Origin of the sequence: Actinokineospora fastidiosa (assembly GCF_014648415.1) — a bacterium.
GTDB classification, from domain to species: domain Bacteria; phylum Actinomycetota; class Actinomycetes; order Mycobacteriales; family Pseudonocardiaceae; genus Actinokineospora; species Actinokineospora fastidiosa.
Map to the genome: position 1 here is coordinate 1,980,232 of NZ_BMRB01000001.1, position 114,196 is coordinate 2,094,427.

104 protein-coding genes (2 of these 104 running past the window's edge) are annotated in these 114,196 nt (G+C 73.1%); 52 read left to right on the forward strand and 52 right to left on the reverse strand.

The genetic code is table 11. The features are described 5' to 3' along the window. From IEY98_RS09550 to IEY98_RS09570, 5 genes are all read left to right on the forward strand, one after another. On the forward strand, window positions 1-224 hold the end of the coding sequence (locus tag IEY98_RS09550) for an ABC transporter ATP-binding protein (RefSeq protein WP_189209844.1). The gene continues 916 nt to the left of window position 1, outside the view; 224 of the gene's 1,140 nt are visible here — the last part of the coding sequence; its start codon lies off the left edge, out of view; it ends in the stop codon at window positions 222-224. Next, the gene (locus IEY98_RS09555; protein ID WP_189209845.1) at window positions 221-859 is read left to right on the forward strand and encodes an ABC transporter permease; all 639 of its coding nucleotides are present in this window, start codon (window positions 221-223) and stop codon (window positions 857-859) included. Before IEY98_RS09550 ends, IEY98_RS09555 begins: the two co-directional genes overlap by 4 nt. After that, complete coding sequence (locus IEY98_RS09560) at window positions 856-1,542, forward strand: ABC transporter permease (RefSeq protein WP_189209846.1); 687 nt, start codon at window positions 856-858, stop codon at window positions 1,540-1,542. The genes IEY98_RS09555 and IEY98_RS09560 overlap by 4 nt, the downstream gene beginning before the upstream one ends. A 12-nt stretch (window positions 1,543-1,554) precedes the next feature. Next, window positions 1,555-2,469: an ABC transporter substrate-binding protein gene (locus IEY98_RS09565; RefSeq protein WP_189209847.1), complete on the forward strand. Its 915-nt coding sequence runs from the start codon at window positions 1,555-1,557 to the stop codon at window positions 2,467-2,469. A gap of 134 nt (window positions 2,470-2,603) precedes the next feature. After that, a complete protein-coding gene (locus IEY98_RS09570) occupies window positions 2,604-5,738 on the forward strand; it encodes an NACHT domain-containing protein (protein WP_189209848.1) in 3,135 nt (1,044 codons plus the stop codon). Window positions 5,739-5,788: 50 nt separating this feature from the next. On the opposite strand, the gene IEY98_RS09575 is transcribed toward IEY98_RS09570, so the two are convergent. Further along, entirely contained in the window at window positions 5,789-7,693 is a 1,905-nt protein-coding gene (locus IEY98_RS09575; RefSeq protein WP_189209849.1) for a M28 family peptidase, read from the reverse strand. A gap of 81 nt (window positions 7,694-7,774) precedes the next feature. Further along, on the reverse strand, window positions 7,775-8,560 hold the full coding sequence (locus IEY98_RS09580; protein ID WP_189209850.1) for an IclR family transcriptional regulator: 786 nt from the start codon (window positions 8,558-8,560) through the stop codon (window positions 7,775-7,777). A gap of 67 nt (window positions 8,561-8,627) precedes the next feature. Between IEY98_RS09580 and IEY98_RS09585 the strand changes: the two genes are divergently transcribed. From IEY98_RS09585 to IEY98_RS09645, 13 genes are all read left to right on the forward strand, one after another. Then, window positions 8,628-9,119 (forward strand): SigE family RNA polymerase sigma factor, encoded by a 492-nt coding sequence (locus IEY98_RS09585; RefSeq protein ID WP_189209851.1) that lies wholly within the window; start codon window positions 8,628-8,630, stop codon window positions 9,117-9,119. Continuing rightward, the gene (locus IEY98_RS09590; RefSeq protein WP_189209852.1) at window positions 9,116-10,114 is read left to right on the forward strand and encodes a hypothetical protein; all 999 of its coding nucleotides are present in this window, start codon (window positions 9,116-9,118) and stop codon (window positions 10,112-10,114) included. Before IEY98_RS09585 ends, IEY98_RS09590 begins: the two co-directional genes overlap by 4 nt. A gap of 70 nt (window positions 10,115-10,184) precedes the next feature. Next, entirely contained in the window at window positions 10,185-11,699 is a 1,515-nt protein-coding gene (hutH, locus tag IEY98_RS09595) for a histidine ammonia-lyase (protein ID WP_189209853.1), read from the forward strand. Then, entirely contained in the window at window positions 11,700-13,337 is a 1,638-nt protein-coding gene (gene hutU / locus IEY98_RS09600; protein WP_189209854.1) for a urocanate hydratase, read from the forward strand. It abuts the gene before it with no gap. Further along, complete coding sequence (locus IEY98_RS09605; RefSeq protein ID WP_189209855.1) at window positions 13,334-14,533, forward strand: allantoate amidohydrolase; 1,200 nt, start codon at window positions 13,334-13,336, stop codon at window positions 14,531-14,533. The genes hutU and IEY98_RS09605 overlap by 4 nt, the downstream gene beginning before the upstream one ends. After that, entirely contained in the window at window positions 14,530-15,807 is a 1,278-nt protein-coding gene (locus tag IEY98_RS09610) for a formimidoylglutamate deiminase (protein WP_189209856.1), read from the forward strand. Before IEY98_RS09605 ends, IEY98_RS09610 begins: the two co-directional genes overlap by 4 nt. After that, complete coding sequence (gene hutI, locus IEY98_RS09615) at window positions 15,804-16,964, forward strand: imidazolonepropionase (RefSeq protein ID WP_189209857.1); 1,161 nt, start codon at window positions 15,804-15,806, stop codon at window positions 16,962-16,964. The genes IEY98_RS09610 and hutI overlap by 4 nt, the downstream gene beginning before the upstream one ends. A gap of 72 nt (window positions 16,965-17,036) precedes the next feature. Next, on the forward strand, window positions 17,037-17,348 hold the full coding sequence (locus tag IEY98_RS09620; RefSeq protein WP_189209858.1) for a hypothetical protein: 312 nt from the start codon (window positions 17,037-17,039) through the stop codon (window positions 17,346-17,348). Next, a complete protein-coding gene (locus IEY98_RS09625) occupies window positions 17,348-18,574 on the forward strand; it encodes a hypothetical protein (protein ID WP_189209859.1) in 1,227 nt (408 codons plus the stop codon). Before IEY98_RS09620 ends, IEY98_RS09625 begins: the two co-directional genes overlap by 1 nt. Further along, the gene (locus tag IEY98_RS09630; protein ID WP_229786703.1) at window positions 18,571-19,005 is read left to right on the forward strand and encodes a hypothetical protein; all 435 of its coding nucleotides are present in this window, start codon (window positions 18,571-18,573) and stop codon (window positions 19,003-19,005) included. The genes IEY98_RS09625 and IEY98_RS09630 overlap by 4 nt, the downstream gene beginning before the upstream one ends. 35 nt (window positions 19,006-19,040) lie before the next feature. Then, on the forward strand, window positions 19,041-20,033 hold the full coding sequence (locus IEY98_RS09635) for an aldo/keto reductase (RefSeq protein ID WP_189209860.1): 993 nt from the start codon (window positions 19,041-19,043) through the stop codon (window positions 20,031-20,033). Then, a complete protein-coding gene (locus tag IEY98_RS09640) occupies window positions 20,027-20,755 on the forward strand; it encodes an MBL fold metallo-hydrolase (RefSeq protein ID WP_189210168.1) in 729 nt (242 codons plus the stop codon). Before IEY98_RS09635 ends, IEY98_RS09640 begins: the two co-directional genes overlap by 7 nt. Before the next feature lie 51 nt (window positions 20,756-20,806). Then, window positions 20,807-21,397, forward strand: coding sequence for a class I SAM-dependent methyltransferase (locus tag IEY98_RS09645; protein ID WP_189209861.1), 591 nt, complete (start codon window positions 20,807-20,809; stop codon window positions 21,395-21,397). On the opposite strand, the gene IEY98_RS09650 is transcribed toward IEY98_RS09645, so the two are convergent. From IEY98_RS09650 to IEY98_RS09730, 17 genes are all read right to left on the reverse strand, one after another. Then, the gene (locus tag IEY98_RS09650; protein ID WP_189209862.1) at window positions 21,387-21,659 is read right to left on the reverse strand and encodes a hypothetical protein; all 273 of its coding nucleotides are present in this window, start codon (window positions 21,657-21,659) and stop codon (window positions 21,387-21,389) included. The genes IEY98_RS09645 and IEY98_RS09650 overlap by 11 nt on opposite strands. A 1-nt stretch (window position 21,660) precedes the next feature. After that, window positions 21,661-21,840 carry a DUF6104 family protein gene (locus tag IEY98_RS09655; protein WP_189209863.1) on the reverse strand — a complete coding sequence of 60 codons (180 nt, stop codon included), beginning with the start codon at window positions 21,838-21,840 and terminating at the stop codon, window positions 21,661-21,663. Window positions 21,841-21,873: 33 nt separating this feature from the next. After that, window positions 21,874-25,551 (reverse strand): multifunctional oxoglutarate decarboxylase/oxoglutarate dehydrogenase thiamine pyrophosphate-binding subunit/dihydrolipoyllysine-residue succinyltransferase subunit, encoded by a 3,678-nt coding sequence (locus IEY98_RS09660; RefSeq protein WP_189209864.1) that lies wholly within the window; start codon window positions 25,549-25,551, stop codon window positions 21,874-21,876. A 166-nt stretch (window positions 25,552-25,717) separates the two neighbouring features. Further along, the gene (locus IEY98_RS09665) at window positions 25,718-27,565 is read right to left on the reverse strand and encodes a DUF8189 domain-containing protein (protein ID WP_505606712.1); all 1,848 of its coding nucleotides are present in this window, start codon (window positions 27,563-27,565) and stop codon (window positions 25,718-25,720) included. Window positions 27,566-27,588: 23 nt separating this feature from the next. Then, complete coding sequence (locus tag IEY98_RS09670) at window positions 27,589-31,827, reverse strand: ABC transporter ATP-binding protein (protein ID WP_189209866.1); 4,239 nt, start codon at window positions 31,825-31,827, stop codon at window positions 27,589-27,591. A gap of 63 nt (window positions 31,828-31,890) precedes the next feature. Next, entirely contained in the window at window positions 31,891-32,793 is a 903-nt protein-coding gene (locus tag IEY98_RS09675; RefSeq protein ID WP_189209867.1) for an ABC transporter permease subunit, read from the reverse strand. Further along, on the reverse strand, window positions 32,793-34,064 hold the full coding sequence (locus IEY98_RS09680; protein ID WP_189209868.1) for an ATP-binding cassette domain-containing protein: 1,272 nt from the start codon (window positions 34,062-34,064) through the stop codon (window positions 32,793-32,795). The genes IEY98_RS09675 and IEY98_RS09680 overlap by 1 nt, the downstream gene beginning before the upstream one ends. A 78-nt stretch (window positions 34,065-34,142) precedes the next feature. Further along, window positions 34,143-34,433, reverse strand: a complete 291-nt coding sequence (locus IEY98_RS09685; RefSeq protein ID WP_189209869.1) for a hypothetical protein — start codon at window positions 34,431-34,433, stop codon at window positions 34,143-34,145. Further along, on the reverse strand, window positions 34,433-34,630 hold the full coding sequence (locus IEY98_RS09690) for a hypothetical protein (RefSeq protein ID WP_189209870.1): 198 nt from the start codon (window positions 34,628-34,630) through the stop codon (window positions 34,433-34,435). The genes IEY98_RS09685 and IEY98_RS09690 overlap by 1 nt, the downstream gene beginning before the upstream one ends. Before the next feature lie 402 nt (window positions 34,631-35,032). After that, window positions 35,033-36,148, reverse strand: a complete 1,116-nt coding sequence (gene ald / locus IEY98_RS09695; protein ID WP_189209871.1) for an alanine dehydrogenase — start codon at window positions 36,146-36,148, stop codon at window positions 35,033-35,035. Between the two features lie 117 nt (window positions 36,149-36,265). Further along, entirely contained in the window at window positions 36,266-37,729 is a 1,464-nt protein-coding gene (locus tag IEY98_RS09700; protein ID WP_189209872.1) for a PucR family transcriptional regulator, read from the reverse strand. Between the two features lie 11 nt (window positions 37,730-37,740). Beyond that, window positions 37,741-38,583, reverse strand: a complete 843-nt coding sequence (locus tag IEY98_RS09705) for an SGNH/GDSL hydrolase family protein (protein ID WP_229786704.1) — start codon at window positions 38,581-38,583, stop codon at window positions 37,741-37,743. A gap of 255 nt (window positions 38,584-38,838) precedes the next feature. Beyond that, window positions 38,839-39,684, reverse strand: a complete 846-nt coding sequence (locus IEY98_RS09710) for an SGNH/GDSL hydrolase family protein (RefSeq protein WP_229786705.1) — start codon at window positions 39,682-39,684, stop codon at window positions 38,839-38,841. A gap of 25 nt (window positions 39,685-39,709) precedes the next feature. Beyond that, entirely contained in the window at window positions 39,710-40,207 is a 498-nt protein-coding gene (locus tag IEY98_RS09715; RefSeq protein ID WP_189209874.1) for a hypothetical protein, read from the reverse strand. 57 nt (window positions 40,208-40,264) lie between these two features. Next, the gene (locus IEY98_RS09720; protein ID WP_189209875.1) at window positions 40,265-42,367 is read right to left on the reverse strand and encodes a diguanylate cyclase domain-containing protein; all 2,103 of its coding nucleotides are present in this window, start codon (window positions 42,365-42,367) and stop codon (window positions 40,265-40,267) included. Beyond that, complete coding sequence (locus IEY98_RS09725) at window positions 42,348-43,118, reverse strand: SAM-dependent methyltransferase (RefSeq protein ID WP_229786776.1); 771 nt, start codon at window positions 43,116-43,118, stop codon at window positions 42,348-42,350. The genes IEY98_RS09720 and IEY98_RS09725 overlap by 20 nt, the downstream gene beginning before the upstream one ends. 90 nt (window positions 43,119-43,208) lie before the next feature. Next, a complete protein-coding gene (locus IEY98_RS09730; RefSeq protein ID WP_444541825.1) occupies window positions 43,209-43,835 on the reverse strand; it encodes an SACE_7040 family transcriptional regulator in 627 nt (208 codons plus the stop codon). Window positions 43,836-43,983: 148 nt separating this feature from the next. On the opposite strand from IEY98_RS09730, the gene IEY98_RS09735 reads away from it, so the two are divergent. From IEY98_RS09735 to IEY98_RS09750, 4 genes are all read left to right on the forward strand, one after another. Continuing rightward, on the forward strand, window positions 43,984-44,769 hold the full coding sequence (locus IEY98_RS09735; protein ID WP_189209876.1) for an SGNH/GDSL hydrolase family protein: 786 nt from the start codon (window positions 43,984-43,986) through the stop codon (window positions 44,767-44,769). Window positions 44,770-44,890: 121 nt separating this feature from the next. Further along, window positions 44,891-46,495: a carboxyl transferase domain-containing protein gene (locus IEY98_RS09740; protein ID WP_189209877.1), complete on the forward strand. Its 1,605-nt coding sequence runs from the start codon at window positions 44,891-44,893 to the stop codon at window positions 46,493-46,495. A gap of 2 nt (window positions 46,496-46,497) precedes the next feature. Continuing rightward, on the forward strand, window positions 46,498-48,477 hold the full coding sequence (locus IEY98_RS09745) for an acetyl/propionyl/methylcrotonyl-CoA carboxylase subunit alpha (RefSeq protein WP_189209878.1): 1,980 nt from the start codon (window positions 46,498-46,500) through the stop codon (window positions 48,475-48,477). After that, window positions 48,474-49,631, forward strand: a complete 1,158-nt coding sequence (locus IEY98_RS09750; protein ID WP_189209879.1) for an acyl-CoA dehydrogenase family protein — start codon at window positions 48,474-48,476, stop codon at window positions 49,629-49,631. Before IEY98_RS09745 ends, IEY98_RS09750 begins: the two co-directional genes overlap by 4 nt. A gap of 212 nt (window positions 49,632-49,843) precedes the next feature. Here IEY98_RS09750 and IEY98_RS09755 read toward each other — a convergent pair whose 3' ends face one another. Continuing rightward, the gene (locus tag IEY98_RS09755) at window positions 49,844-50,593 is read right to left on the reverse strand and encodes an SAM-dependent methyltransferase (RefSeq protein ID WP_189209880.1); all 750 of its coding nucleotides are present in this window, start codon (window positions 50,591-50,593) and stop codon (window positions 49,844-49,846) included. A gap of 73 nt (window positions 50,594-50,666) precedes the next feature. Here IEY98_RS09755 and IEY98_RS09760 point away from each other — a divergent pair, with 73 nt between their 5' ends. Beyond that, window positions 50,667-51,029, forward strand: a complete 363-nt coding sequence (locus IEY98_RS09760) for a PLD nuclease N-terminal domain-containing protein (protein WP_189209881.1) — start codon at window positions 50,667-50,669, stop codon at window positions 51,027-51,029. Window positions 51,030-51,124: 95 nt separating this feature from the next. On the opposite strand, the gene IEY98_RS09765 is transcribed toward IEY98_RS09760, so the two are convergent. Further along, entirely contained in the window at window positions 51,125-52,600 is a 1,476-nt protein-coding gene (locus tag IEY98_RS09765) for an MFS transporter (RefSeq protein ID WP_189209882.1), read from the reverse strand. Between the two features lie 89 nt (window positions 52,601-52,689). On the opposite strand from IEY98_RS09765, the gene IEY98_RS09770 reads away from it, so the two are divergent. Continuing rightward, window positions 52,690-53,322 (forward strand): TetR/AcrR family transcriptional regulator, encoded by a 633-nt coding sequence (locus tag IEY98_RS09770; RefSeq protein WP_189209883.1) that lies wholly within the window; start codon window positions 52,690-52,692, stop codon window positions 53,320-53,322. A gap of 52 nt (window positions 53,323-53,374) precedes the next feature. Here the strand turns inward: IEY98_RS09770 and IEY98_RS09775 are convergent, their stop codons facing one another. The 3 genes from IEY98_RS09775 to IEY98_RS09785 all read right to left on the reverse strand — a co-directional run bounded on the left by IEY98_RS09775 (window position 53,375) and on the right by IEY98_RS09785 (window position 56,964). After that, window positions 53,375-54,583: an acyl-CoA dehydrogenase family protein gene (locus IEY98_RS09775; protein WP_189209884.1), complete on the reverse strand. Its 1,209-nt coding sequence runs from the start codon at window positions 54,581-54,583 to the stop codon at window positions 53,375-53,377. 20 nt (window positions 54,584-54,603) lie between these two features. After that, window positions 54,604-55,899: an acyl-CoA dehydrogenase family protein gene (locus IEY98_RS09780; RefSeq protein WP_189210172.1), complete on the reverse strand. Its 1,296-nt coding sequence runs from the start codon at window positions 55,897-55,899 to the stop codon at window positions 54,604-54,606. 102 nt (window positions 55,900-56,001) lie between these two features. Continuing rightward, on the reverse strand, window positions 56,002-56,964 hold the full coding sequence (locus tag IEY98_RS09785; RefSeq protein ID WP_189209885.1) for a D-2-hydroxyacid dehydrogenase: 963 nt from the start codon (window positions 56,962-56,964) through the stop codon (window positions 56,002-56,004). A gap of 658 nt (window positions 56,965-57,622) precedes the next feature. Between IEY98_RS09785 and shbA the strand changes: the two genes are divergently transcribed. Both shbA and IEY98_RS09795 read left to right on the forward strand, forming a co-directional pair. Further along, a complete protein-coding gene (shbA, locus tag IEY98_RS09790; RefSeq protein ID WP_258907997.1) occupies window positions 57,623-58,189 on the forward strand; it encodes an RNA polymerase sigma factor ShbA in 567 nt (188 codons plus the stop codon). A gap of 125 nt (window positions 58,190-58,314) precedes the next feature. Beyond that, a complete protein-coding gene (locus IEY98_RS09795; RefSeq protein WP_189209886.1) occupies window positions 58,315-58,524 on the forward strand; it encodes a hypothetical protein in 210 nt (69 codons plus the stop codon). A gap of 1 nt (window position 58,525) precedes the next feature. Here the strand turns inward: IEY98_RS09795 and IEY98_RS09800 are convergent, their stop codons facing one another. The 3 genes from IEY98_RS09800 to IEY98_RS09810 all read right to left on the reverse strand — a co-directional run bounded on the left by IEY98_RS09800 (window position 58,526) and on the right by IEY98_RS09810 (window position 64,113). Then, window positions 58,526-59,137 carry a class I SAM-dependent DNA methyltransferase gene (locus tag IEY98_RS09800; protein WP_189209887.1) on the reverse strand — a complete coding sequence of 204 codons (612 nt, stop codon included), beginning with the start codon at window positions 59,135-59,137 and terminating at the stop codon, window positions 58,526-58,528. A gap of 82 nt (window positions 59,138-59,219) precedes the next feature. Continuing rightward, window positions 59,220-63,302: a LamG-like jellyroll fold domain-containing protein gene (locus IEY98_RS09805; protein ID WP_189209888.1), complete on the reverse strand. Its 4,083-nt coding sequence runs from the start codon at window positions 63,300-63,302 to the stop codon at window positions 59,220-59,222. Between the two features lie 91 nt (window positions 63,303-63,393). Continuing rightward, window positions 63,394-64,113 carry an FAD-binding oxidoreductase gene (locus tag IEY98_RS09810; protein WP_189209889.1) on the reverse strand — a complete coding sequence of 240 codons (720 nt, stop codon included), beginning with the start codon at window positions 64,111-64,113 and terminating at the stop codon, window positions 63,394-63,396. Window positions 64,114-64,337: 224 nt separating this feature from the next. Here IEY98_RS09810 and IEY98_RS09815 point away from each other — a divergent pair, with 224 nt between their 5' ends. Together IEY98_RS09815 and IEY98_RS09820 are read left to right on the forward strand one after the other, a co-directional pair. Continuing rightward, complete coding sequence (locus IEY98_RS09815; protein WP_229786708.1) at window positions 64,338-65,750, forward strand: serine/threonine-protein kinase; 1,413 nt, start codon at window positions 64,338-64,340, stop codon at window positions 65,748-65,750. Window positions 65,751-66,547: 797 nt separating this feature from the next. Beyond that, on the forward strand, window positions 66,548-67,915 hold the full coding sequence (locus IEY98_RS09820; RefSeq protein WP_189209891.1) for a WS/DGAT/MGAT family O-acyltransferase: 1,368 nt from the start codon (window positions 66,548-66,550) through the stop codon (window positions 67,913-67,915). A 51-nt stretch (window positions 67,916-67,966) separates the two neighbouring features. On the opposite strand, the gene IEY98_RS09825 is transcribed toward IEY98_RS09820, so the two are convergent. Together IEY98_RS09825 and IEY98_RS09830 are read right to left on the reverse strand one after the other, a co-directional pair. Then, the gene (locus IEY98_RS09825; protein ID WP_189209892.1) at window positions 67,967-68,167 is read right to left on the reverse strand and encodes a DUF5302 domain-containing protein; all 201 of its coding nucleotides are present in this window, start codon (window positions 68,165-68,167) and stop codon (window positions 67,967-67,969) included. A 67-nt stretch (window positions 68,168-68,234) separates the two neighbouring features. Then, on the reverse strand, window positions 68,235-68,654 hold the full coding sequence (locus tag IEY98_RS09830) for an SRPBCC family protein (RefSeq protein WP_189209893.1): 420 nt from the start codon (window positions 68,652-68,654) through the stop codon (window positions 68,235-68,237). A 73-nt stretch (window positions 68,655-68,727) separates the two neighbouring features. Here IEY98_RS09830 and IEY98_RS09835 point away from each other — a divergent pair, with 73 nt between their 5' ends. The 5 genes from IEY98_RS09835 (at window position 68,728) to IEY98_RS09855 (ending at window position 72,851) form a co-directional block, all read left to right on the forward strand. Next, window positions 68,728-69,228 carry a hypothetical protein gene (locus tag IEY98_RS09835; RefSeq protein ID WP_189209894.1) on the forward strand — a complete coding sequence of 167 codons (501 nt, stop codon included), beginning with the start codon at window positions 68,728-68,730 and terminating at the stop codon, window positions 69,226-69,228. A 46-nt stretch (window positions 69,229-69,274) separates the two neighbouring features. After that, window positions 69,275-69,568 carry a hypothetical protein gene (locus IEY98_RS09840; protein WP_189209895.1) on the forward strand — a complete coding sequence of 98 codons (294 nt, stop codon included), beginning with the start codon at window positions 69,275-69,277 and terminating at the stop codon, window positions 69,566-69,568. A 64-nt stretch (window positions 69,569-69,632) separates the two neighbouring features. Then, window positions 69,633-70,592 carry a LysR family transcriptional regulator gene (locus IEY98_RS09845; protein WP_189209896.1) on the forward strand — a complete coding sequence of 320 codons (960 nt, stop codon included), beginning with the start codon at window positions 69,633-69,635 and terminating at the stop codon, window positions 70,590-70,592. A 56-nt stretch (window positions 70,593-70,648) separates the two neighbouring features. Continuing rightward, the gene (locus IEY98_RS09850; protein ID WP_189209897.1) at window positions 70,649-71,317 is read left to right on the forward strand and encodes an XRE family transcriptional regulator; all 669 of its coding nucleotides are present in this window, start codon (window positions 70,649-70,651) and stop codon (window positions 71,315-71,317) included. Window positions 71,318-71,690: 373 nt separating this feature from the next. Beyond that, window positions 71,691-72,851 carry a beta-1,3-glucanase family protein gene (locus IEY98_RS09855; protein ID WP_229786709.1) on the forward strand — a complete coding sequence of 387 codons (1,161 nt, stop codon included), beginning with the start codon at window positions 71,691-71,693 and terminating at the stop codon, window positions 72,849-72,851. On the opposite strand, the gene IEY98_RS09860 is transcribed toward IEY98_RS09855, so the two are convergent. The 3 genes from IEY98_RS09860 to IEY98_RS09870 all read right to left on the reverse strand — a co-directional run bounded on the left by IEY98_RS09860 (window position 72,848) and on the right by IEY98_RS09870 (window position 75,063). Next, window positions 72,848-73,666, reverse strand: coding sequence for a hypothetical protein (locus IEY98_RS09860; protein ID WP_189209898.1), 819 nt, complete (start codon window positions 73,664-73,666; stop codon window positions 72,848-72,850). The two genes, IEY98_RS09855 and IEY98_RS09860, sit on opposite strands and share 4 nt — an antisense overlap. A 190-nt stretch (window positions 73,667-73,856) precedes the next feature. Continuing rightward, window positions 73,857-74,570, reverse strand: coding sequence for an SMP-30/gluconolactonase/LRE family protein (locus tag IEY98_RS09865; RefSeq protein ID WP_189209899.1), 714 nt, complete (start codon window positions 74,568-74,570; stop codon window positions 73,857-73,859). Between the two features lie 58 nt (window positions 74,571-74,628). After that, the gene (locus tag IEY98_RS09870; RefSeq protein WP_229786710.1) at window positions 74,629-75,063 is read right to left on the reverse strand and encodes an HIT family protein; all 435 of its coding nucleotides are present in this window, start codon (window positions 75,061-75,063) and stop codon (window positions 74,629-74,631) included. Between the two features lie 41 nt (window positions 75,064-75,104). Here IEY98_RS09870 and IEY98_RS09875 point away from each other — a divergent pair, with 41 nt between their 5' ends. From IEY98_RS09875 to IEY98_RS09885, 3 genes are all read left to right on the forward strand, one after another. Further along, window positions 75,105-75,728, forward strand: a complete 624-nt coding sequence (locus IEY98_RS09875; protein WP_189209900.1) for a TetR/AcrR family transcriptional regulator — start codon at window positions 75,105-75,107, stop codon at window positions 75,726-75,728. Window positions 75,729-76,008: 280 nt separating this feature from the next. Continuing rightward, window positions 76,009-77,160, forward strand: coding sequence for a trans-sulfuration enzyme family protein (locus tag IEY98_RS09880; protein ID WP_189209901.1), 1,152 nt, complete (start codon window positions 76,009-76,011; stop codon window positions 77,158-77,160). A gap of 43 nt (window positions 77,161-77,203) precedes the next feature. Then, window positions 77,204-77,677 carry an Lrp/AsnC family transcriptional regulator gene (locus IEY98_RS09885; RefSeq protein WP_189209902.1) on the forward strand — a complete coding sequence of 158 codons (474 nt, stop codon included), beginning with the start codon at window positions 77,204-77,206 and terminating at the stop codon, window positions 77,675-77,677. A 48-nt stretch (window positions 77,678-77,725) separates the two neighbouring features. Here IEY98_RS09885 and IEY98_RS09890 read toward each other — a convergent pair whose 3' ends face one another. Beyond that, window positions 77,726-78,340 (reverse strand): LPXTG cell wall anchor domain-containing protein, encoded by a 615-nt coding sequence (locus tag IEY98_RS09890; RefSeq protein ID WP_189209903.1) that lies wholly within the window; start codon window positions 78,338-78,340, stop codon window positions 77,726-77,728. Window positions 78,341-78,595: 255 nt separating this feature from the next. On the opposite strand from IEY98_RS09890, the gene IEY98_RS09895 reads away from it, so the two are divergent. From IEY98_RS09895 to IEY98_RS09920, 6 genes are all read left to right on the forward strand, one after another. Beyond that, on the forward strand, window positions 78,596-79,054 hold the full coding sequence (locus IEY98_RS09895) for a hypothetical protein (RefSeq protein ID WP_189209904.1): 459 nt from the start codon (window positions 78,596-78,598) through the stop codon (window positions 79,052-79,054). A gap of 35 nt (window positions 79,055-79,089) precedes the next feature. Beyond that, complete coding sequence (locus tag IEY98_RS09900; RefSeq protein ID WP_189209905.1) at window positions 79,090-80,163, forward strand: MBL fold metallo-hydrolase; 1,074 nt, start codon at window positions 79,090-79,092, stop codon at window positions 80,161-80,163. 10 nt (window positions 80,164-80,173) lie between these two features. Next, complete coding sequence (locus IEY98_RS09905; protein WP_229786711.1) at window positions 80,174-80,707, forward strand: GNAT family N-acetyltransferase; 534 nt, start codon at window positions 80,174-80,176, stop codon at window positions 80,705-80,707. 53 nt (window positions 80,708-80,760) lie between these two features. Continuing rightward, window positions 80,761-81,381 carry a histidine phosphatase family protein gene (locus IEY98_RS09910; RefSeq protein WP_189210177.1) on the forward strand — a complete coding sequence of 207 codons (621 nt, stop codon included), beginning with the start codon at window positions 80,761-80,763 and terminating at the stop codon, window positions 81,379-81,381. A 566-nt stretch (window positions 81,382-81,947) separates the two neighbouring features. Then, on the forward strand, window positions 81,948-82,391 hold the full coding sequence (locus IEY98_RS09915; RefSeq protein WP_189209906.1) for an SRPBCC family protein: 444 nt from the start codon (window positions 81,948-81,950) through the stop codon (window positions 82,389-82,391). Between the two features lie 42 nt (window positions 82,392-82,433). Continuing rightward, window positions 82,434-82,856 carry a hypothetical protein gene (locus IEY98_RS09920; RefSeq protein WP_189209907.1) on the forward strand — a complete coding sequence of 141 codons (423 nt, stop codon included), beginning with the start codon at window positions 82,434-82,436 and terminating at the stop codon, window positions 82,854-82,856. Here the strand turns inward: IEY98_RS09920 and treZ are convergent. The 4 genes from treZ to IEY98_RS09940 all read right to left on the reverse strand — a co-directional run bounded on the left by treZ (window position 82,831) and on the right by IEY98_RS09940 (window position 89,783). Then, complete coding sequence (gene treZ / locus IEY98_RS09925) at window positions 82,831-84,540, reverse strand: malto-oligosyltrehalose trehalohydrolase (protein ID WP_189209908.1); 1,710 nt, start codon at window positions 84,538-84,540, stop codon at window positions 82,831-82,833. The genes IEY98_RS09920 and treZ overlap by 26 nt on opposite strands. After that, a complete protein-coding gene (gene treY / locus IEY98_RS09930) occupies window positions 84,540-86,732 on the reverse strand; it encodes a malto-oligosyltrehalose synthase (RefSeq protein WP_189209909.1) in 2,193 nt (730 codons plus the stop codon). The genes treZ and treY overlap by 1 nt, the downstream gene beginning before the upstream one ends. Further along, on the reverse strand, window positions 86,729-88,843 hold the full coding sequence (glgX, locus tag IEY98_RS09935; protein ID WP_189209910.1) for a glycogen debranching protein GlgX: 2,115 nt from the start codon (window positions 88,841-88,843) through the stop codon (window positions 86,729-86,731). The genes treY and glgX overlap by 4 nt, the downstream gene beginning before the upstream one ends. A gap of 82 nt (window positions 88,844-88,925) precedes the next feature. Continuing rightward, window positions 88,926-89,783: a protein kinase domain-containing protein gene (locus IEY98_RS09940; RefSeq protein ID WP_189209911.1), complete on the reverse strand. Its 858-nt coding sequence runs from the start codon at window positions 89,781-89,783 to the stop codon at window positions 88,926-88,928. 153 nt (window positions 89,784-89,936) lie between these two features. Here IEY98_RS09940 and IEY98_RS33065 point away from each other — a divergent pair, with 153 nt between their 5' ends. The 3 genes from IEY98_RS33065 to IEY98_RS09955 are packed head-to-tail and all read left to right on the forward strand — an operon-like array spanning window position 89,937 to window position 92,409. Then, window positions 89,937-90,329, forward strand: a complete 393-nt coding sequence (locus tag IEY98_RS33065; RefSeq protein WP_189209912.1) for a BatC protein — start codon at window positions 89,937-89,939, stop codon at window positions 90,327-90,329. Beyond that, window positions 90,329-91,546, forward strand: a complete 1,218-nt coding sequence (locus tag IEY98_RS09950) for a cupin domain-containing protein (protein WP_189209913.1) — start codon at window positions 90,329-90,331, stop codon at window positions 91,544-91,546. Before IEY98_RS33065 ends, IEY98_RS09950 begins: the two co-directional genes overlap by 1 nt. Next, a complete protein-coding gene (locus tag IEY98_RS09955) occupies window positions 91,543-92,409 on the forward strand; it encodes a sucrase ferredoxin (protein ID WP_189209914.1) in 867 nt (288 codons plus the stop codon). The genes IEY98_RS09950 and IEY98_RS09955 overlap by 4 nt, the downstream gene beginning before the upstream one ends. On the opposite strand, the gene IEY98_RS09960 is transcribed toward IEY98_RS09955, so the two are convergent. Further along, window positions 92,375-92,818 (reverse strand): DUF2867 domain-containing protein, encoded by a 444-nt coding sequence (locus tag IEY98_RS09960; RefSeq protein WP_189209915.1) that lies wholly within the window; start codon window positions 92,816-92,818, stop codon window positions 92,375-92,377. The two genes, IEY98_RS09955 and IEY98_RS09960, sit on opposite strands and share 35 nt — an antisense overlap. 35 nt (window positions 92,819-92,853) lie before the next feature. Here IEY98_RS09960 and cutA point away from each other — a divergent pair, with 35 nt between their 5' ends. Continuing rightward, window positions 92,854-93,168, forward strand: a complete 315-nt coding sequence (cutA, locus tag IEY98_RS09965) for a divalent-cation tolerance protein CutA (RefSeq protein ID WP_189209916.1) — start codon at window positions 92,854-92,856, stop codon at window positions 93,166-93,168. Here cutA and IEY98_RS09970 read toward each other — a convergent pair. From IEY98_RS09970 to IEY98_RS09985, 4 genes are all read right to left on the reverse strand, one after another. After that, on the reverse strand, window positions 93,149-93,808 hold the full coding sequence (locus IEY98_RS09970) for a class I SAM-dependent DNA methyltransferase (RefSeq protein WP_229786712.1): 660 nt from the start codon (window positions 93,806-93,808) through the stop codon (window positions 93,149-93,151). The two genes, cutA and IEY98_RS09970, sit on opposite strands and share 20 nt — an antisense overlap. Before the next feature lie 712 nt (window positions 93,809-94,520). Then, window positions 94,521-95,654, reverse strand: coding sequence for a hypothetical protein (locus tag IEY98_RS09975; RefSeq protein WP_229786713.1), 1,134 nt, complete (start codon window positions 95,652-95,654; stop codon window positions 94,521-94,523). Then, complete coding sequence (locus tag IEY98_RS09980; protein WP_189209918.1) at window positions 95,651-97,390, reverse strand: dynamin family protein; 1,740 nt, start codon at window positions 97,388-97,390, stop codon at window positions 95,651-95,653. Before IEY98_RS09980 ends, IEY98_RS09975 begins: the two co-directional genes overlap by 4 nt. A gap of 105 nt (window positions 97,391-97,495) precedes the next feature. Continuing rightward, the gene (locus IEY98_RS09985; RefSeq protein ID WP_189209919.1) at window positions 97,496-99,223 is read right to left on the reverse strand and encodes an IniB N-terminal domain-containing protein; all 1,728 of its coding nucleotides are present in this window, start codon (window positions 99,221-99,223) and stop codon (window positions 97,496-97,498) included. 269 nt (window positions 99,224-99,492) lie between these two features. Between IEY98_RS09985 and IEY98_RS09990 the strand changes: the two genes are divergently transcribed. After that, window positions 99,493-101,019, forward strand: coding sequence for an Hsp70 family protein (locus IEY98_RS09990; protein ID WP_189209920.1), 1,527 nt, complete (start codon window positions 99,493-99,495; stop codon window positions 101,017-101,019). After that, window positions 101,016-103,604, forward strand: a complete 2,589-nt coding sequence (locus IEY98_RS09995) for a helix-turn-helix transcriptional regulator (protein WP_229786714.1) — start codon at window positions 101,016-101,018, stop codon at window positions 103,602-103,604. Before IEY98_RS09990 ends, IEY98_RS09995 begins: the two co-directional genes overlap by 4 nt. 1 nt (window position 103,605) lies before the next feature. Here IEY98_RS09995 and IEY98_RS10000 read toward each other — a convergent pair whose 3' ends face one another. Both IEY98_RS10000 and IEY98_RS10005 read right to left on the reverse strand, forming a co-directional pair. Then, on the reverse strand, window positions 103,606-103,998 hold the full coding sequence (locus IEY98_RS10000) for a DUF1707 SHOCT-like domain-containing protein (RefSeq protein WP_189209921.1): 393 nt from the start codon (window positions 103,996-103,998) through the stop codon (window positions 103,606-103,608). Between the two features lie 65 nt (window positions 103,999-104,063). Next, the gene (locus IEY98_RS10005) at window positions 104,064-105,149 is read right to left on the reverse strand and encodes a S1 family peptidase (RefSeq protein WP_189209922.1); all 1,086 of its coding nucleotides are present in this window, start codon (window positions 105,147-105,149) and stop codon (window positions 104,064-104,066) included. Window positions 105,150-105,393: 244 nt separating this feature from the next. Between IEY98_RS10005 and IEY98_RS10010 the strand changes: the two genes are divergently transcribed. Next, the gene (locus tag IEY98_RS10010; protein WP_189209923.1) at window positions 105,394-105,618 is read left to right on the forward strand and encodes a hypothetical protein; all 225 of its coding nucleotides are present in this window, start codon (window positions 105,394-105,396) and stop codon (window positions 105,616-105,618) included. 339 nt (window positions 105,619-105,957) lie between these two features. On the opposite strand, the gene IEY98_RS10015 is transcribed toward IEY98_RS10010, so the two are convergent. Further along, window positions 105,958-106,164, reverse strand: a complete 207-nt coding sequence (locus IEY98_RS10015) for an antitoxin (RefSeq protein WP_189209924.1) — start codon at window positions 106,162-106,164, stop codon at window positions 105,958-105,960. A gap of 141 nt (window positions 106,165-106,305) precedes the next feature. On the opposite strand from IEY98_RS10015, the gene IEY98_RS10020 reads away from it, so the two are divergent. Then, entirely contained in the window at window positions 106,306-106,824 is a 519-nt protein-coding gene (locus tag IEY98_RS10020; protein WP_229786715.1) for a methylated-DNA--[protein]-cysteine S-methyltransferase, read from the forward strand. Here the strand turns inward: IEY98_RS10020 and IEY98_RS10025 are convergent. Beyond that, window positions 106,773-107,891, reverse strand: a complete 1,119-nt coding sequence (locus IEY98_RS10025) for an erythromycin esterase family protein (RefSeq protein ID WP_189209926.1) — start codon at window positions 107,889-107,891, stop codon at window positions 106,773-106,775. The genes IEY98_RS10020 and IEY98_RS10025 overlap by 52 nt on opposite strands. Window positions 107,892-107,982: 91 nt before the next feature. On the opposite strand from IEY98_RS10025, the gene IEY98_RS10030 reads away from it, so the two are divergent. Next, window positions 107,983-108,684 (forward strand): MerR family transcriptional regulator, encoded by a 702-nt coding sequence (locus tag IEY98_RS10030; RefSeq protein WP_189209927.1) that lies wholly within the window; start codon window positions 107,983-107,985, stop codon window positions 108,682-108,684. Here the strand turns inward: IEY98_RS10030 and IEY98_RS10035 are convergent. After that, window positions 108,681-109,913, reverse strand: coding sequence for a nucleotide sugar dehydrogenase (locus IEY98_RS10035; RefSeq protein ID WP_189209928.1), 1,233 nt, complete (start codon window positions 109,911-109,913; stop codon window positions 108,681-108,683). The genes IEY98_RS10030 and IEY98_RS10035 overlap by 4 nt on opposite strands. Window positions 109,914-109,916: 3 nt before the next feature. After that, window positions 109,917-110,042, reverse strand: coding sequence for a hypothetical protein (locus tag IEY98_RS33070; RefSeq protein WP_268244563.1), 126 nt, complete (start codon window positions 110,040-110,042; stop codon window positions 109,917-109,919). 346 nt (window positions 110,043-110,388) lie between these two features. On the opposite strand from IEY98_RS33070, the gene IEY98_RS10040 reads away from it, so the two are divergent. After that, on the forward strand, window positions 110,389-110,931 hold the full coding sequence (locus tag IEY98_RS10040) for an EF-hand domain-containing protein (protein ID WP_229786716.1): 543 nt from the start codon (window positions 110,389-110,391) through the stop codon (window positions 110,929-110,931). A gap of 57 nt (window positions 110,932-110,988) precedes the next feature. Here the strand turns inward: IEY98_RS10040 and IEY98_RS10045 are convergent, their stop codons facing one another. The 4 genes in view from IEY98_RS10045 to IEY98_RS10060 are tightly spaced (each overlapping or abutting the next) and all read right to left on the reverse strand, a layout consistent with a single transcriptional unit that may run on beyond the window. Continuing rightward, the gene (locus IEY98_RS10045) at window positions 110,989-112,278 is read right to left on the reverse strand and encodes a hypothetical protein (protein WP_189209930.1); all 1,290 of its coding nucleotides are present in this window, start codon (window positions 112,276-112,278) and stop codon (window positions 110,989-110,991) included. Next, window positions 112,275-112,661, reverse strand: coding sequence for a DUF6917 domain-containing protein (locus IEY98_RS10050; protein ID WP_189209931.1), 387 nt, complete (start codon window positions 112,659-112,661; stop codon window positions 112,275-112,277). The genes IEY98_RS10045 and IEY98_RS10050 overlap by 4 nt, the downstream gene beginning before the upstream one ends. Beyond that, window positions 112,591-113,559, reverse strand: a complete 969-nt coding sequence (locus tag IEY98_RS10055) for a Gfo/Idh/MocA family protein (RefSeq protein ID WP_189209932.1) — start codon at window positions 113,557-113,559, stop codon at window positions 112,591-112,593. The genes IEY98_RS10050 and IEY98_RS10055 overlap by 71 nt, the downstream gene beginning before the upstream one ends. Beyond that, on the reverse strand, window positions 113,559-114,196 hold the 3' portion of the coding sequence (locus IEY98_RS10060) for an Ldh family oxidoreductase (protein WP_229786717.1). It continues 472 nt past the right edge of the window; only the last 638 of its 1,110 coding nucleotides appear in the window; the start codon falls outside the window, past its right edge; it ends in the stop codon at window positions 113,559-113,561. Before IEY98_RS10060 ends, IEY98_RS10055 begins: the two co-directional genes overlap by 1 nt.

Sequence of the window (114,196 nt, forward strand, 5' to 3'; positions counted from 1 at the left end):
TCGGGCCGGACGGCCTGGTCTCCGGCGGCTCGCTGTACGAAGTGGACTCTGACTCAGCTGGCACGGCGGGCTCGCTGCGCAACGCGCTCGACGCCGCGCTCAGCTCGCCGTCGGCGTGGGGCATCGCGGTCGACAAGAGCGGCGCCGTGGTGGGCGGGGTGGACGCGGCGAGCGTCATCGACGCGCTGGCCAAGGCGCGCCGCTCGGGCGAGGTCCCGACGTGACCTGGGTGGTCGACCACCTCGGCGACCTGGGGCGGGTCAGCCTCCGGCACCTGTGGCTGGCGTTGGTCCCGGTCGCCGTCGGGCTGCTGATCTCGCTGCCGCTGGGGTGGGCCGCCGCCCGGTGGCGGGCCGCGCGGGCGGTCCTGGTGCCCGCGGCGGGGCTGCTTTACACGATCCCGTCGCTGGCGCTGTTCGTGATGATGCCGCTGATCATCGGCACGCAGATCCTCGATCCGCTCAACGTGCAGGTCGCGCTCACCATCTACACCGTGGCCCTGCTGGTGCGCGCGGTCTCCGACGCGCTGACGGCGGTGCCGGAGTCGGTGACAGCGGCGGCGACGGCGATGGGCTACCGCGGGGTCGGGCGGTTCTTCGCCGTCGAACTGCCCCTGGCGGTGCCGGTGCTGGTGGCGGGGGTGCGGGTCGCGGCGGTGTCGAACATCAGCCTGGTCAGCGTGGGCGCGCTGATCGGCGTCGGCGGGCTGGGCGCGTTCCTCACCGAGGGCTACCAGCGCGACAACTACGCCGAGATCATCGCCGGGATCGTGCTGATCGTGCTGCTGGCGCTGATCGTCGACGCTCTGCTCGCCGTGCTCGGCCGAGTGCTCGCCCCGTGGGCAAGGGAGCGCGCGTGAACATCTTCCAGCAGGTCTGGGCCTGGCTGACCGATCCGGCGAACTGGACCACCACGTTCGGCACGCCCGGCATTCCGCAGCGGCTCGCCGAGCACCTGCAGTACACCGTCGTGGCGGTTGCCATCGCCGCGCTGATCGCCGTCCCGCTGGGCGCGTACATCGGGCACACCAACCGCGGCGTGACCGTGGTCGTCGGCCTGGTCAACTCCTTCCGCGCGCTGCCCGAACTGGGCCTGCTCATCCTGCTGGTGCTGTCGATGGGCGTGCTGCTCGCGGTGGAGGCGCTGACGATCGCCCTGGTGCTCGTCGCCGTGCCGCCGCTGCTGGCGGGGACGTACGCGGGCGTCCGCAATGTCGACCGGTCCGTTGTGGACGCCGCGCGCGGGATGGGCATGCGCGAGTGGGACGTGCTGCGGAAGGTGGAGCTGCCCAACGCGCTGCCGCTGGTGTTCGGCGCGCTGCGCACCGCGACGCTGCAGGTGATCGCCACCGCCAGCATCGCGGCGTTCGTGTCCCTCGGCGGTCTCGGCCGCTACGTCATCGACGGCCTGGCCTTCCGCGAGTTCGAGCAGATGGCCGGTGGCGCCGTCCTCATCGCGCTGCTGGCCGTGGCCGTCGAACTTGCCTTGACCGGCGTGCAGTGGCTGGTGGTCTCACCGGGGCTGCGCACCAGAACCAAGTGAGGAGATCCCCCAATGAAGCGCGCACTCGCGGGCCTGGCGGCGGTGACCGCCATGACCCTGACCGCCTGCGGAGGCTCGGCGGACCCGCTGTCGAACGCGTCCACCACCACCGGCACGCCCGCCCCGGCGGGCACGATCACCGTCGGGTCGGCGAACTTCCCGGAGAGCACGCTGCTCGCCGAGATCTACGCGCTGGCGCTGGAGGACAAGGGCGTCACGGTCAACCGCAAGCTCAACATCGGCAGCCGCGAGACCTACTACCCGGGCCTGCAGGACGGGTCGATCGACCTGATCCCGGAGTACACCGGCGTCCTGCTCAACCACGTCAGCGCCGCCGCGGGCGCGACGGAGTCCGAGGCGGTCTACACCGCGCTGCAGTCCGCGCTGCCGCCGGAGCTGACGGTGCTGGAGAAGTCGGCGGCGGAGAACAAGGACGCCGTGGTCGTCACCCGCGCCACCGCCGACGAGCGCGGCCTCAAGACGATCGCCGACCTGGCCAAGTCCGACGACGTCGTCTTCGGCGGCCCGCCGGAGTTCCAGCAGCGCCCGGACGGCATCCCCGGGCTGCAGGAGAAGTACGGCCTGAAGATCAAGGAGTACAAGTCCCTCGACGTCGGCGGCCCACTGACCGTCGACGCCCTCAAGACCGGCGCGGTGACCGCGGCCGACCTGTTCACCACGGACCCGGCCATCGAGGCCAACGACTTCGTGGTGCTGGAGGACCCGGAGGCCAACTTCGCCGCCCAGAACGTCGTCCCGCTGATCAACAAGTCCAAGGCGACGCCGGAGGTGACCGAGGTGCTGAACGCCATCTCGGCCAAGCTCACCACCGAGACGCTGATCGAGCTGAACAGCAAGCTCAACGCCCCCGACAAGCCCGACGCCGCCAAGGTGGCCCGGGAGTGGCTGACCTCGGTCGGTCTCTGAGGTTTCCAGGCAAACGCGAGGTCGTCGAGGTGGCCCGGGAGTGGCTGACCTCGGTCGGTCTTCGAGGTTCCGCGAAACCGGCCCCGCGTCCCGTCTGGGGCGCGGGGCCGCGCGCATGGTGGATCATCTGACGGGTGATCGCCGAAGGTGCGTTGAAGATCGGCCAGTCGGTGGCCAAGCAGCTCGCCCTGCACTGGTTCGCGGAGCGGAAGGCCGACAGCAGGCGCGGTCGGGACCTGACGCGGCTGATCCGCGCCCGCTTCCCGGTCCGCAGGCAGGAACGCGACGTGCTCGACTCGCTCCTGCGCATCGAGGATGACGTCGCCGAGCGGCTCGCGCCCGAACTCGCCCGCCTCGGCCATGGCCTGCCGGAGAACGAGAGGGAGGCCGCGCTGCTGGCGGTCTCCGACGCGCTGGAGGACGCCGACCTCTCCGACGCCGCGCTGTTCGCGGTCGACCTCGACGCGGGCGCGCTGGCGCGGGCGGTGCGGGAGCAGCAGCCGGTCGACCGGGCGGGCCTGTCGGCGAGGGCGCAGCGGTTCTCCGACGCCGCCCTCGACCGGGCGTGCATCGTCCTGGTGCACCTGACCCGCGAGCTGCCCGAGTTCGACGCCGCGGTGGCGGTGGAGACGCTGGGCAGGCTCCGGACCGTGTTGGAGGGCGTGGAAGAGCTGCTGGAGCGGGTGCCCGCGCCGTCGGCACCACGCGGGCAGGCGCTCGACGACGAGTTCCGGTCCCGCTACCTGGATCGGGTCGTCCGCTCGTACAACAAGCTCGACGTCATCGGGCTGACCACGCACTCGTTCCAGCCTCGGACAACGTTGAGCGTGGCCTATCTCAGCCTGTCGGCCACGACCGACAACAAGCGTCCTCGGCGGGCGCAGTACGAGGAGCGGTGGTTCCACCGGGACACCGTCCAGCACCACCCGGGCGAGAATCTTCGCGTCGAGGCCGCGCTGGATGACAGCAGGTTGACCGTTGTCCGCGGAGAAGCCGGGGCGGGCAAGTCGACGCTGCTCCGGTGGCTCGCGGTCAACGCCGCGCGGTCGGGGTTCACCGGGCAGTTGCAGGAGTGGAACGAGTGCGTGCCGTTCCTCGTGAAGCTGCGCGACTTCTCGACCGACCGGCTCCCGCGCGGTGACGAACTGCTCGACCAGCCGAGTTCGCCCCAGTGCGGTCCCGTGCCGGAGGGGTGGGTGCACCGCCAGTTCGAGTCGGGCAAGGCGCTGCTGCTGGTCGACGGCGTCGACGAGCTGGTGGCCAAGCGCCGCCCGGCCGTCCGCGCCTGGCTGGGCGAGCTGCTGGCCAGCTACCCGGACGTGCGGGTCGTGGTGACGTCGCGGCCGACGGCGGTAACGCCGAAGTGGCTGGTCCACGAGGGATTCCGGTCCATCGTCCTGGAACCGATGACGCCCGGGGACGTGCGGATCTTCCTGCGCCGGTGGCATTCGGCGCTGCTGGACTCGGCGCCCGACGCCGAGCTGCTGCCGTGCCGCCGCGAGGAGGTGCCGCAGTACGAGCGCGCGCTGCTGTCGCAGTTGCAGACCCACGCGCACCTGCGGGCGCTGGCGCGGAGCCCGCTGCTGTGCGCGATGTTGTGCGCGCTCAACCTGGACCGGCGGTCGAGGCTGCCGCGCGATCGGGTCGCCCTGTACTCGGCGGCGCTGGAGATGCTGCTGGAGCGCAGAGACGCCGACCGCAGCGTGGTCGGGGAGATCCAGGCGTCGGTGAACGAGAAGCTGGAACTGCTGCAGGTGCTGGCCTGGTGGCTCAACGAGAACGGCCGCGCCGAGATGAGCCGGGAGCAAGCGCTTGCGCGGCTGGCCGAGCGGCTGCCCGGGATGCCGAACCTGCAGGACGACGCCGAGACGCTGCTCGTCCACCTCGTCGAGCGCAGCGGGGTGATCCGGCAGCCCGCGGAGGGCCGGATCGACTTCATCCACCGGACGTTCCAGGAGTACCTGGCCGCGCGCGAGGCCGTCCACCGCGACAGCATCGACCTGCTCGTCCGCCACGCGTCCTCGGACCTCTGGCGCGAGACCGTGATCATGGCGTGCGCGCAGGGCAGCGCCGAGCAGCGGGGCCGCCTGCTCGCCGGCATCATCGACGCCGCGGACAAGCGGAAGGCCCGCCAGCTCGTCCTGGTGGCGGCAGCGTGCAAGGAGACCGCGATCCTGGCGCCGCCGGAGGTGCTGGCCCGCGTGACCGACCGCGTCCAGCGGGTCATCCCGCCGCGCAACGTCCGCGAGAGCCGTTCCCTGGCCGCCGTCGGCGAGTCGGTCCTTGCCTACCTCCCGGACACCGTGTCCGAACTGACCGCGGCCCAAGCGGCGGCCTGCGCGCGGACGGCGGCGCTCGTCAACGGCCCGCGGGCCATCGAGGTGTTGCGCGGGTACGCGGACGATCCGCGCCCGGAGGTCCTGGCTGAACTGGTCCGCGCCTGGCAGTACTTCGACCCGGAGTCCTACGCGCGTCAGGTCTTGGCCGACGCGCCCCTCGCCGAACACCGCGCGGAGGTGCCTATCGGCGCGGTTCCTCAGTTGCACCTGCTGCGGAACCTTCGCAAGTGCATCGTGAATCTCTGGATGGACGATGACGCCGCCGGTAGTGTGTGTTCGCTCAGTGGCCTGACTAGGCTCACTGACCTTTGGCTGGTGGGCAAGTCGGCGCCGAAGTCGCTCGCGGAACTGGTCTCGTTGCAGAACTTGAAGACCTTGTGGATAAGTATGTTTCGCGACTGGCCCTCGGAGTTGCCCTTTCTCGCAGAGCTTCCTCGATTGCGGTATTTTGGGTTGGCGGAGTCTCACGGGGTCGAGGACTTCTCGTTCCTCCGGGCGCTCTCGAACCTCAGGGCTCTTTGGATCACACACAGCGGTTGGTCCCGGTGGGTGGACCAAGTCGCTGAACCGGAGAAAATTGACGCGACAGCTTTGGCGTTGCTCAGCGGCAGTCGCGAGTTGGCCAGGGCAACCGAGCGGTTCGGCAATCTCAGCGATCTGGCGCTCCAGGACGCCGAGGCGCTAAGTGATCTTCGCCCGTTGCGGGCACTGCCCTTGGAGGAGTTGAGTCTCGACCACTGCGGTTATGTCGATCTACGCGGCCTCGCCGCACATCCGACGTTGAGGGCCATCAGTATCGATGGACGATCCAAGATCGACCTGACGCCGCTCGCCGACATGAACGTCACAGTCACCCTTCACGGACCTGACAGCGCCGTGGGCGTGGAGAATCTGGGGCCAGGTGTCCGGGTTCGTCGGGTGCGCCGCTGAACGACGGTGGGCCCGGACTTGTTGTCCGAGCCCACCGTCTCAGCCCACGCCTACCAGGCCCTCGGCGTCGTGCTTGCCGAGAAGTACCCGAACCGGGTCACGGTCAGGGTGTAGGTGGTGGTGCCGGTGGCGCCATCGGCGGCGGTGGCCGTGATGGTGATGCGGTGGGTGCCGGTCGGCGTCTGGAAGTTGGTGAACAGCCAGACGTCGCTGGCGCCGCCCTGGGCGATGGTGCGGGGGTTCCAGTAGACCTGGGTGCCCGCGGGGACACCGCTCGCGGACAGGGTCAGGGCGCCGGTGCCGCCCGTCGCGGTGACGCGGGTCTGGGCGAGTTGGCCCTGCGAGACCGTGCCGGTGGACGGGGACGCGCTCACCTGCACGTCGTCGGTGGGCGGGTCGTCGCCTTCGACCGTCAGCGACACCTGGGCGTTGACCTGCTTGCCGGTGTGGTCGGTGCCGGTCACCGTGACGGTGTGGGTGCCCGGCGCCGCCGAGGTGGAGGCGACGAAGGTGAGCTTGGCCTCCGAGCCGACCGCGACCGACGTCGGCTGGAAGGTCGCCTGGACGCCCGAGGGCAGGCCGGACGCCGACACGCCGATCATCCCGCCGTTGCCGGTCACCAGCACCTGGGTCGAGGTGTTGGCGCCCGCGGCCACGGTGAGGCCGCTCGGGTTGACCGCGATGCGGAAGTCCGCGGGCGGCGGGTCGTCGGGGCGGATGGTGAGGGTGAGGTCGGCGGACACCGCCTTGCCCGCCGCGTTGGTACCCGTGACGCGCACCGGGTAGCTGCCGGTGGCGGTGTCCGGGCTCGCCGAGACCGTCAGCGTCGCGTCCGCTCCGGTGTCCACCGGGGACGGTGAGAACGCCGCGGTCGCGCCGGACGGCAGGCCCGTCGCCGACAGGGTGATCCGCTCACTGCCGCCGGAGCCCGCCGTGGTGCGGACCGTCGCGCTGCGCGAGGTGCCCACGGCGACGTCGAGCGACGCGGGTTCGACGCTCACGCCGAAGTCGGTCTGCTGGGCGGTGCCCGCCAGCGTGTAGATCGCGTACGCGGCGACGTCGGTGTGCCGGTCGAGCGAGGTGTCGTTGATGTTGCTCGTGGTGTCGCAGGAGCTGTGGTAGCAGCGGTCGTACGGCTGACCGGCCGTGCCGCCCCACTTCTGGGCCTGGGCGCTGGTCTTGGTGCCCTCCGCGCCGGAGAACGTGCCGCCGACGGGGATGCCCGCGCGGGCGAAGGCGGCGTGGTCGGAGCGGCCGCCGATGCTGGTCAGGTCCGCGTCGACGCCCTCGTCGGTGAAGCCCTGCTCCAGCAGTCGCTGCAGTTCCAGGGACCCGCTGGGCTGCCCGGACGCCGAGTACACGAAGTACGCCGGGTTGGGCGAGCCGGTCATGTCGAAGTTGAGGTAGGCGTCGATCTTCGCCTTCTCCGTCGACGACAGGCCGTTGACGTAGTTGGTCGAGCCGACCAGGCCCAGCTCCTCCGCGCCCCACCAGCCGAACCGCAGGTGCTTCTGGGGCTTCAGGTCCTGCTCGGCGATCGTCAGCGCGATCTCCAGCAGGCCAGCCGACCCGGAGCCGTTGTCGTTGATGCCGGGGCCGGAGGACACGCTGTCGAGGTGCCCGCCCGCCATGATGACGGCGTTCGGGTCGCCGCCGGGCCAGTCGGCGATGAGGTTGTAGCCGGTCGCGCCGTTCGAGGTGAACTGCAGGACCTGCGTCTGGTAGCCCGCCGCGTCGAGCTTGCCCTTGACGTAGTCCACCGACGCCCGATATCCGGGGCGGCCGTGGGCGCGGTTGCCGCCGTTGTTCTGGGCGATCGCCTGGAACTGGGCCAGGTGCGCCTTGACGTCGGAGACGGGGATGTCCGGGGCGGTGGCCGCGTGGGACGGCGCGGCCACCAGCGCCAGGGGGACCGCCGTGGCCGCGAGCGCGGCCAGCGTGGTGCGCATTCTCATGTCGGGTGTCTCCTGAGCAGGGTGTGAGGCCACAGTCGTGCTCGTATGCGCGTGCAGCAATCCGTAGGGCGGTGCGTAGCGCTACTTAATCATTGGGCGCCCGCCCACGCGCCCTGACAGCTCGGCGGCCGCGCGGATCGTCTCGGCCGCCAGCTCGGGCCACAGCTCGCCGCACTGCTCGGCGCACTCGTGGCGGAACGTGGTGCTGATCGCGGCGATCGGGTGGTCGGCGTGGTCGAGCACGGGCGCGGCGACGGAGGCGAAGCCGGGGGTGACGAAGCCGTCCTCGACCGCCCAGCCACGGCGGCGCTCCTCGGCGAGCAGCGTGCGCAGCGCGGGCAGGTGCCGGGGGCCGCGCCCCGTGCGGTCGACGAACGCCGCCCGGTTCGGGAACAGCGCCCGGACCTGCGGCACCGGCAGTCGGGCGAGGATCGCGCGCCCGGACGCGGGCAGGTGCGCGGGCAGCCGCACCCCGACGTCCGTCACCACCGTCCCGGCGTGCGGGGGCTGCTCGCGCAGCAGGTACAGGGCCTCCCGGCCGTGCAGGACGCCCAGGTGGGCGGTGTGGCCGGTGCGCGCGATCAGCCGGGCAAGCACCGGGCGGGCGAGCCGTTCCAGCGGGTCATGGCGCAGGTAGGCCGAGCCCAGCTCGAACGCGCCCAGGCCCAGCGCGTACCGGCGCTCCTCGGGCAGGTGCGTCACGAAACCGGCGTCCACCAGCTCGGACAGCAGGTGGTAGGTCGTCGAGCGGGGCAGACCGAGGTCCCTGGCCACGGTCGCCGCCGCCACCGGTCCGGCCTTGCCCGCGAGCAGGCGCAGCACCGCCAGACCCCGGCGCAGGGCGGGCACGTCGCTGCTGGCTCCCACGAAAGGGCAGAGTACGACTCAACAGAACGACCGCGCGCGGCGTTGGAGGTCCGACGAGGGGAGCGCCGTGACCTTCGAGGACTTCCTCAACCAGCGGCTGGCATCGCTGCTGCGCTACGCGACCGTCCTGACCTGCGACCCGGTGCAGGCCCAGGACATCGTGCAGGACGTGCTGGTCCGCGCCCAGCAACGCTGGTCGCGCATCGGCCGCATGGAACTGCCTGCCGCCTACGTGAAGCGGATGGTGACCAACGAGTTCCTCTCCTGGCGCCGCCGCCGCACCGACGTCGCGGTCCCGTTCGCCACGATCGACGCGCTGAGCCCCCCGGTCAGCGACCCGACCATCGTCATCGACCAGCGCGCCGCCCTGCTGGCGGGCATCGCCCGCCTCCCGCGCAAACAACGCGCCGCGGTCGTCCTGCGCTACTACGACGGCTGCACGGACGAGGAGATCGCCACCGAACTGGGCTGCTCGACAGGCACCGTCCGCAGCCACATCTCCCGAGCCGTCGCCACCCTGCGCGCCGCCATCCAGACCGAGCAGGAGCTACACCGATGAGCACCGACTTCGACCACCTGCTGCGCGACACCCTGCACGGCCTCGCCGAGCGCGCCCCCGACGAGTCCGCCGTCCGCGCCGCCCTCGGCCGCCGTCGCCGCCCCGCCTTCGCGCTGATCGCCGTGGCCGCGTCCGTGCTGCTGGTGGCGGTGACGATCCCGCTGCTGCGGGTCGGCGGCCCGGCCGACCTGCCACCGGCGGGGTTCACCCAGGTCGCCGCCCAGGAGGTCACCTTCCCCATGGAGGTGACGTGGCTGCCGCCCGGGCTCACCGAGCAGGGGCGCGGGGTGTCGGCGGGGGGGACGGCGCTGAGCCGCCACTGGCACACCGGCCCCCTCGACGCGGACGGCATGCCGGACCTCACCCTCCACGCCATGCGGCCGCCGCTCTCGCCGTCCACCGTGTGGGAATCGGTCGACCTCGGCGCGAACGGGACTGGTTTCTACGCCGAGGAGGAAGACAGGCGCATCCTCATCTGGAACACCCCGGAATGGGCCTACCAGCTCGACTCGCGCTCCGGGTTCGCCGGCCGGGAGACCATCGTGCGGGTCGCCGCAGGGGTGCGTCCTGGCCGGACCACGCCGCTGCGGACGTCGCTGGAGTTCGGGGACTCGGCGCTCGTCGCCCCGTCGGTCGCCACCTACGGGGTGCGCGGGTCGGCGACCGGCGCGCCGATCCCGTACGCCATCGGACAACCCTCCAGCGACGGTTACAGCCGGACGATCTCCGCGGAGCTGACGGAGGTGGAGCCCGACATCGGCGAGGTGGAGCTGGAGGTGACCGTGCGCGGGCAACCGGCTCGCTTCGCCACCCACCGGCCGACCGACCCCATGACGCCGACCGAGACCCTGGCGGTCGACATGGGCGGACGCTGGCTGGTCGTCCGCAACTACGCCGAGGCGCCCGACCTGGGCAGGCTGTCCACGCTGGTCCACGTCGCCGAGACCATGCGCATCGCCCCGACCGCGCCCAACGAGTGGATCGGCACCCGCTGAGTCTGGGATTCGAGACAGCTTCACCCGTTCCCGACTCGTGCCGCGCCTCCATCCCGACTGGGATGGGGGCATGCAGGAACGAGTTCTCCTCGACGGCGGTCCGCTGAGTCGGGACCAGGTCGTCGCCGTCGCTCGGCATGGGGCGGGGGTCGGGGTCACCGCCGACGCGCTGGCCGCGGTCGCGGCGACGCGGGCGCACGTCGAGCGCCTCGCCGACGCGACCACCCCCACCTACGGCGTCTCCACCGGGTTCGGGGCGCTCGCCGTGCGGCACATCCCCGCCGACCGGCGTACCGCGCTGCAGCGGTCGCTGATCCGCTCGCACGCCGCGGGCGCCGGGCCGAGGGTCGAGACCGAGGTCGTGCGGGCGCTCATGCTGCTGCGCCTGCGCACCCTGGCCACCGCGCGGACGGGGGTGCGGGCCTCGACCGTCGAGGCGATGGCCGCGATGCTCGACGCCGGGATCACCCCGGTGGTCCCCGAGTACGGCTCCCTCGGCTGCTCAGGGGATCTCGCGCCGCTCTCCGCCGCCGCGCTGGCGCTGATGGGGGAGGGCGAGGTCGAGACCAAGGAGGGCATCGTCCCGGCAGCGCAGGCGCTGCGGGAGGCGGGCATCGAGCCGGTCATCCTCGCCGAGAAGGAGGGCCTCGCCCTCATCAACGGCACCGACGGCATGCTCGGCATGCTCGCCCTAGCCCTGCACGACCTGAACATCCTGCTCGACACCGCCGACCTCACCGCGGCGATGAGCGTCGAGGCGCTGCTGGGCACCGACCGGGTCTTCGCCCCCGAACTGCACGCCCTGCGCCCGCACCCCGGGCAGGCCGTGTCGGCCGGGCGCATCCTGGAGTACCTGCGGGACTCGCCGATCGTGGCCAGCCACCGCGGCCCGGACTGCACCCGCGTGCAGGACGCCTACTCGCTGCGCTGCACCCCGCAGGTGCACGGCGCGGCCCGCGACACCGTCACCCACGCCGAGACGGTCGCAGACCGCGAGCTGGCCGCCGCCATCGACAACCCGGTGGTGCTGCCCGACGGCCGCGTGGAGTCCAACGGCAACTTCCACGGCGCGCCCGTGGCCTACGTGCTGGACTTCCTCGCCATCCCGGTCGCCGACGTGGCGAGCATGGCCGAGCGGCGCACCGACCGGATGCTCGACGTGGCCCGCTCGCACGGTTTGCCGCCGTTCCTGGCCCACGACCCCGGCGTCGACTCCGGTCACATGATCGCCCAGTACACCCAGGCCGGGATCGTCTCCGAGCTCAAGCGGCTGGCCGTGCCCGCCTCCGTCGACTCCATCCCGAGCAGCGCCATGCAGGAGGACCACGTCTCCATGGGCTGGTCCGCCGCCCGCAAGCTGCGCAAGGCCGTCGACGGGCTGGCCACCGTCCTGGCCGTCGAACTGCTCACCGCGGCCCGCGCGCTGGACCTGCGCGCCCCGCTGACCCCGGCGCCCGCGACCGCCGCCGCCGTCGCCGCCCTGCGCGGCCGCGTCCCCGGACCCGGGCCCGACCGGCACCTGGCCCCCGAGATCGCCGCGGCCGAGGACCTCGTCCGCTCCGGCGCCCTGCTGAGGAGGAACTGAATGATCCGCGCCGCCCGTGGGACAGCGCTGACCGCGCGCAGCTGGCAGACCGAGGCCGCGCTGCGCATGTTCCACAACAACCTCGACCCCGACGTCGCCGAACGCCCGGACGACCTCGTCGTCTACGGCGGCACCGGCAAGGCCGCCCGCGACTGGCCCAGCTTCCACGCCATCACCCGCGAGCTGACCGACCTGGCGCTCGACGAGACGCTGCTCGTGCAGTCGGGCAAGCCGGTCGGCGTCATGCGCACCCACGAGTGGGCGCCGCGCGTGCTCATCGCCAACTCCAACCTCGTCGGCGACTGGGCCACCTGGCCGGAGTTCCGCAGGCTGGAGGCGCAGGGCCTGACGATGTACGGGCAGATGACCGCCGGGTCGTGGATCTACATCGGCACCCAGGGCATCCTGCAGGGCACCTACGAGACCTTCGCCGCCGTCGCCGCCAAGCGCTTCGGCGGGACCCTGCGCGGCACGCTCACCCTCACCGCCGGGCTCGGCGGCATGGGCGGCGCGCAACCGCTTGCGGTCACCATGAACGGCGGTGTCGCGCTGGTCGTCGAGGTCGACCCCGACCGGGCCCGCCGCCGCGTGGAGACCCGCTACCTCGATGAGCTCGCCCTGGACCTCGACGACGCCGTCGCGCGGGTCGAGCGGGCCAAGCGCGAGGGCGAGGCGCTGTCGGTCGGCGTCATCGGCAACGCCGCCGAGGTGCTGCCCGAGCTGCTGCGCCGCGGCGTCGAGGTCGACATCGTCACCGACCAGACCTCCGCCCACGACCCGCTGGCCTACCTGCCGCGCGGGGTCGACCTCGCCGACTGGCACGACTACGCCGCCAAGAAGCCCGACGAGTTCACCGACCGGTCGCGGGAGTCCATGGCCGAGCACGTCGACGCCATGCTCGGCTTCCTCGACCGCGGCGCCGAGGTGTTCGACTACGGCAACTCGCTGCGCGGGGAGGCCAAGCTCGGCGGCTGCGAGCGCGCCTTCGACTTCCCCGGCTTCGTGCCCGCCTACATCCGCCCGCTGTTCTGCGAGGGCAAGGGCCCGTTCCGCTGGGCGGCGCTGTCCGGCGACCCGGCCGACATCGCCGCCACCGACCGGGCGATCCTGGAGCTGTTCCCGGAGAACGAGTCCCTGGCCCGCTGGATCAGGCTGGCGGGCGAGCGGGTGGAGTTCCAGGGCCTGCCCGCGCGCATCTGCTGGCTCGGCTACGGCGAGCGCCACCTCGCGGGCATGCGGTTCAACGAGATGGTGGCCTCCGGCGAGCTGTCCGCGCCGGTCGTCATCGGCCGCGACCACCTCGACTGCGGCTCGGTCGCCTCGCCGTACCGGGAGACCGAGGCGATGGCCGACGGCTCCGACGCCATCGCCGACTGGCCGCTGCTCAACGCCCTGGTCAACACCGCATCCGGCGCGTCGTGGGTGTCGATCCACCACGGCGGCGGCGTCGGCATCGGCCGCTCGATCCACGCTGGCCAGGTGACCGTCGCCGACGGCACGCCGCTGGCCGGGCAGAAGATCGAGCGGGTGCTGACCAACGACCCGGCGATGGGCGTCATCCGGCACGTGGACGCCGGGTACCCGGAGGCGGCAGCGGTCGCCGAGGAGCGGGGCGTCGTCGTCCCGATGGCGCGGTGAGCGTCGCGGCGCTGCTGGGCGCGATCTCCGCCGTCGGCGCGGACGGCAGGCGCGGCGGCTTCTCCCGGCACGGCTTCGACAGCGCCGACATGCAGCTGCGCGCCTGGTTCACCGAGGAGGCGGCGCGGCGCGGGCTGGCGGTGGAGACCGACCGCAACGGCGCGCTGTGGGCCTGGTGGGGGGAGCCGGGCGACGACGCCGTCGTCACCGGCAGCCACCTGGACTCCGTGCCCGGCGGCGGCGCGTACGACGGGCCGCTGGGGGTGGCCGCGGCGCTGGTCGCCGTGGACCTGCTGCGCGAGCGCGGCTTCACGCCGAACCGGCCGCTGGCGGTGACCGTATTCCCGGAGGAGGAGGGCGGCCGGTTCGGGCTGGCCTGCCTCGGCTCGCGGCTGATGACCGGCGCGGTGGACACCGCCGCGGCGCTGCGGCTGTCCGACCCGGACGGGGTCACGCTGGCCGACGCGCTGGCGTCGGCCGGTCTCGACCCGGCACACGTGGGCCGTGACGAGCGGGCGCTGAGCCGCATCGGGGTGTTCGTCGAACTGCACGTCGAGCAGGGCAGGGGACTGGTCGACCTGGACGCGCCGGTCGGCGTCGCGCACTCCATCCTCGCGCACGGACGCTGGCGGCTGCGGTTCACCGGCGAGGGCAACCACGCGGGCGCGACGCTGATGGCCGACCGCCGCGACCCGATGGTGCCCGCGGCCGGGCTCGTCCTCGCCGCGCGCCGGGCGGCCACCGCGATCGCGGGCTCGCGCGCCACCGTCGGGCGGATCGTGCCCGTGCCCGGCGGCACCAACGTCATCCCGTCCACAGTGGACCTGTGGCTGGACGCGCGGGCGGGCGACGACCTGCGGACCCGCGCCGTGGTGGCCGAGATCGAGGCCGCGGCGCGGGAGCTGGCCGCCGACGAGGGCTGCGCGGTGACCGTCACCGAGGAGTCCTACGGCGACGCCGTCGTCTTCGACGCCGCCCTGCGCGAGGAACTGTCCGGCGTGCTCGGCGGCGTGCCGGACCTGCCGACCGGGGCGGGCCACGACGCGGGCATCCTCGCCGCGCACGTGCCCACGGCGATGCTGTTCGTGCGCAACCCGACCGGGGTGAGCCACGCGCCGGAGGAGTTCGCCTCCGACGCCGACTGCGAGGCCGGTGCGCGCGCGTTGGCCGACGTCCTCGCCCACCTGGCGCGATGACCGCCTACTGGGCCCCGCACGCCTGGCTGCCCGACGGCATCGCCGACGACGTGCTGGTCACCGTGGCCGACGGCGTGTTCGCCTCGGTCGAGGCAGGCGCCGCGCCCGGCACGGCCACCCGGCTGCCGGGCGTGGTGTTCCCCGGGTTCGCCAACGCCCACTCCCACGCCTTCCACCGCGCGCTGCGCGGCCGCACGCACGACGGCGGCGGCACGTTCTGGACGTGGCGGGAGGCGATGTACGCGGTGGCGTCGCGGCTGGACCCGGACTCCTACTTCCACCTGGCGCGGGCCGCGTACGCGGAGATGGCGCTGGCCGGGGTGACCTCGGTCGGCGAGTTCCACTACCTGCACCACGCGCCCGGCGGCGTCCGCTACGCCGACCCGAACGCGATGGCGTCCGCACTGCGCGAGGCGGCCGCGGAGGCAGGGGTGCGGCTGACCCTGCTGGACACCTGCTACCTGCGCGGCGGCATCGGGCAGGACCTGTCGGAGCCGCAGCTGCGCTTCTCCGACGGCACCGCGGACGCGTGGGCCGAGCGGGTCGCGGCGCTGCGGCCCGGCCCGGGCTTCCTGGTGGGCGCCGCGATCCACTCCGTGCGCGCCGTGGAACCGGCGGACCTGCCGGTGGTGGGCGCGTTCGACGGGCCGGTGCACGCACACGTGTCCGAGCAGCCGCTGGAGAACAGCGCGTGCCTGGCGGCGTACGGGCGCACCCCCGTGGAGCTGCTGGCCGACGCGGGCGTGCTCGGCCCCCGGTTCACCGCCGTCCACGCCACCCACCTCACCGGACGGGACATCGGCCTGCTGAACGGCAGCGGCGTGTGCCTGTGCCCGACGACCGAGGCCGACCTCGCCGACGGCATCGGACCCGCCCGCGCCCTGGCCGACGCGGGCGTGGCGCTCTCGCTGGGCAGCGACCAGCACGCCGTCGTCGACCCGCTGCTGGAGGCGCGCGCCCTCGAACACGGGGAGCGGCTGAGCACCGGCGAGCGCGGGCGGTTCAGCCCGTCCGAGCTGGTGTCGGCCCTGACCAACCACGCCGCGCTGGGCTGGGACTCGGGCCGCATCGAACCCGGCGCGCCCGCCGACCTCGTCGCCGTCCGCATGGACACCGTCCGCACCGCGGGCTGCCTGCCCGCCCAGGCCGTCCTCGCCGCGTCGGCGTCCGACGTGGACACCGTCGTCCGCGACGGGCGCGAGGTCGTCCGCGCGGGCCGCCACGTCCTCGGCGACGTCGCCGCCCTCCTCACGACCGCGATCGGGGCACTGTGACCACCACGCTGATCACCAACATCGCCGAGCTCACCACCAACACCGCCGAACACGGCACCCTGCGCGACGCCGCGCTGGTCATCGACGGCGACCGGGTCGCGTGGGTCGGCCCCGCGTCCTCGGCGCCCGCCGCCGACACCCGCCACGACGCCGGGGGCCGCGCAGTCCTGCCGGGCTGGGTGGACAGCCACACGCACCTCGTCTTCGCGGGCGACCGCACCGCCGAGTTCGCCGCCCGGATGGCGGGCAAGCCGTACACGGCGGGCGGCATCGCCACGACCGTCGCGGCCACCCGCGCCGCCACCGACGACGAACTCGCCGCCGTCCTGCGGCGGCACGTCGCCGAGGCCGTCGCCCAGGGCACGACCTACATCGAGACCAAGACGGGCTACGGCCTGACCGTCGCCGACGAGCTGCGCTCGGCCCGCATCGCGGGCTCCGCCGCCGACGAGGTCACCTTCCTCGGCGCCCACCTGGTCCCCCCGGGCAGCGACCCGGACTCCTATGTGGACCTCGTCATCGCCGAGATGCTGCCCGCCGTCGCGCCCTATGTCGGCTGGGCGGACGTGTTCTGCGAAACGGGGGCGTTCGACGCCGACCAGTCCCGCGCGGTCCTGCAGGCGGCCGCGGCGCACGGTCTCGGCCTGCGCGTGCACGGCAACCAGCTCGGCCCCGGCCCCGGCGTCGCCCTGGCGGTCGAGCTGGGCGCGGCGAGCGTCGACCACTGCACTTATCTGTCGCAGTCCGATGTAGACGCTCTGGCTGGCTCGGACACCGTCGCCACCCTCCTGCCCGCCTGCGACCTCTCCACCCGCCAACCGCTCCCGGACGCGCGCAGACTGATCGACGCAGGCGCCACCATCGCGCTGGCGACCAACTGCAACCCGGGGTCGTCCTACACCACATCAATGGCCTACTGCGTGACCACGGCCGTGCTGCAGATGCGCCTCTCCATAACGGAAGCCGTCGCGGCCGCCACCATAGGCGCAGCGAAATCGCTCAACCGCACGGATATCGGTCACCTCGGTGTCGGTGCGCGAGCCGACGTCCACCTGATCGACGCACCGTCGATCACTCATCTGGCTTACCGGCCGGGAATTCCGCTCACGCACGCGGTCTGGCGGGCTGGAAACCCTTCCACACTGGGAAAGCGCTGACATTCCCCGGGACATCCTCTACCGTGATCACACCACGACACGTCGGGGATACTCCATGTGAGGGGCAGGCACATGAGTGGCTACGAGGTGGTGCTGGACCAACTGACCGCGGCGGGCGACGCCGCCGTCGGCGCCGGGGACCAGGCGGGGCGTGTCGACCTCGCCGAAGCCGTCGCCGACGTGCCGTCGGCGCTGCCGGGAGCTCGGTCGGCAGCGGCGATCGGGCAGGTCGCGGGCCTCTGGTCGGGGCAGGTCGCCGCGTGGCGTGACGCGGCCCGCGCCCTGGGAGAGCAGATGCGCGAGGCCGCCCGCGCCTACGCGGACAGCGACGCCGACGCCGAGCGCGACCTGCGCGTCCCGGCGAGCAGACTCGGGCCGCTCTGATGGCGGTCTACGGCCAGATCCGCGACTGGCGCCCGGAACCGCTCGACGACGCGGAGCAGGTTCTCCGGACGCGCGGCGACCTGCTCGCGGGGCTCGCCGACGACCTGGCCACCGCGGCTCGTCCCGAGCGCTGGACCGGCGCGGCGGCGGACGCCGCCGCTGAGCTCCGCCACCGCCTCACCGACGACCTGGACGTCGTCGTCATCGCCGTGCAGGCCGTGCGGCGCGCGTTGATGGCCGCGGCTGACGAGGTCATCGGGCTCCGCCACGTCGTCGGCGAGGCCGAGGAGTTGGCGCGCAGGCACCGGTTCACCATCGACGAGGCGGGCGCGGTGGCCGATCTGCCGCCGTTCGCCCCCGACCCGGGCCGCGCGCGCGTGCGCGCCGAACTGGAGGACCGCGTGCGGCTCATCCTGCGCCGCGCCGACGAGATCGACACCGCGCTGGCCGACGTGCTGGTCAAGGTCGTGCGCGGCGAGGCGGCCGCGGTCGCCGCCCCGACGATCCCCGGCCCGCCGCCGCCCCCGCCCGCCGACCCGGGCGCGGGCCCGCACGGCGTCGACCCGTGGTGGACCACCGTCGACGACCACGCCACGCACACGCTGGCCAGTCGGGCCGCCGAACTCGCCGACGCCGTCGGCCTGACCAACGCCGCCGCGCACCTCAACCACTACCTCGGCAACTCCGGCGCCCCGCTGACCGTCGACCCCGACCACATGCTGCGCGACGTCCCCACCTTCCAGGCCACTGTGGACAGCGCGACGGCGGCAGAGGTGAACCGGATCGCCGCGGACGCCGCCGCCAACGGGACCTATGGGCGGCCGGTGCAGTTCAGCACCGGCTGGCAGGGCCACTACATCCAGGCGTCGGACAACAAGGACTGGTTCTACGCGATGGGCGGGGTCCAGTACGCGGTCACCGGGGTGGCCACCGTGCAGCCGCCCGCCACGCCCGGCGGTCAGCCGATCGTGCAGATGGACTACCAGGTGCACGTCTTCGACCGCTACAACTGGGACGGCGGGAAATCGACCGAGATCGGCCCCATCACCGTCGAGGACAGCGACATGGCCGAGATGCACAGGGCGGGCGTGGCCCAGGAGTACGACATCAGCGGGTCCAGCGACCCCAGGACCTACACCGGCGAGGTCCCCGGCCCCCACCAGCTCCCCGAGCCGCCGGAGTCCCGCGACGGGACCCGGGAAGACCCCGGGCGGGGCCCGCGGTGACCCGCTGGCCCGTCATCGCCGCCGCGGCTGTCGCGGCGGCGGTGCTGGCCGTCGCCGCCGTCCTGTTCACCGCCGACCGGGAGGAACCCGTGCCCCCAGTGACCGCGTCCGAGGCCCTCGCCTTCGGCGGCGTCGTCCTGCCGCCCGACGCCGACGTGCTGGGCGTGCGCGGCGAGAAGGGCGTGGACCAGCTCTACATCCTGGCGGTGGCCGTCGAGGCGGCCGACGTGCCGACCATGCTGGCGGAGTCCGGCTTCGCCACGTCGCTGGAGCCCGGGAGGCAGGTGTACATGGCGCCCATCGACGGCCACGCGCCGGGCGCGGACGTCGCCTCCGCCCAGGACCGCCGCGGCCGGGTGATCCGCGAGGTGCTGGTCGACCGCACCGACCCGGCTCGCCCGATCGTGCACTGGTGGCTGTTCACGACGTGATGAGGCTGGAGCCGCTCCGGGGCTAGGTTGGGGTCATGGAGTACACCCACCTCGGCCGCAGCGGCCTGTCCGTGTCCCGGCTGGTGCTCGGCACCATGAACTTCGGCCCGGAGACCAGCGAGGCCGACAGCCACGCGATCATGGACCGCGCCCACGAGCACGGGATCAACTTCTTCGACACGGCCAACGTCTACGGCTGGCAGAAGGGCGAGGGGATCACCGAGCAGATCATCGGCCGCTGGTTCGCCCAGGGCGGCGGCAGGCGGGAGAAGACGGTCATCGCCACCAAGCTCTACGGCAGCATGAGCGACTGGCCCAACGACACGTTCCTGTCGGCGCTCAACATCCGCCGCGCCGTCGAGGGTTCGCTGCGGCGCATGCAGACCGACTACATCGACCTGTACCAGATGCACCACGTCGACCGGGACACGCCGTGGGAGGAGATCTGGGAGGCCTTCGGCGTGCTGCGCCAGCAGGGCAAGGTGCTCTACTTCGGCTCGTCCAACTTCGCGGGCTGGCACATCGCCCAGGCGCAGGAGGCGGCCCGGGCGCGGCACTTCCTCGGCCTGGTCAGCGAGCAGTCCATCTACAACCTGCTCACCCGCTGGGTCGAGCTGGAGGTCCTGCCCGCCGCCCGGCACTACGGCCTCGGCGTGATCCCCTGGTCGCCGCTGCACGGCGGCCTGCTCGGCGGCGTCCTGCGCAAGCAGCGCGAGGGCGGCGCGTCGCGCGGCACGTCGGGCCGCTCGGGGCAGGCGCTGGAGCAGCACCGGGACACCATCGAGGCCTACGAGAAGCTGTGCGCCGACCTCGGTGAGGACCCGGCCAACGTCGGCCTGGCCTGGCTGCTGCACCAGGAGGGCGTCACCGGCCCGATCATCGGCCCGCGCACCGTCGACCAGCTCGACGGCTCGCTGCGCGCGCTGGAGATCACCCTGGACGCGGACACGCTGTCCGCGCTGGACGAGCTGTTCCCGGCGCCCGCCCCCAACGGCGCCAAGCCCGCCCCGGAGGCCTACGCCTGGTGAGGCTCACCGTCCTCGGCAGCTGCGGCGCGTACCCGGAGCTGGGACGCGCCGCCAGCGGCTTCCTGGTCGAGCACGACGGCTTCCGCGTCGTGCTCGACCTCGGCTACGGCACGCTGCCCCGGCTCCTGCGCCACTCGCCCGACGGCGTCGACGCGGTGGTCGTCACGCACGAGCACCCCGACCACTGCGTCGACGTGCACGGCCTGTTCCGCATGTACCTCTACGGCGGGCGTACGGACCGGCTGCCGCTGTACTGCCCGCCGGGCGTCGTGCGGCGGTTGACGGGGCTGGAGCCGGAGGCGCCGCTGGACCGCGTCTTCGACATCCACCCGCTGCCGGGCGCGTACCGCCTCGGCCCGTTCGAGCTCACCGGCATGCTCCTGCCGCACCACGTGCCCAACGCGGGCGTGCGCCTGGCCGCCGACAGCGTCATCGCCTACACCGGCGACACCGGGCCCACGCCGCTGCTGGCCGACCTCGGCCGCGACGCCGACCTCTACCTCGTCGAGGCCACCGACCGGCCGGGCGAGACCGAGCAGGCCACGCGCCACCTCCTCACCTCCACCGAGGCCGCGCACTGGGCCGCGCGGGCGGGAGCCCGCAAGCTGATGCTCACCCACTTCTGGCCCGGCAACGACCGCGCCGCCGCGGTCGCCGCGGCCCGCGCGGTGTTCCCCGGCGAGGTGCTGGCCGCCGACGAGGACCTCGTCGTGTGTTGCTGAAACAGCAACGAACCTTGCCGTGGCCGCGAGAGCGCGCGGATAGTCGGCGGCATGTTCGATGAAGCCTCTTGGGAAGACCGGTACAGCTCCCGCACCGCCGTCTGGAGCGGGCGGCCCAACCCGCAGCTGGTGGCCGAGGCCGCCGACCTGACCCCCGGCACGGCGCTCGACGCGGGCTGCGGCGAGGGCGCCGACGCCATCTGGCTGGCCGCGCGCGGCTGGCGGGTCACCGGCGCCGACTTCGCCACCACGGCCCTGCGGCGCGCCGCCGAGCACCCCGGTGGCGATCGGGTGCGCTGGCGGCACGTCGACCTCACCACCTGGACCCCGGACGAGCGCTACGACCTGGTGTCCGCCCATTTCCTGCACATGCCCGAGCAGTACGCGCTGTACGCGCGGCTGGCGGGCGCCGTCGCGCCGGGCGGGCGGCTGCTGATCGTCGGCCACCACCGCAGCGACCTCGAGACCACTGTCGGCAGGCCGAACCTGCCCGACCTGCTCCACACCGCCGAGGAGCTGACCCGCGTCGTCGACGACGGCTGGGACATCCAGGTCGCCGAGGACCGCCCGAGGGTCGCGGTCGACCCCGACGGCAACGACGTCACCATCCACGACGCCGTGCTCGTCGCCGTCAGGCGTTAGGCGGCGGACCCCACTGCTGCGGCGGCGGGTACTGGCCCGGCGGGTACTGCCCCGGCGGCGGGCCGGGCGGGTACTGGCCGTGCGGCGGCGGCCCGTACGGCCCAGGGGGCGGGCCATACGGACCCGGCGGCGGGCCGTACGGACCCGGAGGCGGGAACGGCGGCTGTTTGGGCTTGTTGCTGTTGACCAGGACGACCACCACCGTGATCAGCCCGCCCAGCACCAGCAGCAGGAACAGCAGCTGGATGACGCCGATACCCATGTCAGTCCTCGAAGTCCTCGTCGTCGCGCGCCAGGAACGTGGCGAAGCGCTCGATGGCGACCTCGAAATCCGGGTTGGCGTCGACGAAGGCGCGGAGGCGGTCCGCCAGCCAGGCCAGCGTGACCTCCTCCTCGCCGCGTCGGCTCTCCAACTCCTCGATACCGCGATCGGTGAAGTACACGATTAGTCGTTTCGGTCCGGGGTCGGGCGACCGCTAGTCAAAGGCCTTCTCGATCAGCGCGCGCTGCTCCAGCTCGTGGACCTTGCTCGACCCGGCCGACGGCGCCGACATCGGCCGCCGCGACACCCGCGACACCCGGGGGGCGTCGGGGAACAGCTCGGGGATGAGCAGGCCGTAGAACGGCCAGCTGCCCTGGTTGGCGGGCTCTTCCTGCACCCAGCGCCACGCGGTGGCGTTGGTGTACTTGTCGAACACCGCGGCCAGCTTCTTCTCCGGCACCGGGTACAGCTGCTCGACCCGCACGATCGCCACGTCCGTCGCGCCGCGCTTGTCCCGCTCGGCGAGCAGCTCGTAGTAGAGCTTGCCGGACACGAACAGCACCTTGCGCACCGCGGCCGCGTCCACCGTCGCGTCGTCGATCACCGTCTGGAACCGCGACTCGCCGGTGAAGTCCTCGACCGCGCTGACCGCGGCCTTGTTGCGCAGCATGGACTTCGGCGTGAACACGATCAGCGGGCGCTGCACGCCGTCGAGCGCGTGGCGGCGCAGCAGGTGGAAGTAGTTCGCCGGGGTCGACGGCATCGACACCGTCATCGAGCCCTCCGCGCACAGCTGCAGCCAGCGCTCGATGCGGCCGGAGGTGTGGTCGGGGCCCTGGCCCTCGTGGCCGTGCGGCAGCAGCACCACCACGTCCGAGCGCTGGCCCCACTTGGCCTCGCTGGAGGAGATGTACTCGTCGATCACCGACTGGGCGCCGTTGACGAAGTCGCCGAACTGCGCCTCCCACAGCACCAGCGCCTCCGGGTCGGCCACCGAGTAGCCGTACTCGAAGCCCAGCGCCGCGTACTCCGACAGCGCCGAGTCGTAGACCATGAACTTGCCCTGGTCGGCGCCGAGGTGCTGCAGCGGCAGGAACTCCTTGCCGGTCTTGCGGTCGATGATCGCCGCGTGCCGCTGCACGAACGTGCCGCGCCGCGAGTCCTGGCCCGCCAGCCGGATCGTGCGGCCCTCCAGCACCAGCGAGCCGAACGCCAGCAATTCGGCGAACGCCCAGTCGATGCCGCCCTCGCGGGCCATCTTCACCCGCCGCTCCAGCACCGGCTTGACCCTCGGGTGCGGGCTGAAGCCCTCCGGCAGGTTCAGGTGCGCGTCGCCGATGGTCGTCAGCACCTCGGCGGACACGCCGGTAGGCAGCTTCGCGGGCATCTGCTGGTCGGACTCGACCGACGGGCTCGGCGCGATCGGGTGCTTCTCCAGCTCCCTGACCTCGTTGAACACGTGCTCCAGCTGGCTGGAGAAGTCGCGCAGCGCCTTCTCGGCCTCCTCGACGGAGATGTCGCCGCGGCCGATCAGCGCCTCGGTGTAGCCCTTACGCACGCTGCGCTTGGCGTCGATGATGTCGTACATGCCCGGCTGCGTCATCGACGGGTCGTCGCCCTCGTTGTGCCCGCGGCGGCGGTAGCACACCAGGTCGATCACGACGTCCTTGTTGAACGTCTGCCGGTAGTCCATCGCCAGGCGAGCCACCCAGTAGCAGGCCTCCGGGTCGTCGCCGTTCACGTGGAACACCGGCGCCTGGATCATCTTCGCCACGTCCGTGGCGTACTGGCTGGACCGCGAGTGCTCGGGCGCGGTGGTGAACCCGACCTGGTTGTTGATGATGACGTGCACGGTGCCGCCGGTGCGGTAGCCGCGCAGCAGCGCCAGGTTCAGCGTCTCGGCGACCACGCCCTGCCCGGCGAACGCGGCGTCGCCGTGCAGCGCGACCGGCAGCACGGTGAAGCCCTGCTCGCCCTTGTCCAGCAGGTCCTGCTTGGCGCGGACGATGCCCTCCAGCACCGGGTCGACGGTCTCCAGGTGCGACGGGTTCGCCGTCAGCGACACCTTCGTCTCGCCGTCGCCGAACATGCGGAAGTACTTGCCCTCCGCGCCCAGGTGGTACTTCACGTCACCGGAGCCGTGCGCCTGGCCCGGGTCGAGGTTGCCCTCGAACTCCTGGAAGATCTGCGAGATCGGCTTGCCCACGATGTTGGCCAGCACGTTCAGGCGGCCGCGGTGCGGCATGCCGATGACGACCTCGTCGAGCTCGTACTCGGCAGCCTTGTCCAGCAGGGTGTCCAGCAGCGGGATGACCGACTCGCCGCCCTCCAGCGAGAACCGCTTCTGGCCGACGTACTTGGTCTGCAGGAACGTCTCGAACGCCTCGGCGGCGTTGAGCTTGCTCAGGATGTACTTCTGCACCGCAGCGGGGGGCTTCTCGTGCGGCACCTCCACCCGCTCCTGGATCCAGCGGCGCTCGGCCGGGTCCAGGATGTAGGTGTACTCGACGCCGACCGTGCGGCAGTAGGAGTCGCGCAGCACGCCCAGCACGTCGCGCAGCCGCATCTTCTCCTTGCCGCCGAACCCGCCGACCGGGAAGGTGCGGTCGAGGTCCCACAGCGTGAGCCCGTGGCTGCGCACGTCGAGGTCCTCGTGCTTGCGCTGCCGGTAGTTCAGCGGGTCGGTGTCGGCCATCAGGTGGCCGCGCGTGCGGTAGGCGTCGATCAGGCCGATGACGCGGGCGGTCTTGTCGACCGGGCCCTCGGTGATGTCCTCGGTCCAGCGGATCGGCTCGTACGGGATGCGCAGCGAGGTGAAGATGTCGTCGTAGAAGCCGTCCTCACCCAGCAGCAGCTGGTGGATGCGGCGCAGGAACTCGCCGGACTCCGCGCCCTGGATGATGCGGTGGTCGTAGGTGGACGTCAGCGTGATGATCTTGCTGATGCCCATGTCGATCAGCGTGTTCTCGGAGGCCCCCTGGAACGGTGCGGGGTACTCCATCGCGCCGACGCCCAGGATCGCGCCCTGCCCGACCTGCAGGCGCGGCACGGAGTGCACGGTGCCGATGCCGCCGGGGTTGGTCAGCGAGATCGTGGTGCCCGCGAAGTCGTCCGCGGTCAGCGAGCCGGAGCGCGCCTTGCGGATCAGGTCCTCGTAGGCCTGCCAGAACTGCTGGAAGCTCATGCCCTCGCAGCCCTTGATGGAGGCCACCACGAGGGTGCGCGAGCCGTCCTTGCCGGGCAGGTCGATGGCCAGGCCCAGGTTGACGTGCTCGGGGGTGACGGCGAAGAACTTGCCGTCGGCCTCGGCGTAGTGCCGGTTCATGTTCGGGTAGGTCTCGAGCGCCCGCACCATCGCGTAGCCGATGAGGTGGGTGAAGGAGACCTTGCCGCCCCGGGTCCGCTTGAGGTGGTTGTTGATCACGATGCGGTTGTCGGCGAGCAGCTTCGCCGGGACCGCGCGCACGCTCGTCGCGGTGGGCAGCTCCCGCGAGGCGTTCATGTTCTTGGCGATGGCCATCGCGGCGCCGCGCAGCGGGGTGCGCTCCTCGCCGTCGCCCTTCGGCTCGGCCTTCTTGACCTCCGGCTTGGCCGGGGCCTGCGCGGGCGCGGCCGCCCTGGGCGGCTCGGGGCGCGACGGCGGAGCGGGCTGCGGCTGCTTGGCGGGGGCCTGCTCGACCTGCCCGTTGCGCTCCGGCGCCTTGGTCACGGTCCCGGAGGCCTTGGCCTGCGCCGCCCCCTGGCTGGCGGCCCGCTGTGTCGGCTTGTAGTCGGCGAAGAAGTCGTGCCACGCCGGGTCTACCGACGACGGGTCGGCGAGGAACTGCTCGTACATCTCCTCGACCAGCCACTCGTTCGCACCGAACTGTGACGCGGGACTGCTGCTGGACACGGCTGGCTCTCGCCTCTATCCATACTCGATCTCATACGGAACCCGCCTCTCAGGCTAGTCCTCTCGCTGCCCGGGCGGTAAATCAGCAGGACACCCGTGAGGCAGCTCATGAAGTGGGCTGGCGCACTGAATCGGTCGAGAGATCGGTTCCGCTGGTAAGCGCCGCTCAGTCGCGCCGCGACAGCGACCGCCGCTCGACCCGGTACTGGTCGGGGATGCGCACCCCGTACCCGCACTCGCGCAGCCGCTCCCCGGCGAAGTCGACCCGCAGGTCACGGCGGCGCTCACCGGTCCCGCAGAGCAGGTGGACCTCGCCCGCCGCGTCGGTCAGCAGCGCGAGCCCACCCGGCTCCCGATGCGGAGCGCTGAACAGAGTGGTGAACCGGCACTCCGGCGACCACAGCGGCGCGGGCGTGGACTCCATGATCGAGACCGCCCGCCCGTCGTGCACGGCGAGCACGTACCGCCGGTCGGCGCCCGAGCTGATCGCGGTGACCCCCGCCGCCACGGCCCGCCCAGGCGCGTCGACCACCGCGGGCGCCGCCACCGGCGCAGCACCCCGGGCCAGCGGCCGCAGGTCGAAGAACCGGACCACCCCCTCCACGTCGTCGCCGACAGCCACGGCGAGGTAGTCCCCGATCACCTGACCACCACCGCACCGCCGCGGCCCGCGGTCGCCGGTCGGGAAGGAGAACGTGCGCGGCCCCACGACCTGCACCCGCGGCCGCCCCGGCAGCGGCCTGCAGACGAGCCGGTGCTCGCGGTAGCGGACGATGGTCAGGTCGTCGCAGTCCCCGACCACCTGCCCGCCCCACGGGTCGGCGCCGAGCAGGTCGACCGAGCCGAACCCGCCGTCGGACCGATAGACGACGGTGACCCCGCGGTCGCGGGCAACCACCGCAGGCGTTCGCGTGACCTGGGCGACCGGGGTGACGGTGGCCGTCTCGACGTCGGTGGCGACCAGCGCGCGCGGGTCGAGGTAGTCGCGCACGAGCAGCACGAGCCGGTCGCCCATCGACACCGGCACCGGCGGCCAGTGCGCCGTCCTCGGCAGCACCTCGTGTCCGCCCCACGCGCCGTCCGGCGAGCAGGAGACCGCGCACACCATTCCGCCGTGCCCGTGGGAGAAGACGAAAAGCCGCGAATCGTGCACCACGGCCACGGGGTGCTCCTCGTTTTCGGTGCCCGCGACCGTCTCGTAGGCCGACCAATTCGCCCCGTCCGCGGACCGGCACACCCCGATTCGGCTGTTCGCCGGATCCCGCGTCACGACGACGAGCCGATCCCCGAACACCACCGGGAATGGCGGCCCCGCCGTCCGCGCCCCCCGGGTCGCCTCGGTCAGGTTGACCGGGTCACTCCACTCCCGCCCATTGGCGGTGGACACGGCGTAGAGCGTGTTCGTGCCGCATTCGCCGCGGAAGAACACGTGCAACCGCCCGCCGAACACGACGGCTGCGGGCCGAGTCGATGTCCGCACCGATTCCCCACGCCCGATCCGCGCCGACTTCGCCCAGGTCCACCCGTCCGTCGAGCACACATTCACGTGCCCCGAATCCGCCGCCCCCCGCGACAGGACGAACAGCCGCCCGCCGAACGCGATAACTACTGGTTGATCCCCCGTCAGCGCTCCCGCTCGCTCACCTAACGACCGGTCATCCGACCACATGCGTCCATCCGGCGAAGTACGGTAATGGATCGTTGCGGATTCACCGGCCCGGTGGAAAAGGTAGATCAGCCCGTCGAACTCGGCCACCGACGGCCCGCTCCCACGCGGGTCGTCGCAGCCGATTGAATTGACGGCTGAACTACATTCCAGCCGGGGAAGATCGCGCACGGTTGAGCCCTCCTCGCTTCCGCCGTACAGCTTGGCCTCAGCGGCAGGGATTCGGTATTCCCGACCCGGGTGAACCCGGTTGGGCCGAACGTGCGCCCAGCGGTCGCCGCGATTGGCATTAGGCGCATCCGCCCACGATTCGCGCGGAATACACCGAGCCGCCATTCCGGCCAACATGACCGCCGACACACCCGTTCCGCTCAATGCGACCCCGCACCAGACGAGTGCGCCCACAACTCGGAGTACCGGCCCCCCGCCGCGAGCAACTCCTCGTGCGTGCCCACTTCCACGACCCGCCCGTGCTCCAACACGACGATCCGGTCGGCCCGCGCCGCCGTCGCCAGCCGGTGCGCCACCACCACCGTGGTCCGCCTGCGCGACCGCCCGGCGCTGAGCCGGTCCCCGGCCGCGAGCACCGCCGCCTCCGTCGCCGGGTCCAGCGCGGCCGTGGCCTCGTCCAGCAGCAGGATGTCGGGGTCCACCAACTCGGCCCTGGCCAGCGCCACCAACTGCCGCTGCCCCGCCGACAACCCCTGCCCCCGCTCCCCGACCTCGTGCCGGAACCCGCCGGGCAGCGACGCCACCATCGGCAGCGCCCCCACCGCCCGAACCGCCGCCTCGACCTCCGCCTCCGTCGCGTCGTCATCCCCATAGGCGACGTTGCGCGCGACATCCCCGGTGAACAGGTGCGCCTCCTGCGGCACGACCCCCAACCGCGACCGATACCCGGCCAGGTCCAACTCCCGCAGATCCACCCCGTCGACGAGCACGGCCCCCTCGGTCGGGTCGTAGAACCGCGCCAACAGCTTGACCACAGTGGACTTCCCCGCCCCGGTCGCGCCCACGAACGCCACCGTCTCACCCGGCAGGATCCGCAACGACACGTCCCGCAGCGCGGGCACGTCCGTCCCCGGATACGCGAACCCCACCCCCCGCAGCTCGATCTCGCCCTCCAGATGCGCGGGCACCGCCACCGGCCGCTCCGGCGGCGTCACGGTCGTCGGCGTCCGCAGCAGATCCCCGATCCGCCGCAACCCCACCCGCGCCTGCTGGTACCCGTCGAACACGCTGGACAACTGCTGGATCGGCGCGAAGAACAGCCCGAGGTACAGCATGAACGCCAGCAGCACGCCCGGCTGCAGGTCTCCCGCCACCACCCGCTGCGCGCCCACCAGCAGCACCGCGGCCTGGGCGAGATCGGCCAACAGCGAGACGAACGGGAAGTACGTGGCCACATACCGCTGCGCCCGCAACCGCGACCGCCGATAAGCGTCACTCCGCTCCGCGAACCGCCGCGCGGCCTGGCCCTCCCGCGTGAACGCCTGCGAGATCCGCAACCCCGACACGTTCTCCTGCATGTCGGCGTTGACCGCGCTCACCCGCTCGCGCGCCTCGGTGTAAGCGGTCGACGATAACCGCTGGAAGATCACCGTCGCGATCGCCAACACCGGCAGGATCGCCAGCGCCACCACGGCCAGCGACAGGTCGGTGAGGAGCAACCCGACCGTCACGGCGATGACCGTCAGCGCCCCGGACACGGCACTGGCCAGCCCGGTCTGGAGGAACGTGGACAGCGCGTCGACGTCGGTCGTCATCCGGGTCATGATCCGACCCGCGGGTTCGCGCTCGTAGTAGTCGAGGCCCAACCGCTGCAGGTGGGCGTAGCTGCGGACCCGTAACAGGTACAGCATCCGCTCCCCGACCCGCGCGGTGAGGATCGTGGTCAGCGCGGTGTTGACCCAGGCGATCGCGGCCAGGGTGGCTGCGGCCGCCGTGACCGTCCACAACGTCGCCGTTGACCCGGTGAGGACGCCGTCGTCGACGCCGATGCGGATCAGAGCGGGCATGGCCATGGCGATGAGGGCGTCGGCGATGACCATCAGCGCGACGAGAGCAAGCGGGGCCCGCATGGGCCGCAGGAGACGGCGCAGGCGGAACCCAGGATCGGGCGCGGTCGGATCGACACCCCGGAGGTCAGGCCGCTCCGTGGCGGGAGGCAGCGCCTCGACCTGGGCGAGGAGCTCGGGGGTCGGCGGGAGGGCGCCGATTGTGTCGGCAGGCCCACCGCCCGACCGGCCAGCCCGGCGCGGCACGGGAGGTGGAGGGGTGACGGTGCCTGGTCGACGGCGCGTGTGGGCGCGGACGTGGACCCGCTCGGAGTCGTGGGTGGTGAGGGTGGATGAGTCTAGGGCGGATTGTTCGGCAGTCGTGGATTGAGCGGCAGGGGCGGGCTCGGACTGGTCGATCCGGCGCGAGGTGCGGGCAGCGGAGGTGCGTCGGGCAGCACTGGTGCGGCTGGGGCGGGGGGCGGCTTGAGCCGGTTCTGAGGTGTCGGGGGATGAGGTGGAGGTGTCGGGGGTTGCCGACGGGTGGGGCGTGGAGGTCGTGGGTGGGATGGGGGAGGTGGCTTCGGGTTCGCGGGTTGTGGCGGGGGTTGGATGAGGGGCGGGGGTGGCGCTCGGCGTGGGGTGGGAGGAGTTGGGGGCGAGGGTGGGGTCTGCGGGGGGCGCGGCGGAGCTGTGGTTGGGGGTGGCGGAGGTGTCGGGGTTTGGGGTGGGTTCAAGAGTGGTGGGGTCGTTGGAGGCGGGAGAGGTGTCGGGAGTGGCGATGGGGTCTGGGGTGGGCCACGGGTTGGGGGTGGTGCCGGTGGAGGCGGGGGAGATGTCGGGGGTGGGGGTGGGGTCTTCGATGGCGTCGCCGGGGGTGGAGAGGAGGGCTTGGTAGAGGGGGCAGCGGGTGCGGAGTTCGGGGTCTGTGCCAACGTCGACCAGGCGGCCTGCGTCTAGGACGGCGATTCGGTCGGCCAGGGTGAGGGTGGAGCGGCGGTGGGCGATGAGGAGGGTGGTGCGGTCGGCGGTGACTTCGCGGAGGGTGTCGTGGATGGCGGATTCGGTGCCTGCGTCGACGGCGGAGGTGGCGTCGTCGAGGACCAGGACTCGGGGGTCGGAGAGGAGGGCTCGGGCCAGGGCGACGCGTTGGCGTTGGCCGCCGGAGAGGGTTAGGCCGCGTTCGCCTACGACGGTCTCGTAGCCGTTGGGGAGGGCCTCGATGAAGTCGTGGGCCTGGGCGGATTTGGCGGCGGCGCGGATGTCGTCGGGGGTTGCGTCGGGGCGGCCGTAGGCGATGTTGGCGGCGACTGTGTCGGAGAAGAGGAAGGCCTCCTCGAAGACGACGCCCACCGCCTGCCGCAGGGACGCCATGCGGAGGGTGCGGACGTCGGCGCCGCCCACCGTGACGGACCCCTCGTGGACGTCGTAGAAGCGGGGCAGGAGCAGCGACACCGTCGACTTGCCTGAACCCGCCGTGCCCACCAGGGCCAGGGTCTCGCCGGGGGACACGCGGAAGCTGACGCCGTCGAGGACCGGCTCGCTGCGGGTGTAGCCGAAGGTGACGTCGGTGAACTCCACCGCCACCGGGCCGTCGGGGACGTCGCGGGCGTCGGGGGCGTCGACGACGTCCGGCTGGGAATCGATCAGCTCGTAGACGCGCTCCACGCCCGCGCGGGCCAGCTGGGCGTTGACCACCAGGCCCGCGAGCAGACGCGTCGGGCCGACGAGGTTGGCGACATACCCCGCGAACGCCAGGAAGGTGCCGAGCGTGACCTGGCCCTTCAACGCCAGGAAGCCGCCCAGGGCCAGCACCGCGACCTGGCCTGCGATCGGCACCGCGACCAGCGTGGCGGCCGGGCGGGAGGTCAGCCGGGCGGCGCGCATGCGCTCGGCGAACAGGGTGCGCGCGCTCTCCTCCAGCCTCGCCACCTCGCGGGTCTCGCGGCCGAAGCCCTTGACCACGCGCACGCCCGTCACCGTCTCCTCGACGTGCTGGGCCAGGTCGGCGGCGCGCTGCTGGGCCGACCACGTCGCCGGGAACAGGGTGCGGCGCATGCGCACCGCCACCAGCGCCACCACGGGCGCCACGACCAGGGCGACCAGCGTCAACAGCGGCGAGAGCCACACCATCGACGCCAGCGCCACCAGCGCGAACACCACCGTGCCGATGGACAGCGGCACCATCATCAGCAGGCCCTGCACCAGCTGCAGGTCGGTGATCGACCGGGACACCACCTGCCCGGTGCGCAGCGCGTCCTGCTTGCCGCCGTCGAGGCGCTGCACCGCGCCGAAGACGGCCTGGCGCAGGTCGTGCTGGACGTCCAGGGCGAGGCGGCCGCCCAGGTAGCGGCGGACGAAGGCGCTGCCGAAGCTCAGCAGCGCCAACCCGGCCAGCGCGGCCACCAGCCACGGCAGCCGGTCGGTCGTGCCCGCCACCGCGTCGTCGACGACGAACTTGACCAGCAGCGGGCTGACCGCGACGAACCCGACGCCCACCACGGAGGCGAGCACGGACAGCACGACCAGCCCGCGGTGGCGCCAGCACGCGCCCGCCAGCCTGCGGACCCAGCCGGTCGGGACCCGGCCTGTGGAAACGGAGTCTTCCCTCACGCAGTCCACATTAGGCCGGGACCCCGAGGGGCCCGCCACGTCAATTACCGGGCTGTGGACAACTCAGGTGATGTCGCGCTTGGCGTTGCGGGCCATGCCGGTGCCGATGAACAGGGCCGTCCAGCCCAGGAAGATCAGCCCGCTCACCCACAGCGAGAACGAGCCCGCGCCGCCCGCGACCGCGCGGATCACTTCCTCGAACACGTCCTGCCGGTCGTCGCTCAGCGACGTCCCGGTCCGGTCCAGCACCACCGTCTGGATCTGGTCGATGAGCAGCGCCGACGCCGTCGAGCTGGTCAGGCCGTTCGCCGCGCCGTTGGGGAACACGCCCGCCAGGTGCTCGACCTCCAGCACGCCCATCAGCAGCAGCTCGATGAACCCGAACACCAGCGTGTAGACCAGCAGCACCACCAGCGCGGCCGTCGGCGACCCGAGCAGCGCGCCCACGCCGAGGCCCACCAGCGTCCACAGGACACACATGATCAGGCCGGCGAGGATGATCAGGAACCAGGCCTGGCCGTCCGGCAGCAGCCCGCCCTCGGCGCCCAGCAGCGTGCCCAGGCTCACGCCGACCGCGATCACCAGGCCGAACAGCAGCCCCCACAGCGCGTACACGGCCGCCTTGGCGCCCAGCACGGCCTGCCGCGAGGGCGCCGTCAGGAACGTCGTGGTGATCGTCTTGCGGCTCAGCTCGCTGGCGACGCCCAGCGCGCCGAAGATCATCGGGAAGATCGAGGCGATGTTGAACCCGCGGGTCAGCGCGATCGCCGACCAGGAGATCTCGTCGACCCGGATGTCCAGGTCCTGGATGATGTCGTCGCGCAGCGCCTCGTCGACCACGGCGGTGGTCAGGCCGGAGAAGATCCACGCCCAGCCCAGCGCCAGCGCGAACGCCGGGATCATCAGCGCCCACCACAGCTTCGTGGTGAGGATCTTGCGCAGCTCCGCGCTGATCAGCCTGCCCATCAGGCGTTACCCCCCTGGTCGGTGGACTCCGGCTTCGACTCCGGCGCGGACGGCGCCTGGTACGGCGAGGGTTCCGACGGCGCCTGGTACGGCGACGGTTCCGCCTGCTGGTAGCCGGACTGCTGGTACCCCGGCGGCGGCACGGGCTGGTGGTAGCCCGACTGGTGCGGACCGGGCGGCGGGACCGGCTGGTGGTAGCCCGACTGGTGCGCGCCCGGCGGCGGGACCGGCTGGTAGTAGCCCGATCCCTGCGGCGGCACCGGCTGGTGGTACCCGGACTGCTGGTACCCAGGCTGCTGGTAGCCGGGCTGCTGAGGAGGCTGGTAGCCCTGCGACGGAGTTCCGTACTGGACCGCCCCCGGCGCGGCGTACTGGCCGCTCGTCAGCCGGAAGAACAGCTGCTCGAGGTCGACCCGCTCCTCCTGCACCCCGTACAGCGCCACCCCGGCCTTGGCCGCGACGTCGCCGATCTGCTGGACGGTCGCGTCGGTGATGGCCACCTTGCCGTCGCCGGTCGGCTGGATGCCGCTGATCCCCGCCTCCTGCAGCGCCGTCACCAGCGCGTTCGCGTCGGCGGGCTGCACGATCACCCGCGACTGCTGCGAGCGGCGCAGGTCGTCGAGCATGCCGTAGTACATCGTCTGGCCTCGGCTGATGATGACCACCTGGTCGATCGTCTGCTCGACCTCGGCCAGCAGGTGGCTGGAGATCAGCACCGTGCGGCCGGACGCGGCGAAGGACCGCAGGAACGTGCGCAGCCAGGCGATGCCCTCCGGGTCCAGGCCGTTCGCGGGCTCGTCGAGCACCAGCACCTGCGGGTCGCCCAGCAGCGCGGTCGCCAGCGCCAGCCGCTGCTTCATGCCCAGGGAGAACCCGCCCACCGTGCGGTCGGCGGTGGCGGCGAGGCCGACAAGGCCGAGCACCTCGTCGGCGCGGCGGTCCGCCAGGCCCATCGCCGAGCAGTACACCCGCAGGTGGTTGATCGCCGAGCGCTTCGGGTGGAAGCCCTGGGCCTCCAGCACGGCGCCGACGACGCGACCGGGGTTGCCCAGGCCGGAGAACGGCTGACCGTTGATCGTCGCGTACCCGGCGGTCGGCCGGACCAGGCCGAGCAGCATCCGCAGCGTCGTGGTCTTGCCCGCCCCGTTCGGGCCCAGGAAGCCCGTCACCGAGCCGGGCTCCACGTGGAAGCTCAGGTTCTGCACCGCGGCCACCGTGCCGAAATTCTTCGTCAGGTTCTGCACCACGATGCGACCGCTACCGTCTTGCACGCGCCCTCCCGATCGCCCGGCGTGTAGTGGCGGTCATCTTGCCCCATCACATACACCCGGCGTGGGCGGACCGTCGGATCAGCGCCGGTGGCGGCGGAAGCGGCCGGACGACGGCGCGTCGCCGATCAGATGGTGGTGGGCCATCCGCCACACCTGGCACGGCCAGCGCCGGGCGCGCAGACCGGCGGGACACGCGTGGCAGCGGCCGTCGGCGTCGGGCTGGTGCACTGTCAGCAGCAGGCGCCACCCGTCGACCAGGCGGCTGATCTCGCTGCGGGCCAGCGGCAGCAGGGTGCGCTCGTCGGCGCGGACGGCGGCATCGTCGAGCATCGCCAGACGGCGCATGACGGCGGCGCGCATGTCCTCCATCAGACCCGGTCCTGGTCCACGCGGACGGCGGCCTCGCCGAGCAGGGCGGCCAACGACCGCGACTGCTGCGCCGACAGCACCGCGGACGCCCCCGGCGGCGGCACCAGCACCACCTGGTCGGCCTCGACCAGCACGGTGACCGCCCGGTCGCGGCCGAAGGGGTCGCGGCAACCGATGTTCCACCGAGGCTCCGTCACCGCCTGGTTATCGGCTCCGACGGGCGCGATCCGTAGCGGCAGCAGGGTGAATTCCCTCGCTACTCGAACTTCTCACCCGTTGGTGGGACAACGGGTGGGAAACTAATCTCAAGCAACCCCGACCCCGATGCAGCGTCGGGGTCGGTTTATGCCTAAGCTATAGACGGCGGCCCGCTCCCAGTGACCCCCAGGCTGGTTGAGCGGGCCGCCCTCACGCTCACCCCCACCTGCTCGCGGAGAGCGCTCGCCGGGGCGTTTCGGACGTCTACCCGGGGGCCGAGCCCCCGGACCCCCACGGTGCGGTTTGTTCCGACACAGCGTGAAGGCCAGGGGGAGGGCGGCTGGCTTCGGTAGGGGGCAGGCCAGGGGGAGGGCGGCCCGGTTCCGTCGATGTCGCCTTAATCAGGCCAGGGCGGTTTCGATGGGGGTGTAGTCGATGTTGTGGGCTTCGGCTACGGGGGTGTTGGTCAGGGCGCCTGCGTGGGTGTTGAGGCCCAGGGCCAGGGCGGGGTCGGCGCGGAGGGCGGACTGCCAGCCCTTGTCGGCCAGGGCCACGGCGTAGGGGAGCGTGACGTTGGTCAGGGCGAAGGTGGAGGTGCGAGGGACGGCGCCCGGCATGTTCGCCACGCAGTAGAAGACCGAGTCGTGCACGCGGTAGGTCGGGTCGGCGTGCGTGGTGGCGTGCGAGTCCTCGAAGCAGCCGCCCTGGTCGATGGCGATGTCCACCAGCACGGAGCCCGGCTTCATCTGCGCCACCAGCGCGTTGCTGATCAGCTTCGGGGCCTTCGCGCCCGGCACCAGCACCGCGCCGATGACCAGGTCGGCCTCGCGGGCGAGCTGCTCGACGGCGTAGCGGTTCGACGTGACCGTGCGGATGCGGCCGTTGAACTGGCCGTCGATCTGGCGCAGCCGGTCGACGTTCGTGTCGAGCACCTGCACCTCGGCGCCCATGCCCAGGGCGATCGTCGCGGCGTTGATGCCCGCGACACCGCCGCCGATCACCACGACCTTCGCGGGCAGCACACCCGGCACGCCGCCGGGCAGCACACCGCGGCCGCCGGACGGGCGCATCAGCGCGAACGCGCCCACCTGCGGGGCAAGGCGGCCCGCGACCTCCGACATCGGCGCCAGCAGCGGCAGCGTGCCGTTGGCCGTCTGCACCGTCTCGTACGCGATCGCCGTCGTGCCCGAGGCCATGAGCGCGCGGGTCAGCGGCTCGTCGGCGGCCAGGTGCAGGTAGGTGAACAGGGTCTGGCCCGCGCGCAGCCTCGGGTACTCCTCGGCGATCGGCTCCTTGACCTTGAGCACGAGCTCGCCCTCGGCCCACACGTCGTCCGCGGTGGGCAGGATCTTCGCGCCCGCGGCGAGGTACTCCTCGTCCGAAATCGCCGAGCCCGCGCCCGCGTCGGCCTCGACGACGACCTCGTGGCCGCGGGCGGTCAGCTCGTGCGCCCCCGCCGGGGTGAGGGCCACGCGGTACTCGTGGTTCTTGATCTCGCGGGGAACGGCGATCTTCACCGGGGTCAACCTCTCTGCGCCAGACGGGTGTTGTAAACCACGGTCGCTCAGCGAGGAGTGACTGTCATCGTACGCCTGGAACGAGATTTCCGCTGTTTGTTAGTGCTGGCAGCACAGTCAACGCCACCGTAGAGTGACCAGCTGGACCAGCAGCGCCAGCCGCACATCCGGGTCGGCCAGATCGGCTCCGACCAGCTCGGACACCTTCGCCATGCGGTAGCGCAGCGTGTTCGGGTGGATGGACAGGGCCGCCGCGGCCGCGCGCGGGTCGCCGGGGTGGCGCAGCCACTCGTAGAGGGTGTCGACCAGCCAGCCGTCGTCGGCGGCGCGCAGCCGCGCCAGCGGCCCGACCTCGGCCACCGGGCCCGCGGCGACGGCGGCGCGGTGCAGCACCAGCACCGCCCACACCTCGTCGTGCACGGCCACCGGCCCCGGCACGAGCCCGGCGCGCAGCAGCGCCAGCGCCTCGTCGGCCTCGCCGCGCGAGCGGGCCAGCTCCGCCACGTCGACCGGGGTCCCGGCCGCGACCAGCACCCCCTCCGGCAGCGCCGTCCGCAGCGCGGGCCAGCCCTCGGCGTCGGGGACGACGGCGTAGAGCAGGCCGTGCAGGTCGGCCACGGCCGGTCGGCGGCCGACGCCCTCGGTCAGCCGCTCCAGCAGGGCCAGCCGCCCGCCCTCGCCAGCGGGGACGTCCACGGCGACCACGCGGTGCGGCACGTCGGCGAGGTCCAGTTCGGCGGCGGCCAGCCTGCCGCTGCCGGTGCCCTCCAGCGCGGCGCGCACGAGTTCGGCGCTGCGGCGGCGCTCGGCGTCCTCGCGGGCGCGGCGGCGCAGCAGGTGCAGGGCGACGACCGGCGCTGCGTCGGCGAACGCGGCCGAGCGCTCCTCGGGCACCGGCCCCGGCACGACCGCCCACATCGAGCCCAGCAGCTCCCCGCCCATCCGGATCGGCACGATCAGCCGGGGCAGCGTGCCGTCCTTCTGCGCCGGGACGAAGATCGTCGTGCGGCCTCGGCTGAGGTCGCGGAACACGCCCCGCGAGCGGAACCGGGCGAGCACGTCGTCGGGGACCCGGCGGCCCATGATCGTCGACACCCGCGCGGGGTCGGTGCGGTCCTGGCGGGCCGAGTAGGCCAGCACGCGCGAGTTGGCGTCCTCGATCGTCACCGGCGCGTCGACCACCGCGGCGGCGGCGTCGGCGAGGCGGAACAGGTCGCCGAACTCCGGGCTGGCGTCGGACTCGTCGGCCGCGGCGTCGAGCACCGACCGCAGCAGCCACACCAGCTGCGCCCACGACGTGCCGGTGTGGACCTCGATCAGCGCGACGCCCGCGCGCTCGGCGGCGGCCCGCACCGCCGAGCGCGTGGCGTGCGGGGGCTTGAGCAGGACCGCGGCGGCCTCGGCGCACGCGCGGACCAGCTCGACGGGGTCGGCGACGGAGACGCCGAGCACGAGGTCGCCCGCGGCGACGGGCCTGCCCCGCTCGGCGATCACCACGTCGGCGACCTGGCGGTCGGCGGGCACGGCGACCCGCAGCAGGGTCGGCCCGACCCGGTCGACCACGCCCCGCACACTGATCATCCGTTCACCTCTCAGCCGATGGCGGCGGCGGTGATCGAGGCTACGTGGGCCTGCCCGCGCGCGTTGGGGTGCACCGGCACCGACAGCGACGTCGGGATGAAGCCCTCGACCCACTTGAGGTGCGGGAGCTGGCAGACGTCATGCCCGGTGGTGACGCCCGCGTTGACGAACACCGCGCCCGCCGCGGTGGCGTGGCGGCCGATGGTGGCGTTGAGCAGGTCCTGGATGCCCGCGAAGTGCGGCACGTCCCCGTAGGCGACCGGGACGACCGGCCAGCAGCCGCCGCGCGGGGGCAGGATGCGCAGATAGCCGACGACGACGATGTCCGCGCGCGGCGAGCGGTCCCTGATCTGCTCCACGACCTCGGTGATCCGCGGCCCGAGCGCGGCGATGCGCCGTTCGAGCTCGCCGTCGTAGTGCGCCTTGCAGGGGGCGCCGAACGGGTCGGTGAGGCTGAGGCGGGCGCAGGTGGAGATGATCTCGCCGAAGCCGACGTCGTTGCCGCCGATGGAGACGGTGACCAGGTCGGTGTCCGGGGTGAGGGCGTCGAACTGGGCGGGGTTGGGCCCGCCGGTGACGTCCTGCGGCGAGGTGAGGTCGGGGATGCGCGCGCCGCCGCAGGTGACGTCGACGAACTGCTCGGGCTGGATGCGCGCCGCGACGCCGGAGGGGTAGTTGTCGGTGGCGCGGGCGCAGCCGATGGGGTCGGTGCGGATGTTGGTCAGGGTGCCGACGGCGGCGAAGGAGTCGCCGAGGGCGACATAGCGCTGGTAGCCGCTGTCGGCGGCGGCCGGGGCGGTCAACAGGGCGGAGGCGAGCAGGGCGGGCAGGACGGCCCGGGACATCCGCGGCATCGGCGACCTCGATATCTACTTGTCGGTAGGTGGCCTGCCGATGCTGGGTTGTGTCGTCGGTCACTGTCAATCACCGGAAGGGTGAAACCGGTTCGCCTTGGCGGGGGCGCGGCTCGTGGGATGCGCCCGACTGGGCGGGGGTCGTTTCACCGCGGTGGAATATTTGGTTGACCGCTCGAACGCGCGTTCGATAGCGTTGTTCTGTGGGGGTATGCCCCCGGGTGGGAGGGGCTTGGTCTCTCGCTCGCGCGGGAGTCAGCCGAGTAGGGCTGTGACCAGGGTGACTGCGGCGGTGACTGCCATGCCTCGGGCGTTGGGGTGGATGGGGGCGGCGGGGGAGGTCGGGCGGAGGGGTTCGACCCAGCGGGTGTCGGGGGCGGCGCAGGCGTCGTGGCCGGTGGAGGCGGGGTAGGGGTCGGCGAAGAGGGCGTCGTTCTCCTTGGCGACCCGGGCCAGGGTGGTGTTGAGGAGGCGCTCGGTGGCGTCGAAGTACGCGGTGTCGCCCGCGGCGAAGGGGACGCTGGGCCAGCAGCCGGGGCCGTCGGGGAGGATGCGCAGGTAGCCGACCAGGACGACCTTCGCGCGGGGCGCGCGGCGGTGGATCTCGTCCAGGACCGCGGCGACGTCGGCCGCGGTGGCCTCGATGCGCTTGGCGAGGACGTCCTCGCCGCCCGCGGTGTAGTGGGCCTTGCAGGGCGCGCCGGTCGGGTCGGCGGCGGCGAGGCGGCCGCAGGTCGTGAGGATCTCGCCGAAGCCGATGTCGTTGCCGCCGATGGACAGCGTCACCAGCGTCGCCCGGCGGGTCACCGCGTCCAGCTGGGGCGGGTTCGCCCCGCCGGAGATCGGCTGCGGGGAGAACATGTCGCGCGTGGTCGCGCCGCCGCAGCTCGCGTCGGTGAAGGTCGTCGCGCGGATCCAGCGGGCCAGCACCGACGGGTAGTTGTGCGACGAGCGCCCGCAGCCGCCGCTCTGCACCGGGATCCCCGGCCCGGACGCGTAGGAGTCGCCCAGCGCGACGTAGTCGCGGGCGGGGGCGGCCGACGCCGGGGCGGCCGCGAGGCCGAACAGCGTCACCAGCAGGACTGCGATGCGCGAGAGCACCCGCGATACCTCCAATGTGGACGATTCAGGACGCCAGGATCCACTCCGGGACCGGCAGGTCCCGGTTGACGCACTCCTCCGACAGCCGCAGCGTCCAGCGCAGTGCCTGCGCCACCAGCAGCGCCATCTCCTCGGGGTCGGCGTTGGCCAGCGCGATCTCGATCTGCGCGGCCGCGGCGTCGGTGTCGCCGTGGACCTCGGCCAGCAGGGTGCGCACGGCGGTGCGCACCGGCGGGTCGGCCTCGTCGATGGGCACCTCGCGGCCCTCGTCGTCGAAGACCTGCATCTTCACCGGCGCCGCGCCGCCCGAGCCCAGGGCGGACACCATCGAACTGCACTCGCCGAACAGCAGCAGCATCAGCTCCCGGGCGTCGCTGTGGCTGTTGGGCGCGGCGTCGACCGCGTCGGCCACCGCGTCCAGCGCGCCGTCGTCGTGGCCTGCGCGCATGGCCGACAGCGCCGTCGACGCCGCGGCGATCAGCCGCGCTCGGCGCTGCGGGTCCGGGTCGCGTTCGGGCTCCACGCCCCCATCCTGCAATAGCGGGCCGCCGCGCGGGGAGATCGGCACCGGGTGAATCGCTCACTTGGCGGCGGCGACCACGTCGTCGAAGCCCGCGGGCTCACCGAAGGCCGGGCCCTCGCCGGTGGCCGCGCCCGCGTCGGCCCACCACCGGGCCTCGGCAGCGTCCCGCACGCCGAGCACGCCGACCTCGACGCCCATCCCGGCCAGCCGGGCCACCACGTCGCGCACCGCGGCCACCGGCACGCTCCCGGCGGGCAGCCAGTCCGGCCGCCACCCGTCGAACGGGTCGGCCAGCAGCACCGACCGCACCCCGAAGCGCTCGACGGCGGCGATCTCCCGAGGGGTGCCCGCGAACCCGTGCAGCGCGGTGGCCACGCCGATGTCCGACAGCGTCCGCAGGTTGTCCTGCGCGTCGCCGCGCCCGCCGAGCACGGCCGCGGTGTCCAGGCCGATCTCCAGCAGCCCCGGCGGCAGCCCGGACGCGGCCACCGTCGCGTTGACGCGCGCTGCCAGGTCCTCGTCGGCGGACTGCAGCGCCGTCAGCAGCACCCGGTGCACGGGCCGGTCGGCGCCCACGACCGGGGCGAACAGCCGCCACCACACCGGCAGCCGCGAGCCCGCGTCGTCGAGCAGCCACGGCCCCAGCGCCGCGGACAGGCCGGTCATCTCGGCCAGCTCCGGCACGCTCGGCATGCCGGTCATCCGCCGCACGCCGGGCGCGTGCGGCAACGCCCGCGCCCGGATCACCCGCTGGTCGGACAACCGCGCCACCGGCACGTACGCCACGGCCAGCTCGCCGGTCTCCCACGCGCCCGGCAGCGCGGTCGCGGCCTGGCCGACCACGCGGTCGCGCTTGTCCAGCCGGTCGTCGTGCTCGGCCCACTGCCGGGGCCCGACCGCCCGCGCCCGCCGCAGCGCGGACTCCGCGGCCCGGAACAGCTCCACACTGGACAACCGGCCGGGCCCGGCCCGCACGACCCCGATGGTCGCGCCGACCGCGATGCCCGCCGCGCCGTGGTAGATCGGCTCGCCCAGCTCGGACTGCACCGCGGCGGCCAGCGCCGCGAGGTCCGGGGTCTCGGGCTGGTCGCGCACCAGCACCGCGAACTCGTCGCCGCCGACGCGGGCCACCACGGCGTCCTCGTCGGCGAAGGCCCGCTTGAGCCGCTCGGCGGCCACCCGCAGCATCCGGTCGCCGACGGCGTGCCCGTGCGTGCGGTTGAGCAGGCCGAACGCGTCGAGGTCCAGGCACAGCAGGGTCAGCGTGTCGGCGGGGGAGCACTGCCCGTGCGCGGTCTCCAGCCGCGACAGGAAGTGCACGCGGTTGGCCAGGCCGGTCAGCGAGTCGTGCAGCAACTGGTGGTTGAGCCTGCCCTGCAGCAGCTCCTGCTCGCTGAGGTCCTGCACCATCGCGACCTGGTAGATCGGCTCGCCCGCCTCGCGCACCACCGACGTCGCCACGTACACCCAGGCGGTCTCGCCGTTGGCGCGCTCCACCAGCCGCCGGTCCGGGCGCCGGTCGAGCAGCCCGACCAGCGGCGGCTGGTCGGCCTCCTCCGCGGCGATGAAGTCGCCGAGCGCGCGTCCGGTCAGCTCGGCGGCGTCACAGGCCATGATCTCCGCCAGCGCCGGGTTCGCCTGCACGACCCGCCCGTCCGGGTCGGTGATCGCGATGCCGATCGCGGCGTGGTCGAACACCTCGCGGAAGCGGTTCTCGCTGGCCCTGCGGTCGCGGTCGGCGCGCTGCTTGGCCGTCAGCAGGGCCAGCTTCATGGTCTCCTGCTGCGCGAGCGTGCGGCGGCGCAGCGCGTCGGAGTAGCCGCACGACAGCGCCGCGGACAGCCGGGCCACCCGGTCGCCGGACGCGCCGACGCCCAGCATCTCCTCCACCAGCAGGGACACGCTGTGCTGCAGGGTGTCCTCGCCGGTGAGGCCGAAGTCGACCAGGGCGGCGCCGACGGCCGCGCCCACGTCCGGGTCGAGCTCGGGCGCGGAGATCGCCGCGTTCAGCACGTCGAGCTGGGTGTTGAGGAACGCCGAGATCTCCTCGGCGGCGCGCGGGACGTAGACCGTCCTGGCGATGACCCGCAGCCAGGCGCGGACCCGCTGCTCGCGGTTCCGCGCCCGGTCCGTGCCCGGCTCAGCGCTTGCTGCCGACACCGGCATAGATCCCCGCCATCGCCGGGTCGGAGCCGTCGTCGAGACCGGGCTCCGGCCGCCACAGCGCGGTCGGCACGATCCCCGGCTCGGCCAGGTCGAAGCCGTCGAACAGCGCGGCGATCTCGGCGTGCGAGCGCGGGTACATCGGGTCGCGGCTGCCCTTCATGACCTCGACGACGCGGCCCATCTCCTCCGGCATCAGGTCCGCGGTGAACTGCGAGAACGCCATCATGCTGCCGGGCACGCACGCGTCGCGGTAGGTCGCGACGATGCCCGCGGGGTCGCGCTCGGGCGGCACGAAGTGGAACACCCCGACCATCAGCAGCCCCACCGGCCGGTCGAAGTCGATCAGCCCCCGGGTCTCGGCGTGGCCGAGGATCGCCCTCGGCTGGGTGAGGTCGGCCTGCACGATCGTCGCCAGCGGGTTGTCGGCCAGCATCAGCGTCGAGTGCGCGTAGGCGACCTCCTCGTAGTCGACGTAGACCACGCGCGCGTCCGGGTCGGCGCCCTGGGCGACCTCGTGCACGTTGCCCACCGTCGGGATGCCCGAGCCCAGGTCGAGGAACTGGTCGATGCCGTGGGCGACCATGTGCAGCACGGCGCGGCGCAGGAACGACCGGTTGTGCCGGGCGATCTCGCGCGCGTTGGGCTGGGCCTTGAGGAACCGGTGCGCCAGCTCGCGGTCGTGGGCGAAGTTGTGCCCACCGCCGAGCAGGTAGTCGTACAGCCGGGCGGCGCTCGGCCGCTCCATGTCTATGCCCTCCGGGACCCATCTCGTCAGGCCGGGCAGTTCACCCACCGCGCACACCCGTTTCGGTCGTGTCAATCCGTGACCGACAGGCTACTCATCAGGTACTGACTCGGACAGGGCCGTTCCCGGCGACCCCGGCACGTCGGTGAGGGCGGCCAGCGCCATGCGGGTCAGCAGGTCCGCCATCTGGTCGCGGTCGAGGTGCCTGCTGTGCGGGGTGGAGTTGATCAGGCCGAACACCGCGTGCGCCGCGGCGCGGGCGCTGGGCTCGCTCAGCCCGGGGACGGCGGCGCGGATCACCTCGACCCAGAGCTCGACGTAGCGGCGCTGCAGCGCGCGCACCTTCCGCCGGTCGGGGTCGGTGAGGTTGCCCAGGTTGCGCTCCTGGACGGTGATGAGCGCGGGGTTGTCGAGGGCGAAGTCGACGTGGAAGCGCACCAGCTCGGCCAGCGGGTCGGCCCGGGCGACGCGGTTCTGCCCGCCCGCGAGCAGCACCTCCGAGATCGCGGTGAGCATCTCGCCGAGCATCGCGTCCTTGGACCGGAAGTGGCGGTAGAGGGCGGGGCCGGAGATCCCGACCGCCGAGCCGATGTCGTCGATGCCCACTCCGTGGAACCCGTGCCGGGCGAACAGCTCGGCCGCCGCGGCGAGGATCTGCTCGCGGCGGCTCGGCGGCTTGGCTTCGGCGATGGCGGACACGCGGCCATCGTATGGCAGCCAGGTTAGCGACGGCTAACGCGTGCGTTTGTTGATCATCTGTCACAGTCTGGCAACTGTTGATCGGTTACCGCCGAGTTCCGTATCCGCTTTGTTGCTGGTAGTGATGACTTGTCGGGATCAGCTCCTCCAAGGTCGGAGGTAGTACATGCGTGTTCCTCGTTTCCTGGCCGCGGCCCTGCTCGCGGTCGGCTCCCTCATCGCGTTGGCCGTTCCCGCCCAGGCCGCGCCCGGGAAGTACGTCGCGCTCGGCGACTCGTACTCCTCCGGGCTGGGCGCGGGCTCCTACACGAACAGCGCCTGCAGGCGCTCGGCCTACGCCTATCCGCAGCTGTGGGCGAACGCCCTGCGCCCGTCCGCGTTCTCCTTCGCCGCCTGCTCCGGCGCGGAGACCTCGAACGTGCTCAGCAGCCAGATCTCCGCCGTCACCTCGGACACCGCGCTCGTCACGGTGTCCATCGGCGGCAACGACGCCGGGTTCGCCGACGTCATGACCGACTGCAACCTCGGCTCGGACTCCTACTGCGAGAGCCGCAACCGCGAGGCCCAGGAGTTCGCCCGCACCACCCTGCCGGGCAGGCTCGACGCGGTGTACAAGGCGATCCGCGACCGGGCGCCGTCCGCCCGGGTGATCGTCGTCGGCTACCCCCGCATCTACCACCTCAACGGGACCTGCTCCCTCGGGCTCAGCGAGCGCAAGCGCACGGCGATCAACCAGTCCTCCGATGTACTCCATCAGGTGATTTCCGGACGCGCCTCGGCGCACGGTTTCACCTTCCTCAACGGGCAGACGGCCTTCGCCGGGCACGAGATCTGCGCCTCCGGCACCCGCTGGATCAACAGCGTGGTGTGGCCCATCGAGGAGAGCTACCACCCCAACCGCGCGGGCCAGAACGGCGGTTACTACGCCTCGCTGCGGGCGATCACCGGCTGAGCCGGGCGCGACCGGGGCCGCTCCCCGTGCCGAAGGAGCGGCCCCGGTTCATTGCGGGGTGAGTTAGCGAGCGCTAACATTGGCACCGTTGTTAACGGTTGCTAACCCCGCGAGGAGTGCGATGGACGCCCCCGTCCTGCGCGGCGCCGCCGACCCGGCGGGCGACGACGGCCAGCGCCACGCCAAGGAGCACGCCGAACTGGTCGCCGACCTGCGCGCCCGGCTGGCGCGGGCGGCGCTCGGCGGCCCGGAGAAGGCGCGGCAGCGCCATGTGGCCCGCGGCAAGCTGCTGCCCCGCGACCGGGTGGACGCGCTGCTCGACCCGGGCTCGCCGTTCCTGGAGCTGTCCCCGCTGGCGGCGACCGGCATGTACGACGACGACGCCCCGGCCGCGGGCATCATCACCGGCGTCGGCCGCGTCTCCGGGCGCGAGTGCGTCATCGTCGCCAACGACGCCACCGTCAAGGGCGGCACCTACTACCCGATGACGGTCAAGAAGCACCTGCGCGCGCAGGAGGTGGCGCTGCAGAACCACCTGCCCTGCGTCTATCTGGTGGATTCCGGCGGCGCGTTCCTGCCCCGCCAGGACGAGGTGTTCCCCGACCGCGAGCACTTCGGGCGGATCTTCTACAACCAGGCCACGATGTCGGGCAAGGGCATCCCGCAGATCGCGGCCGTGCTGGGCTCCTGCACCGCGGGCGGCGCCTACGTCCCGGCGATGAGCGACGAGGCCGTCATCGTCCGCGAGCAGGGCACGATCTTCCTCGGCGGCCCGCCGCTGGTGAAGGCCGCCACCGGCGAGGTCGTCACCGCGGAGGAGCTGGGCGGCGGCGACGTGCACTCCCGCGTCTCGGGCGTCACCGACCACCTCGCCGACGACGACGCCCACGCGCTGCGCATCGTCCGGTCCATCGTCTCGACCCTCGGCCCGCGCGCCCCGCGCCCGTGGGAGGTCGCGCCCGTGGAGGCCCCGGCCGTCGACCCCGGCACCCTCTACAACGTCGTCCCCACCGACCCGCGGACCCCCTACGACGTGCGCGAGGTCATCGCCCGCGTGGTCGACGGCAGCCGGTTCCGCGAGTTCAAGAAGGAGTACGGCACCACCCTGGTCACCGGGTTCGCCCGCATCCACGGGCACCCGGTCGGGATCATCGCCAACAACGGCGTCCTCTTCGGGGAGTCGGCGCTCAAGGGCGCGCACTTCATCGAGCTGTGCGACCAGCGCTCGATCCCGCTGGTGTTCCTGCAGAACATCACCGGCTTCATGGTCGGGCGCGACTACGAGGCGGGCGGCATCGCCAAGCACGGCGCGAAGATGGTGACCGCGGTGGCGTGCGCGCGGGTGCCGAAGTTCACCGTCGTCATCGGCGGCTCGTTCGGCGCGGGCAACTACTCGATGTGCGGGCGGGCGTACTCGCCCCGCTTCCTGTGGATGTGGCCCAACGCGCGGATCTCGGTGATGGGCGGCGAGCAGGCCGCGTCGGTGCTGGCCACCGTGCGCCGCGACCAGCTCGGCGACACCTGGACCGAGGCGGACGAGGAGGCGTTCAAGGCCCCGATCCGCGAGCAGTACGAGACGCAGGGCAACCCGTACTACTCGACCGCGCGGCTCTGGGACGACGGCGTCATCGACCCGGCGGACACCCGCCAGGTGCTCGGCCTGGCGCTGTCGGCCGCGGCCAACGCGCCACTGGACCCTGTCGGCTACGGCGTCTTCCGGATGTGAGCATGTTCTCCAGCGTTCTGATCGCCAACCGCGGCGAGATCGCCGTCCGCGTCATCGCCACCCTGCGCCGCATGGGCATCCGCTCGGTCGCGGTCTACAGCGACGCCGACGCGGACGCCCTGCACGTGCGCGAGGCCGACACCGCCGTGCGCATCGGGCCCGCCGCCGCGCGCGAGAGCTACCTGTCGATCGAGAAGGTCGTGCAGGCGGCGCTCGACTCGGGCGCGCAGGCCGTGCACCCCGGGTACGGGTTCCTCGCCGAGAACGTGGCGTTCGCCCGCGCCTGCGCCGACGCCGGGCTGGTGTTCATCGGCCCGCCGGTCGGCGCGATCGACGCCATGGGCGACAAGATCCGGGCCAAGCAGACCGTCATGGCCGCGGGCGTGCCCGTCGTCCCGGGGCGCACCGAGGCCGGGATGAGCGACGACGACCTGGTCGACGCCGCCGCCGAGATCGGGTTCCCGGTGCTGCTCAAGCCGTCGGCGGGCGGCGGCGGCAAGGGCATGCGGCTGGTCGAGTCCGCCGACGGCCTGCGCCCGGCCATCGAGTCCGCCCGGCGCGAGGCGCTCGGCTCCTTCGGCGACGACACGCTGCTCATCGAGCGGTTCGTCGCCCGCCCCCGGCACATCGAGATCCAGGTGCTCGCCGACGCCCACGGCGCCGCGGTGCACCTCGGCGAGCGCGAGTGCAGCCTGCAGCGCAGGCACCAGAAGATCATCGAGGAGGCGCCGTCGCCGCTGCTCGACGCCGCCACCCGCGAGCGCATGGGCGCCGCGGCCGTCGACGCGGCGCGCGCGGTCGACTACACCGGCGCGGGCACCGTGGAGTTCATCGTCTCCGCCGACCGGCCCGACGAGTTCTTCTTCATGGAGATGAACACCCGGCTGCAGGTCGAGCACCCGGTCACCGAGCTGGTCACCGGGCTGGACCTGGTCGAGCAGCAGATCAGGGTGGCGGCCGGGCAGCCGCTGGCGTTCGGGCAGTCCGACGTCAGGCTGACCGGGCACGCCGTGGAGGCCCGGGTGTACGCCGAGGACCCCGCTGCCGGGTTCCTGCCGACCGGCGGGCGCGTACTGGGCCTGCGCCTGCCGTCCGCGCCGTGGTCCAGGGTGGACTCCGGGCTCGCGGTGGGCGCGGTCGTCGGCTCGGACTACGACCCCATGCTCGCCAAGGTGATCGCCTGGGGCGACGACCGGGCGCAAGCGCTTGACCGGCTCTCGCTCGCCCTGGCCGACACCGCCGTGCTGGGCGTGCGCACCAACGTCGAGTTCCTGCGCGGGCTGCTGGCCGAGCCGGACGTGCGCGCGGGCAGGCTGGACACCCAGCTCGTCGAGCGCAACCTGGCCGAGCTGACCGGCGCCGCCGAGGTCCCCGACGAGGTCTTCGCCGCCGCCGCGCTGGACGAACTGCTCGGCCTCGCGCCCACCGGCCCGGTCGTGGACCCGTGGGACGTGCCGTCGGGTTGGCGGCTCGGCAGGGCGGCGAGCGTGCCGTTCCGGCTCACCTGCGGCGGCCGGGACGTGACCGTGGTCGTCGACCCGAGCCTGGGCACGGTCGCCGTGGGCGACGCCGAGCCGGTGCCCGCCACGGCGTCGCGTGTGGACGGTGAACTGCGGGTGCGCGTCGGCGAGCGGAACCTGCGCTACGCCAGGGCGATGGACGGCGACACCCTGTGGCTGGCCGCCGACGGGCACGCCTGGGCCGTGGCCGAGCACTCGCTGCTGGAGGGCGGCGCGGGCGCGGCGGGCGCGGGCGGGCCGATCACCAGCCCGATGCCGGGCACCGTGCTCGTGGTCAAGGTCGGCGTCGGCGAGGCCGTGACCGCGGGGCAGCCGCTGCTCGTCGTCGAGGCCATGAAGATGGAGCACACCATCACCGCGACCGCGGACGGTGTGGTCTCCGAACTGAGCGTGCGCCCGGGCCAACAGGTCGGGCTCAACCAGACCCTTGCCGTGGTGACCCCACCGGAGGACCAGCCATGATCGACACCCGTCTGAGCGAGGAGCACGAGGCGCTCCGCAAGACCGTCCAGGAGTTCGCCCGCGACGAGGTCGCGCCGGTCATCGGGGACTTCTACGAGCGCGGGGAGTTCCCCTACGGGATCGTCGCCAAGATGGGGGCGATGGGCCTGTTCGGGCTGCCGATCTCCGAGGAGTACGGCGGCATGGGCGGGGACTACTTCGCGCTGTGCCTGGCGCTGGAGGAGCTGGCCAGGGTCGACTCGTCGGTGGCGATCACCCTGGAGGCGGGCGTCTCGCTGGGCGCGATGCCGCTCTACCGGTTCGGCACCGAGGAGCAGAAGCGGCGCTGGCTGCCCGCGGTCGCGGCCGGGGAGAAGCTGGCCGCGTTCGGCCTGACCGAGCCCGGCGGCGGCTCCGACGCGGGCGCCACCCGCACCACCGCCCGCCGCGACGGCGACGAGTGGGTCATCAACGGGACCAAGGCGTTCATCACCAACTCCGGCACCGACATCACCTCGCACGTCGTGGTCACCGCCGTGACCGGCACGCGCGAGGACGGGCGCAAGGAGATCTCGGCGATCCTGGTGCCCTCGGGCACGCCCGGGTTCACCGTGTCGAAGAAGTACAGCAAGGTCGGCTGGAACGCATCGGACACCCGCGAGCTGAGCTTCGCCGACGTCCGGGTGCCCGTCGAGAACCTGGTCGGCGAGCTGGGCAGGGGCTACGCCCAGTTCCTGTCCACTCTGGACGAGGGCCGGGTGGCGATCGCCGCGCTGTCGGTGGGTCTCGCCCAGGGCTGTGTCGACGAGAGCGTGCGCTACGCGGGCGAGCGCGAGGCGTTCGGCCGCCACATCGGCAGCTACCAGGCCATCCAGTTCAAGATCGCCGAGATGGAGGCCCGCGCGCACACCGCCCGCCTGGCCTACTACGCCGCTGCGGCCAAGATGCTGCGCGGGGAGCGGTTCAAGAAGGAGGCCGCCATCGCCAAGCTGGTCGCCTCCAACGCCGCGATGGACAACGCCCGCGACGCCACCCAGGTCTTCGGCGGCTACGGCTTCATGAACGAGTTCCCGGTCGGCCGCTTCTACCGGGACGCGAAGATCCTGGAGATCGGCGAGGGCACCAGCGAGGTGCAGAAGATGCTGATCGCCAGGGAACTGGGGCTGCCCGCGTAGTGACCGCGCCGATCAGCGGACGGCGTGCCCTGGTCGTGGGCACGGCGGCGTAGGCCGACCCGGCCTTCGGCAGGCTGCGCCCGCCACCGGGACCCAGCTGTGGAGTGTCGGGAACGGGACGCTGGTGAGCTGTTGCGCGGCACGCACGCGCGGATGGCGTTCGCGCCGAGCGGCAGCACCCTGGCCCCTGTCGCGCGCTGGTGACTCCCGGACTAGGGGACGCGGCCGACCGCGGCGTAGGCCAGGCTGGCGGTCGGCTCGATGTCGTCGTCGGCCTCCGGGCGCCAGCGGCTCGTCCACACCACGCCAGGGGGGAGCAGGGTGAGGCCGTCGAGCAGGGCGGTCACTTCGGCCTTCGTCCGGGCGAAGCCCGGCATGCCGCGGCTCTCGTACATCCGCCTCGCCTGCTCGACTCCCGGTTCGGCGTCGTGGGTGGCGTGGGAGATCGCGATCAGGCTGCCCGGGCCGATCGCGGCGCGGTAGGGGGCCAGGGTGGCCTCGGCGTCGGGGACGAAGTGCAGCACCGCCACGGCGAGGACCGCGACCGGGCGGCTGAAGTCGATCAGCTCGCGGGCGGCGGTCAGCACGGTGTCGGCGTCGCGGATGTCGGCGGCGACGATCGTGGCGTCGGGGTGCCCGGCGAGCACGTCGCGGCTGTGCGCGACGGCGATGGCGTCGTGGTCGACGTAGACCACGCGCGCGGCGGGGGCGACCTCGTGGGTGTTGCCGACGGTGGGGATGCCCGAGCCGAGGTCGAGGAACTGGTCGACGCCGTCGGCAACGGCCGCCTGGACGGCTCTGCGCAGGAAGTCCCGGTTGATGCGGGCGGCCAGCGGCGCGCCGGGCATGGTGGCGATGATCTGCTCGGCGAACGCGCGGTCGGCGGCGAAGTTGAACGCGCCGCCGAGCAGGTAGTCGTAGATGCGCGCCGGGTGCGGCTGGTCGGTGTCGGGAGTCCCCATGCCGCGATTGTCCCGGTTACCCGCGCGTGCGCGCTGCGCTACCCTCTGCTGACGACTTTGGGGGTTGTGAGCGATGCTTTACTTCGGTGGCCTCTTCGGTGTCATCACCCTGGCGTTGTGGCTGTTCTGCCTTGTCGACGTCATCACCACGGACGAGGGCGACGCACGGCACCTGCCGAAATTCGGCTGGCTGCTGATCGTGCTGTTCTTCCCGCTCGTCGGCTCCATCGTGTGGCTGGTGGCGGGCAGGCCGGTGCGCGCCGCCGCGCGGCCGCGGTCGTATGAGCGGGGCATGCCCGCCTTCCCCGAGTACGACCGCCCGGGCCGCTTCGCCGCCACGGACGCCGAGTCCGACGCGGAGTTCCTCCGCCGCTGCCGCGAACGCGCCGAGGAGCAGCGCCGCAAGGCCCGCGAGGCCGAGGGCGAGAGCGCCTAGCCCGCAGTGATCGCGAGCGCTACCGCCCGGCGAGCGTGGTGTGGCCTGCCGGGGACCAGGCCGGTGGGCGCGGGCGGCGCCCACCGGCCTGAGTGTCACATGTGGACGGCCGGGCCCGCCGACTTGAGCTCGGCGGGGACGCCGGAGCGCAGCACCAGGGCCGAGACCACGCCGCCGACCGCGAAGGTGCCCGCGGACCAGGCGAACGCCGCGCCGTAGCTGGCGATCGCGGCAGCGGCCTGGTCCTTGCCCTCCATCAGGGCGGCGGTGAAGGCGTTGGCGGCGATGGTGCTGAACAGCGCCGTGCCGATGGAGCCGCCGACCTGCTGGATGGCGTTGACCGCGGCGGAGGCCGCGCCGGAGTCCTGCGGGTCGACGCCCGCGATGGCCACGTTCATGCCGGAGGCCATCGTCAGGCCGATGCCCAGGCCCGCGACCAGCAGACCGGGCAGCACGCCGGAGGCGTAGGTGCTGGTCTCGTCGAGCAGCGCCATGTGGGCGGTGCCCAGCGCGGCCACGACCATGCCGACCGGGATCATGACCCGAGGGCCGACGCGCGGCAGCAGGACCGTGGTGGCCATCGTGGCCGACAGCATGAGCGTGCCGATCATCGGCAGGAACGCGAAACCGCTCTGCACCGGACCGAAGCGCAGGTTCTGCTGCATGTAGAAGGTCAGGAACAGGAAGATCACGAACATGCCTGCGACCAGCAGGAACATCGCCAGGAACGCGCCGCCCCGGTTGCGGTGGGCAAGGATGCGCAGCGGCAGCAGCGGGTGCGCGACACGCGTCTGGGAGAACACGAACGCGCCCAGCAGCACGACGCCCGCGGCCAGGAAGCCGAGCGTGCTCGCCGCGTCCCAGCCGTCCTGCTCGGCGTTGGCCAGGCCGTAGACGAGGGCGAACATGCCCGCGGTCGCGGTGGTGACGCCGATGAGGTCCAGCTTCGGGCGCTCGGTCGCGGTGCTCTTGCCGAGCAGGCCGATGCCGCCGACGAACGCGACGCCCGCGAAGACCAGGTTGATGTACATGCACCAGCGCCAGTCCAGGTACTCGGTCAGCACGCCGCCGAGCAGCAGGCCGATCGCGCCACCGGCGCCGGAGATCGCCCCGAAGATGCCGAACGCCTTGCCCCGCTCGGCCGGGTCGGTGAACGTCGTGGTCAGCAGCGACAGCGCGGCGGGCGCCAGCAGCGCGGCGAACACGCCCTGCCCGACGCGCGCGGCCACCAGCACCTCGAAGTTGGCCGCCGCGCCGCCGACCGCCGAGGCGATGGCGAAGCCGACGACGCCCGCGAGGAACGCCATCCGCCGTCCGAAGAGGTCGGCGATGCGGCCGCCGATGAGCAGCAGGCTGCCGAAGCTCAGCGCGTAGCCGGTGATCAGCCACTGCCGCTGGGAATCCCCGAACCGCAGGTCCTGCTGGGCGCTCGGCAGCGCGATGTTCACCACGGTGGCGTCGAGCACCACCATGACCTGCGCCAGCGCGATCACGGCCAGCACCAGCCACCGCCTGCTCGACGGCTGCTCGATATTCGGTGGCGGCGATGCCGCCACTTCGGACACAGTCATGTAAAGCCCCCGGGTTCTCCTGTGGATTCGCCGATCACGCTACCAATGAAGCGGAGACGCTGTCTCCGGATTTCTGGTAAGCTGAGAGCGTGACCTCGGACACGCCGCTCCGCGCCGACGCCCGCCGCAACCGCGCGCGCATCGTCGCGGCCGCCCGCGAGGTCTTCGCGACCCGGGGCATCGACGTCACCCTCGACGAGATCGCCCGGGTGGCGGGCGTGGGAGTGGGGACGGTCTACCGCCGATTCTCGTCGAAGGAAGCCCTGCTGGAGGCGGTGTTCGACGAGGTGGTGTCCGAAGTGAACACCTTGATCGACGCCGCGGCTGCCGAACCGGACGCCTGGACCGGCCTGGTCGGCCTGCTCACCGCCGTCGCCGAACGCCAGGCAGCCGACCGGGGCCTCTTCCAGATCTGCCACCGCGTCGAACTCGGCCACGCCGAGCGCATCGGCGCGCACTTCGTCCCCGCCGTGGACTCCCTGGTCGCCCGCGCGCAGGCCCAGGGCACCATCCGCCCGGACGTGACGGGCGCGGACCTCGGTCCGCTGATGACCATGCTGGGCGCGTCCTTCGACCTGACCCGCCACATCGCCCCGGACCTGTGGCGGCGCTACTTCACCCTGCTGCTCGACGGCCTGCGCCTAGGCCCCCCGACCCCCCTCCCCGTCGCCTCCCCCAGCCACGACGACATCCACGAGGCGATGAAGGACAAGGGCTGCTGAACGAGAAGGCCGCGCGGACCTGGTGGTCCGCGCGGCCTTCGTCAGACGTTCGTCACTTCAACTCGGACGACGACTTCCCCAACAGTCGCCGGGCCACGATGAGTTGCTGGATCTGCTGTGTGCCCTCGAAGATGTCCAGGATCTTCGAGTCCCGCGCCCACTTCTCCAGCAGCGTCCCCTCGCCATAGCCCACCGACCCGGCCAGTTCCACGCAGCGCAGGGTGATGTCGCTGCCGGAGCGGCCCGCCTTGGCCTTGGCCATCGACGCCTGCAGGGAGTTCGGCTTGCGGTTGTCGGCCATCCAGGCGGCTTCCAGGGCCAGCAGGTACGCCGCCTCCCAGTCCGCCTCCAGCTGCAGGTACGTCGCCGCCGCGGCGGACTGGGTGAAGGCCGGGCGGTCGTAGTCGATGTCCACGCCCGCCTCCTCCAGCAGTCGCCGGGTCTCCTCGAGGGACGCGCGGGCCACGCCGATGGCCATGGCGGCCACCAGGGGGCGGGTGTTGTCGAAGGTCTGCATGACGCCCGCGAAACCCTGCTCGGTGTTGATCTCCGGGCTGCCGAGCAGGTTGTCCTTGTGGACGCGCACGTTGTCGAGGCGGAAGTGCGCGGTGTCGGACGCGCGGATGCCCAGCTTGTGCTCCAGCCGCACCAGCTCGAAGCCGGGGGTGTCGCGGTCGACGACGAAGCTCTTGATCGCCGCCTTGCCCAGCGATCGGTCCAAAGTGGCCCAGACGACCACGCAGTCGGCGCGCTCGCCGGAGGTCACGAAGATCTTCTCGCCGTTGAGGACGTAGTAGTCGCCGTCGCGGACGGCGGTGGTGCGGATGGCGCCGGAGTCCGAGCCGGTGTCGGGCTCGGTGATGGCCATCGCGGCCCACTTGCCCTCGTAGCGCTTGAGCTGCTCGTCGTTGGCCACCGAGGCGATCGCGGCGTTGCCGAGGCCCTGGCGGGGCATCGACAGCAGCAGGCCGACGTCGCCCCAGCACATCTCGATGGTGCCGAGCAGCAGCTGCAGGTTGCTGCCGTTGCGGTTGCCGTCGGCCTTCTTCTCCGTGCCGCCCCGACGCACGCCACCGGCGCCCGCGCCGCCGCCCGCGGCCGACAGGCCGTCCAGGAGGGCGGCCAGCATGTCCAGTTCCTTCGGATAGGTGTGCTCGGCCTGGTCGTACTTGCGCGAGTTGGGCCGGAAGAACTCCGCCGCGGCCTGGTGGGCCTGGTCGACCAGCTGCGCGAACTTGCGCGGGACCTCAAGGTTGATCATGGCTTGTTCCCTTCCGCCCTCTAGACGAGGACGATCCCCTCGACCAGGCCGACCGCGCGCAGATCGCGGTACCAGCGCTCCACCGGGTGCTCCTTGACGAAGCCGTGCCCGCCCAACAGCTGCACGCCGTCGTTGCCGATCTGCATGCCCTTCTCCGCGCACAGCCGCCGCGCCAGACCCGCCTCGCGGGCGTACGGCTTGCCCTGCTCGGCCCGGCTGGCCGCGCGGTAGGTGAGCAGCCGCATGCCCTCCAGCTCGATGCCCATGTCCGCGACCTTGAACGCCACGCCCTGCCGGTGGCTGACCGGCTCGCCGAAGGCCACCCGCTCGTTGACGTACGGGATCACGTAGTCCAGGACCGCCTGCGATGTCCCCAGCGACAGCGCGCACCAGGCGATCCGGGAGAGCCGCACGCACTCGGTGTAGACGGCCGACTTGCCCTCGCCCAGCAGCGCGGTCTCCGGGACCCGCACCTTGTCCAGGTGCAGTTTGCCCATCCCCGCGGCGCGCAGCCCCATCGCGGGCTCGGACTCCACGGTCAGGCCCTCGCTGTCGGACTCCACGATGAACAGCGCCGGGCCGCGCCCGTCGAGGTCGGCGGCCACGACGAACAGCTCGGCCTGCGCGGCCCTGGGCACGAGCGACTTCACGCCCTCCAGCACGAACCCGCCGCCGGAGCGGTAGGCCTTGGTCTTGAGCGCGAACGGGTCGAACAGCGGCCGCGGCTCCTGCACGGCCAGCGCCGCGGCGGGGACGTCGTCGCCGACGAACGCGGGCAGGTAGGTCGCCTGCTGGGTCTCGTCGCCCCACAGCACCAGCGCCGAGCTGACCGCCGACGGCGCCAGCAGCGCCACGGCCAGGCCCATGTCGCCGTGCGCCATCGCCTCGGCCACCAGCACGCCGGTCACCGCGGAGCGCTCGGTGCCCAGGCCGCCCAGCGACTCGGGCACGCCCACCAGGGTCACGCCGAGCTCGGTGACGGTGGACAGCAGATCGGCCGGGGTCGCGCAGTCGGCGTCGGCCTCGGCCGCCGCCGGGCGCAGCCGCTCCGCGGCGAACTCCGAGACCGTCTCGACTATCATCTTCTGCTCGTCGTCCGGGGTGATGTCGAACAGCCCGCGCTCGCCTGCCGAGGGCAGCCGGGCGGGCTTGGCCAGCTTCTGCGCCGCGGCGAACTGCCTGGTGGCCGCCCCGACGGCGGTGAAGCCGGTGCGGGTGGCGGTGTAGAGGCCCTTCTCGACGGGCTTGCGCAGGTTGAACCGGTCGAGCACAGGGGCGCTCGCCAGCTTGTTCAGTACCGCGAGCGCGGTGCCCATCGCGTCCCGCCTGGGCTTGGGGTTGGTGCCCGCCATGGGTGCTCCCACCTCGATCGATCGCTTCCGACTCCGGCGTAACCTACTCCAGAGTAGCAAGTGGGCTCAACCCGTGGCGCCCGGCGGGATCACGTTGATCAGCGGCTCGCCCGCGAGGTAGCGGTCGAGGTTGTCGGCGAAGAGGCGGACCAGCTCGTCGCGCCAGCCCTTGACGTCCCCGGCCATGTGCGGGGAGATGACGACGTCCGGCAGGTCCCACAGCGGGGACGACTTGGGCAGCGGCTCATCGGCGAAGACGTTGAGCGCCGCGCCCGCGAGCTCGCCCTTGTCCAGGGCGTCGATGAGGTCCGGCAGCACGACGAGGCCGCCCCGGCTGATGTTCACCAGCCGCGCGGTCGGCTTCATCGCGCGCAGCGCGTTCTCGTCGATCAGCCCGGCGGTGTCCGGGGTGAGCGGGGTGGCCAGGATCACGTAGTCGGCCGCGGCCAGCGCGCGGCGCAGGTCGGCCATCCCGACGACGTCGCCGAGGTCGGGGTCGCGGGGCCGGGCGGCGCGGCCCACCGCCGACACGGACACCCCGACGGCCCGCAGTTTGCGCCCGATGGCCCGCCCGATCGGGCCGGACCCGACGACCAGCGCGTGCGCGCCCGCCAGGCGCTCGGTCTCCCGGTGGGCCCACACCCGGCGCTGCTGCAGGCGCATGGTCGCGGGCAGGTCCTTGGCGAAGGCGAGGACCAGGCTCAGCACGTACTCGGCCATCGGCTCGTCGAACACGCCGCGGGCGCTGGTGACGGTGACGCCCGCGGCGTGCAGCCGGGGGATCGGCAGGTGCCGGGCGGAGGCGCCCGCGGCGTGCGCCCAGCGCAGGCCGGTCGCGGCCGGGAGCGCGTCGGACAGCCCGTTCGCGCGGCTGTCCCAGACGAAGAGCACGTCGGCGCCGGGGAGGGTGGCGCTGAGGAGGGGCCCGGTGCTGTAGCGGACGGTGGCGCGGCGCTCGATCCCCGGCATCGGGGGCGGTCGGTCGGTTCCGTGCAGGACGACGACGACGGGTCGCCCGCTGCTGTCCATGTGGGGATTCCCCTGTTCGGGTGGCGTGCTGCTCGGGCGGCGTGCGCCGCCACGCTAAGAATGGTGAACCGGCACTGTCAACGCGGCACAATGGGGCGCTGCGAACGGAGCCCGCTGGGCGGCCGAACGGCGGTATGGGGCTGGCGCATCCTAGCGGTCTCCCGTCTCCGTAGAGTTGCGTTACTCCATCCGTGGAAGGTCATCACTCGTTCGGCGGGTACGTGACCGGCGAGTAACGTCCGATCACTCGACCGGTGCCGTCGATCGTGCCGGTCGCCGTCCACAATGGATCAATCTGGATGGTGACGAGCTGCGGATCCTTGGTGGTTTCGCGGAATTCCGGGCCCTTCGACCCGATCGGTGGGGCGTGTGCGGAGGGTGTTCTCTAGGGTCGTTCGGCCCTGTCCGGTGTGAGGTTGAATACGAAACGATCGGCATCACCGCACGGGGATTCCTCTGGTGTCGGGTGGGTCACCCGGCTACCATCACTCTCCGTCAAGGCCATCATCGCATCCGACCGTCCACGGGTGCGGCGTGGTGCGCCGACAGCCAGACTCCGGCCCGCCGCGCGCGAGCCGACCTTCAGGGGGCTCACGTGAGCGCAACGCCCGGCCCGGACCCGGTGGAACCGGCACGCACCGACGCCGTGTTCGCCCGCCTGAAGACAGCGGCCTTCCACGAGCTGGTCGAGGCGTCGATGCGCGGCGACAAGGCGGCCCGGCAGACCCTCTTCACCTGGATCCACCCGGCCATCGTGCGCTACTGCCGCGCCCGCATCGGCCGCACGGGCTCGGCGTACTCCTCCGCGGACGACGTGGCCCAGGAGATCATGCTCGCCATCCTCGGCGCGCTGCCCCGCTACTCCGACGACCGCGAGTCCTTCCTGCCGTTCGTCTACGGGATCGCCGCCCACAAGGTCGCCGACTTCTACCGCCGCTCCGGCCGCGACCGCTCCGACCCGGTCGCCGACATGCCCGAGATGCCCGACGCGAACCTCGGCCCCGAACAGCTCACCCTGCGCGGGGAGATGCGCGCCCGGCTCGGCACCCTGCTGGACAGCCTGGCCCCGCGCCAGCGCGAGATCCTCGTCCTGCGCCTGGTGGTCGGCCTGTCCGCCCAGGAGACGGCCGTCGCCATCGGCCTCACCGCCACGGCGGTCCGCGTGGCCCAACACCGCGCCCTCACCCGCCTCCGCGGCTCCCTGACCGCGGCCGACTGGCTCTAGCGCGGTCACCGCGGCGGGACGGGGATCTGCGGACCGTCGCCGCGTTCTCGACCCGGCTGCCCCGTCCGGTCGTGGTTCTGCGACGAACAGGGCAGGCGACGTCTACCGGCACCGGTTTCAGCGCCGTGCGCGAGTTGGGTCACCTGGTCCTGCACCGCGAGGCGACGCCGGGTGACATCGTCCAAGAGCGTGAGGCGCACGCGCCCGCCTCGGAGGCGGGCCTGACGATTCCCCGACTCGCCCGGGAACTCGCCTGGGACGTTCCCCGGGTCCGGGAGATGCTCGGGATGGTCGACCGACGTCCTGTGCTGGAACTGGTCTCGGGCGGGGCGTGACTCAGGCCGCGCTCGCGCGCAGGTACAGCTGGACCTCCACCCGTCCCGGCTCGGCGACGGCCTCGACGGCGTGGAGGCGGTCGACGGTGAAGCCCGCGTCCTCGACGGTCTGGCGCAGGGCCTCCGGGGGGTACGCCGAGACGGTCGTGGGGGCGCCGAGGAAGTTGACCGGGAAGGCGTCGAAGTCGCCCTGGACCATGCTGATCAGCAGCAGGCCCGGGCCGGTCAGGCGGGCGCGCAGGGAGCGCAGCGTGGCCTCGATGTCGGCCTTGGGCAGCATCAGCAGGGCGAAGAAGGCGACCGCGGCGTCGAACTCGCCGAGGTCGGACAGCTCGCGCAGGTCGCCGAGGCGGTAGTCGGCCCCGGGGGCCTGCTCGCGGGCCAGGTCGAGCATCACCGGGGACTCGTCGACGCCGACGACGGACATGCCCGCGTCGATGAGCTGCTTGGCGGTCGGCAGCCCGCTGCCGCACCCCAGGTCGAGCACCCGCGCGCCCGGCGGCAGGTGCTCGATGAGCCAGGCCACCTCGGCGATCTGGGTGTCTCGCTCGACGAACGACTCGTCGTAGCGGCGGCCGATGAGGTCGAAGGCGGGGCCCTGGTTGTCGCTCACGCGGCACAGCATGCCGGGGAGGGCAACGCCGGTCCAGTGGACACGGGGAGGGACACCGGAATGGCGTCCCTCCCCGCCGTGCTCACGCCACCGGGGTGGTCCGGTCCGCGGCGATCTCCGCGGCCGTGAGCGTCCGGTTGTAGACGCGCACGTCGTCCATCGCGCCCGCGAAGTACTCGCCCCACACCGCGTTGCCGCCCAGGCGCAGGGCGCCGGTCGACGTGGCCAGCGAGCCGCCGATGATCTCGGTCGACACCAGGACGCCGTCGACGTAGAGGCGCAGGGCCGACCCGTCGTAGGTCATCGCCAGGTGCGTCCACGTGGCGGTGGGCAGCGCCGACGGCCCGGTCACGGCGACGTCGACCGAGCCGACCCGGCCGTAGCCTGCCGGACGGCCCGCCGCGTTGTCGGAGTACAGCGCGTACGACAGCCCGCCCGCGCGCTCCTTCATCACGACCGTCCGCCAGTCCGCGCCACCCGTGGGCCGCACCCACGCCGAGACCGTCAGCGCCGTTGTCGCGCGCAGCGCGGGCGTGTCGGCCACGGTGACCATGTCGTCGACGCCGTCGAACGACAGCGCGCCGCCCGTGCGGCCCGCCACCCAGGCCGCCCCGGCGACGGCGCCGTGGTTGGCGTTGCCCGAGCGGTCGCCCAGCACGCTCCCGGCGCCCTCGTCGAAGTTGTACGACGCGACCGGCGCGCCCGGGGCCGGGCCGGTGTTGGACACCGTCACCGAGACGGCCGCCGACACCGCCGAGTTGCCCGCGTTGTCCCGCGCGCGGGCGGTGAGCGTGTACGCGCCGTTCGCCACCGTGCGGGTGTCCCACGAGACCGTGTACGGCGCGGACGTGTCCTCCCCGCCCAGCGGCTGGCCGTTGAGCAGGAACTGCACGCCCGCCACCCCGCTGCCGGAGTCCGACGCGGTGGCGGTCACCGACACCAGGCCCGAGATCGTCCCCGACGGCCCGGTCACCGCCACCGACGGCGCGGTCGTGTCGGCCGACACCACGGCGGTGGCCTCCGCCGACGGCGCGGACGCGTTGCCCCCGCCGTCGCGCGCGACCACGCGGTAGGCGTACGTGCCCGCGGCGAGCCCGGTGTCGGTGTGCGTCAGCCCGGTCACCGTGGCGATCCGGGTGGACGGCGACACCGTGAACCCGGGCGCGCCCCGGTGCACGTCGTAGCCGGTCACGCCCACGTCGTCGGTGGCCGCCGTCCACGACAGCGCCACCGTGCCCAGCCCGCCGGTCGCCGACGGCGCGCCCGGCGGGGACGGCGCCTTCGTGTCCGAGGACACCGGGGTGTCCCGGTCCGCCGCGATCTCCGCCGCCGACAGCGCGCGGTTGTAGACGCGGACGTCGTCCATCACGCCCGCGAAGTACTCGCCCCACACGGAGTTGCCACCCAACCGCAGCGCCGCAGCCGACACCGCCGCCGATCCGGTCTGCGCGACCGTCGCCACCAGGTTCCCGTTGACGTACAACCGCATCGCCGCGCCGTCGTAGGTGAACGCCACGTGCGACCACGAGCCGACCGGCAGCGCCGACGGCCCGGTCGCGGTCACGTCGTTGCCGATCGACAGATATCCCGACGGCCGGTCGAGGCCCGCGGCGTACAGCGCGTACGCCAGCCCGCCCTGCCGCTCCTTCATCACCGCGGTCCGCCAGCCGGAGGCCGACGCGGGCCGCAGCCACGCCGACAGCGTCATCCGGTCGGTCAGGTCCAGCGCCGCCGTGTCCGCCACCGTCACCCAGTCGTCCACGCCGTCGAAGGACAGCCCGCCGCCGTGGCGGCCCGCCGCCCACGCGGGGCCGGACAGCGTGCCGATGTGCCCGTGGCCGCTGCGGTCGGTCAGCGACCCGCCCGCGCCCTCGTCGAAAGCGTAGGCGGCGACCAGCGAGTCGTCCCCGGAGCCGGTGCGCTCGAAGACGGCGGTGAGGGTCGTGGTCCCCGCGCCGACGATGATGTCGTGCGCCCGCGCGCCGCCGTCCGACCATGACCGGAACGCGTAGGAGCCGCCCGCGAGCGTCTGGTCCTGCGGCACCGACAGGCTCATCCGCGAGCCCACGATCGCGGGCACGGTCAGCGGCGTCGGCCCGCTGGTGTCGCTCAGCGTCGCGGTCAGCCCCGGCGGGTCGGACCGGATCACGACCGTGCCGACCTTCGGGTCCAGCCGCCTGCTCACCGTGGCCGTGGCCCCGGAGGAGTCGCGGGCGGTCAGCCGTAGCTCCACATAGGACGGATAGTCGTGGTCGGGGCCGTCGAAGGTGCCCGAGGCCACGCCGTCGAAGCCGACGAGGTCGTGCTCGTGGCAGCCGCCGCCGGAGTCGCAGTGGTGCAGGATCGCCCGCCAGGACAGCGCCGACGCGGGCAGCGGCCCGTCCTCGGCGTCGGTGGCGGACCCGGCGAAGGCGATCGTGTCGCCCACGGCCCAGGTGAAGCCCGTGTCCGGCGTGCTGATCACCGGGGTCGGGGCGTGCGAGCCCGCGAGCACGCGGGTGCCCGCGTCGTCGGTGAGCCCGCCCGGGTCACGCGCCTGGACGCTCACGTCGTACGTGCCGGTGGCGGTGTAGGTGCGCGACGCGGTGACGCCGGTCGCGTCGTCGAACGCGCCGTCGCCGTCGAGGTCCCACGCGTAGGTGAGCGGGTCGCCGTTGGGGTCCGACGAGCCCGCCGCGCTGAACGACACCGTCAGCGGCACCGCGCCCTGGGCGGGCGTGGCGGTGACCGCGGCGATCGGCGCCTGGTTGCCCGTGCCGTACCGGAACCGCCGCACCTCGCCGAAGGCGATGTCGACGTAGTACAGGTCGCCGTTGGGGCCCGCGGTCAGGTCGACCGGGAAGACCTCCTGCTGGAACACCTGCCGGGTGGCCGGGTCCGGCACGCCGCCCGCGCCCGCGCGCATCGTCCAGATGCAGCGGCGGCTGTAGTCGCCGAAGAAGAACGCGCCGTCGTAGGTGTCCGGGTACGCCCCGCCCCGGTAGAACGCGGCGGCGGAGATCGAGGAGCCGCTGCCGGTGGAGCAGCCGTCGCCGGTGACGACCGACTGGCCGTGCCGGTAGGCGTAGTGCGGGTTGACGGTCGGCACCGTGCCCGTGCTGATCCGCTGGCACATCGTCAGCCCGATGTTGTACCCGGACTGCGCGGCCGTGCCCTCCTTGCAGGGCCACCCGAAGTTGTCCACCGTGCCGTCGGCCGGGTTGGCCAGCCGGTTGACCTCCTCCCAGGTGCTCCAGCCGACGTCGCCCAGCCACAGCTCGCCGGTGCCCGGGCGGAAGTCGAACCGGAACGGGTTGCGCAGGCCCGCGGCGACCACGCGGCGGGCGTTGGCGTCGGCGCTGCCCGCCATCGGGTTGCCGGGCGCGCCCGCGCCGGTGGCCGGGTCGACGCGGATGACGGTGCCGTCGAGGCCCATCGGGTCGCCCATGGTCTGCACGTCCTGCGCGCGCAGCGCCCCGCCCTCGGCGCTGGGCACCGTCTGCGTGCCGCCCACGCCGGTCGGCGGGTCGCCGCACGGGTTGCGCGGGCTGCCGTCCTGGCCGTAGTCGGCGAAGACGTACGAGGCGCCGTCGCCCGCGCTGGCGTAGAGGTAGCCGTCCGGGCCGAAGGCCAGCTCGCCCACCGAGTGGCTCGGGTACTGCTGGCACCAGTCCTCGACCAGCACCCGCTCGGCGCCCGCCGCGTCCAGAACGGACAGCCTGCCGGAGATCACGCAGCCGTCCCCGGTCTCCCCGGGCGGGTTGGGGCAGGAGTCGTTGCTCGCGCCGGGCGCGCCCCAGCGCGGCGCGGTCCCGCCGATCGCGGCGTCGTGGGAGTACAGCACGTACACCGACGGGTCGGCGGGGAAGTCCGGGGCCAGCGCCAGGCCCATGAGGCCGCGGTCGTGCTGGTTGTAGACGTTGGTCCGCAGGTCGGCGAACACCGACGGGGTCGGGTCGGACAGGCCGTCGAAGACCTTGACCAGGCCCGACTTCTCGGCCACGAACACCCGCCCGTCCGCGCCGAACTCCACGGCCATCGGCTGGGTCAGCCCGGAGAGCACGGTCTGCTGGGTGAATCCGGCTGGCAGGGCCGCCGCGGGCGTCGCGGCGAACGTGACAGCGGCGACGGGTAACAGGCCCGCCACGGTGAGTTGGACGGCAAGAGCCGCAAGGGACCGGCGCATTCTTCTCCCCTCGGCGGCTCGACACGCCGAGCCGCGACAAGCGGAGACTCGCGCGGGCGCGGGCGCGCGTTACCGTCGTGCGCCGTTCGGCCTAGCCTGCCCGGGAATCGAGGCGGTCGAACGGATTCGCCGCCAGGGAGGCGAACCGCTCCACGTGACGGCGCGATCGCGGGAAGTCCAGCTCCTTGAGCGCGTCGGTGACCGCGGCCATGAACGGCGCTGGCCCGCAGGTGAACGCGTCCGCGTCGGCGTGCGGCGCGGCCAGGTCGGCCAACTGCTCGACGGAGGGCAGCCCGCGCTCGCTCTCCAGCCAGTGCGTCACCGACAGCCGCGCGTTTCCGGCCGCCAGCGCGGCGAGCGCGTCGGCGAAGATCACCGACTCGGCGTCGCGGTTGGCGTAGACGAGGGTGATCCGCCCGGTCCCGGCGTGCAGCGCGGACTTGACGATCGACAGGATCGGCGTGATGCCGCTGCCGCCCGCGAACAGCAGCAGGTCGGCGTCGAGCGACTTCGGGGTGAACACGCCCATCGGCGGCAGCGCCTCGATGACCGCGCCCGCGCACGCGGTGTCGCACAGCAGGTTCGAGGCGTAGCCGTCCGGGGCGCGCTTCACCGTCACCTGGGGGCGCTCGCCGAGCAGCGGCGAACTCGACAGCGAGTAGCAGCGCGCCACCGATCCGGTGAGCTCGCTGGGCACGCGTAGAGTCAGGTACTGGCCCGGCAGGTAGTCGAGTTCGGCGTCGAAGACGATGGAGCTCGCCTGCGCGGTCTCGGTCACCACCTCGGCCACCGGCAGTCGCAGCGCGGACATCTCGGCACACCCCCCGTGATCGGACAACCCCCAGTGTGCCGTGCGCGTCCAGCCTTCACGTCCGTGCCAGTGCCCTCGTTAGTCGTTGGCACGCGCGTTCGATAATGTCGGGAGGGCCAGGTCGGGCCCTGGGGAACCGCTATCACGAGAGGTGCCTGGTCATCGAAACGGGTCAGCTGGTCGCCGGCAGATACCGCCTGTTGGAGACCATAGGCAGCGGCGCCATGGGCGTGGTCTGGCGCGCCCGCGACGAGCGGCTGGAGCGCGTGATCGCGATCAAGCAGCTGATCATCCGCCCCGGCCTCACCCCGGCCAAGACCGAGGAGGCGCGCAGGCGTGCCATGCGCGAGGCGCGCATCGCCGCGCGCCTGCACCACCGCAACGCCGTCGCCCTGCTCGACGTCGCCGAGCACGACGGCGACCCGTGCCTGGTGATGGAGTTCGTCAACGCCCGCAGCCTGTCCGCGGTGATCGCCGAGCGCGGCACGCTGCCGCCCGAGCAGGTCGCCGCGATCGGCTCGCAGGTCGCCGCCGCCCTCGCCGCCGCGCACGCGGCCGGGATCGTCCACCGCGACGTCAAGCCGGGCAACATCCTGCTCGACGACCAGGGCACGGTGAAGATCACCGACTTCGGCATCTCCAAGGCCACCGGCGACCACACGATCACCACCGACACCGGCGTCCTGGCGGGCACCCCCGCCTATCTCGCCCCCGAACTCGCCCGCGGCCAGCAGCCCACGACGGCGTCGGACGTCTTCTCCCTCGGCTCGACGCTGTACCACGCCCTGGAGGGCACCCCGCCGTTCGGCCTCAACCCGAACCCGCTGGCGCTGTTACACGCGGTGGCCAACGGTGACGTGAAACCCCCGCGCAACGGCGGGCAGCTCACCTCGGCCCTGATGACCCTGCTGCGCACGGACCCGGCAGAACGCCCGACGATGGACGAGGCCGCGACCACCCTCGCCGCCCCGACCGCCCCCATGGCGGTCCCGTCGCCGACCCTCCTGGAGCGCACGGTCCCGGCCCGCCGCCCCGCGCCCCCGGTCCAACAGCGCCCCGCGTCGCCGGTCCGCCAGCCCACCCCACCCGCCCCGGCCCCCACCCCGGCCGCGCCGCCCCCGCCCCGCCGCGGCGTCCTCATCGGCGCCGCCGCGGCAGTCGCCGTCCTAGCCGCCTCGGTCGTCCTGGTCCTCACCACCCAGGGCGACAAGACCACAGCCAACCCGAACACGGAAACCCGCACGGTCACGGTCAGCAACCCACCGACCGAGACGTCGACGACCCCGCCCTCCACCCCGAACGCAGGCGCGGCGCGCGTGACCAACTTCTCCGCCGCGGGCGAGGCGGTGATCGCCTTCTACCTCAGCAGCACTCCGGCCGCCCAGCGCTGGGCGCTGCTGACACCGAACGCCCAGGCGTACTTCGGCAGCAAGGCGGAGTTCGACACGTACTGGGCGCAGTACGACTATGTCGCATCCGAGGACGCCAACCAGGTCACCGTCAACGACGACGGCTCGGCGAACGTCCCCGTCACCGTCATCCTGACCAAGGACGACCAGGAGTCGTCCGACCGGTTCACGGTCCGGGTCGTCAACGTAGCGGGCAAGCACATGATCGATTCGGACCCGCGCGTCTGAACGGCGCCCCCCGCGCACGAATCTGCCCCGCCGAGGATTGCCCGGCGTCTGAACAGCGCGGGAAGCCGCAGAGAAGCAACACCGGCAGGCCGGAAGGTATCCCGACCGGCCTGCCGGAATCGTGCATGACTGCGCACCCACGATCGGCGGGTCAGGAATCCTACTTCCCGCCAGCGGCCGTCACAGGTCCCTCGACCGTAAGCCAGCACCAACTGACATAGCCGTTCACCCTGGTCCGCCGGTTGGCGCCGTACGACCATTGGTCGAAATAGGTCCCGGTACGCGTGCAGAGGTGGCGCTCACCGGTGATCTGGAACACCTGCGTCCAGCAGTCCCCGTCGTTGCCCCTGCCTATGACCTGGGAATTCGTGACACTTCTCGCGGACCGAATCGCGATGTTGGTGCCACCGAAGTCCAGTCCGGGATAGCACGGATTGGCTGCGGCTGATGACGATCCAGCACTTCCCTGTGTCGGTGACGCCGACATCGCGGGCGCGGCCGTGACAATGAGCGCGACGGTCGTCGCCGTTACCCCCAGCGATCTTTGGAGCATCGATCGAAAACTGGTCATTTCCCCCTGCTTTCAGCGAGTTCATGATCATCTTCGCGTTTCTTGCCTATGGTGTGCACCGCCGTTCGAGGGAAGAGAAGGCGGCCGGGCTTGAACCACGGGAAGACCCCGGCCCTGGGCGCGGGGGCGATCCCGCGGTGTCCTGCGATGTCCCCGGCACTCGATCGACTCGACCCGCGCGTCTGATCGATTGCGTTCGGCGGGCTGCGGTGAGAGCGTGGACGCCATGCCGTTGATGCCTGTGACCGACTCGATGTTCCTGCTGGGCGAGTCGCGGGAGCATCCGTTGCATGTGGGTGGGTTGCAGTTGTTCGAGCTGCCGCCCGGGGCCGAGCCGTCGTACGTCAACGACGTGCACAAGTCGTTGATCGAGGTCGGGGACCTGCATCCGCTGTTCCGGCGTCGGCCGCGCGGGCCGGTGAACTCGGTCGGGCAGATGGTGTGGACCAATGACGACCTGCTGGACCTGGAGTACCACGTCCGGCTGTCCGGGCTGCCGTCGCCGGGGCGGGTGCGGGAGCTGTTGGAGCTGGTGTCGCGGCTGCACGGCTCGCTGCTGGACCGGCACCGGCCGCTGTGGGAGTCGCACCTGATCGAGGGGGTGGAGGGCGGGCGCTTCGCCGTCTACACCAAGGTCCACCACGCGCTGCTCGACGGCGTCTCCGCGCTGCGCCTGATGCGCGACGCGCTCTCGACGGACCCGGACGAGCGCGGCATGCGCCCGCCGTGGGCCGCGGCCCCGCGCACCGACGCCACCGGCCGCCGCGCCGAGCCGGACCCGCTGGCCGGGCTGGCCAACGCCGCGCGGATCGTGCGGGACGTCGTCGGGCTGGGCCCGGCCGTCGTGCGCTACCTCAACCAGGCCTTCGCCGAGCAGGCCGCCACGCTGCCGTTCGAGGCGCCGCGCTCGATGCTCAACGGGCCGATCACCGGCGCGCGCCGCTTCGCCGCGCAGGGCTGGCCGCTGGAGCGCGTGCGCGCGGTCGGCGAGGCCGCCGACGCCACGGTCAACGACGTCATGCTCGCCATGTGCGCGGGCGCGCTGCGCGAGTACCTCGGCGAGCAGGGCGCGCTGCCGGACCGGCCGCTGGTCGCCGCCGTGCCGATCTCCCTGCGCGCCGACGAGACCGCCGACGGCGGCAACGCGATCGGCCTGATCCTGTGCACCCTGGCCACCGACCTCGCCGACGCGGGGGAGCGGCTGGTCGCCATCTCGGACTCCATGCAACGCGGCAAGGACTTCTACCGCGGCATGAGCCAGCTGCAGATCACCGCGCTCAGCGCGATCCCGTTCGCCCCGCTGGCCATCGCGCTGCTGCCGGGCGCGCTGCGGCTGACCCCGCCGTCGTTCAACCTGCTGATCTCGAACGTGCCCGGCCCCAAGCAGCCGCTGTACTGGAACGGCGCGAAGCTCGTCGGCGTATACCCGCTGTCGATCCCCTACGAGGGACAGGCGCTGAACATCACCGTCACCAGCTACGCGGGCAGTCTGGAATTCGGCCTCACCGGCTGCAGGCGCAGCGTCCCCCACCTGCAGCGGCTGCTGGGCCACCTCGACACGGCGCTGACCGACCTGGAGAAGGCGGTCCTGTAGACGATCGCGTCACGGCGGGCGCGGCTCGACCGAGCCCCGCCCGCCCGACGGTCAGCCGCTCTTGCGGCGGAACTGGCGCTTGCCCCCGACCTTGCCGTGCGCGTCGTGGACCTTGGAGCCGGTGTTGAGGTGCTTCTCGCCCTCGCTCGCCTTCGCGTTCTTGCGGGCCAGGGCCGCCTTGAACTGCTCACGCACGTCGGCGGGCTGGGCGTCGACCTCGGTTTCGGCGGTGGGTTCCGGTGTGTCGGCCATAGGGGACCTCCCGAGAGTCGCGGCTGTCGCCCCAGCCTGGCACGGACGGCGGAATCGGTCGACTCGTTTAGCCCTGTTCCGCGCGTGACTTGAGTCCCTCGCACTCCATGGCGAGGTACCGGTCGGTCAGGCCCGCGGTCAGCCTGCCGACGAGCGTGCCCAGCCAGCCCTCCTGCCGCAGCCGCAGCGACACCCTGGTGCCGTCGCCGTGCGGCTCCACGACGTGCTCGGCGGTCGTGCGGACGCCGGGACCGGTCGCCACCCAGGTCCAGGACCGGCCCTCGGTGAGCTCGGTCAGGGTCCACACCGTGGTCGGGAGTTTCGGCTGCTTGATGCGCACGCGCTTGCCGACGGCGAGCGGCGGCGGGTCGAGCGGGGTCGCCGAGGTCACCGAATTGGTCCAGTCCGGCCACTGCGCCACCCGGGTGAAGACGGACCAGACGTGGGCCGGATCGGCATCGATCAGGACGTCAGCGGTGAACTCCATGGCTCACAGCATAGGGACCGCGATGATCGTCTCCGGAGGACAACCACTATCCTCCCTGCGCGGAGGACTTACGGTGAACCTGCTCGACCACATCGCATCCGTGGCGGCGCTGGCGGGGCGCCCCTGGCACGATCACGCCGCGTTGGCGGCCGACGAGCACCTGCGCTTCGAGTGGTACCGCGACGCGGTGCCGCGGGACGAGACCGCCTTCCTCCGGCTGGTCCTGGCCGATCCCGACCAGGAGATGGCGATCGCCGCGGTGGTCGCCCGCATCGATGAGCGCGCCCGGTCCAGCGTGGACTTCCACGCCTGGGCCGACCGGATCGCGCCCGCCTGCGCGCACGTCGACTTCATCCGCCGCAGGCTCGCCGAGTGGCGGCTGCTGCTCGACGCGTTCGCGGGCAGACCCGTCGACTCCGCCGCCGTGCTCGCCGCGTCCGACTGGGCCCAGCGCAAACTGGCCGCCGTGGTCGACGGCGACCTGCTGGTGCTGCTGGCCGAGCACGGCAGGACCCGCCGCGTGCGGGCGCTGACCAGGGTCCCCCGACCGGCTCGCCCCCGAACGGCCCACTAGTCCTTGACGGTGTTACGGGCGACCAGGCCGCCGCGATGTGCAGCGCATGGCGCGAAGATCGCTGTTCCTGGTGCTGGCGCTGGCGGTGTCCTGCGCGGGCGAGGCCCGGGACGCGGGGAAGTGCACGGAGCACCGGTGCGAGATCACCGTCTCGGGCTCGCCGACGCTGGAGGTGCTGGACCGGCGGATCAAGGCGGTCGTCGCGGGCGGCGCGGTGCGGATCTCCGGCGCGGGCGTCGACGTGACGCTGAACCCCGGTGAGGCGGCGCTGGTCGACGGCGTGCGCGTCGAGGTGGGCTCGGTGACCGAGGGCACCGCCAAGCTGATCGTCACCGAGTGACCGGATACCGGACGGTAGCCGGGCTGGATCTTGGTCCATAGAGCCGGTCCATAACATGTGCCGCATGGAACTGGAGTTCCGACATCTGCGCGTCCTGATCGCGGTGGCGGACGAGGGCAGCATCACCCGGGCCGCCGCCGCGCTCGGGATGTCGCAGCCCTCGCTGACCGCGCAGGTGCAGCGCATCGAGCGCGCGCTGGGGGCGCCGCTGTTCGAGCGCGGGCGGGCGGGCGTCGTCCCGACCGGGTTCGGCCGCACGGTGCTGTCCAAGGCCCGGTCCGTGGTGAGCGAGATGGCGGGCCTGCAGAGCGTCGCACCGCCCGGGGCGGGCTCGACGGGCGGGGTGGAACTGCACCTGGGGTGCTACCCGGGGGCGCTGGCGTCGGCCGTGGTCCCGCGGCTGGTGGAGGCGCACGACGAGCCGCTGCGCGTGCACGTGCACAGCGACCCCAGCGCGGCGGACCTGCTCGCCAGGGTGCGGGCGGGCAGGCTGGACGCGGCGATCGTGGTGGAGCCGGTCGGGTTCGAGGTGACCCCGCCCGACGGGCTGCTGCGCGAGGTCGTCGTGCCGGTCGAGCCGAAGTTCGTCGCGCTGTGCGAGGACCACCCGCTGGCCGCGGAGGAGGAGGTCGACCTCGCCGCGCTCGCCGATGAGAACTGGGTCGTCGACCCGCACGTCGACGCGGGCCTCATCGCGGCGCTGCGCTGGGCGTGCGGCGAGGCCGGGTTCGAGCCGCGGATCACCCACGAGATCAGCGACGCCAGCTCCGCGCGCGAGTTCATCATCACCGGGCAGTGCGTCAGCATGGCGCAGCCGACCTCGTCGGAGGGGCGCGGCCTGGTCGTGCGGCCGATGCGCGGGGACCCCATCACCGCGCGGGTGGACCTGGCGTGGCGGCGGCCGCCCCCGCCGGTCGAGCCCGCCCTGCTGCGCAGGCTCATCGCCGAGTCGTACCTGGCACTGACGGTGCGCAACCCGAGTTACGCCCGGTGGTGGGCGGAGAACGGCGTTACGCTCACCTGAGGCGAACGCACAGCTGACCAATCCACGATGGACGGTTTCGCGAACCGGGAGTCCGCATGGGAGCCGAGTCCGACCCGAGCACACCGCTCGACCGGCGGCGGTGGGCGCGGACCGCGGCAGGTCTGCCCACGATCGGCGCGTCCGGGCCGGACCAGGCCGCGCCAGACGACGTGCTGAGCCAGGTCGACACCACCTGGGACGAGCGCCTCACCCGGCTCAGCCAGCACGACCGGGTGGCCGTGGGCCCCTCGCTGTCCGCGGTGTCACGGCAGGTGCTGCGCGCCGAGGCCGACGGCCCCGACCGGTGGGTGCTCATCATCCAGTCCGGCGATCCCGACCGCGCGGCGCCGCAGGTGCGGCCGCTGCGCAACTGCGTGCTCGGCCGCGTCGCCGAGGACGCCTCGGCCGGGCTGGTGGTCGTCGAGCTGCTGTTCGACCGCCCGCTGGCCCGGGGCGAGACGGTCATCACCGAGCACGAGCTGGTGAACGTGCCCGTGCTGGACGGCACCTACGAGCGCAAGTTCCGGCTGCCCGTGCGCGAGTTCGTGCTCGAGGTCGGGTTCGACCCCGAGCACCCGCCGGAGTTCTGCGAGCAGTACACGCGCGACGACCGGGGGATCGAGGACAGCAGGCCGGTCGCGCTGGACCGGGGCTGCTCGGTGCACGGGGTCGCGCTGAACTTCGGGCCGGGCAGCTACGGGTTCCGCTGGGGCGCCGCGAACTGAGTGCCGTTCACGGATTGGCCCGGCACTTCCCGGCCTGGTCGGGCGGCGTATTCGAGGCAGTTAACAGTTGTTATTGCCGAAGCGGTTGCCGGAGTGCGTGAGTTGCGGGGAATATGGGTGCCGGATGGTGCCTCAGGCCGTGCAGGGTCGGCCGCGGGGACAACACCGTCCGGTCTCACCGCAACGCGTCCGCGGCCGGGACACCGCGGACAGCGCCCTCGCACGGTGAGCGTTCGGGCCCCGGGTCGGCTTCACGCCGAACCCGGGGCCCTTTCTCATGCTCGGCGACCGAGTTTGTTGTGACCGTTGACAAATTCGTGGTGGTTTCTTCACCATGGTGTGAGAGCGCGCTCACACTGACAAGGGAGTCACCGTGTCGCTCACCCTGCGCATAGCCGCTGTCCTGTTGACCCTGCTCGGCGCGATCACCGTCCCGGTCGCGTCGGCCGCGCCACCGGCCGTGCTGCCGATGGTCGTGTCCAACGATTCCGGCCGGTCCGAGGCCGTCCACCTCTACCTGACCGGCGTCAACACCCAGACCGGGAGGCTGGGCTACGTGACCGCCGCCGGCGTGTTCACGCCGTGGCCCTCCGGCTCGATCCCGCCGTCGCCCGCCCCCGACGTCGCCATCCCGGGGCCCGGCCCGGGCGCGGCCACCACGCTGCGGGTGCCGCTGCACTTCTCCGGGCGGATGTATATGTCCTTCGGCGCCAAGCTGCGGTTCTTCCTCACCCCGACCGGCCTGGTCGAGCCCGCGCCGTGGGCGCCGGGCGATCCCAACCGTGACATCCTGTTCGACTGGAGCGAGTTCACCTACAACGGCTCCGGCCTGTGGCTCAACAGCTCCCAGGTCGACATGTTCTCCGTCCCGCACGCCGTCGAGGTGACGGCGTCGAACGGCCAGGTCAGGCGCACCGGGACGCTCGTGGCCGACGGGCGCGCCCGGATCTTCGGGGCGCTGCAGGGCGAGTGGGCCCGCCTCGTCCACCGGCGCTCCGACGGCTTCCCGCTGCGCGCGATCGCGCCGCGCAAGGGAATCGAGCTGGGCCTGTTCCCCGCGTCGTACTTCGCGCCGTACGTCGACAGCGTGTGGTCCGAGGGGCGGACGCTGGTGGTCGCGCCGTTCCAGCACAACCCGGCGGTGCGGTTCACCGGGCGCGTGTCCGGTGGCGTGCTGCACTTCACCGACGGCTCGGGCGCGCGGGTCGCGTCGTTCGGGCGGCCGCCGTCGAAGGACGTCTTCGGCTGCGACGGCGTCCTGCACGCGCCCAACGACCAGGTGGTCGGCCCGATCGCCCGGTCGCTGTGCGCGGACCTGAACCGCTCGACGCTGGGGCACCACCCCACGTCACCGGTCTGGACCGCCGCGGACTACTACACCCGCGCGATCACCAACCACTACTCGAAGGCCATGCACGCCAACATGGTCGACGGCCGCGCGTACGGCTTCGCCTTCGACGACGTCGGCGGCCACGAGTCCCTGGTGCACGCCCCGGACCCGCGCTCGGCCCGGATCGCGCTCACCCGGTTCTAGTCGCTCTCCTCCAGCTGCGGCCGCGCCTGGCGTTCGAGGTACACCTCGGTGCCGTGCGCGGCCGCGCTGAGCTGGGCGAAGGTCGGCAGCAGCTCGGCAGCCTCGCGCACCTGCTCGGGGTGGCGGGCCAGCCACCAGACGACGGCCTTGCCCGGGTCCGACAACACCTCGGAGGTGAGGTAGGCCCGGGCGGCCTGTTCCAGCTCGCGCTCGTGGTCGCGGATCTGCTTCTCCTTGCGCACGTCCTGCAGCCGCTTGAGCCGCTCGGCGTCCTCCGGCGGCACGGTCAGCCCGACGTCCTCGGCCCACGCGGTGATCTGCCCGGTCCGGTCGCTGAGGTGCGCGCCGAGTTCGGCGGCCAACCGGACCTGGACGCCGTCGGGATCGGCCGGCGAGCCCTGCACGGTCACCTGCCGCGCGCGCTCCAGGACGGCGTGCACGGCGAGCCCGCGCGGGTTGGCGTGCTGGGGGAGGGGGCCGTTGGGGCGCCAGCAGACGGTGCAGGAGAGCGTGAACCGGTAGTAGGGCTCGGCGCTGTCGACCGGGATGGCCGGGACGTGGTGCTCCTCCCGAGGCGGCGCCTCGGTCTCGGCGGCCTTCACCTGCTGCGCCCGCGCCGCCTCGACCCGCAGCGCGCGCTGCTCCCGCTGAAACCCGATCTGCCGCACGACGGCCACCGCCCCCGCCACGGACACGGCCAGCGCCACCAGCGTCACCCAGTCGGGAACGCTGAGCACCAGCCGCACCAGAAACGGCACCACGAGCGCGGCGGCCACCACGGCCGCAGGCGCCCACCATCGAGCGGCGTCATCCACACCGCCCTGATTACCTGCTGCGGGTCCGGACAGGTAGCCCCATCCGGCGCATTCCCTCAGTCAGTCGCCTCCCGTTGATCCGATCGGGTGCGGACGCCCGGAACGAACCCGCCGACGAGCGCTGACGTACTACGAAGATCGACGGAGGGGCGCGGTCATGCGGACGCCGGTTCGCGGTCAGCGGGGGCGATCACTCCGCGAAGCGCGTTGTCGGGTGGCCGCCGGTGCCTGTGTCGCAGGGGTGCAAGCCGGACGCGGTGGTCACCAGGAGGGTGGTGGTCGTGAAGCAGCAGCCCGTCGGCTCGGTGATCGGGATGGTCAGGCACGTCGGGCCTACGCAGCGGACCCCGTTCGGGACGGCGGCCCAGAGTTGGCCCGTGTGATCGACGGCCAGGGCGATGGCGATGTCGTCCGAGAGATGGGTGGGAGCGCCCAGGAGGCCGTTGGCGAGGTCGTAGGGGTGCGCGTCGATGCCCGTCGGGGTGGCGCGGTAGAGGGTGGTGGCGGAGGGGTGCCAGGTCAGGGCGAGGGTGGGGCCGGTGGCGGCCACGCGGAGGCGGCCGGAGAGGTCGGCGCGGAGCAGGGCGTCGGGGGTGGCCAGCCAGAGGCGGCCGCCGGGGTCGCAGGTCAGCAGGTCGGCCGCGGGCCACGGGGTGGGGGACTGCCTGCCGTCGCGGCGCAGGTGCACGACGCGGGACGGGGTGGCGACCAGCCAACCCGTGCGGCAGGGGAGGGCGCTCAGCGGGCGGTCGTCGAGGGCGTAGGCCGCCACCTGGCGGACGGCGCCCGCGGTGACGCGGCCGACGCGGAGGCGTTCGGCGGGCTGGTCGAGCCAGCAGAGCTCCAGCCCGCACCACACCGGCGCGCGGGCGGGTCCGGCGAGCGAGCGCGCCGTGGTCGTCATGGGCCACCCCCAACTGGTCCAAACCAATCTGGGGGATGGCGCGCCCGCGCGCAAGGGGTCAAAGGTCCGCGATCGCCGCCCGGATGCGCTCGGCGTAGGCCTCGGCGGGGTGCTCGTCGTCGTACTTGACCCTCGGGCCGAGCCAGAAGCGCAGCCCGTCGCGTCGGTTGCGCGGGATCACATGCAAGTGCATGTGTGGAACTGACTGGCTAACGACATTATTGAGCAGCACCATCGAGCCGTCCGAACTTGTTGCGATTTCGATGGCCCGCTCCAGGCGCTGTGCCGTGAGGAAGAAGTCGGCCACCCGATCGGCCGGGAGATCACTCATCCGGACCACGTGGATTTTGGGAACCAGCAGCGTATGGCCTCGGAAGAGCGGCCGATGGTCCAGGAAGGCGATCGTCCGATCATCCTCATGGACGACCGAGGCCCCCAGATCACCGCCGACGATTCGGCAGAACGCGCACGCGTCCGACACTTGTTTCGCCACCTGGCACTCCCATCCGAATCCACCTGGGCACAATGGTGCCCGTGACCGTTCCAGACACGCCGTACGAGGTGCGCCGGACGCCCACCCAATACCGTGCCAGCCGACGCATCGAGCGCATCCTCGACGCCGCGTCGCGCGTGGCGGCGGAGAAGGGGTTCTCGGGCACCACGACCGCGGACATCGCCAAAGCCGCCAAGGTGTCCATCGGCTCGGTCTACCGCTACTTCCCCGACAAGCTCGCGGTCATGAAAGCGGTGCACGGGCGCAACTCCGTGCGGTACCGAGAACTCGTGCGCGAGGCGACCAAGGAGCTCACCGACGCCGACTGGCGCGCCGCCGTCGACCGGTCCTTCGCGATCTACGTCGACATGTGCCGCACCGACGACGGGTTCCGCGCGGTGAGCAAGGCGGGCCTGGCCGCCACCGAGCTCGACGAGAACGGCGGCCCGGACGACCCGCTGGCCGACACGCTGTCCGACCTGCTGGTCGACCGGTTCGGCTTCGCCGACACCGTCGACCTGCGCACCGCGCTCCTGCAGTGCGTGACGGTCGGCGACGTGCTCACCCGGCTGGCCTTCCGCCTGGCGAACGCGGGCCACCAGGACACCCTCGCCAAGACGCACCGGATCATCGTCGACCTCGTCGCCGAACACGCGCCGGGATAGCGGGGGCGGGCGGGGCGGCGCCGCAGGGTCGGCCGATTTTTCCGACGCCGCCACGCCCGGCGGATTTGTTTCCGCGAGCAACAAAATAGTCACCCCGCGCGCGACGGGCGTACCGCCTTTCGGCCGCAGTCGAATTCCCTTCGATGGGAGCGCTCCCCGCGAGTGCTGAAACGAATTCGCGATGGTTCGGGAACGGTACGGCCGCACCGCGGTTCCGCGCCCGCGCCGCTGGCGGTTTCCCGGCCCCATCCTGGCGTCCCGACGACAACTGGAGACGCGGATGAGCCGGATCGCCACGCTCGCCGTGCACGCGGGCCGCGAAGACCTCGCTGGCCTGGGTGTGCACGTCCCCCCGATCGACCTGTCCACCACCAACCCGGTGCCCGACCTGGCCTCGGGCGCTGCCGCGTACGACGCGCTGGCCTCCGGCGGAGTCCCGCCCGCCGACGGCGGTCTGGTCTACCAGCGGCTGTGGAACCCGACCGTCGCCCGCTTCGAGGTCGCGCTGGCCCGCCTGGAGAGCGCCGAGGCCGCCGTCGCCTTCTCCTCCGGCATGGCCGCGCTGGCCGCCTGCCTGCTGGCCGCCAGGGCCGAGGGCACGCCGCATGTCGTCGCCGTCCGCCCGCTCTACGGCGGCTCCGACCACCTGCTGGCCACCGGACTGCTCGGCACCGAGGTCACCTGGACCGGCGCCGACGACGTCGCGGGCGCGATCCGCCCGGACACCGGCCTCGTCCTGCTGGAGACCCCGGCCAACCCGACGCTGGAGCTGGTCGACATCGCCGCCGTCGTCGCCCAGGCCGGCGCGGTGCCGGTGGTGGTCGACAACACCTTCGCCACGCCGGTCCTGCAGCGTCCGATCGAGCACGGCGCGGCCCTTGTACTCCATTCGGCCACCAAGTATCTGGGCGGGCACGGCGATGTGATCGGCGGCGTGGTCGCCACGTCCGAGGATTGGGCCGCTCGGCTGCGCCGCGTACGCGCTGTGACCGGAGGGCTACTGCACCCGTTGGCGGCCTACCTGTTGCACCGGGGTCTGCAGACGCTTCCGCTGCGGGTGCGCGAGCAGCAGCGCGTCGCGGCGTCGCTGGCCGGATGGCTCGCCGAACACCCGCTGGTCGAGCGCGTGCACTACCCTTCGGGGCCGCTGGTCGGCTCGCAGATGGCGGGCCCCGGCGCGATGGTCGCCTTCACCGTGGCAGGCGGATTCGAGGCCGCAGCCCGTACGGTGGAGCACGTGCGCCTGATCACACACGCGGTCTCCCTCGGGGGTGTGGACACCCTGATCCAGCACCCGGCGTCGCTCACCCACCGGCCGGTCGCCGACTGCGCCAAACCGGCGGCGGGGGTGTTGCGAATGTCGGTCGGCCTGGAAGATGAGCAGGACCTACGCGCAGACCTGGAGGCCTCACTGAAGGTTGCTCACGTCTGACGTAGATTCGGCCGGACGGGTCCGGGGGCGGAAAGAGAGCAGAATGGGCCAACCAGCCGAACTCGACTCCATCGACATCGCGATCCTCCGCGAGCTGCAGCGCGACGCCCGCCTGCAGAACAAGGAGCTCGCCTCGATCGTCGGAGTCGCGCCGTCCACGGCGCTGGAACGCGTGCGCTCGCTGCGCAGGCGCGGTGTGCTGACCGGTTTCCACGCCACGGTCAGCCTGGCGGCGCTGGGCAGGCCGATCAGCGCGCTGTTATCCGTGCGGGTCCGCCCGCACCGGCAGCGGGTGGTGGAGGCGTTCAAGTCCTTCGTGCTCGAACAACCGGAGACGGTCTCGCTGCTGCACGTGGCCGGGCCCGACGACTACCTGATCCAGGTCGCGGTGCCCGACACCACGCACCTGCAGCAACTGCTGATCAGCAGGCTGCTGAGCAGGCCGGAGGTCGTCTCGGTCAACACGCTGCTCGTGTTCGAGGCCATCGGGCAGCCGGTGCAGACCCCCATCCAGTGAGCGGTGGTCCCGCGCGGGACGGCGTCGCCCGCGCGGGACCCACGGCTCCTACTGCTGACCCGCCCTGCGGCGCACCAGGACCAGGGCGGCGACGCCGCCGACGAGCAGCAGCGCGCCCAGGCCCAGCGGCAGGGCGACGCTCGCGCCGGTGTCGGCCAGCTCGTCCTCCGACGGCGCGGGCGTGGTCGGGACCGCGGAGGGCGCGGGCCGGGTGGTCGAGGTCGTCTCCGGCGAGGTCTCCGTGGTCGGGGCGACCGTCGTGGTGGTCGTCTCCTCGGCGGTGGTCGTGGTGGGCGTGGTGGTCGGCACCACGCACGCCTTCTCCGACTCCGTCCTGGTGAACGTCCAGCCGCGCTTGCCGGAGGCGTCGTCGCCCGCGGTGACCGCGATGGTGAAGGTGTGGTCGACCTCGGCGGACACCGTCCACTTGTCCTCGAAGCGGGTGCCGAACTCCTCGTCGGCCAGCACGGTGTCGCCGTCGGTGACCTTGACCGTGTTGGTGACGCCGCCGCTGTAGGCCTCCAGGCGCACCGACAGGACGGTGCCGTCGGCGGTGCACTCGGCGGTGATGTAGGGCGTGTGCGCGGCGGCGACGCCCGCGAACACGGTGGTGGCGGTGGCCGCGAGGGTCGCGGCCGCCAGGAGGTGGGTGAGTTTGCCCAAGGCGGGCTCCTTCGGTGGGGACGCAGATGACCGCGCGCAGGCGATCAGTGACGGATCGCGAGGATAGTCACCCGCGAGGGTGAGAATTCATCAGGGTGGACCGAATTGCCGGCTACCTGTGGATGACACCTGTGTGTCATTGCTCAGAATCACTCGCCATCCCCCTATTGGGTGAGGTACACAGGAGGAGAAGCACCGTGTGTCATCGGGACCGCGTCCCCGGTCGCGTTGGCACTGGCCGATCGGGTGATGACTATGACTCAGCCCTGCGAGCAGTCACTCGGCGCCGCCGACAGTGATCTCGGCGAGGTCGACGACCTGTTACGAGCCGTTGTCGCAGACGGGTTCACCGTGTACCTGTGCGGTGGCCAGCGCGAGCCCGAGGCGATAGTGGCCACCTACACCTGGCCCGACCACGTCGACTTCGTCGTCATCAAGGACCGGCACGACGTCGCCGCCGCCCGCGCCCGCTGCACGCCGGACTGGGACGTCTTCGCCCCGGAGCGGGTCATCTGGTCCTACCACGGGCACGCCCGCTGGGCCCTGCGCGCGATCCTCGACCTGCACCACCCCGAACACCCCGACGCCCCCGACGACGACCACGCAGCGCCCGCCGCGCTGCGCGTGCCCGGGGAGTTCCTGCGCTCGGTGTCGGTCCGCACCCCGCGCCCCGGGCTGGTCGCCCGCCGGGCGATGCGGCTGCGCCCCGCCTGAGAACCCACACAGCTTCCGCCGGGCACCATGGGGTCATGACCCGTTACCTGCTCGGCCTCCTGGCGGCCGCCCTGGCCTGGGCGCTGCGCGACCTGCCCGCCCAGTTCGGCGGCCGGGCCTCCGGCGAGCGCGTGGCGCGGTCGCCGCAGTACCGCGACGGCGCCTTCCACAACCGCGCGGCCACCTCGTCCACCCCGGTCGAGGGCGGCAAGCTGCTGCGCGAGCTGCTGTTCGGCAAGCAGCAGCGCAAGCCCGTCGGGGCGGTGCCGCTGGTCGCCCCGCCCGCGCCTGCGGGCGGCGGCCTGCACCTGACCTGGTACGGCCACTCGACCGCGCTGATCGAGCTGGACGGCGCGCTGGTGCTGGTCGATCCGGTGTGGAGCGAGCGGGTGTCGCCGCTGCCGTTCGCCGGGCCGCGGCGGCTGCACGAGCCGCCCGCGCCGCTGGCCTCGCTGCCCCGGCTCGACGCCGTCGTCATCTCCCACGACCACTACGACCACCTCGACATGGCGACCGTGCGCGCGCTGACGCGCACGCAGTCCGCGCCGTTCGTCGTGCCGCTGGGCGTGGGCGCGCACCTGCGGCGGTGGCGGGTGCCCGAGGACCGGATCATCGAGCTGGACTGGGCGGAGTCGACCACGCTGGGCGGCGTGCGGATCGTGGCGACGCCCGCGCAGCACTTCTCCGGGCGCGGATTCCGCAGGGACGGGACGCTGTGGACGTCGTTCGCGCTGCTCGGCCCGGAGCACCGGGTGTTCTACACCGGGGACTCCGGCTACTTCCCCGGCTACGCCGAGATCGGCGCGGAGCACGGGCCGTTCGACGCCACGCTGGTGCAGATCGGCGCGTACAGCCCGGGCTGGCCCGACATCCACATGACACCGGAGGAGGGCGTGGCCACGCACCTGGACGTGCGCGGCGGCGTGCTGGTCCCGGTGCACTGGGCGACGTTCACCCTGGCGCTGCACGACTGGACCGAGCCGGTGGACCGGCTGTGGGCCGAGGCGAAGGCCCGCGGCGTCACGCTGGCCGTGCCGCGGCCGGGCGAGCGCGTCGACGTGTCCTCTCCGGCCCCGGTTGACCCCTGGTGGCAGTTATTGAGGACCTAGGCTGCGGGCCGTGGAGTTTCGCGCAGCAACCATCGACGACATCCCCGCCCTGGTCGCGTTGGTGGAGTCCGCCTACCGCGGGGAGTCCAGCCGGGCGGGGTGGACAACCGAGGCCGACTTCCTCGACGGCCAGCGCACCGACCCGGAGGAGATCGCGACGCTGATCGCGGCGCCCCAGAGCGTCGTGCTGATGGCGTTCCGCGACGGCGGCCTGGTCGCCTGCTGCCACCTGTCGGGCGTGGACGGCTACTTCGGCATGTTCGCCGTCGTGCCGGGACTGCAGGGCGGGGGTGTCGGCCGGGCGGTGCTGTCCGAGGCGGAGCGGAGGTTCCGGGCGTGGGGGCTGTCCGAGGTCCGAATGAAGGTCGTCAACCGCAGGGCCGAGCTGATCGCGTGGTACGAGCGCCGGGGCTACACCGTCACCGGCGAGCAGACCCCGTTCCCCTACGGCGACGAGCGCTTCGGCAAGCCGCTGGAGGACGGGCTGGCGTTCGTGACGCTGATCAAGTCCCTTGACGCAAGTGCGGGTCAAGCGATGGGCTGACGGCCGTGGAATACCGTCAGGCGCGGTTCGTGGTGCCTCCGGGCGCGACCGAGATGATCCTGGTCCGGCACGGGGAGTCCGCCCCCGCGGTGCCGGGCGTCCCCTTCGACCTCGTCGACGGCCAGGGCGACCCCGCACTGGCCCCCGACGGCCTGGCGCAGGCCGAGTGCGTCGCGTCCCGCCTGGTGGACGCGGGCATCGACGCGGTCTACGTGACCCCGCTGCGGCGCACGGCGGAGACCGCGGCGCCCTTGCTGGGCAAGCTGGGCTTGACGGCCCGCGTGGAGCCGGATCTGCGCGAGGTCCATCTCGGCGAGTGGGAAGGCGGCCTGTTCCGCATCAAGGTCGCCGCCGGGCACCCGCTGACCCTGCGCATGGTCGCCGAACAGCGCTGGGACGTGATCCCCGGCGCCGAGCCCGACGACGCCTTCGCCGCCCGGGTGCGCGCCGGGATCTCCCGGATCCACGCCGACAACCCCGGTCGCCGGGTGGCGGTGTTCACCCACAGCGGCGTGATCGGCTGCGTCCTGTCACTGGCGACGGGCTCCTCCCGCCTGGCGTTCTCGCGCTCCGACAATGGGTCGATCACGCGGGTTGTTGTGGATGGGGCTATGTGGCATGTGCGGTCGTTCAACGACACGGCGCATCTGACGGCGGATTTGGTGGGGGGTTGAGGCTTCCGCCTTGACGGGGCGGGCTGGGCCTTGGCTGGGGTTTGGTGGGCCTGGCCGGTCTGGTGGGCTTGGCTGGTCTGGTGGGCCTGGCTGGTCTGGTTAGCCTGGTGTGCCTGGCTGGCCTGTGGGCCCTGGTACTGCCTGGTGGCCTTGGTCGGTCTGGGGTTGGTGGGTCTGATCAGTCGGTCTGTCCTGTTGTGGTTGTCCGGTCTTCCGGCGTGTCGACGGCGTGAGCCGTTGTGGGGCGGTGACGCGCTTCGCGAGTTGATTTGTGGGTCCACCCCATCGGACAGTGTTGGTGGGGCGTGTTGCGTGGGGTGGGTGGTTGCGCTGCTTCAGTGCCTGTTTTCCGCCGCAATCTGCATCACCCCGTCTCCCCTTCGGCCTCCGCCTTCCCCTTCGGCCTCCGCCTTCCCCTTCCCCTTCCCCTTCCCCTTCCGTCTCCGTCTCCGCCTTCGCCCTCGCCCCTCGCCTTCCGCCCTCGCCCTCCGCCTCCACCCTCCGCCCTCGGCCTCCGTGTCCGCCTTCGTCTGGGCTTCACCCGGGTGGTTACTGGCGAGTAGGGTGTGGGTATGCGTCAGGTTTCCGCTACGCGGGTGATCAATGCGGCTCCCGGAGTGATCTTCGATCTGCTTGCCGATCCGGCGAAACATCCGGTGATCGATGGGTCCGGGACGGTGGTTGCGGCTGTGGGGGAGGAGGGGCGGCGGCTGAAGTTGGGGGATCGGTTCGGGATGGACATGAAGATGGGGCTGCCCTACAAGATCCGCAACACCGTGGTCGAGTTCGAGGAGGGCCGGCTCATCGCGTGGCGGCACTTCTACGGGCACCGGTGGCGGTGGCAGCTCAAGGATCTCGGGGACGGGCGCACCGAGGTGACCGAGACCTTCGACTGGTCCACCGCGCGCATCGGGTTGCTGTTGGAGTGGGTGCGGTTCCCGGGGAAGAACCTCAAGAGCATCCGCGCCACCCTGGAGCGGCTGGACAAGATGTTCCCGGCGCCCGCCTGAGCTTGTCCGGCGAGGTGGGGGTCGGGGTGTCACCATCGAGTCATGACCGCCGAACCCGATCCCCCCACCAGATACGACCCGGCCTACCCCAGCGAGGAGGTCGTGCACGAGCGGACCGAGGACAGCTACGCCGGGCGGGTGCGCGCCGTCCGGGTGGTCAACTCGGTCATCCGGTTCGTCACGGCGCTGTTCGCGGTGGTGTTGGCGATCCACATCGTCCTCGTGCTCGCCGAGGCCAACCCGGACAACGGTTTCGCCGAGTTCATCAGCGGCTTCGCTGGCGCTGTCTCGCTCGGCTTCGACGGGCTGTTCAACCCCGACTCGGAGAAGGCCGCCGTCCTGTTCAACTACGGCGCCGCCGCCATCGTGTGGCTGCTGATCGGGACCGCGCTGGTGTACCTGGTGCGCAAGTTCGCCATGCCCGGCCCCAACCGCACCGTCAGCTACCGGCGGACGGTGCGCTGACCACGGCGAAGGTGTCCGGCGGCAGCTCACCGGACACGCCCGGCGCGGCCAGCAGGATCTCGCCGGGCACCGCGGCGGGTGACTTGCCGAGGTTCGCGAGCACCCGCAGCGGGCCGCGGTGCAGGGTGACCAGGCCGTCGGCGACCTCCACCGTGAACCGGTCCAGCCGGGGGTCGCTCAGCGCGGGGTGCGCCTTGCGCAGGGCGATCAGCGCCTTGTACGTGTCGTAGACCGCCCGGTGGTCGGGGTCGGCCAGTTCGCCCCAGTGCAGGGTGGAGCGCAGGACCGTCGCGGGGTCGACCGGGTCCGGGATGTCGCCAGCGCCCCAGCCGTGCGCGGCGAACTCGCGCCTGCGGCCGGTGCGGACCGCCTCGGCCAGGTCGGGGTCCGGGAACGAGGCGAAGAACTGCCACGGCGTCGTCGCCGCCCACTCCTCGCCCATGAACAGCATCGGCGTGTACGGCGAGCACAGCAGCAGCGCCGCCCCGCACAGCAGGCGCGCGGGGGAGATCGTCGCGGTCAGCCGGTCGCCGACGGCGCGGTTGCCGATCTGGTCGTGGTTCTGCAGGCACACCACGAACCGGTGCCCCGGGGTGACGGTCCGGTCCAGCGGGCGCCCGTGGGTGCGCTCGCGGAACGACGACCACGTGCCCGCGTGGAAGAACGCGTTCTCCAGGGTCTGCTTGAGCGCGCCGTCGAAGTCGGCGTAGTACCCGACCGTCTCGCCGGTCAGGGCGACGTGCAGGGCGTGGTGGACGTCGTCGCACCACTGCGCGTGCAGGCCGAAGCCGCCCGCGGCGCGGGGGCGGGTGTGCTTGGGGTCGTTGAGGTCGGACTCGGCGATCAGGGTCAGCGGCCTGCCCAGCGCGGTCGACAGCGCGTCGGTCTCGGCGGCCAGCTCCTCCAGCAGGTGCGTGGCGCGCTCGTCGTGCAGCGCGTGCACGGCGTCCAGCCGCAGACCGTCCACATGGAACTCGCGGAACCAGGTCATCGCGTTGTCGATGACGTAGCGGCGCACCTCGTCGGAGCCGGGGCCGTCCAGGTTCAGCGACGGCCCCCAGATCGTCTCGCCCTTGAAGTACGGCCCGAAGCGGTCCAGGTACGCCCCGGACGGGCCGAGGTGGTTGTAGACGACGTCGAGCACCACGCCGAGCCCGCGCGCGTGGCAGGCGTCGACGAACCGCTTGAACGCGTCCGGGCCGCCGTAGGGCTGGTGCACCGCGCCCCACAGCACGCCGTCGTAGCCCCAGCCCGCGTCGCCGTCGAAGGCGTTGACCGGCAGCACCTCCACCAGGTCGACGCCAAGGTCGACGAGGTGGTCCAGGTGCTCGATCGCGCGGTTGAACGTGCCCTCCTCGGTGAACGTGCCGATGTGCAGCTCGTAGATCACCGAGCCGGGCAGCGCGCGCCCGGTCCAGCCCGCGTCCGTCCAGGGGAACGCGCGGTGCTCGTAGCGCCGCGACGGGCCGTGCACGCCCTCGGGCTGCCACTGCGAGCGCGGGTCGGGCAGGTGGGTGTCGTCATCGTCCAGCTGGAAGGCGTAGTCGGTGCCCGCGCCGCAGCCGGGCACCTCCGCCCGCCACCAGCCGCCGCCGACCCTGGCCATCTCGTGGCTGGTCTCGCCGATGGCCAGGCGCACCCGCTCGGCCTCGGGCGCCCACACGGTGAAGACCTCGGCGTCCATCATTCCTCCACCAGCAGGGCCACGGGGTATCCGGACAGCGCCCCGGTGAACCGGCGGCCGGTCAGCGCGTCGGTCCAGCGCCCGGTCAGGTCGAGCCGCAGCTCGTCGGGCGCGGACAAGGGCAGCCGAGTGGCGACGGCGATCAGGCCGTTGCGCTCGAAGGCGACCAGGTGGTCGTCGGCGGGCACGGGGCGGTACCCGGTGAACAGCTCGGGGCGGTCCCGGCGCAGCCGCAGCACGGTCCGCACGACGTGCAGCTTCGCCGCGCCGGTGGCGTCCACGGGCGGGACCCAGCCGTCGGCGAGCCGGTCCAGCAGCCTCCTGCGCTCGGCGTAGTCGACCGGCCTGCGGTTGTCGGGGTCCACAAGGGACAGGTCCCACAGCTCGGTGCCCTGGTAGACGTCCGGCACGCCCGGCCCGGCCAGCTGCAGCAGCTTCTGGCCCAGCGCGTTGGACCAGCCCGCCGGGGTGATCCGGTCGACCAGCGCCCGCACCCGCGCCATCAGCGCGGCGTCGCCGAGCACCTGGTCGGGCCATGCGGTGATCGCGGCCTCGAACTCCGGGTCCGGGTCGGTCCAGCTGGTGGCCACCTTGGCCTCGCGGGCGGCCTTGAGCAGGTAGTCGGTCAGCCGCTTCGCCGAGATCGGCCACGCCCCGACCAGCGTCTGCCAGGCCAGCAGGTTCAGGGTCTCCTCCGGCAGCCCGTGCGTGCGGGTCCACGCCCGCACCGCCGATGCCCACTCGTCGGGGATCTCCGACAGCACGGCCAGCCGGGCGCGCACGTCCTCGGAGCGCTTCGTGTCGTGGGTGGACAGCGTCGTCATCGCCGCCGGGTGCCGCGCCTCCCGGCGGGCCTGGGCCTCGTGGAACTCGCCCACGGAGACGCCGAAGCGCTCGGGCGCGCCGCCGACCTCGGTCAGCGCGGCGAACCGGGTGTAGCGGTAGAAGGCGGTGTCCTCGGTGCCCTTGGCGACCACCATGCCGGAGGTCTGCTGGATGCGCGCCGCCAGCTCGCCGGTCGGCTCGGCGCGCACCCGCTTGTCGATCGCCGCGAGGTCCTCGGCCAGGTCCGGGTTCGCCTCCCGGGCCGCCTCCACCGCGGCCGCCCAGTGGTCGGCCCCCTCCGGCAGGTACGACCGGTACACCGGGAAGTGCACCAGCAGCTCGGCGACGGCCCGCCGCTCGACGCCGGGCGCGCACTCGGCGATCCGGCGGACCTCGGCGGCCAGCGACGACCGGGTGATCAGCCGCCTGCACTCGGCGCGCACCGCGGCGAAGTCGGTCTCCACGCCCTGCTCCAGCGCCAGCGCGGTGATCGGCGCCTCGCCAGACGGGTCGACGAACACCCCGCACACCTCGCGCAGGGCGTCGTAGCCCGTCGTGCCCGCGACCGGCCAGGGCGGCAGCTCCTCGTCGGCCTCCAGGATCTTCTCCAGCACGATCCAGCAGCCCGCCCGCTCGGCCAGCCGGGCGGCGTACCCGCCGGGGTCGGTCAGCCCGTCCGGGTGGTCCACCCGCAGGCCGACCACGTCGCCGTCGGCCACCCAGCGCAGGATCTCCGCGTGCGTGGCCTCGAAGACCTCCGGGTCCTCCACGCGCACCGCGGCCAGCGTGGTGATGTCGAAGAACCGGCGGTAGTTCAGCTCCGCCGACGCGCGCCGCCAGTCCACGACCCGGTAGTGCTGGCGGGCGTGCACCTCCGCGGCCGTCCCGCCCTCGGTCCCGGGCGCGATGGGGAACGCGTGCTCGTGGTAGCGCAGCTGGCCGTCCTCGATGGTCAGCTCGTCGTCGGCCGAGCCGAGCACCGGGATCATCACGGGGAAGGACTCGATGTCGAAGTACCGCGCGTACCGCGAGTCCGGCCCGTGGGTCAGCACGTCCCACCACCACGGGTTCGCCGACGGCGCCTCGACGGACATGTGGTTGGGCACGATGTCCACGACCATGCGCAGCCCGGCCGCGCGCAGCCGCGCCACCAGCGCCAGCCTGCCCTCCTCGCCGCCCAGCTCCGGGTTCGCCCGGGTGGGGTCCACCACGTCGTAGCCGTGCGTCGAGCCGGGCGCCGCGGCCAGCACGGGGGAGGTGTAGAGCGCGTCGACGCCCAGCTCGGCCAGGTAGTCCACCAGGTCCGCGGCCTCGGCGAAGCCGAAACCGGGCCGCAGCTGCACCCGGTAGGTGGATCGCGGCGTCACGGCTTCACCCGCCGCAGCACGATCAGCGAGCGCGGTGGCAGGGTCAGCGTCCCGCCGCCCGCGTACCGGTCCGGGTTGCGCGGCGAGACCTCGCCGGTGGCGGTGTCCACCACGACCTCCCACTCCGCGCCGTACTCCCCGTCCGGGACGGTCGCCTCGATGTCCTCGTGGTGGGCGTTGAAGCACAGCAGGAACGAGTCGTCGGTGACCCGCTCGCCGCGCTGGTCCATGTCCGGGATGCCCTCGCCGTTGAGGAAGGTGACGATGCAGCGGCCGAACCCGGACTCCCAGTCCTCGTCGGTCATCTCCTGCCCGGACGGGGTGAACCAGGCGATGTCGCGCAGCTCGTCGCCGCGGCGGATCGGCCGCCCGGCGAAGAACCGGCGGCGGCGGAACACCGGGTGCGCGTGCCGCAGCGCGATCACCCCGCTGGTGAACTCCAGCAGGTCGGCGTTGTCCTCGGCCAGCGACCAGTCCACCCAGGAGATCTCGTTGTCCTGGCAGTAGGCGTTGTTGTTGCCGCCCTGCGTGCGGCCGATCTCGTCGCCGTGCAGCAGCATCGGCACGCCCTGGGACAGCGCCATCGTGGCGATCATGTTGCGGCGCTGCCGCGCGCGCAGGTCGTTGATCTTCTCGTCCTCGGTCGGGCCCTCGGCGCCGCAGTTCCACGAGCGGTTGTCGGAGTGCCCGTCGCGGCCGCCCTCGCCGTTGGCCTCGTTGTGCTTGTCGTTGTAGGACACGAGGTCGTTGAGGGTGAAGCCGTCGTGCGCGGTGACGAAGTTGATCGAGGCGAACGGGCGGCGGCCGTCGTCCTGGTAGAGGTCCGACGAGCCGGTGATGCGCGAGGCGAACTCGCCCAGCGTGGCGGGCTCGCCGCGCCAGAAGTCGCGCACCGTGTCGCGGTACTGCCCGTTCCACTCCGTCCACAGGGGAGGGAAGTTGCCGACCTGGTAGCCGCCGGGCCCGACGTCCCACGGCTCGGCGATCAGCTTGACCTGGCTGATCACCGGGTCCTGCTGGATGATGTCGAAGAACGCCGACAGCCGGTCCACGTCGTAGAACTCGCGGGCCAGGGTCGCGGCGAGGTCGAAGCGGAAGCCGTCCACCCGCATCTCCGTCACCCAGTACCGCAGCGAGTCCATGATCAGCTGCAGGGTGTGCGGGTTGCGGGCGTTGAGCGAGTTCCCGGTGCCGGTGTAGTCGGTGTAGTAGCGGGCGTCCTTCTCCAGCCGGTAGTACGCCTCGTTGTCGATGCCCCGCATGGACAGCGTCGGGCCGAGGTGGTTGCCCTCCGCGGTGTGGTTGTAGACGACGTCGAGGATGACCTCGATGTCGGCCTCGTGCAGGGTGCGGACCATCGCCTTGAACTCCTGCACCTGCGCGCCCTGCGCGGTGTTGGCCGCGTAGCCGTCGTGGGGGGCGAAGAACGCGATGGTGTTGTAGCCCCAGTAGTTGCGCAGGCCGCGCTCGGTCAGGCGGTGGTCGTGCAGGAACTGGTGCACGGGCATCAGCTCGATGGCGGTCACGCCCAGCTTCGTCAGGTGCTCGACGACCGCGGGGTGGGCGAGCCCGGAGTACGTCCCGCGCATCGCCTCGGGCACCTCCGGGTGGCGCATCGTCAGCCCGCGCACGTGCGCCTCGTAGATGACGGTCTCGTTGTACGGGTGCCGAGGCGGCCGGTCGTTGGCCCAGTCGAAGAACGGGTTGATCACCACGCTCTTCACCGTGTGCGCCGCGGAGTCGGCGTCGTTGCGCTGGTCGGGGGCGTCGAACTGGTAGCCGAACACCGACTCGTCCCAGTCGACGGTGCCGGTGACCGCCTTGGCGTAGGGGTCGAGCAGGAGCTTGTTCGGGTTGCAGCGCCTGCCGTTCTCCGGCTCGTGCGGGCCGGTCACCCGGTAGCCGTAGCGCTGGCCGGGCAGCACCCCGGGCAGGTAGCCGTGCCAGACGTAGCCGTCCATCTCCGGCAGCCGGATGCGCTCCTCGCCGCCGTCGTCGTCGATCAGGCACAGGTCCACGCGGGTGGCTACCTCGGAGAACAGGGCGAAATTGGTGCCCGCGCCGTCATAGGTGGCGCCGAGCGGATAGGGGGAACCAGGCCAGGGCCGCACCGCGTCTCCTCACACCCGTAGCTGTCTGGGGCCAACCCTAAGGCTGATCAACGCGTCGCGCGGGATCACCGAGGGCTGAACTTCAGTACCCGACAGCGGCGGGCTGCATGCGCTGGGTCTCCACGGCGCGCCGCCAGGGCGGGCGCACCGGGGCCCTGCGCGTGCCGAGCACGGTCGCGGCGGCCAGGCGTTGGGCGCAGTCGGCCGCCGAGGGGCGGTGCTGCGGATCACGGGCGGTCATCGCGGCCAGCGTCGCGGTCCAGACCGGCGGCAGCCACGCGGGCAGGCGCGGCGGGCGCGACAGCCGCGCCACGGCGGCCTCCAGGTCCGAGCCGTCGTACTCCGGGCTGCCGGTCAGGCACTCCAGCAGGACGAGGCCGAGGGAGTAGATGTCGGCGGCGGGGCCGACGTTCTCCCCGCGCAGCTGCTCGGGCGCGAGGTAGGCGGCGGTGCCGATGCAGTGGCCCGCGCTGGTGAGCCGCGCCGAGCCCATCGCCCTGGCGATGCCGAAGTCGGTGAGGAAGCAGGTGCCGTCCCGGTCGAGCAGGACGTTCGCGGGCTTCATGTCCCGGTGCACCACGCCGTGCGCGTGCACGTAGGCGAGCGCGTCGGCGAGACGGGTGCCCAGGCGCGCGGTGAACCGCAGGTCCAGCGCTCCGGTCGTGTCGAGGCACCGACGCAGGGTGGGGCCGTCGACGAGCTGCATGACCAGATACGGCCGATCGTTCTCCGGGGCCGCGTCGTACACCCGCACCAGGCCCGGATGGCTCAGCCCGGCGAGCAGCCGGGCCTCCAGTGTGGAACGCTCGGTGGCGCTGTGGAACAGCTTCACCGCGACCGCCCGGTTGAGGCGGACGTCGGTGGCCCGGTGCACGTCCGCCATCCCGCCTCGACCGATGACCCCGTCGAGTCGGTAGCGCCCGTCGAGCAGTTCGCCCATGACCGCCTCCCAATGCTCCTAGTCCCGACCTACCACCCGGAGGAGCGAGGCAAACGCCTCCCGGAACGGGTGAGTCGCAATCGATCCCGCGCATGTGCGAACCCGAACGGGGGTATCTGGGTGGGGCGTTCGACAGTCAATCGGGGAGGCACCATGTCTTTGGAAGACGACGACATCCGCAGCGGGCATCTGGGCGCGGGTGGACCGGGCACGGCCGACCACGGCGCGACCGGGAACCCGGGCGGCCATGACGGCGGCGCCGACGGCACGGCCGACGGCGGCACGGGCGGCGACGGGGGCGCCGACGGCGGCGCGGACTCCGGCGCGGGCGGCGTGGCCGACCACGGCGCCGGTGGGTCGCCCGCGACGCAGGACGGCGGGGCCGACGGGTCGGCGGGCCGAGACAGCCTGCAGGACGGTGGCGCGGACGGTGGCGCGGACGGCGCGGCCGACAGCGAGGGCCGCGAGGGCCTCGGCGGCTACGGCGCGTCCGGTGGTGGTGGTTCGCTCGGCGGCGGCGGGTACAACCCGCGCGCCGACCACTGATGCCGGTGGTCCCCGGCGTGGCGGTCGGGCGGGACGCGCTGCGCCGGTGCGTCGGCGTCCCGCCCGCCGAGTTCGCCGAGCGCGTGTGGGGCCGGGAGCCGCTGCTGAGCCCGGGCGTCTCGGACTTCGCCGACCTGCTCACCCTCGCCGACGTCGACGAGCTGCTGTCCCGGCGCGGGCTGCGCACGCCGTTCATCCGGATGGCGCGGAACGGCTCCGTGGTCGGCTCCGGGCAGTTCACCGGCGGCGGCGGGGTCGGCGCGGAGATCGGCGACCAGGTGCACGACGAGCGGGTGGCCCGGCTGTTCGCCGAGGGCTCGACGATCGTCCTGCAGGGCCTGCACCGGCTGTGGCCGCCGCTGATCGACTTCGCTGGCGCGCTCAGCGCCGATCTGGGCCATCCCGCCCAGGTCAACGCCTACATCACGCCGCCGTCGTCGCAGGGCTTCAGCGCGCACTACGACGTCCACGACGTGTTCGTGCTGCAAGTGGCGGGGCGCAAGCACTGGCTGGTCCACGAGCCCGTCCACCGCGACCCGCTGCGCAGCCAGCCGTGGGACCGCCACGCCGACGCCGTGGCCAGGCGGGCGCGGGAGACGCCCGCTATCGAGGCCACCCTCAACCCCGGCGACGCCCTGTACCTGCCGCGCGGCTACCTGCACTCGGCCCGCGCGCTGGGCGAGGTGTCCGCCCACCTGACGGTCGGTGTGCACGTCCTGACCCGGTACGCCGTCGCCGAGACGCTGCTGGCACTCGCGGGCGAGAACGCCGACCTGCGCGCCTCCCTGCCGCTGGGCGTGGACGCGGCCTCCCCTGATCAGCTGGACGTCGACGGCGTCGTCGACGCGCTGGTCAAGGCGGTGCGCGAGGTCGACCCGCGCGACGTCGCCCGGCTGCTGCGCGAGCGGGTCTGGTCGGGCGCCCGTCCCGCCCCGCTCGCCCCGCTGGCGCAGGCGGCGGCCGCGACGACCGCCGACGTCGGCACGGCCGTCGTGGTCCGGCCCGGCCTGCGGCACCGGATGAGCGTCGGCGACGAGCGCGTGTGGCTGGAGATCCCCGGCGACCGGCTGGACCTGCCCGCCTCGACCGCACCGGCGCTGGCCGCGCTGCTCGACGGCAGGCGCGTGATCGGCGACCTGCCCGGGCTGCCCGCGGCCGACCAGGTCGTCCTCGTGCGCAGGCTGCTCAGGGAAGGCGTCGTGGTGGTCGCTGAATGACCCGCGAGCGCTGTGCCGACGGCAGGCTCCGGCGCGGCGACCCGCTGGTGGCGACCGCGCCGCCGGTGCGCGCCTGGCTGCTGGTCGAGCAGCCGGGGCCGTGGGGGCCGCAGGCCGTGCCCGAATCCGCGCTCCCGGCGTCCGTCCGCGCGGCGCTGGTCGAGCGGGCCGCCGCGCTCGGCGCCCGGCTCCTGCTGATCCGCCGCCCCGGCCGCACCGGCGACGGGCCGCGCCGCTGGGGCTGGGCGGACTCGGTGGCGGGCACGCTGCGCTGGACGTCCTTCACCGACCCGCGGTCGCTGACCCGGCTGGAGCCCGGGTCAGGGGAGCCCGACCCGCTGCCGGTGTACCTGGTGTGCGCGCACGGCGGACACGACTCCTGCTGCGCGATCCGCGGCCGTCCCGCCGCCGCGGCGTTGTCGGCGGCCCGGCCGGGACAGGTGTGGGAGTGCTCGCACGTGGGCGGCGACCGGTTCGCTGGCAACGTCGTCGTGCTGCCCGACGGGCTGTACTACGGCGACGTCACCGCGCTGAACGCCCGGGCCCTCGCCGACACCCACGACCAGGGCATGGTCGAGCCGTCGCTGCTGCGCGGCCGGTCGATCCACCCCGCGCCCGCGCAGGCAGCGCAGCACTTCCTGCGCGCGCGGTCCGGTGACCGGGCGCTGGCGTCGTTCCCGCCGCGCGCCGTGCGCCGGGTCGGGCACGAGACGTGGGACGTGCGCTTCGACGGCCCGACCGTGCGGGTGCGGGCGGTCTTCCACCGCTCGGACACCCCGTTGACCTGCTCGGCCGTCGTCCCCGCCGCCGTGCGGGCGTTCGAGCTGGTCAGCGTGACCGACGCGCCTGCCTGCGCGCCATGACCCGGAACACCACGAAGTGGATCGGGTAGACGGCCCACCAGTACACGCGCCCGATCACGCCGTTGGGCCGCAGCGCGCCGACCTGGGTGAGCACGCCGTCCTCGATGCGGTAGCCCAGCCACGCCTCGCCGGTGAACCACTGGTCGGTGTGGAGCACGAGGTGGGTGTCGTCCACGCTGGCGACGGTCCACCAGTCCACTGTGGAGCCCACGGTGACGGCGTCCGGCCGGTGCAGGCGCAGGCGCTCGCCGAAGAGCCTGCCGATGAGGATGCGCAGCCGCCACAGCCAGGCCAGGCCGTACCAGCACAGGTCGCCGCCGAGCCCGTCGAGGTCGAGCCGCGCGCCCCTGGCCGGGACGTCCACGCGCATCGCGTACCGGCCCGGCCGCCCGAACAGCTCGTTCTCCACCAGGCGACCGTATCCCGCTCGGGTACGGTCGGCTCGTGACCCACGTCGTAGTGATCACCACAACGGCCACCGCGGACGCCGCCGCCGACCTGGGCCGCGCGGCCGTCACCCGGGGCCTGGCCGCGTGCGCGCAGCTCGTCGGGCCGATCCGCAGCATCTACCGCTGGGAGGGCGCGGTGCAGGACGACACCGAGCACCAGTGCTGGCTGAAGACGACGCTGGAGCAGGTGGAGCCGCTGACGGCGTTCATCACCGAGCACCACGACTACGACGTGCCCGAGGTGATCGCCCTGCCGGTGGTGGGCGGCAGCCCCGCCTACCTGGACTGGGTCAGCGCCGCTGTGCGATGACGACGAACTCCCGCCCGGGCCGGTCGGCGGCGTCGCGCACGTCCACCAGGTCATAGCCCGTCGCGACCAGACTCGCCTCGATCTCGTCCCGGTCCCGGAACCGCAGCGTCGACTCCGAGGCGACGACCGCGCCGTCGGCGAACCGGAAGGTCTCCCGGAACGACACGAGCGGCAGGCGCACCTCGGTGACCTCGCGCCGGTGCTCGACCCGGCCGATCCCCGGCACGTCGACGGTCGTCACGCCGTCCCACTGCTCCCACGCCCGGCACTCGGGCCTGCGCGTCTCGAACACGAGATGCCCACCCGGCCGCAGCGCGGCGCGGATGCCCGCGAGCGTGGCCTCCCAGGCCGCGTCGGTCCGGAAGACCTGCGCGACGTTGGCGGTCATGGTCGCGAGATCGACCCCGAGCGCCCCCACGACCGTGGCGTCGCCGTGCACCCAGGTGACACCGCTGTGCTTCGCGCGCGCGACCGCCAGGGACGCCTCCGCCGGATCGACCCCCACGACGGTCCGCCCGCTCTCGGCGAGCAACACGGCCAGACTCCCGGTGCCACACCCGACGTCGAGCACGAACTCGGCCCCGAACTCGTCGACGATGTCGAGGTAGGTGCCGAGGTCATCCCGCTCCCCTTCGACCACGTCGTAGATGGCGGCGAGCCTGGAGTGGGCGTAGAGGGGGTCGGGGGCGTCGAAAACGTCTTGAAACCGGAGTGACGATTCCGATAGACTGACCACCGGGGGTTCGCCCCCGGGTGGGCGGGGCTGTGCGTACGGGTCGACCACGCCCGCGACGTTAGGCGGGTCGGTGTGCGCGGGGCGAGCGGATTTCCGGCAGCGGTGTAGGTGGGGCCGGGTGTCCGTGTGGCGGGCTGTGGCTGTGGCTGTGGCTGTGGCTGTGGCTCCCGGCTCCCGGCTCCCGGCTCCCGGCCCTCGGCCCTCGGCCCTCGGCCCCGGGGTGGGTGCGGGTTTGGGTCCTCCCGCTGGTCTCCCGGCTGAGGCTTTGGGCGGCAGCTCGCGGCGGGAGTCGCGCCCTGCACCTCGCACTCATGTCGCAGGGCTAGGCCTCGCACTCGTCTCTCCAGGTCAGGCCTCGCAGTCGTGGTATAGGTGCCTGTGTTGGCTCGCGGGGCGTTGGAGCCGCCGGGTAGGTGCGAGGACGGTGGCTCCCCTGGGCAAGGACCGCCATCCTGGCTGGTTGCTGCCTGCGGCCGTCGCCCAGGTGGCTTGGGCAGTGGGCGGCTGGTGCGACGGTGGGCCATTCCGGTCGGGCCGACGGTTCAGCGTCGCCCGATTCGCCTCGCCACCGAACCCTGAGCGACCCCCCTCCCATCCGGAGAGCGGTGCCGGTGGCTCAGCGGGTGGCGAGGGCGGCGCAGGTGCGGGCGATGATGCCTGCCGCTCGGCGTTGTGCGTCGGGGAGGGTGGTGTCGAGGGCTCGGGCTCGCCAGCGGAGGAGGGCGGTGTAGGGGTCGTCGGTGCAGGCGAGGCGGTTGGGGCCTGCTGCGCCCAGGAGGTAGCGGGCTTCCGTCACCGCGTCGTCGCCCAGGTCGTCCAGGGAGACTCGGCCCGAGCGGAGGGAGGCCAGGAGGCGGAGTTCGCGGAGTTCGTGCGCCCCGGCCGTGACGCGTTCGACCTCGGCGGCCATGCCGGGGCGGGGATCGGCGCGGACGAGGGAGTCGACGGCGGTCAGGGCCGAGCGGGCGCGGAGGGTGTCGGCGCGGTCGGCGAAGCACTCGGCGACGGCCGTGCGGATCTCGCCGACGCCGCTGGCGCGGGACAGCTCCGCCCGCGGGTCCGCCGACCGACGCGCCGCCGACAGGGCCAGGCGGACGCCGAACAGGCCCAGGCGTTCGACCAGGGCCACGCGCTCGGCGGCGGGCACGGGCAGCGCCGAGCCGGTGAAGCGGTCCACCGACAGCAGCGCGGGCTCCAGCTCCGCGCGCGGGAGCCCCGCCAGCGCGCGCAGCGTGGCGTCCTCCTCGGCGGTCATCGTGGCCGACGCCAGCGCCGTCAGGCCGGACACCGCGACGACGTCCTGGCAGAGCGCGCCCAGCTCGCCCCGGGCGTGCCTGCGGGCCAGCTGGCGGGCCGACACCATCGCGTCCACCCGGCCCCCGCCCAGCTCGTCCGCGCGGGAGAGGACCGCGATGGACGCCACCGGGTCCAGCGCGTCCGGGAACGGGGCGGCCGGACGCGGCAGCAGGACCAGCGCCGCGTCGTGGTCGCCGTCGCCGTCGATCAGCTCGACCGCGCCCGGCCAGTCCACCACCAGCCGGGACGCGCGGGCGGTGAACGGCTCGCCGACGATGGCGTCCAGCAGCGTCGAGCGGCCCGACCCGGCCGCGCCGACGGCCGCCACCCGCAGCGGTCCGGACAGCGCGGCCCGGCACGCCTCCAGGAACGCGGTCGCGCGCGGGTCGCCCCGGTAGGCGGCGAGTGCGGTGTCCACAAGGGACCAGACGGCGGCGAGCATGCCCGTGGTCACGCCGTGAGCCCCCGCGGGACGGTCAGCGGCCTGCGGGCGGCCTCGGCGCGGCCGCGCAGGGTGCCCAGCTTGGTCAGGTCGCGCCGCACGCCCGTGATGAGCTCGGTGCGGCGGGCGTTCGCGGCCTCCACCGCGCGCTTGACCCGGCCCGCCGACTCGGCCGCGTCGGCGCGGACCTGGCGGGCGACCTCGTCCAGCCGGTCGCGCAGGGCCCGGTGGATCAGCCGGACCGCGTCCCGCGTCTGCTTCCCGTACGCGAGGAAGAAGTCGTCCACGTGCCGCTGCGCCGCCGTCTTGGCCACCGCCTGGCGGCGCTTGAGCCGGGCGCCGCGCTCCTCGAAGACGCTGCGCGCGCCGAAGGCCACGCCCGCGCCGATCGAGATGGGGTTGATCAGCGGCAGCCCCGCCAACGTCGTCGCCAGACCGGACATGAGTAAACCGCTGTAGGAGCCGCGCAGGCCGACGAACATCTTCTGCACCGGGGTGAACGGCTCCACCCTGGGCGTGCGCAGGTCGTCCACGCCCGCGGAGTCCAGCAGCGCGGGCAGGTCGTCCACCTCGGCGGCCAGCCGACCGGCGATCCACTCGAACCGGCGCAGCAGCCAGTCGGCGTTGGCCTCGGCGACCGTCGTCAGCGTCTCGCGCATCCAGTCGCTGAACTCCGGCCAGACCTTGAGCGGGTCGGCCTCCTCGAAGTAGTCGTCGACCTCGCGCAGCACGCGGCGGGTGCGGTCGCGCAGGTCGTACTCCACGTCGGAGTTGAGGTCGGCCACGTCGTCGGCCAGCTGGGTCTGCATCCGGGCGGCGTCGCGCTGCACCTGCTCGACGCGCTTGGTCGCCTTGACCAGGCCGTCCTGCGACACCGCTGGCGGCAGCGCTGCGGCGCGCGCCTTCACCGGGCCCATCAGCTCCTCGATGACGACCGCGCAGGTCGCCGCCGCGGCCCGCCCCGCGGCCGCGGCCGGGTCGGCCAGCACCGCCGCGCGCAGGCACTCCACCAGCGCGGTGAACCCGGACTCGGCGTTGAGGCCCCGGTCGTTGGCCTTGGCCGCGGCCAACCGCAGCACCGACGACACCGGCACGACCGGCGCGACCAGGCCCGCGTCCGCCAGCCGGTTGCGGTCGACCTCGGCGACGTGCCGCCAGCGCGGCACCATATCGATCTTCGTCAGCACGACGGCGACCGCCGGGCACAGCCGGGCGACCTGGCCGAGCAGGTCCAGCTCCAGCGGGGTGAGCGCGGCGGTGGCGTCGCTGACCAGCAGCGCGCAGTCGGCCTCGGCCAGCGCGGCCATCGCCAGCTCGGTGCGCCTGCCGGTCGGCTCGCCCACCGGGGGCGCGTCCACGAGCTCCATGCCGGAGCCGAGCAGGGCGCGGGGCAGGCCGATCTCGGCGCCGACGGCCTCGGGGTGCTTGTTGGCCCGCGCGGTGGCCGTCTCCACCGGCCCGCCCGCGTCCGCGGCGCCCAGCACGGCGGCGGTGGGGGTCTCGGCATGCCTGAGGACGGCGGGCACGGCCGTGGTGACGTCGTCGCCGACCGCGCAGACGGCGGCGCCCAGCAGGGCGTTGACCAGCTGGCTCTTGCCCTGGCCAGGGCAGCCGAACACGACGACTCTGCGGGCGGGCCCGAGCAGGCTGGCGCGGCGCGCGCGCAGCCGCTGCGCCAGGTCGGGCCGGTCGAACTCGGCGCAGGCGCGGATCGTGTCGTCCAACAGCTCCAGCCAGGGTGCCGTCACCCGGACGAGTGTGCCGTGTGCGCGATCTCGGGGGAAACAGCGGTGGGCGGAAACACGGAAGCGGGGCCGGGATCACCCGGCCCCGCTTCCTCGGTGCGGTGACGATCAGCCGTCCAGGCCCAGCGTGTCGGTCACGCCGCCCACGTCGAGCAGGCCGTTGTCGCCGGTGACGGCGCCCAGCGGCGACTCGCCGCCGACCAGCTCGCCCGCGGTCTGCGGCAGGGAGCCCAGCTCCGGCAGCGGGTTGGCCACCGGCAGGTCCACGGGCAGCTCGGGCAGCTCGACCGGCAGGTCGACGGGCAGGTCGCCCAGCTCGGGGACCTCGACGGGCAGCTCGGCGGGCACGGCCGGGACGTCGACCGGCAGGTCGGCGAGCTCGGGCACCTCGACCGGCAGGTCGGCGGGCAGGTCGCCCAGCTCCGGCACGTCGGCGGGCAGGCCGTCCAGCGCGGGCACGTCGACCGGCAGGCCCTCGGTGACGGTCGGCAGCACGCCGCCCAGGTCGGCGATGTTCGCCGCGGACAGGTCGCCGCCCGCGGTGACGTAGTTGGCGACCGTGCCGACGGTCACGTCACCGGCGCGCAGGGCGTCGGCGTCCAGCAGGCCGGTCACGTCGTCCAGCCCGCCCAGCTGCGGGGTGGCCAGCTCGGGCAGCTCCAGGCCGCCGAGCGAGACGTCCGCGGCGGCGGAGAGCCCGCCGGTGCCCACGGACAGGTCGCCGCCGAGGGCGAGCGCGTCGGAGTCCAGCGCCAGACCGGCGTCGACACCGTCGGTCGAGGCGGCCAGGCCGCCGCCGACCGCGCCGAAGCCGCTGTCGAGGGAGACGCTGCCCGCGCCGCCCTCGGTGGAGACGGTGGTGTCGGCGTCGAAGGAGCCCAGGGCGGACGCGCTGGTGAAGCCCGCGCCCACGCCGTCGGCCGAGGCCGCCACGCCGCCGCCGACCGCGCCGAAGCCGCTGTCGACCGACACGCTGCCCGCGCCGCCGTTGGTGCTCAGCGCGGTCTCGGCGCCCAGGGAGCCGAGGTCGGAGGCGCTGGTGAAGCCCGCGGCAACGCCGTCGGTGGAGGCGGCGATGCCGCCCTCGCCGGAGGCCAGGTCGGACTCGACGCCGAACGCGCCCGCGGCGCCGTCGGTGGACAGCGCGGCGTCGCCGCCGGTGTAGAAGGAGTCGGTGCCGAGCGCGAAGCCGCCCGCGCCGCCGTCGGCGGTCGCGGTGAACTCGCCCGCGAACGCGGCGCTGGCCGCCTCGCCGTAGACGGCGCCCGCGGCGCCCTCGGCCGACGCGGTGATGGTGCCCGCGGCGGCGGCGTAGTCGGAGGTGACGGCGAAGTCGCCCGCGGCGCCTGCGGTGGTGAGGAGGGCGTCGCCGCTGGCGACGGCCATGTCCGCGTCGGCGCCGAAGCCGGTGGCCACGCCGTCGGTGGAGGCCGCGAGCTCGCCCTCGGCGTTGACGGCCTCGGAGTAGAAGCGGAAGTCGCCCGCGCCGCCGTCGGTGGAGACCGCGAAGTCCCCGCCGCCGGAGGCCAGGTCGGAGGTGCCCTCGACGGCGCCCGAGACGCCGTCGGCGGAGGCCGACAGCTCACCGGCGGCCTCGGCGAAGGCCTGCAGCTGGCCGATGGCGGTGGCCTCCGCGGTGGGCGCGGTCAGGTCGAGGCCAGCGGGGGCGTAGTCGACGACCAGCGGGATGACGTCCTGGACGTCGGCGGCGGTGATGTCGTCCAGACCCGCGGCCGACAGGCAGGAGCCCGGGTCCGCGGCGAAGGCCGTGCGGGCGGCGTCGTCGGTGAGGAGGGTGAGCACGAAGTCGTGCAGGGTCTGGTCGGGGGTGATCACGGGGACCGGCTCCAAAGAGGGAGGTGAAAGGAGGGACTGCGGCCCGGCCGGGGCATCGGCCCGGGCAGCGGTGATCACGCTATGGGCCCCCGGCGGACCGCCACATCGGGGATCACTCCCGGTCTACTCCTAACGCACCAACGGGGGAGGGCGTTTCACTCGTTAGGGGATTAGGGGGTGACGGCTTGGCCACCCGGGGTTGCCATGCGGGGACCGTCGCCTGGTACGAACAGGGGCACGTGGCCGCGTCCCGCCGGAGGAGTCCAGTCATGCCGTACGTGCTCGGCGTCGACGTCGGCCGTACCCGGGGCGCGGCGGCCGTGTGCAGGCGCGACGGGGCGCCCGTGGTGGTCGACGCCGACGTCCTGCCGCTGCTGGCGGTGGCGGACGGCGAGGTCGTGACGGGTGCGGCCGCGTTGGCCCTGCCCGTCGGGTCGGTCGCGGCCGACCTGCTGGACCACGTCGGCGACGACGTCCCCGTGCTGCTGGACGGCGTGGCGTACACCGCCCACGACCTGTTGGCGACCCTCATCGCCGCCATCGCCGACCGGGTTGTCGACGGCGAGGGCGCGCCACCTGATCGGGTGGCGGTGACGCATCCACCCGAATGGGGGACGTACCGCAGGGGCCTCTTCCGCGACGCGCTGGCGGCGGCGGGGTACCCGGGCGCGCTGCTGCTGCCGACGGTGGTGGCCGCGGCGGAGGCCGAGCACTTCCGGTCCCCGCTGTCCCCCGGCCAGTCCCTGGGCGTCGCCCTGCTGGGCGGCCGCCGCGTGGAGTACGCCCTGCTCCACCGCGGCCCGACCGCCTTCGACCTCGCGGGCCACACCGTCCTCCCGGACACCGCCGGAGCCGACCTGGACCCCGACGACGCGGCCCGCCCGACCCTGACCCGCACGATCGACGCGTTCCGCGCGTACCTGTCCGCAGACCCGCCCGCGCGCGCGGTCATCGCGGGCGGCGTCGCCCGCTCGCCGTTGGTCGCCCCCCTAGCCGCCACCCTCCCCATGCCCACCACAGTCGCCGACGACCCCGCCACTCTCCCCGCCCGCGGCGCCGCCCTGGCCGCCCGCCCCCGCCTCGCCCTCCCCGGCGCCCGCACCAGCGCCTCCGACCCGGCCTTCCCCCCGGTCCGCCACCCGGACGGCTCAAACCCGGCGTTCCGCCCGGTGCGGGATGGCTCGGACCCCGGCTTCCGGCCGGTGAGTGCTGGTGGCGATCGTTCCAATCGGTCGGTGGGTTCGGACCCTGCGTTTCGGCCGGTGAGTGCCGGTGGTGATCGGCCCGACCGGTCGGTGGGTTCCGACCCCGGCTTTCGGCCGGTGGGTGCCGGTGGCGATCGGCACGATCGGTTGGCGGGTTCGGACCCGGCGTTTCGGCCGGTGCGGGAGGGGGCCGACCCTGCCTTCCAGGAGCTGCGGGATGGCTCCGATCCGGGGTTTCGGCCGGTGCGGGGCGCTGGCGGTGCGGGGGCGCTGTCGGACGGGGGCGATCCTGCCGTCAAGGCGGGTGGTGCTCGGGGTGGGCGGATGGGCGTCTCGGGTCCTGCCGACCCGCTGCTTGGTGCGGGGGGTGCTCGGGCGGAGGCTGGGGGCCCGGCGGGGCGTCGGGACCTGCCTGCCGTGCCCTCGCGACCCGGGGGGCTGGACACGCTGGACACCGTGGTGTCGCATCCCGGGTTTCCGCCTGTGCGGCTGCCGGTTGACGCTGAGCCGCCTGCTCGGCCGCCTGTGGAGATCAAGCCGTTGGTGGCGCCGCGGCGGCGGTTCGGGCGGCGGGACAGGGGGGCGACGTGATCCCGGGGCACCTGCGTCCCGCCGACCTGATCCTGGACGAGCCGACGCGGCGGCTGTGCGCCGACATCGCGGCCGGGGGGCGGGGGCCGGTCCGGCTGGCCGTCATCGCCCCCGGCGGGTACGGCAAGTCCGCGCTGCTCGACCGGCTCGCCGAGGTGCCCGGGGCGGTCCGGCACCGGCGCGGGGTCGCGCCGGAGTCGGGGCTGCTGCTGGTCGACGACGCGCACCTGCTCGGCGACGCCGGGTTGGCCGAACTGGCCGACCTGGCCGCCGACGACCGCCTCGACCTCGTCGTCGCCGCACGGCCGTGGCCCCGGCCCGCCGGGCTGGCCGCCGTGCTCGCCCGGCTGCGCGGACAGATCGTGCTGCGGCCGTTCGACGTCGAGCGGCTGCGCGCGTGCCTGCGGCTCACCGGCGCCGACCCGCGGGCCGCCGCCGACGTCCACCGGCTCACCGGCGGCGTCCCGGGCCTCGTCCACCGCCTCGCCGCCCACCTGACCACGCCCACCGACGCCCCCCACCCGCCCACGCTCACGGACACCGCCCACTCGACCACAACCCACCCGACCACGACCGCAGACGCCACCCGCCGGGCCGCGACGGCGGAAACCGCCCACTCGCCCAGCACGGACGCCGTCCGCCTGCCCTCGACCGCGGACGCGGCACACCTGACCACGAGGGCGCACGCCGCAGGCACGACCGCAGACACGAGCCCGGACGCCGCCCGCCTGAGCAAGACCGTCGACGCCGCGGCCGTCGAGGAGTTCCGGTTCGACGTCGACCGGCTCGACGCCGACGCCCGGCGGGTGCTGGTCGCCGCGGCGGCCGGGGTCGCCGACCTGCCCCCGGGCCTGCTCGACCGGCCGACCGCCGAGGTCGTCGCCGAGGTGCGGGCTGGCGGGCTGACCGCGGCCGACGGCGCCCTGTTGCCCATCGCCGCGACGGCCGTGCGGGCGCTGGTGCCCGCCGAGGAGCGCGCCGCCGTGTTCGCCGCGCTGGCCTCGGCCCGGCTCGCCGCGGGCGGGCCGGTGGCGGCCACCGCGACAGCGCTGCTCGACGCGGGCGCGTCCGGCCCGGCCGTCGCCGAGCTGTTCGCCGCCGCTGCCGAGGAGTGCGCGCCCGAGGCGGCCGTGCGGCTGTACGCGGCCGCCGCCGCCGCGGGCCACGACGTCGACCAGGCGGGGTGGGCCGAGGCCGAGGCCCGCGCGGGCCGCCCGGCCGCCGCCCTGCGCCGCGCGGACGCGCTGATCGCCCACGGCCCCGATGACGCGCGCGCCCGGGCAGCCGCGGTCGCGGGCGCCGCCCTCGCCCACCGTGGCCAACTGGCCCGCAGCGCCGAGCTGTACCGGTGGAGCGGCACCGCCGTCGCCGCCGCGTTCGCCGCCATCGGCTACGTCGGCGCTGGCAGGCCCGACGAGGCGCGCGTCGCGCTCAAGGAGGCCGAGAACGCCCCGCCCACCGTGTTCGCGGGCGCGGTGACGGCCACCGCGCGCGGCGTCATCGACTCGCTGTCCGGCCCCGCTCTGTCCACTGTGGTGCACGCCGCCGAGGCGCTGGAGCCGGTCGGCGCGGGCGCGCTCCTGCCGGACAGCCCGGCCGCCATCGCCGCGCTCATGGCGCTGCACTGCGGTGATCCCGCCGCCGCCGTGCCCGTGCTCGACCGCGCCATCGCCGCCCGGGTCGGCGGCGCGCCGCTGGCCGCCCGGCACCGGCTGCTGCGCGGCTGGGCGGCCATGATGGCCGGGGACGACGCCACCGCCACCGCTGCCATGGAGGGCGAGCCCACCGGCCGCGACGCGGTGTTCGCCGCTGGCCTCGCGGTCGGCCTGGCCCGCCGGGGCAGCGACCTCGGCGCGCTGCGCCGCTGCTGGGACCGCGCGTGCGCGGCCGTCGCCCGCCAGCCGGTCGACCTGTTCACCCTGCTGCCGCTGGGCGAGCTGGCCGTCGCCGCGGCCCGGCTCGGCGAGTGCGACCGCATCGCCCCGCACCTGGCCGCGGCCCGGTCGCTGCTGGCCGACCTCGGTGAACCTCCACTGTGGACGACGATGCCGCACTGGCACGCCCTGCACGCCGAACTCCTCGCCGAGCGCCCCGACGCCGCCGCCCGGCACGCCGACGCCCTGCGCGCGACGGCAGGCGCCGGACCGGCGACCGCCGCCATCGCCGCCGCGGCCCAGGTGTGGCTGCGGGTGGTCGCCGGCGACGTCGACCGCGCCGCCGTGGAGTCCGCCGCCCGCGGCCTGCACGCGGCGGGACTGCGCTGGGACGGCGCGCGGCTGGCAGGCCAGGCGGCGATCCGCACCCACGACCGCGGCGCCATGGTCGGACTCCTGGAGTGCGCCCGCGGCCTGCAGGGGCCCGCGACGACGCCCGCCCCGGACGCCGCGGGCGAGCCCGCCCGGCTCAGCGAACGCGAACTGCAGGTGGCGGGCCTGGTCCTGGCGGGCATGACCTACCGGCAGATCGGCGACCGGCTGTTCATCTCGGCGAAGACGGTGGAGCACCACATGGCGCGCATGCGCTCGCGCCTGGGCGCGGCGAGCCGCGCGGACCTGCTGGCCCGCCTGCGCGACCTGGTCGGCTGACTCAGGAGACGACCATCACCAGGACCGCGGCGACGACCAGGGCCGGGGCCAGCGCCCACCACGAGTTCGTCACCGCGGCCACCGCGACGATCAGTCCGATCCCGGCCACCAGGAACCCGCCGATCACCAGGCTGGTGTTCCGCTGCTTCACCGTCGGCGGCGCGGGCCGGACCGGCTCGGGCGATGGCGCGGGCGGGTCGAACCGCGGGTGCGGCGCGGGCAGGTCGGCGAAGACGGCGCGCAGGTCGCCCCGGGTGCGGGCGGCGGTGGCCGCGGCGCAGCGGGTCTCGTACTCGCCGATGTCGATCCGCCCCTCGGCGAGGTGGTCCGACAGCGCCGCCACGGCCCGCTCGCGGTCCGTCGTCCCGACCCGGATGTCAGCGTCGCGCCCCATGGCACCGACTGTACGAGAACACGGCGGGGGCCCGCCCCGGGACGAGGCGGGCCCCACGGTCCGCGCTACCCCGTGACGAGGGTCAGCCCGTAGGTCTCGAGGATCTCGCCGAGCGGCTGGAAGAACGTCGTCCCGCCGCTGGCGCAGTCACCCGAACCGCCGGAGGTGACGCCCTGGCCCTGCGTGCCGCTGACCCACGAGCCGCCGGAGTCGCCGGGCTCGGCGCAGGCGTCGGTCCTGGTGAGGCCGCTGACGGTGCCCTCGGCGTACTGGACGGTCTCGTCCAGCGCCTCCACGGTGCCGCACTGCCAGCCGGTCGTCGAGCCGGAGCGGCAGATGCTCGCGCCCACCGCCGCGGCCTCGGAGCCGGTGACGGTCACGTCGCCGTGGCCGTAGCCGTTGACGACGGGGCTGGGCGTCCACGAGTCGACGACGCTCACCCAGGCGTAGTCGTTGTCGGGGAAGGACGAGTCCTCGACCACGCCCATCTCCGTCTTGTCGACGCCGGTGATGGTGGCGCCCGGCTCGCCGCAGTGGCCCGCGGTGACGAACCCGCCCTCCACCGCGAACCCGACCGAGCACCGGCCGGACTCGTTGATGTAGTACGCGTCGCCGCCGATCACGTCGGTGTAGAGACGCGGCCGGGACTCCACCACGGTCACCCGAACGGGGGTCAGGCCATCCACAAAGGACTGCACGGCCTGCGTGTCGGACAGCGTCTTCACCACGACGGTGTTCGACGGCACGTCGACGTACCACCCGGTGATCTCCTCGGGGGCGGTCTCGGCCTTCGCGTCCAGCGCCGACTTCACCGCGTTCAGCGCGTCCGCCGAGTGCTCGACGATGGCCGCCGTGCCGCCCGCGGCGGTCACCTCGTTGACCAGCGCGGGATCGGTGACGCCGACCCGCAGCGTGCCGCGGTCGAGCCACGCGCCGCCGAACGCCGTTCCCGCCGCCTCCGACACGGCGGGAACGAGCGCGCGGGCGGCGTCCTCCCGGCTCAGCAACTCGTGGACCTGCGCGGTCGTCAGCCCGAGGTCGCGTTCGAGCGCGGGCACGAGCGCCTGCGGAGCCGCCCCCGCGGGCAGGCTCACCGCCAGGCCCGCGGCCAGGCAGGCAGCGGCGCCTGCGATGCCTATGGTTTTGCGCATCTACCTCTCCGTTCAGCAGGGACCGGGACGCTGCCGCCCCGGACCGGTGCACCAGGGTTCCCGGCAAAACCGGCGAGCCGACGTTATTCGGCGAAGCAGCAGGCAGGACACCCGATGACCCTCGGTTTCCGGAAGGGATTCACCAACCGATTTCAGACTTTGTGGACACCGTGGACACCCGCTCACTGCGCCGACCGGGTGAGGGGTGTGTCAGTATGGACGGAGCAGCGCACGCGGGGGAGCGATGGAAACCTGGCCAGAGCCCGGCACGGTCGTCACCTTCGGGATGTGCGACTTCCGCTCGGGAAACCCCCAGTTCGTGGGCATCGGCGTCATCTCGGGCCCCCCGGAGCGGCACCCGCACGGCGACTGGTGGCGCCTCCCGGTCGTGCCGCTGGACGAGGACGCGCCCGCCACCCCGGACTGGATCACCCTCGCGGACATCATCGACGAACTACCACCGGGCTGACGCGGAGCGCGCTTCCGGCTGGGAGCCTTGACACCGTGGGTGGAGGGACGGCCCGGCTGTAAGTGGTGATAGCTGCGGTGGCCGTTGCGGGTGACGCCGTGGTGGAGCGAATGGTGAGACCTGCGGTGGTGGTGCGCGTTGTGGTCGGGGGCGGAGTCGAGTGACGCCCTATGGGGCGAAAGGTGAGAGCTGCGGTAGTCGTGCGCGCTGCGGTGACGCTAGGGCGAGCGACTGATGGGAGCGAAGGCCTGCGGTGGTCGGGGCCGGGCGTGGCGATGCCCCGGCCGGACAAGGGGCGGGTCCGGCCGGGGCATCCGGTCTGGGGGAGGGCGGGGTGGGTCAGTGGGCGCGGCGGCCGTGGGCGGAGTCCTGGACCCGGCGGACCAGCGAGCCGATGCGGTCGTGGTACTTGCCGTGGGTGCGCCGGTCGACGAACTGGCCTGCCTTGGCGGCCCAGCGGTCCACCTTGTCCGGATGTTTGCGCGCGTACTTGCTCGCGGCGGCCGCGGCGCCCGCGAGGGCGGTGAGTCGCTTCAACAGCGGCATGGCGGTCCTTTCCTCGGCTCACCCTGTCAACGACCCAGGTACCCCGATCGGTTCCCGGTGAACCGCTATGACCGATTCCCGCCAGCGCGCCCGTCCGGCGGCAGGCCATCCTGGACGGGTACCCGAAAGCGAGGAACCACAGTGCGTGCGCACACCGTCATCGACAGCCCGGTCGGCCCGCTCACCCTGGTCGCCACCGACGGCACCCTCTCCGGCCTCTACATGACCGACCAGCGCCACCGCCCGGCCGACAGCACGTTCGGCGGCCGCGACGACACCATCCTGCCGGAGGTCAAGGCCCAGCTCGACGCCTACTTCGCAGGCGAGCTGACCGACTTCGACGTCCCGCTGAACCTGCACGGAACGCCGTTCCAGCAGGAGGTCTGGCGCGCCCTGTGCGAGATCCCCTACGGCGAGACGATCACCTACGGCGAACTCGCCCTGCGCGTCTCCCGCCCGACGGCCTCGCGCGCGGTCGGCGCGGCCAACGGCCGCAACCCGGTCAGCGTGATCGTGCCCTGCCACCGCGTTGTCGGCTCGACCGGCGACCTCACCGGCTACGGCGGCGGCGTCGAGCGCAAGCGCTTCCTGCTGGACTTCGAGACCCGCTACGCGCCTGCGATGTGCAGCACGGCGGCGGCGCCGTCCAGCGTCGCCTGATCTAGCGGGAAGTAGCCCCGCTGGCGGGCGGTGTCGGTCCTCGGTCGCCCGGGACCGGGCCGGACCAGACCCCATCCGGTGACCTGGCCGCTCAACCGGCCCTCGAAGGTGTCGGGGTCGGGTTCGCCCAGTCCCAGCGCCGCACTGCGCCCGATGCTGCCCATGATGACCGTGCACCGCTCGCCCAGGGCGTCCAGGATCGCCCCGGCGGAGTACCAGCTGACCTCCGTGCCGCCCATCGCCATGGTGCTGACCGTGCGCCGCAGGTGGAGGTTGTGGGTGAAGACGAGCGTGCCGCCCCGGCGGGCCTCGGCGGCGCGGATCTCGACGAGGTTGCGGGCCATGAGCGCGTCCCGGGTCGCGGTCAGGCCCGCCAGCCGCGCCGCGGGCTCGACGCGCCGCGCCGCCTGCGCGTGGTAGCGCAACAGGTCGAGACCCGCCGTCAGGCGCGTCCTGGCCCGGGACCACGTCTCGCGCGAGGACGCGGCGATCAGCTCGGGTGCGCGCGCGTGGAGCGTGGTGAGCATGTCGTCGGCCAGCACGCGCAGCCGGTCGGCCTCGGCGGTGGCCCCGGGCGAGGCCTCCGGGTCCATGACCGCCTCCGTCCGGCTCCACCGCTCGTCGTCGCCGGTGAGGGCCGCGATGTCGGTGTCCAGCCCCAGGTAGTCGCGGGCGTGCTCCAGATAGGACCGCGGGCTGGGCGCGCTCATGGTCTCCATCGGCGTGTCGAAGCCGTGGAAGGCCAGCCGCCCCTCCGGCGGGCGGCCCCGGTTGTACTCGCGCATCCAGGAGACCAGTCGGCGGTTGGCGTCGAACTCGCCCCAGCCGTGGGAGAAGCCCTCGCGCAGCACCGCGTCGAGCGTGCCCACGCCGTCCTGGACGTAGTCGTTCACGATGAGCGCCGCGACCCGGTCGACCTCGAGGGCGACCGACCGGAAGCCGTGCTCGGCCAGCCTGCCGACCAGCTCGTTGCGGATCAGCCCGAACGCGGGCTCGGCGTGCGTCGGCTCGCCGATGGCCACCAGCTCGTCCGCGGCGGTGATGACGTCCATGATGTCCTGACTCATAGGTCTTAACCGTATCTTTGAAGACTCGGTGGAAACCTGAGCTCGCGTTGACCTCTGACCGGGAGCGTAAAGTCTCAAACCGGTGATAACCATGCGACCGACGGACCTCGCCCGCGAGCACGGGATCTCGACCCAGGCCGTCCGCAACTACGAGCGCGACGGGTTCCTCCCGCCCGCCGACCGCACCCCCAGCGGTTACCGCGTCTACACCGAGGCGCACGCCGCCGCCCTGCGCGCCTACCTCGCCCTCATCCCGGCCTACGGGCACCGGACGGCGGGCCGGATCATGACCGCGGTCCACGACGGCGACCTCGACGACGCCCTGACGGCCATCCACCGCGGCCACGCCCAAGCGCTCCACGACAGCGACACCCTCGACGCGGTCCACGAAGCGGTGATCCACCTGACGACTGCCGATACCCCGGCGGACCGCCCAGCGGACACCGCCGTCCGGGCCGTCGGCGAACTGGCGCGCAGGCTCCGCCTCACCCCGGCGACCCTGCGCGCCTGGGAGGCCGCGGGAATCCTGGCCCCCGAGCGCGACCCCGCCACCGGCTACCGCGTCTACCGGGCCCAGGACGTCCGCGACGCCGAACTCGCCCACCTGCTCAGGCGCGGCGGCTACCCCCTCGACCGCATCGCCGACGTGGTCCGGCGGCTCCGCACGGCGGGCGGCGCGGACGCGCTGGCCGACGCCCTGCGCGACTGGCGGCGCAGGCTCACCGCGCGGGGCGTCGCCATGCTCGACGCGTCCGCCCGACTCGGCCACTACCTGGCGATGATCGACCGCTAGAGCCGCACGACGTGATCGCCCACGGCGACCCCGCGGGTGTCCAGCACGACCCGCGCCGCGCGCACGACCGCGCCGAGGTCGACCCGCCGGTGGTCCTGCAGCACCACCGCCAGGTCCGCGTCACCGGACCAGGACGGCACACGCACACCATCCACAGTGAACTCATCCACATAGGGGTCGTGATAGGACACCTGGACGCCCATCGCGCGCAGGTGCCGCACCACGCCGACCGCGGGCGACTGGCGCATGTCCGCCACATCCGCCTTGTAGGTCACGCCCACCAGCACCACCCGAGCTCCCGGCACCGGGCCGACGCGCGCCAGCAGGTCCCGCGCCCGGCGCGCGACGTACCCCGGCATCCCGGCGGTCACCGCCAGCGCCGTGGAGATCAGCGTCGCAGGCAGCCCGGCCGAGCGCGCCCGGCTGGCCAGGTACTGCGGGTCGACCGGGATGCAGTGCCCGCCGACGCCCGGGCCGGGGGTGAACGGCTGGAACCCGAACGGCTTGGTGGCCGCGCACCGCAGCACGTCCCACACGTCGACGTCCATGCCCGCGCAGAACACCGCCAACTCGTCCACCAGGGCGATGTTGACCAGGCGGTAGCTGTTCTCCAGCAGCTTGGCCGTCTCCGCCTCGCGCAGCCCGGCCGCGACGACGACGGTGTCGACCAGGTCCTCGTAGAACGCCGCGCACCGCTTGGCGCAGACCGGGGTCAGCCCGCCGACGACCTTGGGCGTGTTCTCGAAGGAGAACTCGGCGTTGCCGGGATCGATGCGCTCGGGGGAGAACGCCAGGTGGAAGTCAGCGCCCGCGACCAGCCCGCCGGACTCCAACACGGGCGCGAGCACCTCCTCCGTGGTGCCCGGGTAACTGGTGGACTCCAGCACGACGAGCGTCCCCGGCCGCAGGTGCCGGGCCACCGCGCTGGCCGCCGACAGCACCGCGCCCAGGTCGGGCTCGCCGTCGACCAGGCCCGTCGGCACGCAGATCACCACCGTGTCCGCCGCGCCGACCGGGGCCGGGTTGACCGTGGCGGTGAACCCGGCGTCGAGCATGGCCGCGATGTCGCGGTCGGGGATGTCGCCGATGTGCGAGCGGCCCGCCCGCAGCCCGGCGACCACGTCGCGGGAGACGTCCACGCCGGTGACGGAAAGCCCGGCCGCGCACGCGCGCCGGGCCAGCGGCAGGCCGACGTAGCCGAGGCCGAAGACGACGAGGTCGAGTCCCATCGCTCAGGCGCTGCGACGGCTGGCGGCGATCTGCGCGGCCCCGGCATCGATGACGACGGCCCCATCGCTCGCGGCGGCGGGCACGGCCGGGGCGAGCGCGCCGATCCGGACCGCACGGGCGAATCCCATGATTCCTCCACTGGTCGATCGAGGTGGCGCGTCCACTATTTACCGGAACGCCCGATCGGGGCAGTCGCTAATTCGTGTACGCGTTTTCACTCGATAGTCCGATGCGACTGATCGTTTCTGCTCCTACGGTACGCATCCTGCGTGTATGCGCCGGTCGCAATATGGCTGCCGCTTCCGCAGCGTGATCGCGACTAACCGATCGGGGACGTTTGAATACACTCGAAGAGGGTGCTCGGCGATGGCTGCCGAAATGACCATCCCGGACTACTGTCGGGACAGCGGAGCTTTCGCCGAATGCGCGGGTCGCTCCCGGGACAAGGGAAATCACCACAGAATCCGAAGGAGCATGGTTGTGACCGCTAGCGTCCAGGACAGCCGCCTCAAGCGCCGTTTCGAGCTGTGGGACTCCAACGGCGACGGGACCATCGACAAGTCCGACTACGAGACCGAGGCCCGTCGCATCCTGCAGGCGTTCGGCGAGCAGGAGAACAACCCCAAGGGCCGGGCGCTGATGTCGGCCTACCTCGGCATGTGGGACAAGCTCGCGACCAAGGCCAAGGTCGGGCCGCAGGGCAAGATCACCATGGACCAGTTCCTGCAGGTCTCGGAGAAGGAGCTGGTGGAGGGCGGCGACGCGGGCTTCGACCGCAACCTGCGCCCCACCATCGAGGCCATCGTCGACATCTGCGACACCGACGGCGACGGCGAGGTCAACCAGCAGGAGTTCAAGCGCTGGATGCAGGCCGTCGGCGTCGACGCGATGCAGGCCGACAACGCCTTCGCGCAGCTGGACACCAACGGCAGCGGCGCGCTGTCCGTCGAGGAGCTCGTGGACGCGGTCCGGGCCTACCACCAGGGCACGTCCGACATCAACCTGCTGGGTCGCTGACCCGGCGGTTGACGCGACGAGGGCCCCGGGGCGATCCCCCGGGGCCCTCGCCGTGCGCTAGCGGGTCAGCCGCAGCCGCGCCTCGTTGCGCAGGGCGCGGCCGAGGATGTCCGGCCGCAGCAGCTCGCGCGGGTGCTCGCGCATGTTGACCACGTCGAGGAACCGGCGCGCCACCACCGGGTCGGCCATCGCCGCGCGGTCGATCGCCGCGCCGACCGCCTGCATGACCCGGTGCCCGCGCGGCCGCTCGCCGCGCACGTGCGGGAGCCGGAAGTCGGCGACGACCGAGGTCTGCCACGCGGCGTCGACCAGCACGCGCAGCCGCTCGAAGTAGGCCTCCACCGAGGACCCCTCGGCCAGCCACGCGCTCATCGCCGAGACGTGCATGGCAGCGGACGGCACGCCTTGCCCGTACACGGGGTTGAACGACGCCACCGCGTCGCCCACCGACACCAGGCCCTCCGGCTGACCGTCCGCGCGGTGGAAGTCGCGGCGCACGCTGTGCGGGAAGCGGTGCACGGCGACCGGCGTCGCGGGCGCGCACGTGCGCACCAGCGCGGCGAACGCGGGCGCGGGCTCGGCCAGGAGCCGCTCCCGGAACGCCTCGGCCGCGCGGCCCGGGCGGCGCTCGCCGTAGCCCGCGACGGTGCACAGCCAGCGGTCCGGCGACACGGCCGCCACGCAGCTCACGCCCGGGTCCGGCCAGGCTGCCGACCGCAGGGAGTGCACGGCGAGCAGGCCGTCGAGGCGCTGGCCGGGCGCGCGGTGGTACAGCGCGGTCGCGTAGCCGAGGTCCAGGTGCACGCGCCGCTTCGGCGCCGGGGTGACGCCCAGCCCGCGCAGCCACTCGCCCTGCCGCGTGCCGCGGCCGCTGGCGTCCACCACCAGGTCGGCGTCGCAGCGCCCGCCCGCCAGCACGACACCGGACACCCGGCGGCGGTCGCCCGCCAGCCCGACCACGCGGTCGCGGACCAGCTTCACCCGAGGCAGGACGGCCCGGCGCACATGCCACTCCACCATCGGCCGGTGCACGGGCAGCAGCTCGTCGTCCGGGATGACCGGGCGCATGCGGCCGTCCACGCACATCCGGCCGTCCACTGTGGACAACGGGACCACGCCGTGCGCAGCCAGCTCGGCGGCCAGGTCCGGGAACCAGTGGTCGAGCAGGCCGCGGGCCAGCGCGTGCAGGATGTGGAACTGCTCGGCGTGCGGGGTGCCGGGCCGGGTGCCGGGCGCGTCCGGCAGGTCGTCCGGCTCGACGACGACGACCTCGTCGGCGTGCCCGAGCAGCGCCCGGGCGGCGAGCAGGCCCGCCATGCCCGCCCCGGCCACCACGGCCCGCCTCATCCGAACCGCACCGGCGACTCCGGGCTCAGCGCGATGTCCGAGCCGGTCACCGGGGACGCCCGGTGGATGAGGATGTTGTAGTGGTTGGGGAAGTGGCAGGCGTCGAAGCCGAGCACGGTGCCCACGTACGCGCCGCCGATGTGCACGGCGTCGCCCCGGTCGATGACGCCGCCACGGTCGATCTCGGTGAAGCCCAGGAACCCCACCCGGTCGATGCGCCCGTCGGCGACGCCGTGATCGGTGGTCACCAGCTCGTGCACCTCGCCCCGCCGCACGCAGCGGCTGGCGAACTCCTCCAGCCGCATCCCCCGGTCATCCCGGCGGTGCACCAGCACCTTCACCAACGTGCCGGACACCGTCCGCTTCTCGCCGTCCTCGATCACTCCTGGCTCCTTCCGCCCGATACGCCGCGTCCACCAGCTCCAGGGCGGCCAGGCCCGCGGTGTCCGGGCCGCCGTCGTGCACGGCCAGGGCGAACGCGCGCAGCACCCCGGCGTACTCGTGCCACAGCGACTGCTTGAACCCGGCGAACCCGGCCAGCATGTCCGCGTGCCGCACCCCGCCGTCGGCGAGCCGGACCTCGATGTCCTTGGTCTCGCCCGGGTGCGACCAGTCCAGCTCGACCTCCGCGGTCGCCCCGCACTCGGCCGACAGCAGCAGCCGCGCCCACCGGTCGACGCCCAGCTCGTCCCTGCGGATGTCCACATCGGTCAGCTCGACCGGGCCGAGCAGCATCCGGACCAGGTCGAGGGCGTTCGGCCCGTTGTCGGCGACGCAGCCGCCGCCGCACCGCGCCGGGTCGAGGTACCACTGGTCGAGGCCCGCGTGCTCCTCGATGCGCTCCAGGTAGCGCACGCGCACCGAGTCGATGGCCCAGCGCGGCGGCAGCCCGAGCAGCAGGTCCCGGACGCGGGCGTTGTAGCGGCGGTGGAAGGAGGTGAACAGGACCGTGCCGCGCGCCTGGGCGAGCGCGACCAGCTCGCGCCCGTCGGCCAGGTCGATCGCCAGCGGCTTCTCCACGCACACCGGGATGCCCGCGTCGAGCAGGTCCCGGCAGACGGCGGCGTGCGCGTCGTTGGGCACGGTCACCACGACACCGTCCAGCCCGCCGTCGGCGATGAGGTCGCGGTGGTCGGCGTAGCAGCGCACCTCGCCGCGGAACGGGGCCAGCGCGGCGCGCCTGCGGTCGCACACCGCGGCCAGCCGCAGCGGCCCGTTGTCGCCGAGCGCGGCGAGGTAGAACCGGGAGATCACGCCGAGGCCGATGATCCCGACGCGCATCAGCGGACCTCCGGCATGGCCAGCCCGACGCGGTCCGCGACCTCGGCCAGCTCGGCGACCAGCGCCGCGGCCAGGGGAACGCCGTTGGCCTCGGCGTCCGCGGCGCGCTCGGCCTCGGGGCAGCCGGGGTAGGTGACCGGGCGGGCCGGGTCGGCGGGCGGGCAGTCCAGCAGGGCGCCGAACAGCGCGCCAGCGTCCCGGTGGAACGCCCCGGGCTCGCGCAGCGCGCCGGGCGCGATGGCGAGCAGCAGATAGCCGATGTCGTCGTCCGCGGCGGGACCGCCTGCCGGACCGCCGACCGGGCCGAGGCCAGCGCCGGGGACCAGGGCGGCCAGCACCTCGACCATCAGGCCGAGGCCGAATCCCTTGTACTGCCCGGGGCCGGGCGCGCCCAGCCAGCTCAGGTGGGCATCGCCAGCGTCGAACCGGGACGGGTCGGTGACCGGGCGTCCGGCGTCGTCGGCCAGCCAGCCCGGCGGGATCGGCGCGCCCGCCCTGGCCGCGGCGCGAACGCGGCCGGTCGGCGCGGCGGTGGTGCTCATGTCCAGCAGGAACGGCGGGCGGTCGCCCGCGGGCGCGGCCACGGCCAGCGGGTTGGTGCCCAGCATCGGCGCGGACCCGTGCGGCGGGCGGGCGA

Coding starts and splice junctions, on each gene's coding strand:
- IEY98_RS10000 (WP_189209921.1), bottom strand. CDS start 103,998: ATGGGGCGCGACGCTGACATCCGGGTCGGGACGACGGACCGCGAGCGG.
- IEY98_RS09990 (WP_189209920.1), top strand. CDS start 99,493: ATGCCGTACGTGCTCGGCGTCGACGTCGGCCGTACCCGGGGCGCGGCG.
- IEY98_RS09815 (WP_229786708.1), top strand. CDS start 64,338: ATGGGCGTGGTCTGGCGCGCCCGCGACGAGCGGCTGGAGCGCGTGATC.
- IEY98_RS09735 (WP_189209876.1), top strand. CDS start 43,984: ATGCGTGTTCCTCGTTTCCTGGCCGCGGCCCTGCTCGCGGTCGGCTCC.
- IEY98_RS09820 (WP_189209891.1), top strand. CDS start 66,548: ATGCCGTTGATGCCTGTGACCGACTCGATGTTCCTGCTGGGCGAGTCG.
- IEY98_RS09625 (WP_189209859.1), top strand. CDS start 17,348: ATGGCGGTCTACGGCCAGATCCGCGACTGGCGCCCGGAACCGCTCGAC.
- IEY98_RS09635 (WP_189209860.1), top strand. CDS start 19,041: ATGGAGTACACCCACCTCGGCCGCAGCGGCCTGTCCGTGTCCCGGCTG.
- IEY98_RS09865 (WP_189209899.1), bottom strand. CDS start 74,570: ATGACGACCACGGCGCGCTCGCTCGCCGGACCCGCCCGCGCGCCGGTG.
- IEY98_RS33065 (WP_189209912.1), top strand. CDS start 89,937: ATGTCTTTGGAAGACGACGACATCCGCAGCGGGCATCTGGGCGCGGGT.
- IEY98_RS10015 (WP_189209924.1), bottom strand. CDS start 106,164: ATGCCGCTGTTGAAGCGACTCACCGCCCTCGCGGGCGCCGCGGCCGCC.
- IEY98_RS10005 (WP_189209922.1), bottom strand. CDS start 105,149: ATGCGCAAAACCATAGGCATCGCAGGCGCCGCTGCCTGCCTGGCCGCG.
- IEY98_RS09725 (WP_229786776.1), bottom strand. CDS start 43,118: ATGGAGCGGCCGAGCGCCGCCCGGCTGTACGACTACCTGCTCGGCGGT.
- IEY98_RS09700 (WP_189209872.1), bottom strand. CDS start 37,729: ATGATCAGTGTGCGGGGCGTGGTCGACCGGGTCGGGCCGACCCTGCTG.
- hutH (WP_189209853.1), top strand. CDS start 10,185: ATGCAGGAACGAGTTCTCCTCGACGGCGGTCCGCTGAGTCGGGACCAG.
- IEY98_RS09755 (WP_189209880.1), bottom strand. CDS start 50,593: ATGGGGACTCCCGACACCGACCAGCCGCACCCGGCGCGCATCTACGAC.
- IEY98_RS09895 (WP_189209904.1), top strand. CDS start 78,596: ATGACTCAGCCCTGCGAGCAGTCACTCGGCGCCGCCGACAGTGATCTC.
- IEY98_RS09920 (WP_189209907.1), top strand. CDS start 82,434: ATGACCGCCGAACCCGATCCCCCCACCAGATACGACCCGGCCTACCCC.
- IEY98_RS09765 (WP_189209882.1), bottom strand. CDS start 52,600: ATGACTGTGTCCGAAGTGGCGGCATCGCCGCCACCGAATATCGAGCAG.
- IEY98_RS09780 (WP_189210172.1), bottom strand. CDS start 55,899: ATGGGCACCGCGCTCGCGGTACTGAACAAGCTGGCGAGCGCCCCTGTG.
- hutU (WP_189209854.1), top strand. CDS start 11,700: ATGATCCGCGCCGCCCGTGGGACAGCGCTGACCGCGCGCAGCTGGCAG.
- IEY98_RS09685 (WP_189209869.1), bottom strand. CDS start 34,433: ATGGAGGACATGCGCGCCGCCGTCATGCGCCGTCTGGCGATGCTCGAC.
- IEY98_RS09810 (WP_189209889.1), bottom strand. CDS start 64,113: ATGTCCGCGCTGCGACTGCCGGTGGCCGAGGTGGTGACCGAGACCGCG.
- IEY98_RS10025 (WP_189209926.1), bottom strand. CDS start 107,891: ATGAGTCAGGACATCATGGACGTCATCACCGCCGCGGACGAGCTGGTG.
- IEY98_RS10040 (WP_229786716.1), top strand. CDS start 110,389: ATGGTTGTGACCGCTAGCGTCCAGGACAGCCGCCTCAAGCGCCGTTTC.
- IEY98_RS09845 (WP_189209896.1), top strand. CDS start 69,633: ATGGAACTGGAGTTCCGACATCTGCGCGTCCTGATCGCGGTGGCGGAC.
- IEY98_RS09825 (WP_189209892.1), bottom strand. CDS start 68,167: ATGGCCGACACACCGGAACCCACCGCCGAAACCGAGGTCGACGCCCAG.
- IEY98_RS09610 (WP_189209856.1), top strand. CDS start 14,530: ATGACCGCCTACTGGGCCCCGCACGCCTGGCTGCCCGACGGCATCGCC.
- IEY98_RS09940 (WP_189209911.1), bottom strand. CDS start 89,783: ATGGGCGAACTGCTCGACGGGCGCTACCGACTCGACGGGGTCATCGGT.
- IEY98_RS10010 (WP_189209923.1), top strand. CDS start 105,394: ATGGAAACCTGGCCAGAGCCCGGCACGGTCGTCACCTTCGGGATGTGC.
- IEY98_RS09775 (WP_189209884.1), bottom strand. CDS start 54,583: ATGATCAACCTTGAGGTCCCGCGCAAGTTCGCGCAGCTGGTCGACCAG.
- IEY98_RS09760 (WP_189209881.1), top strand. CDS start 50,667: ATGCTTTACTTCGGTGGCCTCTTCGGTGTCATCACCCTGGCGTTGTGG.
- IEY98_RS09620 (WP_189209858.1), top strand. CDS start 17,037: ATGAGTGGCTACGAGGTGGTGCTGGACCAACTGACCGCGGCGGGCGAC.
- IEY98_RS09885 (WP_189209902.1), top strand. CDS start 77,204: ATGGGCCAACCAGCCGAACTCGACTCCATCGACATCGCGATCCTCCGC.
- IEY98_RS09840 (WP_189209895.1), top strand. CDS start 69,275: ATGGCGCGAAGATCGCTGTTCCTGGTGCTGGCGCTGGCGGTGTCCTGC.
- IEY98_RS09650 (WP_189209862.1), bottom strand. CDS start 21,659: ATGGGTATCGGCGTCATCCAGCTGCTGTTCCTGCTGCTGGTGCTGGGC.
- IEY98_RS09645 (WP_189209861.1), top strand. CDS start 20,807: ATGTTCGATGAAGCCTCTTGGGAAGACCGGTACAGCTCCCGCACCGCC.
- IEY98_RS09675 (WP_189209867.1), bottom strand. CDS start 32,793: ATGGGCAGGCTGATCAGCGCGGAGCTGCGCAAGATCCTCACCACGAAG.
- IEY98_RS09590 (WP_189209852.1), top strand. CDS start 9,116: ATGAGCACCGACTTCGACCACCTGCTGCGCGACACCCTGCACGGCCTC.
- IEY98_RS09950 (WP_189209913.1), top strand. CDS start 90,329: ATGCCGGTGGTCCCCGGCGTGGCGGTCGGGCGGGACGCGCTGCGCCGG.
- IEY98_RS10035 (WP_189209928.1), bottom strand. CDS start 109,913: ATGGGACTCGACCTCGTCGTCTTCGGCCTCGGCTACGTCGGCCTGCCG.
- IEY98_RS09785 (WP_189209885.1), bottom strand. CDS start 56,964: ATGGACAGCAGCGGGCGACCCGTCGTCGTCGTCCTGCACGGAACCGAC.
- IEY98_RS09665 (WP_505606712.1), bottom strand. CDS start 27,565: ATGTTGGCCGGAATGGCGGCTCGGTGTATTCCGCGCGAATCGTGGGCG.
- IEY98_RS09910 (WP_189210177.1), top strand. CDS start 80,761: ATGATCCTGGTCCGGCACGGGGAGTCCGCCCCCGCGGTGCCGGGCGTC.
- treZ (WP_189209908.1), bottom strand. CDS start 84,540: ATGGACGCCGAGGTCTTCACCGTGTGGGCGCCCGAGGCCGAGCGGGTG.
- IEY98_RS09830 (WP_189209893.1), bottom strand. CDS start 68,654: ATGGAGTTCACCGCTGACGTCCTGATCGATGCCGATCCGGCCCACGTC.
- IEY98_RS09750 (WP_189209879.1), top strand. CDS start 48,474: ATGATCGACACCCGTCTGAGCGAGGAGCACGAGGCGCTCCGCAAGACC.
- IEY98_RS09565 (WP_189209847.1), top strand. CDS start 1,555: ATGAAGCGCGCACTCGCGGGCCTGGCGGCGGTGACCGCCATGACCCTG.
- IEY98_RS10045 (WP_189209930.1), bottom strand. CDS start 112,278: ATGAGGCGGGCCGTGGTGGCCGGGGCGGGCATGGCGGGCCTGCTCGCC.
- IEY98_RS09575 (WP_189209849.1), bottom strand. CDS start 7,693: ATGAGAATGCGCACCACGCTGGCCGCGCTCGCGGCCACGGCGGTCCCC.
- IEY98_RS09705 (WP_229786704.1), bottom strand. CDS start 38,583: ATGCCGCGGATGTCCCGGGCCGTCCTGCCCGCCCTGCTCGCCTCCGCC.
- IEY98_RS09805 (WP_189209888.1), bottom strand. CDS start 63,302: ATGCGCCGGTCCCTTGCGGCTCTTGCCGTCCAACTCACCGTGGCGGGC.
- IEY98_RS09955 (WP_189209914.1), top strand. CDS start 91,543: ATGACCCGCGAGCGCTGTGCCGACGGCAGGCTCCGGCGCGGCGACCCG.
- IEY98_RS10055 (WP_189209932.1), bottom strand. CDS start 113,559: ATGCGCGTCGGGATCATCGGCCTCGGCGTGATCTCCCGGTTCTACCTC.
- IEY98_RS09850 (WP_189209897.1), top strand. CDS start 70,649: ATGGGAGCCGAGTCCGACCCGAGCACACCGCTCGACCGGCGGCGGTGG.
- IEY98_RS09880 (WP_189209901.1), top strand. CDS start 76,009: ATGAGCCGGATCGCCACGCTCGCCGTGCACGCGGGCCGCGAAGACCTC.
- IEY98_RS09900 (WP_189209905.1), top strand. CDS start 79,090: ATGACCCGTTACCTGCTCGGCCTCCTGGCGGCCGCCCTGGCCTGGGCG.
- IEY98_RS09740 (WP_189209877.1), top strand. CDS start 44,891: ATGGACGCCCCCGTCCTGCGCGGCGCCGCCGACCCGGCGGGCGACGAC.
- IEY98_RS09745 (WP_189209878.1), top strand. CDS start 46,498: ATGTTCTCCAGCGTTCTGATCGCCAACCGCGGCGAGATCGCCGTCCGC.
- IEY98_RS10030 (WP_189209927.1), top strand. CDS start 107,983: ATGCGACCGACGGACCTCGCCCGCGAGCACGGGATCTCGACCCAGGCC.
- IEY98_RS33070 (WP_268244563.1), bottom strand. CDS start 110,042: ATGGGATTCGCCCGTGCGGTCCGGATCGGCGCGCTCGCCCCGGCCGTG.